The organism is Chitinophaga rupis, from assembly GCF_900109685.1.
Classification (GTDB): Bacteria; Bacteroidota; Bacteroidia; order Chitinophagales; family Chitinophagaceae; genus Chitinophaga; species Chitinophaga rupis.
Genome location: NZ_FOBB01000004.1, coordinates 561,817 through 677,159 on the forward strand (window position 1 = coordinate 561,817; position 115,343 = coordinate 677,159).

The 115,343-nt window shown below is 48.3% G+C and carries 77 protein-coding genes and 2 tRNA genes (2 of these 79 only partly in view); 25 read left to right on the forward strand and 54 right to left on the reverse strand.

Annotated elements, in window-relative coordinates:
* From BMZ54_RS19070 to BMZ54_RS19080, 3 genes are all read right to left on the reverse strand, one after another.
* On the reverse strand, positions 1–787 hold the beginning of the coding sequence (locus tag BMZ54_RS19070) for a SusC/RagA family TonB-linked outer membrane protein (protein WP_089915484.1). The gene continues 2,879 nt to the left of window position 1, outside the view; only the first 787 of its 3,666 coding nucleotides appear in the window; it begins with the start codon at positions 785–787; its stop codon lies beyond the left edge, outside the window.
* Positions 788–1,295: 508 nt separating this feature from the next.
* Positions 1,296–2,315: a FecR family protein gene (locus BMZ54_RS19075; protein WP_143081069.1), complete on the reverse strand. Its 1,020-nt coding sequence runs from the start codon at positions 2,313–2,315 to the stop codon at positions 1,296–1,298.
* A 118-nt stretch (positions 2,316–2,433) separates the two neighbouring features.
* Positions 2,434–3,024, reverse strand: coding sequence for an RNA polymerase sigma factor (locus tag BMZ54_RS19080; RefSeq protein ID WP_089915491.1), 591 nt, complete (start codon positions 3,022–3,024; stop codon positions 2,434–2,436).
* A gap of 281 nt (positions 3,025–3,305) precedes the next feature.
* Here BMZ54_RS19080 and BMZ54_RS19085 point away from each other — a divergent pair, with 281 nt between their 5' ends.
* Entirely contained in the window at positions 3,306–5,750 is a 2,445-nt protein-coding gene (locus tag BMZ54_RS19085) for a carboxylesterase family protein (RefSeq protein WP_089915494.1), read from the forward strand.
* A gap of 212 nt (positions 5,751–5,962) precedes the next feature.
* Here BMZ54_RS19085 and BMZ54_RS19090 read toward each other — a convergent pair whose 3' ends face one another.
* The 5 genes from BMZ54_RS19090 to BMZ54_RS19110 all read right to left on the reverse strand — a co-directional run bounded on the left by BMZ54_RS19090 (position 5,963) and on the right by BMZ54_RS19110 (position 9,098).
* Positions 5,963–6,637 (reverse strand): immunoglobulin domain-containing protein, encoded by a 675-nt coding sequence (locus tag BMZ54_RS19090; RefSeq protein ID WP_089915497.1) that lies wholly within the window; start codon positions 6,635–6,637, stop codon positions 5,963–5,965.
* A gap of 285 nt (positions 6,638–6,922) precedes the next feature.
* On the reverse strand, positions 6,923–7,315 hold the full coding sequence (locus BMZ54_RS19095; RefSeq protein WP_089915500.1) for a hypothetical protein: 393 nt from the start codon (positions 7,313–7,315) through the stop codon (positions 6,923–6,925).
* 468 nt (positions 7,316–7,783) lie between these two features.
* Positions 7,784–8,059 carry a DUF5952 family protein gene (locus BMZ54_RS19100; RefSeq protein ID WP_089915503.1) on the reverse strand — a complete coding sequence of 92 codons (276 nt, stop codon included), beginning with the start codon at positions 8,057–8,059 and terminating at the stop codon, positions 7,784–7,786.
* Between the two features lie 193 nt (positions 8,060–8,252).
* On the reverse strand, positions 8,253–8,627 hold the full coding sequence (locus BMZ54_RS19105; RefSeq protein ID WP_089915506.1) for a hypothetical protein: 375 nt from the start codon (positions 8,625–8,627) through the stop codon (positions 8,253–8,255).
* A 120-nt stretch (positions 8,628–8,747) separates the two neighbouring features.
* Positions 8,748–9,098 (reverse strand): hypothetical protein, encoded by a 351-nt coding sequence (locus BMZ54_RS19110; protein WP_089915509.1) that lies wholly within the window; start codon positions 9,096–9,098, stop codon positions 8,748–8,750.
* A gap of 221 nt (positions 9,099–9,319) precedes the next feature.
* On the opposite strand from BMZ54_RS19110, the gene BMZ54_RS19115 reads away from it, so the two are divergent.
* A complete protein-coding gene (locus BMZ54_RS19115) occupies positions 9,320–9,901 on the forward strand; it encodes an eCIS core domain-containing protein (RefSeq protein WP_202909292.1) in 582 nt (193 codons plus the stop codon).
* A 384-nt stretch (positions 9,902–10,285) separates the two neighbouring features.
* Here BMZ54_RS19115 and BMZ54_RS19120 read toward each other — a convergent pair whose 3' ends face one another.
* From BMZ54_RS19120 to BMZ54_RS19130, 3 genes are read right to left on the reverse strand one after another with little or no spacing between them, the layout of a single operon-like run.
* Complete coding sequence (locus BMZ54_RS19120) at positions 10,286–10,606, reverse strand: hypothetical protein (protein ID WP_089915511.1); 321 nt, start codon at positions 10,604–10,606, stop codon at positions 10,286–10,288.
* 27 nt (positions 10,607–10,633) lie between these two features.
* The gene (locus BMZ54_RS19125) at positions 10,634–11,047 is read right to left on the reverse strand and encodes a hypothetical protein (RefSeq protein WP_089915514.1); all 414 of its coding nucleotides are present in this window, start codon (positions 11,045–11,047) and stop codon (positions 10,634–10,636) included.
* Positions 11,048–11,061: 14 nt separating this feature from the next.
* Positions 11,062–11,430: a hypothetical protein gene (locus BMZ54_RS19130; protein WP_143081070.1), complete on the reverse strand. Its 369-nt coding sequence runs from the start codon at positions 11,428–11,430 to the stop codon at positions 11,062–11,064.
* A gap of 270 nt (positions 11,431–11,700) precedes the next feature.
* On the opposite strand from BMZ54_RS19130, the gene BMZ54_RS19135 reads away from it, so the two are divergent.
* The 4 genes from BMZ54_RS19135 (at position 11,701) to BMZ54_RS19150 (ending at position 16,819) form a co-directional block, all read left to right on the forward strand.
* Positions 11,701–12,738 carry a serine hydrolase domain-containing protein gene (locus BMZ54_RS19135; protein ID WP_089915520.1) on the forward strand — a complete coding sequence of 346 codons (1,038 nt, stop codon included), beginning with the start codon at positions 11,701–11,703 and terminating at the stop codon, positions 12,736–12,738.
* Positions 12,739–12,859: 121 nt separating this feature from the next.
* Positions 12,860–13,225 (forward strand): BlaI/MecI/CopY family transcriptional regulator, encoded by a 366-nt coding sequence (locus tag BMZ54_RS19140; protein ID WP_089915523.1) that lies wholly within the window; start codon positions 12,860–12,862, stop codon positions 13,223–13,225.
* Position 13,226: 1 nt separating this feature from the next.
* Positions 13,227–14,318 (forward strand): M56 family metallopeptidase, encoded by a 1,092-nt coding sequence (locus BMZ54_RS19145; RefSeq protein ID WP_089915525.1) that lies wholly within the window; start codon positions 13,227–13,229, stop codon positions 14,316–14,318.
* A gap of 29 nt (positions 14,319–14,347) precedes the next feature.
* On the forward strand, positions 14,348–16,819 hold the full coding sequence (locus BMZ54_RS19150) for an ABC transporter permease (protein WP_089915528.1): 2,472 nt from the start codon (positions 14,348–14,350) through the stop codon (positions 16,817–16,819).
* Between the two features lie 149 nt (positions 16,820–16,968).
* Here the strand turns inward: BMZ54_RS19150 and BMZ54_RS19155 are convergent, their stop codons facing one another.
* Genes BMZ54_RS19155 through BMZ54_RS19170 form a run of 4 tightly spaced genes read right to left on the reverse strand, consistent with a single transcriptional unit; the run spans position 16,969 to position 21,010 of the window.
* Complete coding sequence (locus BMZ54_RS19155; protein ID WP_089915531.1) at positions 16,969–17,928, reverse strand: SRPBCC family protein; 960 nt, start codon at positions 17,926–17,928, stop codon at positions 16,969–16,971.
* Positions 17,929–17,964: 36 nt separating this feature from the next.
* Positions 17,965–18,693, reverse strand: a complete 729-nt coding sequence (locus BMZ54_RS19160) for a hypothetical protein (protein ID WP_089915534.1) — start codon at positions 18,691–18,693, stop codon at positions 17,965–17,967.
* Positions 18,693–20,051 carry an SMI1/KNR4 family protein gene (locus tag BMZ54_RS19165; RefSeq protein ID WP_089915537.1) on the reverse strand — a complete coding sequence of 453 codons (1,359 nt, stop codon included), beginning with the start codon at positions 20,049–20,051 and terminating at the stop codon, positions 18,693–18,695. Before BMZ54_RS19165 ends, BMZ54_RS19160 begins: the two co-directional genes overlap by 1 nt.
* Positions 20,052–20,089: 38 nt before the next feature.
* Complete coding sequence (locus BMZ54_RS19170; RefSeq protein ID WP_089915542.1) at positions 20,090–21,010, reverse strand: AraC family transcriptional regulator; 921 nt, start codon at positions 21,008–21,010, stop codon at positions 20,090–20,092.
* Positions 21,011–21,103: 93 nt separating this feature from the next.
* Here BMZ54_RS19170 and BMZ54_RS19175 point away from each other — a divergent pair, with 93 nt between their 5' ends.
* Entirely contained in the window at positions 21,104–21,838 is a 735-nt protein-coding gene (locus tag BMZ54_RS19175) for an SDR family NAD(P)-dependent oxidoreductase (RefSeq protein ID WP_089915545.1), read from the forward strand.
* 22 nt (positions 21,839–21,860) lie between these two features.
* Here the strand turns inward: BMZ54_RS19175 and BMZ54_RS19180 are convergent, their stop codons facing one another.
* The 15 genes from BMZ54_RS19180 to BMZ54_RS19245 all read right to left on the reverse strand — a co-directional run bounded on the left by BMZ54_RS19180 (position 21,861) and on the right by BMZ54_RS19245 (position 42,014).
* A complete protein-coding gene (locus tag BMZ54_RS19180; RefSeq protein ID WP_089915548.1) occupies positions 21,861–23,213 on the reverse strand; it encodes an ATP-binding protein in 1,353 nt (450 codons plus the stop codon).
* The gene (locus tag BMZ54_RS19185; protein WP_089915551.1) at positions 23,198–27,043 is read right to left on the reverse strand and encodes a contractile injection system tape measure protein; all 3,846 of its coding nucleotides are present in this window, start codon (positions 27,041–27,043) and stop codon (positions 23,198–23,200) included. Before BMZ54_RS19185 ends, BMZ54_RS19180 begins: the two co-directional genes overlap by 16 nt.
* Entirely contained in the window at positions 27,040–29,685 is a 2,646-nt protein-coding gene (locus BMZ54_RS19190; protein ID WP_089915554.1) for a hypothetical protein, read from the reverse strand. The genes BMZ54_RS19185 and BMZ54_RS19190 overlap by 4 nt, the downstream gene beginning before the upstream one ends.
* Before the next feature lie 33 nt (positions 29,686–29,718).
* Complete coding sequence (locus tag BMZ54_RS19195; RefSeq protein ID WP_089915557.1) at positions 29,719–30,504, reverse strand: hypothetical protein; 786 nt, start codon at positions 30,502–30,504, stop codon at positions 29,719–29,721.
* 12 nt (positions 30,505–30,516) lie between these two features.
* Positions 30,517–34,347: a hypothetical protein gene (locus BMZ54_RS19200; protein ID WP_089915560.1), complete on the reverse strand. Its 3,831-nt coding sequence runs from the start codon at positions 34,345–34,347 to the stop codon at positions 30,517–30,519.
* Positions 34,344–34,766: a GPW/gp25 family protein gene (locus tag BMZ54_RS19205; protein WP_089915563.1), complete on the reverse strand. Its 423-nt coding sequence runs from the start codon at positions 34,764–34,766 to the stop codon at positions 34,344–34,346. Before BMZ54_RS19205 ends, BMZ54_RS19200 begins: the two co-directional genes overlap by 4 nt.
* A 2-nt stretch (positions 34,767–34,768) precedes the next feature.
* Entirely contained in the window at positions 34,769–35,071 is a 303-nt protein-coding gene (locus BMZ54_RS19210) for a PAAR domain-containing protein (RefSeq protein ID WP_089915566.1), read from the reverse strand.
* A gap of 162 nt (positions 35,072–35,233) precedes the next feature.
* On the reverse strand, positions 35,234–37,048 hold the full coding sequence (gene vgrG / locus BMZ54_RS19215; RefSeq protein WP_089915569.1) for a type VI secretion system tip protein VgrG: 1,815 nt from the start codon (positions 37,046–37,048) through the stop codon (positions 35,234–35,236).
* 5 nt (positions 37,049–37,053) lie between these two features.
* Complete coding sequence (locus tag BMZ54_RS19220) at positions 37,054–37,746, reverse strand: CIS tube protein (protein ID WP_089915572.1); 693 nt, start codon at positions 37,744–37,746, stop codon at positions 37,054–37,056.
* Between the two features lie 12 nt (positions 37,747–37,758).
* Entirely contained in the window at positions 37,759–37,929 is a 171-nt protein-coding gene (locus BMZ54_RS32965; RefSeq protein ID WP_156093020.1) for a DUF5908 family protein, read from the reverse strand.
* 3 nt (positions 37,930–37,932) lie between these two features.
* Positions 37,933–38,421 carry a phage tail protein gene (locus tag BMZ54_RS19225; protein WP_089915575.1) on the reverse strand — a complete coding sequence of 163 codons (489 nt, stop codon included), beginning with the start codon at positions 38,419–38,421 and terminating at the stop codon, positions 37,933–37,935.
* A 17-nt stretch (positions 38,422–38,438) separates the two neighbouring features.
* Positions 38,439–38,927 (reverse strand): phage tail protein, encoded by a 489-nt coding sequence (locus tag BMZ54_RS19230; protein ID WP_089915578.1) that lies wholly within the window; start codon positions 38,925–38,927, stop codon positions 38,439–38,441.
* 140 nt (positions 38,928–39,067) lie between these two features.
* Positions 39,068–40,570 (reverse strand): phage tail sheath family protein, encoded by a 1,503-nt coding sequence (locus tag BMZ54_RS19235; protein WP_089915581.1) that lies wholly within the window; start codon positions 40,568–40,570, stop codon positions 39,068–39,070.
* Between the two features lie 18 nt (positions 40,571–40,588).
* On the reverse strand, positions 40,589–41,413 hold the full coding sequence (locus tag BMZ54_RS19240) for a hypothetical protein (RefSeq protein ID WP_089915583.1): 825 nt from the start codon (positions 41,411–41,413) through the stop codon (positions 40,589–40,591).
* Positions 41,414–41,441: 28 nt separating this feature from the next.
* The gene (locus BMZ54_RS19245; RefSeq protein ID WP_089915586.1) at positions 41,442–42,014 is read right to left on the reverse strand and encodes a Pvc16 family protein; all 573 of its coding nucleotides are present in this window, start codon (positions 42,012–42,014) and stop codon (positions 41,442–41,444) included.
* Positions 42,015–42,299: 285 nt separating this feature from the next.
* On the opposite strand from BMZ54_RS19245, the gene BMZ54_RS19250 reads away from it, so the two are divergent.
* Positions 42,300–44,273 (forward strand): glycosyl hydrolase family 18 protein, encoded by a 1,974-nt coding sequence (locus BMZ54_RS19250; RefSeq protein WP_162277607.1) that lies wholly within the window; start codon positions 42,300–42,302, stop codon positions 44,271–44,273.
* Here BMZ54_RS19250 and BMZ54_RS19255 read toward each other — a convergent pair.
* Positions 44,270–45,148, reverse strand: coding sequence for a carbohydrate kinase family protein (locus BMZ54_RS19255; RefSeq protein WP_202909293.1), 879 nt, complete (start codon positions 45,146–45,148; stop codon positions 44,270–44,272). The genes BMZ54_RS19250 and BMZ54_RS19255 overlap by 4 nt on opposite strands.
* Positions 45,149–45,245: 97 nt before the next feature.
* Here BMZ54_RS19255 and BMZ54_RS19260 point away from each other — a divergent pair, with 97 nt between their 5' ends.
* On the forward strand, positions 45,246–45,629 hold the full coding sequence (locus tag BMZ54_RS19260; RefSeq protein WP_238386622.1) for a nuclear transport factor 2 family protein: 384 nt from the start codon (positions 45,246–45,248) through the stop codon (positions 45,627–45,629).
* Positions 45,630–45,656: 27 nt separating this feature from the next.
* On the opposite strand, the gene BMZ54_RS19265 is transcribed toward BMZ54_RS19260, so the two are convergent.
* The 6 genes from BMZ54_RS19265 to BMZ54_RS19295 form a co-directional block, all read right to left on the reverse strand.
* Positions 45,657–47,042 carry an MFS transporter gene (locus BMZ54_RS19265; RefSeq protein ID WP_202909294.1) on the reverse strand — a complete coding sequence of 462 codons (1,386 nt, stop codon included), beginning with the start codon at positions 47,040–47,042 and terminating at the stop codon, positions 45,657–45,659.
* On the reverse strand, positions 47,039–49,366 hold the full coding sequence (locus BMZ54_RS19270) for a glycoside hydrolase family 65 protein (protein WP_089915597.1): 2,328 nt from the start codon (positions 49,364–49,366) through the stop codon (positions 47,039–47,041). Before BMZ54_RS19270 ends, BMZ54_RS19265 begins: the two co-directional genes overlap by 4 nt.
* A 100-nt stretch (positions 49,367–49,466) precedes the next feature.
* On the reverse strand, positions 49,467–50,108 hold the full coding sequence (pgmB, locus tag BMZ54_RS19275) for a beta-phosphoglucomutase (protein ID WP_089915600.1): 642 nt from the start codon (positions 50,106–50,108) through the stop codon (positions 49,467–49,469).
* Positions 50,109–50,314: 206 nt separating this feature from the next.
* Positions 50,315–52,162 carry a glycoside hydrolase family 13 protein gene (locus BMZ54_RS19285; protein WP_089915606.1) on the reverse strand — a complete coding sequence of 616 codons (1,848 nt, stop codon included), beginning with the start codon at positions 52,160–52,162 and terminating at the stop codon, positions 50,315–50,317.
* A gap of 159 nt (positions 52,163–52,321) precedes the next feature.
* On the reverse strand, positions 52,322–53,923 hold the full coding sequence (locus tag BMZ54_RS19290; protein ID WP_089915609.1) for a RagB/SusD family nutrient uptake outer membrane protein: 1,602 nt from the start codon (positions 53,921–53,923) through the stop codon (positions 52,322–52,324).
* A 19-nt stretch (positions 53,924–53,942) separates the two neighbouring features.
* Complete coding sequence (locus tag BMZ54_RS19295; RefSeq protein ID WP_238386623.1) at positions 53,943–56,888, reverse strand: SusC/RagA family TonB-linked outer membrane protein; 2,946 nt, start codon at positions 56,886–56,888, stop codon at positions 53,943–53,945.
* A 410-nt stretch (positions 56,889–57,298) separates the two neighbouring features.
* Between BMZ54_RS19295 and BMZ54_RS19300 the strand changes: the two genes are divergently transcribed.
* Together BMZ54_RS19300 and BMZ54_RS19305 are read left to right on the forward strand one after the other, a co-directional pair.
* On the forward strand, positions 57,299–57,895 hold the full coding sequence (locus tag BMZ54_RS19300) for a hypothetical protein (RefSeq protein WP_202909295.1): 597 nt from the start codon (positions 57,299–57,301) through the stop codon (positions 57,893–57,895).
* A gap of 36 nt (positions 57,896–57,931) precedes the next feature.
* The gene (locus tag BMZ54_RS19305) at positions 57,932–58,348 is read left to right on the forward strand and encodes a bacterial transcriptional activator domain-containing protein (protein WP_143081071.1); all 417 of its coding nucleotides are present in this window, start codon (positions 57,932–57,934) and stop codon (positions 58,346–58,348) included.
* Positions 58,349–58,415: 67 nt separating this feature from the next.
* Here BMZ54_RS19305 and BMZ54_RS19310 read toward each other — a convergent pair whose 3' ends face one another.
* Positions 58,416–59,420: a LacI family DNA-binding transcriptional regulator gene (locus BMZ54_RS19310; RefSeq protein ID WP_089915618.1), complete on the reverse strand. Its 1,005-nt coding sequence runs from the start codon at positions 59,418–59,420 to the stop codon at positions 58,416–58,418.
* 353 nt (positions 59,421–59,773) lie between these two features.
* Between BMZ54_RS19310 and BMZ54_RS19315 the strand changes: the two genes are divergently transcribed.
* A complete protein-coding gene (locus BMZ54_RS19315) occupies positions 59,774–60,616 on the forward strand; it encodes an EamA family transporter (protein WP_202909296.1) in 843 nt (280 codons plus the stop codon).
* Positions 60,617–60,672: 56 nt separating this feature from the next.
* Here BMZ54_RS19315 and BMZ54_RS19320 read toward each other — a convergent pair whose 3' ends face one another.
* Complete coding sequence (locus tag BMZ54_RS19320; RefSeq protein WP_089915621.1) at positions 60,673–63,126, reverse strand: M1 family metallopeptidase; 2,454 nt, start codon at positions 63,124–63,126, stop codon at positions 60,673–60,675.
* Between the two features lie 113 nt (positions 63,127–63,239).
* Between BMZ54_RS19320 and BMZ54_RS19325 the strand changes: the two genes are divergently transcribed.
* The gene (locus BMZ54_RS19325) at positions 63,240–64,049 is read left to right on the forward strand and encodes a helix-turn-helix domain-containing protein (RefSeq protein WP_089915623.1); all 810 of its coding nucleotides are present in this window, start codon (positions 63,240–63,242) and stop codon (positions 64,047–64,049) included.
* A 43-nt stretch (positions 64,050–64,092) separates the two neighbouring features.
* Here BMZ54_RS19325 and uxaC read toward each other — a convergent pair whose 3' ends face one another.
* From uxaC to BMZ54_RS19345, 4 genes are all read right to left on the reverse strand, one after another.
* On the reverse strand, positions 64,093–65,523 hold the full coding sequence (gene uxaC / locus BMZ54_RS19330; RefSeq protein WP_089915626.1) for a glucuronate isomerase: 1,431 nt from the start codon (positions 65,521–65,523) through the stop codon (positions 64,093–64,095).
* 11 nt (positions 65,524–65,534) lie between these two features.
* Positions 65,535–67,067, reverse strand: a complete 1,533-nt coding sequence (locus BMZ54_RS19335) for a tagaturonate reductase (RefSeq protein WP_238386624.1) — start codon at positions 67,065–67,067, stop codon at positions 65,535–65,537.
* Positions 67,068–67,172: 105 nt separating this feature from the next.
* Positions 67,173–69,065, reverse strand: a complete 1,893-nt coding sequence (locus BMZ54_RS19340; RefSeq protein WP_089915632.1) for a glycoside hydrolase family 88 protein — start codon at positions 69,063–69,065, stop codon at positions 67,173–67,175.
* A 12-nt stretch (positions 69,066–69,077) separates the two neighbouring features.
* Positions 69,078–71,414, reverse strand: coding sequence for a glycosyl hydrolase family 28 protein (locus BMZ54_RS19345; protein ID WP_089915634.1), 2,337 nt, complete (start codon positions 71,412–71,414; stop codon positions 69,078–69,080).
* A gap of 450 nt (positions 71,415–71,864) precedes the next feature.
* On the opposite strand from BMZ54_RS19345, the gene BMZ54_RS19350 reads away from it, so the two are divergent.
* On the forward strand, positions 71,865–72,878 hold the full coding sequence (locus BMZ54_RS19350; protein WP_089915637.1) for a LacI family DNA-binding transcriptional regulator: 1,014 nt from the start codon (positions 71,865–71,867) through the stop codon (positions 72,876–72,878).
* Between the two features lie 262 nt (positions 72,879–73,140).
* On the opposite strand, the gene BMZ54_RS19355 is transcribed toward BMZ54_RS19350, so the two are convergent.
* A complete protein-coding gene (locus BMZ54_RS19355; RefSeq protein ID WP_089915640.1) occupies positions 73,141–75,351 on the reverse strand; it encodes a hypothetical protein in 2,211 nt (736 codons plus the stop codon).
* A gap of 27 nt (positions 75,352–75,378) precedes the next feature.
* The gene (locus tag BMZ54_RS19360; protein WP_089915643.1) at positions 75,379–77,853 is read right to left on the reverse strand and encodes a glycoside hydrolase family 95 protein; all 2,475 of its coding nucleotides are present in this window, start codon (positions 77,851–77,853) and stop codon (positions 75,379–75,381) included.
* A gap of 298 nt (positions 77,854–78,151) precedes the next feature.
* Here BMZ54_RS19360 and BMZ54_RS19365 point away from each other — a divergent pair, with 298 nt between their 5' ends.
* The 5 genes from BMZ54_RS19365 to BMZ54_RS19385 all read left to right on the forward strand — a co-directional run bounded on the left by BMZ54_RS19365 (position 78,152) and on the right by BMZ54_RS19385 (position 91,285).
* Positions 78,152–82,294, forward strand: coding sequence for a hybrid sensor histidine kinase/response regulator transcription factor (locus BMZ54_RS19365; RefSeq protein ID WP_202909298.1), 4,143 nt, complete (start codon positions 78,152–78,154; stop codon positions 82,292–82,294).
* 458 nt (positions 82,295–82,752) lie between these two features.
* On the forward strand, positions 82,753–85,605 hold the full coding sequence (locus BMZ54_RS19370; protein ID WP_089915646.1) for a TIM-barrel domain-containing protein: 2,853 nt from the start codon (positions 82,753–82,755) through the stop codon (positions 85,603–85,605).
* 189 nt (positions 85,606–85,794) lie between these two features.
* Positions 85,795–88,908, forward strand: a complete 3,114-nt coding sequence (locus tag BMZ54_RS19375; protein ID WP_162277608.1) for a SusC/RagA family TonB-linked outer membrane protein — start codon at positions 85,795–85,797, stop codon at positions 88,906–88,908.
* Between the two features lie 26 nt (positions 88,909–88,934).
* Positions 88,935–90,494 carry a RagB/SusD family nutrient uptake outer membrane protein gene (locus BMZ54_RS19380; RefSeq protein WP_089915653.1) on the forward strand — a complete coding sequence of 520 codons (1,560 nt, stop codon included), beginning with the start codon at positions 88,935–88,937 and terminating at the stop codon, positions 90,492–90,494.
* A 23-nt stretch (positions 90,495–90,517) separates the two neighbouring features.
* On the forward strand, positions 90,518–91,285 hold the full coding sequence (locus BMZ54_RS19385; protein ID WP_143081072.1) for a hypothetical protein: 768 nt from the start codon (positions 90,518–90,520) through the stop codon (positions 91,283–91,285).
* A gap of 159 nt (positions 91,286–91,444) precedes the next feature.
* On the opposite strand, the gene BMZ54_RS19390 is transcribed toward BMZ54_RS19385, so the two are convergent.
* The 6 genes from BMZ54_RS19390 to BMZ54_RS19415 form a co-directional block, all read right to left on the reverse strand.
* On the reverse strand, positions 91,445–93,823 hold the full coding sequence (locus BMZ54_RS19390) for an ABC transporter permease (protein WP_089915659.1): 2,379 nt from the start codon (positions 93,821–93,823) through the stop codon (positions 91,445–91,447).
* Positions 93,824–93,941: 118 nt separating this feature from the next.
* Positions 93,942–96,698, reverse strand: coding sequence for a glycosyl hydrolase (locus tag BMZ54_RS19395; protein WP_089915662.1), 2,757 nt, complete (start codon positions 96,696–96,698; stop codon positions 93,942–93,944).
* 153 nt (positions 96,699–96,851) lie between these two features.
* Positions 96,852–97,919, reverse strand: coding sequence for a glycoside hydrolase family protein (locus BMZ54_RS19400; protein ID WP_089915665.1), 1,068 nt, complete (start codon positions 97,917–97,919; stop codon positions 96,852–96,854).
* A gap of 214 nt (positions 97,920–98,133) precedes the next feature.
* Complete coding sequence (locus tag BMZ54_RS19405; protein WP_162277609.1) at positions 98,134–99,621, reverse strand: RagB/SusD family nutrient uptake outer membrane protein; 1,488 nt, start codon at positions 99,619–99,621, stop codon at positions 98,134–98,136.
* 4 nt (positions 99,622–99,625) lie between these two features.
* The gene (locus BMZ54_RS19410; RefSeq protein WP_089915672.1) at positions 99,626–102,772 is read right to left on the reverse strand and encodes a SusC/RagA family TonB-linked outer membrane protein; all 3,147 of its coding nucleotides are present in this window, start codon (positions 102,770–102,772) and stop codon (positions 99,626–99,628) included.
* 252 nt (positions 102,773–103,024) lie between these two features.
* The gene (locus BMZ54_RS19415) at positions 103,025–105,430 is read right to left on the reverse strand and encodes a glycoside hydrolase family 31 protein (RefSeq protein ID WP_089915677.1); all 2,406 of its coding nucleotides are present in this window, start codon (positions 105,428–105,430) and stop codon (positions 103,025–103,027) included.
* A gap of 246 nt (positions 105,431–105,676) precedes the next feature.
* On the opposite strand from BMZ54_RS19415, the gene BMZ54_RS19420 reads away from it, so the two are divergent.
* Entirely contained in the window at positions 105,677–109,978 is a 4,302-nt protein-coding gene (locus BMZ54_RS19420) for a hybrid sensor histidine kinase/response regulator (protein ID WP_089915680.1), read from the forward strand.
* Positions 109,979–110,032: 54 nt separating this feature from the next.
* Here BMZ54_RS19420 and BMZ54_RS19425 read toward each other — a convergent pair.
* The 3 genes from BMZ54_RS19425 to BMZ54_RS19435 form a co-directional block, all read right to left on the reverse strand.
* Positions 110,033–110,105, reverse strand: a tRNA-Gly gene (locus tag BMZ54_RS19425).
* Positions 110,106–110,201: 96 nt separating this feature from the next.
* Positions 110,202–110,402: a hypothetical protein gene (locus BMZ54_RS19430; RefSeq protein WP_089915683.1), complete on the reverse strand. Its 201-nt coding sequence runs from the start codon at positions 110,400–110,402 to the stop codon at positions 110,202–110,204.
* Positions 110,403–110,672: 270 nt separating this feature from the next.
* A complete protein-coding gene (locus BMZ54_RS19435) occupies positions 110,673–111,725 on the reverse strand; it encodes a glycosyltransferase family 2 protein (RefSeq protein WP_089915686.1) in 1,053 nt (350 codons plus the stop codon).
* Positions 111,726–111,959: 234 nt separating this feature from the next.
* Between BMZ54_RS19435 and BMZ54_RS19440 the strand changes: the two genes are divergently transcribed.
* From BMZ54_RS19440 to BMZ54_RS19460, 5 genes are all read left to right on the forward strand, one after another.
* A complete protein-coding gene (locus BMZ54_RS19440) occupies positions 111,960–113,105 on the forward strand; it encodes a sensor histidine kinase (protein ID WP_089915689.1) in 1,146 nt (381 codons plus the stop codon).
* A 139-nt stretch (positions 113,106–113,244) separates the two neighbouring features.
* Positions 113,245–113,328 (forward strand) — tRNA-Leu (locus tag BMZ54_RS19445).
* Positions 113,329–113,708: 380 nt separating this feature from the next.
* Positions 113,709–114,365, forward strand: a complete 657-nt coding sequence (gene cas6, locus BMZ54_RS19450; protein ID WP_089915692.1) for a CRISPR-associated endoribonuclease Cas6 — start codon at positions 113,709–113,711, stop codon at positions 114,363–114,365.
* Between the two features lie 7 nt (positions 114,366–114,372).
* On the forward strand, positions 114,373–114,945 hold the full coding sequence (locus BMZ54_RS19455; RefSeq protein WP_089915695.1) for a hypothetical protein: 573 nt from the start codon (positions 114,373–114,375) through the stop codon (positions 114,943–114,945).
* Positions 114,945–115,343 carry the beginning of a CRISPR-associated helicase/endonuclease Cas3 gene (locus BMZ54_RS19460; RefSeq protein ID WP_089915698.1) on the forward strand. 1,737 nt of this gene lie beyond the right edge of the window, so 399 of the gene's 2,136 nt are visible here — the first part of the coding sequence; it begins with the start codon at positions 114,945–114,947; its stop codon lies off the right edge, out of view. The genes BMZ54_RS19455 and BMZ54_RS19460 overlap by 1 nt, the downstream gene beginning before the upstream one ends.

Genomic DNA, 115,343 nt, shown 5'->3' on the forward strand with positions numbered 1-115,343 from the left:
CAACGCGGCCTTCCAGCATACGGCTTACATCCACCATCCCGTCCATCTTGGCATCTTCCATTTTCAGGCGGGTGGCGGCGCCGGAGAATTTGTTCTTATCTATATTCTGAAAGCCGGTTACCACTACTTCATTTAAGCGTGTAGGCTTTTCCGTTAATTGTATGGCCAGTGTTCCGCCTTTGTAGGTGGCCAGATTAAGTTCCTCCAGCTTATAGCCGGTGCCGCTGAACACCAGGATGGCATCGCTGCTGATGCGTTTAAATTCAAACTCACCTTTTTCATTGGTCATGGTACCGCGGGAGGTACCTTTTACCCCGATGGAAATACCTACCAGCGGCTCTTTCTTTTCAGAGGTTACCACGCCTTTTACATCAATGGTTTGTTTCTGCTGCGGGGTGGTAATGGCCCTGATGGATAAGGTTCCTTCGGGGCGTATTGCTTTCCGGTCGCTTTTACGGATAACGACGCGGTCATATACTACGGAGTAAGAAAGTGCGTACGGCGTAAGCAGCTTATCCAGCAATGTACCTACTTTTTCATCGTGTGCGTGCAGGTTTACGCGGTTGGCTTCCAGCGCTTCGGTATTCACATATACAAAGGATATGGAGGCCAGGTCTGCAATCCTTTCCAATGCATCTTTCAGCACTACATCTTTTAATTCGATCGTGATCTTTTTGTCGAGCGCATTTTGCGCGCTCTTTACGCCTGCTGCGGGGCTTTTCATCACGCCCAGCAGGAGCAGGAGTACCAGTGATAATTTTAAGTAGAGCGTCTTTTTAATGCGCATGTTTCACTTTATTGTATATTAGTATTGAGTACAGCTGGCAGGGCATACCTTCTCCATTAGCGTTCCGTTGGTTGTTCAGAACACTTGTACCGTTAAGGAAATAGGATCTCCGTCCCGGACTTCTGAAAGTCCAGGCAATAGTTTAACGGCTGTAAAACAGCGTAACGTTTTTACGGATTATTAACCTTGTAAAAAATAAGTTGGACTAACCGGGTTGCGGTTGTCGTAACAGCTCCATCATTTGATTAGTTTTTTTGGTTGACTCTAATTCTCTGTATTACTTCTATTATGCCACTATGGCTGGTTACCGGGCAAAGAAAGCCCATTCCGGTTCGTTCAGGAACCAGACAACAATAGATTCTCTGCAAAACAGGGTTCTTCTGTTTGGATTAACCTTGTCTTTTAATGGTTACCCCGGGTCTGACAATAGGGAACTCTTCATACTGGCGATTAGTTTGGTTTTCAATTCAACTAGGTTTCTTCTACTGTGTTATTTGCTGTAACTTTCTTATAAACAGCTGCCACCGGTTATTGTGTAGCTGTTGACACTACTGTCCTTACGTATGTTCGCATTTAAAGAGATCGCAATCAAGGTAAGCGCTTTATCTATATCATCGGTTGTACTAAAATCTCCGTTAAATACACAATGACGGATCTTTTCGTGGGTAATGATGGTGGTATTATAATACCGTTCCAGGTCACTGACCACTTTATCCAGCGTTACGCCTTTATACATGAACTTACCGGAGCGTTTTTGCGCATAAAAGCGGGCATCGTCTTCAGCATCCAGCATTTGCAGCTGGTCGGTTGCTTTGCTGTATACTGCACTTTTGTTGGCGGTAATGATCATTGCCTGATCCCTCCCTGCGGTTTGGCCTTTTGCCTGTACCTGTACGCGTCCGCTTACTACTACTACCCTTGCGGCACCGGCATCCCTGGCTTCTATATTAAAAGTGGTGGCCAGCACCGTAGTATTTATGAGAGAGGAATGAATAACAAAGGGTTGTTTATCATTATGCGCTACCTCAAAATACGCTTCTCCTTTTAAGCTTACCTCCCGCGTATCTTCACTAAAGCTTTCCGGATATTCCAGTGTGGAACCGGGTTCCAGCGATACCAGCGATCCATCCGGCAGCTTTATTGTTTTACGTTCCTGATTTGTTGCTACCACCTGTGGTTTAACAGACTGGCGGGTAAGGGTATAAAAACCAATACCTGCTACTAGCAAAATGGCTGCTGCCGCTGCTGCCCATCGTGTATAGATCCTGGCCGTATTCCTTTTTGGTTGTGAAAGGTGTGGCGCGGGTATATCCATATCCCGGTGAATGCGCTCTAAAAGATCTTCTGCAACTTTCCTGTCGAGTGTATGTTTTACAGTCTCCAGGTCAGTATTGAATTCTTCTGCGGCTAATGCTTCAAGCTCTGAAAGATCGTTCTCATCCAAATACTGCAGCATCCATTCTTTCTCAGCAATCGTCCATTCCTCTGTATGTAATAAATGCCTGAGATATTCCTTCCTATTGTGCACGCTGTCGGTTGTTTAATTTAAATACAATGAAGTGTAAAAAAAGGGTGGGTGTTCCTTCCAAAAATTTCATATATTATTTAGAATAATACGAAACAGGGTGTTCCTGATGTGCAGACCTTCACCAGTCGCGGTTCAGGAAGAGAAGGAATAACAGCACATACCTGTGTTCTGCGTTCTTCTGGATGTAGTCGTTGAGTTTAACCATGGCTGCGGATAGGTGTTCTTTGACGGTGTTACGGGAAATATTAAGCTCATTGGCTACCTCCTCATAGGTTTTACCTTCCAGCTTACAAAGGGTTACAATACGGCGGCGCTGGGGCGATAGTTCTGCAATGGCCTGCTCCAGTAAATGGTATTGCACTTCCTGCAGGGCTTTACGGTCTGTTCCGGATTCTTCGCCCGGAGCAAGGGCCAGGAGCTTCTGGTGAAAGGTTTGTTCACGCAGCTTCTTGCGGCTGTAATTCACAGACAGATTAAAACTGATCACAAACAACCAGCCTGCTACTGACTGCGATGCCCTGATCTCTTGTCTTTTTTCCCACAGCTTTATAAAAACCTCTTGTAAAATGTCTTCTGCAACTACTGTCTCTTTCACGAGCTTCAGAATGTTGCGATAAACTACTTCGTGATACTTCCAGTACAGGGTATCAAACGCGGCTACTTCATTTTCGTGTAACCGTTCTACTAATACTGCATCTAATGTGTTCATGTCGGCATTTGGTTGTAAAAGCAGTCCCGCTTCCCCCAAAGCATTGTTCCCTCTTTTTACATCATAAAATAGTGACAATTCTGATCACTTTATAACAAAAACTTAAATTAAAATATTTGCAAATGTGCTTTGCGTTGATAAGTATGTCCTTCCAATTCCGGGATAACACTAAAGTTGGGTGCGGGACGGCAGTGCGTTCAACCCTGGAAATGACCGTTTTCCCCAATTATTGTTAAATAAACGGCCTATTGCCTATTTTGAACGGATAAACCGTTGAATTTATGATAAGAAGGACCCTATTACTATGGATTTTTTTCCTGGTATGTACTTTATCGTATGCCCAGGACCGTTACACTTTTACCAGGGGGCTGATCAGCGGCCCCAGTCATCAATACGGGCGGCAGGCGCTGTTCACCGACCAGCTGGCCTACCTGTTATACACCGGGCAGCTCAGCACACCGGCAGCCGGTGGCAGCGTACCTGGTTTGGATAACACGCCGGGCAGCTGGCAACCTATTGAGGCCGACAGCGCTGGTATGTTCAAAGGCCGCCTTATTAATAACGGATACCTCTACCTTACATATAATGCGCCTGCGGCACAAACAGCCGTGCTGAATATTTCCGGGCACCAGATGGTGTATGTGAACGGGGAACCGCATGCCGGCGATATTTACCGCTATGGCTGGATGTATACGCCCGTGCAGCTGAAGAAAGGGCTGAACGAATTTTATGTGCGCACGGCCCGCAGCTTTGGGCGGCAAGGCATACAGGCGCAGCTGCTATTCCCGGTTAAACCGGTGTACCTGAGCACCGCCGACTCCACCCTGCCGTTTATAGTAAGCGGTAAAGCCAATACGGAGCTATGGGGCGCAGTAGTGGTTATTAACACCAGCAAACAAGCCCTGAAAGGATTACAAATAACTTCCGGCATCCAGGGTAAAGAAGTGGTAACTACCCTGCCGGACATTGCGCCCATGACCACTCGCAAAGTAGGCTTTAAAATGGATGCCAGCCAGCTGCAGCAGAAAGGCACCGCCTCCTGCGCACTGACACTAACGGGTAGCAATAAACGAAATATAGATCAGCAGAACATCACCCTGCAGGTAGTGAACCCCGGCGACCATTATACCAGCACCTTTGTGAGCCAGATAGACGGCAGCGTACAATACTACAGCGTATCGCCGCAGGAAGGCAGCACCGGCAGCGCCCCTGCCCTGTTCCTTTCCGTGCATGGTGCGGAAGTACAGTCCATAAACCAGGCCCGCGCTTACAAGCAAAAAGACTGGGGTGTGCTGGTAGCGCCTACCAACCGCCGCCCGCGCGGCTTTAACTGGGAAGACTGGGGCCGGCTGGATGCGCTGGAAGTGCTGGATATTGCGAAGCAAACCTTCTCCCCTGACCCGGCTAAAATATACCTTACCGGCCACTCTATGGGCGGGCATGGCAGCTGGTACCTGGGCGCAACCTATCCCGGCAAATGGGCGGCCGTGGCGCCTTGTTCGGGTTACCCAACCTTAACAGGTTACGGATCTGCCGACGGGCTGATACCCGACTCCCCGAAAAACAATACGGAAAAGATCTTGCTGCGGGCCAGCAACCCCAGTAATGTGCTAAAGCTGGCAAACAATTACAAAGCGGCCGGTGTGTATATATTACATGGTGACAGCGATAAAGTAGTTTCTGTTGAATATGCACGGCAGATGAAACGTGTGCTGTCCGGTTTTCATGCTGACTTCAGCTATTATGAGTACCCGGGCGGCGAGCACTGGTACGGCGATAAGTGCGTGGACTGGCCGCCGCTGTTCCAGTTCCTGCAATGGCACACCATTTTGCCTGACAGCAGCTGGCAGCATATTGATTTCACTACGGCCAACCCGGCCATATCCTCCGGCATGCGCTGGGCGCATATTTTGCAGCAACAGCATTCGCTGGAATACAGCCGTATACAGCTGCACCGCAGTGAAGACCACCGCAGCATAACCGGTACTACTGATAACGTAGCTACGTTAGCGTTAGACCTGAAAGATATGCCTGCGGGTACTATTACGATCACGCTGGATGGCACTCCGCTAACGATCACGAAATCAGACACCGTAATTTATTTACATAAACAGGCACAATGGGCGGTAGGCGTGTTGCCTGCTGCTACGGAAAAAGGCCCGCAACGAAATGGCACCCTGAAAGAAGCCTTTAATCACCACATGGTATTTGTGTACGGCACCAGCGGCAATGCTGCAGAAAATGAGTGGGCGTATAATAAAGCCCGCTATGATGCAGAAACCTGGTACTATCGCGGCAACGGCGCCGTGGACCTGGTGGCTGATAAAGATTTTAAGGCTGCGGCCTACCCTGACCAGGGCATTGTTCTATACGGCCATGCAGGCAGTAATAAAGCATGGAACGCTTTACTGAAAAACTGCCCTATCCAAGTGAACCGTGGGCAGCTGCAGGTGGGAAGCCAACAGTACACCGGCGACGCGCTGGCGGCCTATTTTGTATGGCCGCGGGAGGATAGTAAAACCGCCAGTATTGCCGTGATCAGCGGCACAGGCATAACAGGGCTGCATGCCGCGGAAGCAAACCAGTATTTTGCGGGCGGCAGCGGGTTCCCGGATTATATGATCTTTAACGCAGAGCTGATGAAAGGCGGGATTGAAGCGATTAAGACGGCGGGGTTTTATGATAATGAGTGGCGGATAAAAGAAGAGGAGCAGGTTAGGAATTAATAATTAACGATTAATAATTAATATACTTTCTGCGATATTAAATTGTGCTTTTGGGTACATTGAATTATAATTCTGCTCCCGGACAATGCTTGCTTAGTACGGCAGCCTGCATGGGTAAATAAGTAGTTGTTCCATAACTGCATTCTTAAATATACAAGGGTTCATCTTCTGTGCACAGAGGATGAACCCTTGATCTTTATTATAGCAATTACTTATTGATACAACCTTAGCTTCCCGATCAGCGTTTTGCCTTCCGGTGTGGTTACATTCACAATGTACACCCCATCTGTATACCGGCCGGATAAACGGAAACGTTCGCCTTTCAGCACTTCCCGCTGCATTTCTTTGCCCTGGCTGTTTTGTACGGTGAGCAGGCTGCCATCCCAGTTCTCCCTGCCTTGCAATAACAGCTCGCCGGTTTCTGTGTTGGCGGTTAATTGCAGCTTTACGGCTTTGGCGGGTACATCTACATAACCCACATCATCACCAATGGCCTGGCGGCGCTGGCAGTTGCTAACGGTAACAGTAATGGCATCGCGGCCCCGTTCTTCCGTATACAGCTCTGAAGCGGCATAATACACGGTGGTTTCTGTAGGATTCACCTTAAAGGTGCTGCCGGTGTGTAATAACCTGCCTCCTTTAGGAGCATCGTACCACAGTGTTTCGGGAAAAACATGGCCAGAGGTGGCCATCAGCACGGCGTTGTCGCCCGCGCAGATGCTGAATTGCTCATAAGGGATCTGCAGGTTCAGCTCATTGGTCCAATTGGCATGCGTTAGAACGCGGTGGTTGTTGGTACCCTGGGCATTGGCAAGGCAGGGGCTGGTGAGGGCCAGCAGCAACGCGGATATTAAACGCACAGCGCTGCGATTAAATGAATTTTCCATGATATTAAATAATTTAAACGGGGCTGCTAAAAGGATGCTTTTGTATCAGACAGAGCGAATAGACTAATAACGTTTCAATTGTTTTGGCATTTCATATTCTGTGGAATGGTTAAATCTTACAATGTGCATCTTTTTAACGGTCGCAATAAAAGTGTAGCTAATTTAAGAAGATTTATAACACCAACCACCTACATAAACGGGTAGGTTTATAAAAAAGAGGTTACAAAACGAAACGGCCGTATCATATCTGATACAGCCGCTATATTTTTAATTAAACCGGTAAAATTATGGTTGTGATTCTACCAGCACAATCTTTACGGTGACAGCCGGAGGCGGGGTACCGGCGGTACCGCTTACGGCCTGTGATTCGATGGTAAGGCTGCCGACGGTATGCGTATAAGAATAGCTATAACCGGCATATACCTCAGGAATAGCTTCAAAAGTACCGCCATCGCCGGATACGGATACCACTATTCCAAACTCCTGGTTCACCCGGTCTGTTATTTCGGGCATGCTAATGGTTACCCCATAACTTTTTCCATCGTTAAGCAGCTTCCAATCACTAGCAGCGATATCGGTTTGAATGGTTTGGTTGGGGGTAACATACTCGTACTTCTTGGTACAGCCAGTGATCCATACGCTCATCACTAACAGTGGCAAAAATAGCAATGCTTTCATACTGTGAATTTTAGTTATACAGGAAGATTCTAGTATGTTATAACAAAGACAATGCCGATTCTTGGTGTTTGCTGGATTAGTGTTCCTTCTTCGGACTGTACCCAGGCTAAGACAATGCCGATTCTCGGTTTGCTGTTGTAGAGGACTTCTTCTTGCAGGTCCAGCTCCGGACTGTACCCAGGCTAAGGCAATGCCGATTCTTATGGTGCCCGTTGTTTTAGAGGACTTCTTCTTGCAGGTCCAACTCCGGACTGTACCCGCCTGTACGTGCATACATGATGCGTTGAAGGGCGTATCAGCACAGGAGTGCTATGGAACGGTATCAAGCGCATGACGCCGGGAAAGGTCCGTCGCTTGGACCTGCTGCGAAGGTAAGTTGCACGGGTATGCAACATATCTATACAGGCGGACAGGCAATAGCCGGATAGGCGAATGGGCTGGCGCCAGTCAATGGTATGGGTGCAGGATTCAATCCATTGCAAAGGCGGCATGGTCAATGACCTCTTTGATGCCTTCAGTGTCGTCTACCTCTTCAGCGCTGCAAATGAATACGGGCATGCCGGTATCCAGGTCAATGACTTTTTTGAGCTGAACTACGATGGGCTTGAAGTGCTGGCTGGCTATAAACATGTATTTGTCTGTAACCCTGGGTAGTGCATTTACGATGGTTTTGAGAGTGCGGGCTACCAGGATGCCGGTTTCATTCAGCAATTCACAATTAATGGTAATAGTATACCTGTTCATAGGTGGCTGGTTTTTCAGGTGAAACGGTTAGTGTACGTTTAACAATAATGGTCTTTTGTTCCTGATTATTCTGTTAGCTAAAACTAACAAAAAAAGGAGGACATTACTATTCCTCAAAATAGTATTATCGTTAATTCTTTCCAGCCGTATCCCTTTCCAGTAGCTGCTATTAGCAGGCATACCCCTATTTTCCCTATGACGGATGCGCCGGCAGCGTGGTTACCAATTGTTTACGTTTCCTGCTTTGGGAGCGGGTACTATGCGATTGTGTAAAAGGCTGCGGGGCAGCCGGGGAGATTGCCAACACCTTTTGCGGCTGTTTTTCCGGGAGGAGCACCCCTATCACCCCTGATTGCATGCAGGAAAGGTCTGCGGAAGTGTACACCTGGCCGTTACCGCCTTCATTTAAGTAACGTATCTGCAGCACCATGATGGTGGTAGCGTTCTTTTTATGCGCCAGCTCCAGCACCGGTAACACGCCTTCCTGCAACGGCGTGCAAGCCACAGCTACAGCGGTTTTATGGCAAATACCTGCTTCAAGGTCCACTGATAATGCTGCTACCTGCACCTGTATATGTGTGGCAAAACGGGGATGTTTGAGCAGCTCATTCCATTTGTTGGGCAGTGAAACGTGTACACGGGCTGCAGACGGGCGGGTAATATTTGCCTGGAAAGGCAGGCTGGCCTTTTAATTAAAACGGAAGCCCGTAAGCGTTTGCTGCAACGCAGCAGGTGCAAGGGTGCGCTGCCCGCGCGGGTGTACAGCATCTTTTAACAGGGCGCTGTACAATGTTTTATTAAGACGGTTCACCAGCGTACCGTCATGCGGCAAAGGCCATAAGCCGTTCATTGCATGGCGGATCAGCTTAGCGGCCTTACTGGCTTTGCCAAATTCGCCTGCACTTTGCCGGCTGGCCGCACTCTGGCTGTCGGGCCGGTAATTGGGCATACTGCGGCAGCAGGTCTTATTGCCCCTGCGGTAGAAGATCAATCCTCCCACCCTGCCTTCCATGTGAATAGCGCCTGTTACTATAGCCATCGTAGTATTTTCCCTAATAACAGGCGGGTAACACTAAAGGTTCACACGGGTTGAAATAAAGTAAATGGTGGACATAAGGTGGACTTGATGCGGGCATCATGTGGAGAAGATGTTGGCTATAGCAGGCTTTCTAACCCTATTTTTAAACCTGTTAGCTATAAATATCGCATACCGGATATTTTTGCTACATTTATACTATTACCGGTAAACCCTCTATAACTATGTTCACATATTCCTCCTCAGATCAATCCTATTCCAGCTCCCGTTCGGCTGCTGACGAGCAAACAGCTGTACCTTCTACTGGTGCACCCTTACAAAGAAATGCGGCTAATATGGACGAATTAGTACAGGGCAAATTTCCAGCCCAGCTGCAGCCGGAAGAGGAAGAGAAAAAATTACCGATGCAAGGCAAATTCGTTTTACAAAGAGCTCCTTTGCCGGAAGAGGAAAAACCCGTGCAGGGAAAATTCACCACACAGCTGCAAGCCAATAATACCGGTATGCCCGACAGCCTGAAATCCGGTGTGGAAAACCTTTCCGGTATGGATATGTCTGATGTAAAGGTACATTATAACTCCAGCAAACCAGCCCAGCTAAGCGCGCTGGCCTATGCACAGGGCAATGATATTCACGTAGGCCCGGGCCAGGAAAAACATTTACCGCATGAGGCGTGGCATGTGGTGCAGCAACGGCAGGGACGTGTGCAGCCTACCATGCAAATGAAAGAAAGTGTGCCCGTGAATGATGACCCGGGATTAGAGCATGAAGCGGATGTGATGGGCGCAAAAGCGGTGAATGGGTAGGGATAATTTTTCTACATTCCCGAAGTTAAATATTAGCCGAATACCTGCATGTGTATGTTCAATATTCAGGTCTATTGTCCAATGCTTATAGTTAGGGTCTAGTGAATTATTAAAGTCAGCTACACATGCTGATAATAAGCTGTCAATATTTCTTAGATCTTCCTGTGTAAGCGTCACCCGTTTGTATGTAGCGCTATCAAAAGGGTAATTGTATTCCGGATTAAATGGGATGATTGTTGTGGTTGTGGTATCGTAATGCAGGGCATTTGCGCCTTTTCCCTTGTTTAAATGGTTACTGCATAAAAGAAAGCGCTTGCTGAATAAAAGGCAATTATAAGAATGGAGATGTGAAAGCGTATTGGCATTTAAAAATTATCAGTTTAATTAAGTCCATAAGTATTGCCTTACTTTGATCAGGCGTATTAACATTCCGTTGTCAAACTCATATTGGTTGTCTGTCCAGATAGGGTCAATTTCTCTGTTAATCTCCTTTTGTGATCTGTATTTCCACCAATTATACAGCTCTTCGATCTCTGTTTTTGCATTCATATGTTCGCTGTCATATGTCCAGTCGCGGCTTTCAAACAGGTTTTCTTTTTCCACACAATCCGTTAAAAGCTGAAAGCAGGCGTGCAGCATTAACAGGTCTTTATCTAACCAATCACTGGTAATGGTGCTGATATGCAGCGTATGAGGATCTTTCATATTCTTTTAAAATTCGAGCGGCTACTTTTATGTAAACGGCAACAGATCAGGTTCTAAAAACTCCTGCTTTGCCTGCGGAGAATTGTAAATATCCACCTTATAGTGAAAAGCCAGCAGCTCTTTGAAGTTGTATTTCAACCTTGGGAACCTGGTGATAAAATCAGGGAAATTATTAACCGGTTCTTTATCTATAAAGTGTTTTACGGCTTTGATAGCTGCTATGGTCAGGGTTTTGTTGTATTTATCCCGTGCGCCAACCGAATCTACAAAGGCCACTAACTGACTGCAGATATTCTGTATGGCCTGCTCAACACCATATTTCTTCACGTGGATCCAGGCAAGCCGGATGTGGGCTTCGTGAGTAAACATACCGGGGGATAATTTGCAGGCTGCAAATTGTGCTTCAAAAGTGGTATCGTCTAAGAGGAAGTGCTGTTCCATATGGTTTAAGATGTTTATTCAAAGGTTACTTTCCCTTTACCATCAATGTTTGTTCTTTTGTCAAAGACAAAGTCAATATATTTTGCTTCTCCTTTTTCGCCCTTTACCGCTTGTCTTACCCGGCCATATTCCTGTCCGTCCTGGTTAAATACTTTTACAGTAATGTTTTTATCAATGGTTTTATCAAAGATCAAATAGGCGGTTAATATATTGTCAACTGTACTATCTGAACTATTAATAATAATCTTTCCTGAACTTAAACCGCTATTCTTAAGCTCCTGGGAAATTATTACTTCGTTCTTAAATGTTTTCTCAACTCCCTTTGCAACTCCGTCGGCAAATTCAGCGCCGGTTTTGGCAACGATCTCTCCGGTTTTATTCACGGTATTTTTGGCCTTCTGTTTTGCCCAGTTACAGGAAATAAAAAATATTGCGGTCAGTAAAATAAGCGTGTATCTCATAATAGTATGGGAAATAAATTGGTATACAACGGTTTAGGCATTAGGAAATGCGGTACTCATTTAGTCGAAAATAATATAAAATTTCCAGAGTGAAAGACTGAATAATTTGCATTATTAAGTTAATTAATTATTATTACCTATCTCTTAGCGACAGGCCCTGGCCTGGACGGTTTCACATAAAAAAACTATAAAATGAGAAGATTTTACTTTCTTCTTTTATTATTAGGACCAGCGATCTCTCCGGCGGTTGGTCAGTCCGTTGTTAATTTGCCTAACGACACGGTATTAACGGCTCTCATGCAAAAGTATAAAGTGCTGGCTTTAGGTATTGGTATTATCGAAAACGATGAACTAAAAAATGCAAAGGTCCTGGGTGAATTGAAATCAGGTGTACCGGCTCCAATCAATACTATCTTCCAGGTTGCATCGCTTACCAAGCCTATTGTAGAGATGACCACACTGCGATTAGTAAGCAAAGGTCTTTGGCTGCTTGATGAACCCCTATCTAACTATTGGATTGATCCTGATGTGAAGAACGATCCAAGAAATAAGCTCTTAACCACCCGTCATGTACTTTCACATCAAACCGGTTTTGTTAATTGGCGCTGGCTTCATTCAACCGGCAAGCTTACCTTCGATTTTGAGCCGGGTACTAAAACCAAATATTCCGGTGAAGGTTTGGAATATCTTAAACATGCCCTGGAGGTTAAATTCAACATGCCGCTTGCTGCGATCGTAGACAAATATCTTTTCAAGCCGGATGGTATGAAAGACACTCATTTCTTTTGGGATGGCAGCGTAACAGCGGACAGATATGCGATACCCCATAACAAAGCAATTGAACCATATGAAATCAGAAAAAACACAGAAACCAGCGCAGCGGATCTGTTAATGACCACCGTCAGTGACTATACGACATTTGGTGTAAACGTTTTAAAGAAAAAAGGGTTAAGCGATAAGGTCTGGCAGGACATGATATACATTCAATCAAAAGATCCGGATGCGAAATTCGGATTGGGCTGGGAAGTGTTTAATCATCTGAAAGGGAACGAATTTGCACTGGTACATGGCGGTAGCGATCCTGGCGTAAGAACAATCATTATCCTTTTACCGGAATCTAAAAGAGGCCTGGTGATCTTCACCAATAGCGATAATGGCATGCCTCTTATTAAGGATATTATAAGAGCAGCGCTGGACATTGGAGAAGAATTACTCGAAAGGGCGAAATAAAATCGCCCATCCTTTACCCCTGCCTTCTACAAGCCTTCATAGCCCTTTCCAGATATTTTTAAAAAATATTTTGCAGAACTATAAATATAGTTTTACATTTGAACTATAAATATAGTTTTTAATGAAAACACTCACCAAAGCTGAAGAACAGGTGATGAAAGTGTTATGGAAGCTTGGCAGCGGCCTGTTAATGGAAATAGTGGATGGCATGCCCAAACCCCAGCCTCATAAAAACACGGTGGCCACCATTTTAAAAACCCTGGTTGACAAAGGCTTTGTAGATATTGAAAACCTTGGCCGCATACACCGTTACCACCCGTCGGTATCAAAAGAGGAATATTCAAAAGACACGCTTACCAGCGTGGCCAAGGGGTATTTTGAAGGCTCTTTCAGCAACATTATTTCTTTTTTGGTGGATGAAGACAAGCTAAGCGTAAAGGAACTAGAGCTTTTGCTGAAACAATTAAAACAAAACAAAAAGCAATAGTATGGATGCTATAACCGCCTATGTGGCAAAAAGCATATTGGCCAGCGGCCTGCTGTTTGGGTATTATTGTCTTGCGCTACGCAATAAAAAATTCAACGTTTACAATAGGTTTTACCTGTTGGCATCTATAGTGCTAAGCCTTGTTTTGCCGCTGCTTAAGTTTACATGGCTTGCGGTACAAGCCACACCAAATACCGCGGCAGGGCAGGTATTTATTTTAATCGGCGCACCAAACAAAGCTCAGGTTCCTGTGCATTTTTCGCCGGTTTGGCTTGCCTATGCCGCCGCTTCAATTATAAGCTTGGCGCTTTGCATTATACTGACATTGGAAATTGCCTGGATATACCGCATGAAAAAAAAGCATGGCGGTATTAGAGTACAGGGCGTAAACCTTATTGAAGTAACCGTAAAGCAGGCGCCGTTTTCGTTTTTGAATAACTTGTTCTGGAAAAAGGGCATATCGCTGCAACAGCCTGAAGGCGAAAAAATATTCAGACATGAGCTTGCCCATATACAGCAGCGCCACACGTATGATAAACTGTTTGCCCAGGCCGTTACCTGCATTTTTTGGATGAACCCATTTTACTGGCTTATACAAAAAGAGCTGGGTATGATACACGAGTTTATTGCCGATGCAGCCAGTATTGAAGATGGCGATGTGGATGCTTTCGCCAGGATGCTGCTGCAATCGCACAACGGAGGGCGCTACCTAAGCCCTGAACATCAATTTTTCCATTCACCTATAAAGAGACGGTTAATCATGCTTACTACATCAGCAAAAACGTCCTACTCCTACGCAAGAAGGGTATTGGCCTTGCCGGTTGCTGCTATTATAGCTGTGCTATTTTCAGTAATTGTTGGTAATGCACAAACGGTTGACCCAAAGCTGCAGCCCCTCGGTTCCATAAAGCCTGACAACGCTAAAATTGAAAGAAACCCTGCAGATTCAACGATCACTATATCCGTGCCGTACAAAGACAAAAGCGGCAAGCTGAAAAAGCGCATATTTAAAATGAAGTATATGCCGGGCGCGCACGACGAAGGAGAAATGCGTATTATGAGCGACAGCCTTGTTCAAAAAAGCAGTACCTGACGGCAACCATGATGTCATAATGACTTCTTATGCTTAAAAATTATTGGATCGTGGCCTGGCGTAGCCTCGTCCGCAATAAGATCTATAGCCTCGTCAATGTGCTGGGCTTAGCGTTAGGTATTTGTGCCTGTTTGGCCATTTATCTGATCACCCGGTACGAATTCAGTTTTGATAACTTTCATCCGGACCGTGACCGCATCTTTTGTGTGGACGCCGTGTTATATGGCGGCCATTGGAATTGCGTTCCCGGCCCTATGCCAGCGGCCATGCGCCGGGAAATGACCGGCTTTCAGACCGTTGCTGCCTTTCAGACCTACGAGGCCAGCGTGACGATACCAGGCGGCCCCAACGAACAACCGAAGAACTTCAACTACGCTGGCAGCATCGCTATCGCGGAGCCAGCATACTTTGAGATCTTTCACTACCGGTGGTTAAGCGGAAATGCCGCTACTTCCCTGTCCATGCCCTACTCCGCGGTGCTTACCGCTAAAAAGGCCAGACAGTATTTCGGAGATCTCAGCCCGGACAGGATCATCGGCCGGACCATCCGTTACCAGGATTCGCTGATCGTCACTATAACAGGTATCGTTGCCGATTGGACAGGCAACAGTGATTTTAATTTTAGCCAGTGGATCTCTTATGCAACGATCCCCGCCAGTTTTCTGAAGAATAAGATAACGCTGGACAGCTGGGACAAATTAGATCGCTCCAGCCACGTTGTGATCAAACTGGCAAAGAACGTAAAGCCTTCACAGATCGACGCGCAATTTACCGCCTTTGCCAAACGGTACTTCGGCCCGAAACCGGTGTTCGCCGGCCGTTTGCAACCGCTGCGGGGCAGTCATTTTCACCAGGAATATGGCGGTATAGGCAGAAAGGCCAGTTTGCCAGTCTTGTACACGCTCATGGCTGTGGCAGGCTTTATCCTTATTCTTGCCATTGTTAATTTTGTCAATTTGTCGACCGCGCAATCTATGCAAAGAGCGAGAGAGATCGGCGTCCGGAAGGCGCTGGGCGGCGGCAGATCAGGCATCGCTGTGCAATTTTTTACCGAAACCCTGTTGTTGACGATAGCTGCAGTGGTTCTTGCGGCACTAATGGTAAAGCCTGTCTTCAGCGTGTTTGGCGATTTGATACCAGGGGAAGTTCATTTCCCATTGACGGGCGCCACGCTTTTGTTCCTGTTGCTGGTGATTGCAGTGACCACCCTCCTTGCGGGATTTTATCCCGCGAAGGTGCTGGGCAACTATCAGCCCACGGTAACCCTGAAAGGGATCACCGCGGCGCCAGGTGTTGGAAATGCCACGCTCCGCAGAGGGCTTATCGTCTTTCAATTTACCATATCACTGTTGTTTATTATAGCGTCAGTTGTCATTGGTTCGCAGCTGCGATATGTGCTGCATGCTAACCTGGGTTTCAAGACGGATGCGATCATCACGCTTGGCGGCCCGCGTGACAATACCCTGGTTAGCTCATCTTTTGGGCCGGATAAGAATAAAGGCGGGCAACGGTCTCCTGAAGATATAGGCAAGACCGTTATACTGATGGATAAGATCCGGCAGCTGGCTGGCGTGGAGCAGGTGATCAGAGAGGCGAAGCCACCGATGGACCAGATGCATTCGGGATTCGGCGGTGGCGGACTAAAAGGCAGCGATGAGAAGCCGATAGACATATCCCTTCATTATGGCGACGCAGATTACATTCCTTTTTATGGGATGAAGCTGATCGCGGGACGAAATATGCTGCCGGGCGATAACAGCAGGGAACTGCTGATCAGCAAGACTTGTGCCCATGCACTGGGTTTTGCCGATGTGGGCAAGGCCATTGGCCAGGAAGTGGTTATTGGCCCCGGTGACGCCTATCCCGTAGCAGGAGTGGTAGACGATTTTTATGAGCGCTCTTTTCACCAGGCCACCTGGCCAATCATCATCGCACACGATCCCAGGAGAGAGACCACCATTGCGGTCAAAATCGCTGCGAAGCGCATGGCCGCCGGTGAGCTGCAAACCCTCATTGGCAATATAGAGGAGAACTGGAAGGCCATCTTCCCCGGAAAGCCGTTTGGCTATTCTTTCCTGGACGAGAGCATCGCCAATATGTATGCGGATGATCTCCGGACCGAACGGTTGACCAATGTGGCGATGGGGATCACCGTTTTTATCTCTTGCTTAGGCCTGCTTGGCCTGGCTATTTTTTCTACAGAAAAAAGGGGCAGAGAGATCGGCATCCGAAAGGTATTAGGGGCCACTGTGCCGGGTATCATGGCGATGCTTTGTAAGGAAATCGTTCTGCTGATCGTTCTTGCATTATTAGTTGCCAGTCCACTGGCCTGGTACCTCATGCATGACTGGCTACAGGGCTTTGCATACCGGACAACGCTTAGCGGCTGGATGTTTGTTACAGCAGGAGCGGCGGCCATCGGAATTGCATTGCTTACGGTGGGTTTTCTGGCGATGAGGGCAGCAATGGCTAACCCGGTCAAATCGTTGCGTACCGAATGACTTCAACCTTGATATACTAGATGCGCTCAATTTGCCTTTTCACCTGTCTAAGAGGTCATGACCGGTTTAGTCTTTAAGAGATCAAGGTGTCTTTTTAAGTTATGTCTTTGATCGATAAGATAGATCTTCATAGTGTATAGTGTTCTTTTCTACGCATTCTCCGATTTCTTCTTTATATGCACCAATACCCTGTCATGTATTTTATGAACAATGTAGTTACTCCAAAGCCGCCAATAAAAAGCAGGGCGGATGTTGTGATAATACCAGGTTGTTCCTTCCAGGAGGGTGTTGCCATTTGCCAGCTTTGTCAGTTTAAACTGGCCCTGTTTGGAAACAAAATAGTCATGCAAATGAGGAGCATCAATATCCCAAAAACTCAGCTCTTTCATTGGCGCCGGCTGTACCACTACGTCAAACCTTAAAAGCCGCGGCTGATCCCAAACTGTTATTGGTTCTACAAAACTACCTGTTGTGAAATTGCAGTGCCTGACCGCACCAACTCCTGTTCCTTCAATCTTTGCGTTTATTGGATAAGCAATTCCTGCTTTAAAAATAAATTCTGAAGGCTTGTCCAACTCCGGAAATTCAATTACGTCCTTCCATACTGTCTGTGGATCTGCGTTGATTTCAATAGTGGTAACAACCGATATTAATTCCTGTTCATTGTCCTTTTCCGTAAACGACATTGCGGGAATACTGACCATCAGGAGGAATAACGCTGAGGGAGCATTGCCCGGCATTTTGCTGATAATTGCATAGCCAATTAATGTTCCGGCCCAGGTCAATAGCAATACAAATGGCGCTGCCATCATAATACAAATAATCCCTTCAATTGCAAAGATCAGCAGCCCTATCATAAAGATACCCAACGTTAAAAGGCCGGTTTGCCAGGCTTCCCGCTTAGTGATCTCCTTTTTAATACCGTATAAAATCACGGGGCTTGCACCAATAAAAAGCGGCGTTAGCACAAATAAGGCAATTCCATATTGGCCGATACCATGAATGCCCCAAAGTGTCAAAAGGCCCGCAATAATAACAGTAGCAACAACAGCGGTCCATTTGCGCTTATTATCGTCTGCGGGTAATATTTTCTCAAGTTGTTTTCTCATTTCATAGATATAGATAATTGTTCCGGGAGCTATTCATCAATCCGTTTCCGACGCTATTATTCCCACATACCAGTTCTTTACGGGGTTATAAACTGTCCAGAAATAATTCCCCCACCATTCTTTTCCAGGTTCAAATATTATGGAACAATCGGTGTCCCAGGTATATATGGTCAGCCGTTCCAGGTCGCTGAAAAAGAAATCCATAAAGTCTAAAAGGTACTCTCCTCTTTTCTTTATTTCCTTTCCCAGATGCACATTGTAGGGCGGTTCCATAAAAGTATGTACAAACCCTCCTGTATTTTGTGGATAAAGCGCCTGGAATTCTTCGGCGATCTTATTGATGTCTACTTTATTTGCGGGTATCTCTTCCTGGTCATGGTAAAAATATGCGTTCAGCGTTTCGTTACCCAATTGGCCCCTGATAAAGGGTTTCTTGTTGGCCAGGTCAAAATGAAAGCCCAGAAAACTTCTTACATCTATTTTTTTCCCGCTTGGATCCAGCTTGGTAAAGTCGGTTTGTGCTGTCGCAGCATTTGATCTCTGGTTAGGGGGCAAGACCTTGTTAATATGAAGATTGCACTCGTAATTTTCCTTCTCCAATGTTTGCCTGGCTGTAATCAGGTGTGCAGTATATTCATCCGGCATTTCCCCCAGATAATTTTCGGAGATTTCGAACACGGACATTCTTACCGCTCCTCCTTTTGTATCGTAGTGTGTTAGTCTGTCCGTTATTTCCTGGTCTTTTATTGCTTTGATATTTACCATTATACTATTGTTCTTAAAACCGTTACGTTGGTTAACCCGTACTCCGCCAGGCGATAATTTAGATTCGATAAAATATAATTCTGCTCTACCGGGAATTTCTCAGCAAGCTGTTTATAGTATGGCAACAGGCGCTTATCCTTTACGCCTGAAAGGGCCTGCAGGGCGGAATGGATCACATGGTTTGAAGGATCTTGCAGGCCTTTAATAAAAGCGGCTATAAAGTCCTTCCGGTTGTTGAGCTTACCCAATGTATAGAATGCCGTTACCCTTATATTTTCATCCTTTTTTTCCGTGAAGGGGATAATCAGCGGCCCAAAATTGCTTTGGATTTCCGTGAGCAGGTATGTACAAAACCGGAATGTTTCACCATCATCGATCCTGCTGATGTTTGCCTCTATAACCGGCGCCCATTCCTTGCTCTTATCTTTTGCGTACCAATAAACAAACTGGAACACTGATAACAGATCAGTTTTAACTAATTCAATTAAATAAGGTTTTGCCTTTTCGTAATCGAATTTACACAGGATCTGAAGCAATTGAGCGTTGATCCCGGGCGTATGTTGAAAGACCTGCTGCTCTATATTTTGAACAATTTCTTTTTGGAGTGTATACTTATTCAAAAGCCCGTTTAAACAGTCTGCTTTTTGTTCCTCATCTTTTGCTGACAGAAATAGTTTTAACAGCTGATCATCTGAACCGCCCATTGAATAACCAAACCATCTGGGTCCTTCCTGCATCAGCTGGCCGGAGATCACTTCATCCAGCCACCGCTCATACCAGTCTAAAAAATTGCTTTCATAGGTAAACTTTGGCTTTTGAAAGTCTGTATCTAAATTCACCACCCTTCCCTTGTACGGCCCATTGAGGATTATACCGTGCAGATAACTACAACCCTGTGAGCCGATTGGGAGGATACCGCCGAGGATCCTGCCCTTTTCATTTTCATAATCTTCATCGGAAAGGTTGTCGTCATCGTTTATTTTCTGTGTTAAAGCTGCCCAATAATCATCCGGCATTTTTGGATAAATAACACAATCGTTCTTAAGATGTTTTTCTACAGTATCGTAGATCAATTCATCCACATTCCCGCCAAGCGGATAAATGCCATAAAACGGGCCTGCTGCGGAATTGGCGTGTGCATTACCGCCATTTCCAATCTGCAATAAGAAAGCCTTGTAACATTCAGGGAGTTCTATGGCGTATTGCTGTTCAAATTGGGTTACTTCTTCTGCGGTTGCGGGTTTGTTTAATGTGTACTTGTGGCTTTCTGCGCCAAATACTTTTAGCCGCCTGTCTGCTTTTTTTGCAGCAGGCAATTTCTGTTTTATTCTTTGTACCTGTTCGTTATAATCTGTCATAAAAGTTCTTTGATCAAAGGCCTGCTGGTAGTATCAATTCAAGCGGTATCCTCAAGGCCAATTCTTCTATACATTGCCGGCGTTTTGCCGGTCCTGGCTTTGAAAACCCGGGTGAATGCGGCTTCAGACTGGTAGCCTACTTTAAATGCCACATCACTGACGTTAATCTTTTCAGCTATCAACAGCTCCTTAGCTCTGTTAATACGCCAATTGGTCAGATAAGACAATGGTGTTTCGCCAACAAGGCTTTTAAACCTGCCCGCAAACACCGACCTGGACATGGCAACACTTTTAGCTAAAGATTGTAATGTCCAATCCTGTGCCGGGTCATTATGCATAATGCTGAGTGCCTTGCTGATCTGGCTATCATTCAACGCAGCTAAAAAGCCCGTTTCAGGAACAGACTGTTCGATATAGGTTCTGATGACACTCACAAAAAGCATTTCCGCAAGACTTTTGAGCATCATCCGGCTACCAGGTTTTTCATGATCGCGTTCTGTATGAATAACATATCCTGTATGCTGAAGAAACTGATGGTGGAGCGTTCCATATCCCCTGATATGGATTATTGGTGGCAGATCTTTTAGGAACGGATGCGTTCCTTCTTCGTTATAGCTAAAATGGCCTGCGGCCAGTATTGTTTCCGGTTCCGGCCCACTAAAAAAGGGAGTGCCTGCCGTTTGCGATTTCACATATTCATTGATAGTAACCCGGCGGCTGGCAGCACTATCTGCAATCCAGTGGGAATCACCATGCGGAATATATACTATGTCCCCTTCGCCCATTGTAACGGGTTGATCATTATATAAACTAACTATACAGCTGCCTTTAATCAACCGGTAGAACCGGGCCTCTCCCGTTTGTGCAACATCAAGTCCCCAGGGGCCTTTCAGCATGCTGGTGCTGCATACAATAGCTTCTAACCTGGTCACCTTTAGTATTGAACTCAATACATCCATAACAAACAAATACGATTGAGCAAATATACGATACTTCCTGCTACCTGTAGTACGAACAGAAGCGGGTAGCTTTGCCTTATTAAATTAAATCGTATGCAAAAGTTAAAAGGTAAAGTAGCCGTTATCACCGGCGCCACTTCGGGAATGGGACTGGCTACAGCGCAATTATTTGTTGAAGAAGGCGCCTATGTATTTATTACCGGCCGCAAACAAGCGCAACTGGACGAGGCGGTGAGATCAATTGGAAAAAATGTAACCGGCGTATTATGTGATTCGGGCAGCCTGTCAGACCTGGATCGTTTATTTGAAACTGTAAAAACGGAAAAGGGGCATATTGACGTGTTGTTTGCCAGCGCGGGAGCTGTAGACGGAGCACCCATCGGACACATCACAGAAGCACATTTTGATATGCAGTTCAATGTAAATGCAAAAGGTACATTGTTTACGGTGCAAAAGGCATTGCCGTTATTAAACGATCATGGCGCTATTATCATGACCGGAACGGTTGTAGCACTGAAAGGAGGCAGCTATCTCAGCGTGTACAGCGCCAGTAAGGCAGCGCTGGATGCCTTTGCAAAAAGCTGGAGCACAGAACTTAGCGCCAGAGGTATCCGTGTTAATGTAATTCATCCCGGGCCGATAGACACGGCTTTATTTGCCTTATTGCCCGAAGACAAAAAAACTTCCTATATCAACCAGGTAGCTTTAGGCCGGTTGGGACAATCCAGGGAAATTGCCACCACTGCGCTTTTCCTGGCTTCGGAAGATTCCAGCTATATTACCGGTATATCCATACCTGTTGACGGGGGAAGTAAAGCTATAGAGTAGGCTATTCTTTCAACAACTTATCCTACACCGTTTTACCCTCCTTCCCAAACTCCTTACGAATACCATTCACTACATCCTTATGCAGTATGGTAGTGCTGTTGCGCTTCAACGCCATCAGGCAGCTGTAACGGCTTACGTTAATGATAGCGCCACCGGCCAGCTCGTGCTTTCTGGCAATTTCTTCCAGGTTGAGCTTTTCTTCCAGCTGCACGTTGGATGGGAATGCCTGCTGCCATAAACGGAAACGCTGTTCAGGACCGGGCATAGAGAAGTAGATCATGGATTGAAAACGGCGGCCAAAAGCGTCGTCAATATTGGCTTTGAGGTTGGTGGCCAGCACAATCATGCCGGGAAAATCTTCTATGCGCTGTAACAGGTAAGCTACTTCCTGGTTGGCATAACGGTCGTTGGAAGAGGATGTTTGCGTACGCTTGCCGAACAATGCATCTGCTTCATCAAAGAACAGGATCCAGTTCTGGTTGGCGGCACGGTCAAATACCTGGGCCAGGTTCTTTTCGGTTTCGCCAATGAACTTGGATACGATCATGGACAGGTCTATGCGGTACACATCCATGCTAAAGGTTTTACCCAGCAGGCAGGCGGTCATGGATTTACCGGTGCCCGGCGGGCCGTAGAACAGGCTGCGGTAGCCGGGCTTTATTTTACGGCTCATGCCCCAGTCGTTCATGAGGGTATTGCCGTGCTCTATCCAGGCGCGGATCTCCTCTACTTCTTCCATAGTATGATCTTCCAGCACCAGATCGCTCCATTCAAGGCTGGTCTCAATTCGTTTAGCCGGGAAGTTTATACTGTAATCCGGTTTATGGGCGGTGCCTAATGTAAAGTAGCTGAGGTATTCCGGGTACAGGCTAAGGGTGCCGCTGAGCAAAGGTTCTTCTGCATTGGAGGGCACCAGCTTTAAGATGGAATGTTTGGCAAAAAAATGGTCGGGGCCAAACAGCTCTATCAGGCGGAAGCGTTGTTCCAGGCTGCTGGCGGCGGCAAGAAAAGCGGCTGTTTCGCCGGTGGGTAAAAAACCACCGTGGTGCTGTCCTTTAATGCCGCCAAACTCTGTAAAGCCACGGTCGTAGGTAGCATTTTTGGTAAAGAACACATCCAGCAGCTGCGGGCATATATGCGGTATAAGCGCCAGCAGCAGTACCAGGCGTTCTGTTGCATTCATATTGTAATGCTGCACAATCTGCGCATATACGGCGCCGTTACCTTTTAGCTGCGGTGGCGGCAGCTGGTCAGGCAAAGTGGTGCTGCCATCTTCTGCAAAATATTTCTTCATGCGCAGGTCCACCACCTGCTGAAACCAGGCCATTTCCTGGTGCAGGACCGCTGCATTCTCATGGATCATGTGTACACCCATTCTGTATATAATACTTTTTCCATCCAGGGGGTTTTGATGGTTCCAATACCCCAGGGAAGCGTTTGCATAATTACGTCGTATCCACGTTGCTCTACCCGCAGGAACCAGGCTTCTTCTGTTTCCCGGAGCGCACCTTCACGCTGCAGGAAAGATCCCTGGAAACCTTCCACGGAAGAATTTTTCATTTTCTCCCATTGCTGGATCACCGCCTTCAGCATCTGTACCGACAGCTCTTTTTCTTCTACGGTGAGCGTGATCTCCAAGGGTACCGGCGCTGCCAGCGGAAAGTTACACAATACCTTGTTTAACGCCAATGCATGTTCCGGGTGCTCCTCCAACCCATCTACCGTGAATTGCAAAAAGTGAATGGCGCGGTGTTGCATTTCCTCACTGATAAACTGTCCTTTTTCCAGCCAGCCTAAACGCTGAAAAGCAAATGATAAAAAGGGATGCAGCAATACCAGGCCGGCATTGCCAACATAAATAGTTTCCATTTCCGGTGGTTTAACCTGTTCCAATTCACGTTTATTAAATGGCTGTTCCGGTGGTTGTTTGCTGATGGCAGCCGGCTTTTGCGTGGTTTGCAGCAACTGCCGGTCTTTTTCGTATAGCTGCTGCCGTACCTGCTCCATATGCGCATGAGTGTGCACATACTGTGCGGCCTGCTGCTGCAGGGCGGGCAATATGTTACGCAGGTGCACATATGCGGTGATATTGATGGCGCCTTTACTTACGGCTAGTCTTCCGATAAAGCTTTCCGCTGCAGATATACCGGAGCCGGTAATAAAGTGCAGGAAACGCTGCGCATAATCCGCGGCATGGTGCACCGTAAAATGGCCGGCCAGCAGCTGCATATGGAACTGGCGGAACAGCAGGCGGATCTTTTCCCGCTCCTGGCTATCGGTGATAATAATATCAAACAGCTGCTGCAGCTCCTTTAAAGCAGCATGGGGCGGATGCCCCCAGCCAATATGAATGTCCTGCATCATTTCCAGGAAAGTGTCATCGTCCAGCTGTTGGGCGGCCTGCTCTATTAATACAGGATGCTGAAATATTTTCCGGTAAAAGGATAAACGCTCCTGCCGGAGCTGGTTCCTGTAAAATTGTACAGCCTCACGGAAACCGCCGATGGGTTTATGGATGGTTTGCTTTAACAGCAACAGGCTATCCTGCACGGCATAAATTTCCAGGTTTTCGCGTACCTGGGATTCGTATATGCCTGCGGGTGGGGTGAACAGGTGGTAAATGGTTACGCGGGCAGCCGGCTGTACGCCTGCTGCATTTAAAAGCTGTGTGAGTAATGCAGGCTTTTCACGGTATAATAAAATGACGGCCTGTTTCAGCAGCTCATTGCTAATGGCATTGCTGATAGTTCCTAAATAACCGGGTAACTTTTGATGCTCCAAAAAATGGCTTAACAGCTCAATGGCCTGCTGCAGCCAGTGCTGCTGTTCTGTGGCGCTGCTAATAGTATCGTACTGCCGGAAACGGTGCAACAGGCGGGATACGGCGGCCGGCATGCTAACACGTGGTAAAGCCTCTGTAGTGGCAATACGCGGCTCCGGCAGCTCCTGCCACAATCCATCCTGTATAACCATGGTGCCGGCGGCAGGCGGCGTAATAGCCTGCTGTAACCAGCCGGCTAACAGCTCACGTACAGGCGTAGGCGTGGCGCCCATTGCCTGCCATAGCAGGAACAGCTGGTTGAGTGTTACGGGCGATGGCGTAATAACATTTGCTGCTGCGGAGAGCCGTTCCCGGTAGTTGGCGTATAACCACTCCAGCATTTTACTTACCAGCTCCAGTGTTAGCTGCTGGTTAAATGTGCCTGCCGTAAGGGGCAGCTGGCCGCTGGCCAGGAAATGCTGCCACCATTCCAGCACCAGCCGGGCAGTTTGCTCCTTTGCAGCCGTGGTAGCGGGTACAATGCCCTTGCGGATATTATCCAGTAAAAGATGATGAACCGGCGTGTTGCCGGCAGGATGGTAAACCGCTGCCCAGGCGGTTTGCTGATCATTTATTAATTGCTGTAAATGACCGGCCAGCACAGCGTTCGCAGGCGCTGCATTTTTCATTAACAGCAGCAAGCTGCCGGGTAACAGGCCGGTAGCCGCAGCCCATGACTGTATAGCGGCTGTTATGAATGCGGATAATTCCAATTGCGTGTAAGCAGTAACGGCCCATGTTTGCCAGATGCTTTTCAAGAGCTGCAGCCGCAGGGATGGCAGGCCGGCAATGGCAGGTTGTATTTGCGCACTGATGGTTTGCAGCAAGGCGTATAAACTTTCATAGGCATCCAATACCGTGGCAGATAACTTTGCTGCCTGCATTAAGCGGAGTAATACTTCGGGTGTTGTTTCCTGTAAGCTGCGCTCAATTGCATAAGGGATGGTGCCTGCATATTTAAATACGGCAATGGCCTGCGGCATGGATTGCTCCATGAGCTGCTGCCAAAGGCTGTTAATGGAAAAATGCGCGTAAGTGCTGCCCCACCAGGGAATGCTGCCGTAAAGCAGGCGGTATAACAATACATCGCGGAGCTGCTGTTGTTCCGGTGGTATGGCATCAGGGGTATTGAACGGTGGCAAGCCATTGCTGCCATTAGCTGCTACCCGGATATGTGCTGCGAGCTGCTGCAGCATGGTTTGCTGTGCAGCGGCAGGTTGCTGCTGTGCGGTTGTTTGCACCAGCGCATCCCATCTTTTAAAGGCAGCTTCGCCTGATACTGTATTTAACATTTGCTGCAAAGACACACGGGCGTTTTTGGCTAAGGTTATCATTTGCTGCTGCAATATTTGCAGGGAAATGGCCGGCGCCCACCAAGGGAAAGATCCATAGAGTAAATAGTAGCGGAGCACCGCTACCTGCTCATCCGGTGTGGTGTTCTTGTTATCCGTGGCATTGGGGGGATAGCGCCCTGCTTTCAATTGCTCACCGGCATATTCCTGGTAAAGCGTTCTTATAAAACCGCCTACGCTGGCTTCTGCCATGTCCTGCTTATAAAGTAACAGGGCGTTATAGAACAGCTGTAACAAATGCTCATACGCTACATTAAAGTGCTGCGCCATTTGCCCCAGGTGGCTGCGTACAAACTGTTTGCGGTTAAAATAAGCGCTGGTTTCCGTGAACAGGTAATTCAGCACAAACCACCATACGGCCCTTTCCAGTGTTTTACTTTCTGTTTGCAGGATGGTTTGGCGTTGCTGCAGCTGCACAATTTCCCGGCTGTAGGAGAAGATAAAAACGGCTTCTGCCGGTTCCAGTACTGTAACTACCTGCTGAATGGCTGTTATGGGAAACTGGTAAGCAATACGCTGACGCACATACGCTGCCCTGGCAATATCGCGCAGCAAAGCTGCCAGGCGGTTAGGCTCCGTGCCTGCCAGGTGCATGATGGCCAGCTCCGGTTGTTTACGTTCTGCTGCAGTAGCCCACCAGGGCATGGCGCCGCTGAGCAGGTAATAACGCGCCAGCTCAAACAAACGGTCCGCGCCGGTTTTAAGCTGCACCTTGCCGGTAAGCGTGTACTGCTCACCGGAAATACCGTAACGCAGAATATCTGCCAGCGCCTTTTCCAGGGCCGACATTATTTTAGCGGGCAGCTCTGTTTCTACATCTTTGTATAAAATAAAGCCCAGATCTAATTCAAGGGTATCCAGCACGGCTACCATTTGTTCCGGTACGATCCTTTGCAGCAGCATATCCATATCGCCGCTGATCCGCTGCCGGAACAGGTGGCTGATACGCTCCTGCAGCGCCAGGGATTGCGCCCTGTTGCTGCTTTGCACATCAAAGGTGTACTGTCGGATAATATGGTGCGCCTCACTCATAGATCAAAATAATGTTCTGCTGCCAGGATCTTAATCAATTCACTGGTATCCTGCTGCAAGTCTTTTTTCTGGCGCAGAAGATCCAGCCAGTTGAAGTACTCCTTTTCAAAGCTGCGCATAGCGCCAATGCCTAACCACTTAAACTGGATCACAAACTGCACGGGGGTATGTTCCCGGAACAGCTCTTCTGCAAAAGCCCTGAACTCCGGCAGCTGGAAGCGGGCAGGCCAGGCGGGAAATACCACGGTAAGGCCAAAACGATAAAAATCTTCCCGCAACATCCGGCCGTTACCCTGCTTTACGTAAAACTCAAAATAGGCATGCTGCGCTGCAGCTTCTTCCTGCAGCGCAGCTACAGCTTCCTCCCTTTCGTCAAAGGTGTACCAGTAAGGATGCTCTTTCAGTATATTTCCGTCACGGTCGTACATGCGGTAACCAAAATTGCGTTCATAGTTCCAGGGTTTCATCAGCAGGTGCTCTACCAGGTAAAACCCTTCGGATTGCTCGCTGATGCTGCGCAGGTGTTTGATCATATCCTGCAGGGCATGCGTGGCATGCGCGCGGGTGCCGGCCCTTATTACCACCCGCCATACTTCATGCCGGCGGTGGCGGTATACTACCAGGTATTCCCGGCGCTCTTCATCATATACAATGCGGTAGTTCTCTGTGCTTAAGCCATGCTTCAGGAAAGAAACGGGCTGGTTGCCGTAATCATACCTGTTTTCCGGCGGCGTGTCCGGCAGGTCCTGCAACGTTACCTTAATCACCTCATCGCGCACTGTGTATTCTTTGGTGAGCCACAGATGCATGTGATCCGGCCGTGTATGCACCTCTACTTTTAAATGTTCTGCATCAAATACTTCACTGAGGCGTTTACGTTTACCGCCGGGTATATATAATAAGTGACGCAGCCAGTTCTCATAGCCCGACCATTCGCCGGGTGTAAAAAGATCTGTGGTATAATCGAATGAATGCAGGCGGTTGGCGGTTAGCTTTACTACATTACGGAGGATGTCTGCTTTCCATTCCAGCTCCCGGCTTATGCGGGGCTCATTGGCTGCATCCCCGTATACATGTTCATACACCGTTACGGGGTATTTCATGAGCGACAGGTTAAAGCGGGCCAGCAAATGATCCAGCACCCGGGTCTTGCGTTCCTGGTAAGTTTTGCTGGTTTCCTGCTCCTGCTGCAATGCTTTCATATATCCGTTGCCGATATCTTCCTTAAACTCATCCCATTCCTGCGCCGGCTGTTTTCCTGTAAAGGCAGACAGCAGCTGGCGCACATGTGGCACGTTATATAAAGGCTGTGCTGCGTAAGTGTAGGGTGTAGCATGGTCTGTTAACGGTGAAAAGAAATTACCCATGCTGCCCAGCTGGGCCAGGTAATTGGCCAGCAGCTGCTCAAAGAATAACAGGTATGCTTTCAGCTGTTTGGCCTGCGCCTTACGCCGTTCTGTGGCCTGCTTATCCAGCCCCTCCTCCCCAATGCCGTAAATGTAGGGGAAATGATGCTGCAGGGAATAATACCAGCTGAGGTCGCGGTAAGCCGCTTTTAAGGGTGTATGTACATCTCCTGTTTTCTGGCCCACGAACTTACGGCGGGCAATGATCTTCATTTTCTGGTAGGTATTCCAGAAAGCCACTTCTTTTAAACGGTATTCATATTTATCGCTGAATATTTTAATGTCGTTCTTATCACCGGCTATCTGTAACATCGGGTAGCTGCCGGGTTTCAGGGTTAAGGGGCGGGCGGAGTAATTACCATCGTCGCCGGCAATGGAGAGGGTTTTTACCTTAATAACTCCGGCTACCTCTGATACCGCCTTTACTAACACTGCCGGATCTACGATGCTGGAACGGGGCCGCAGATCGCTTTCTACAATGAAGCCTTTTTTCAACAGCGGACCGCAGTAAATTTCCTCTATGCTATAGCCTTTATCCAGCAGCTCTGCTTCTGTAAAAAAGCGGATGGGCGGATGCAGCGCAAATTCAAATGCATTACACATATGGGCCATCAGCTCCTGGGGATCATAACGGCTATCGACCATGATCTCGGCCTTCAATGATATTTCCTGCGGCTGCAGTACTACGAATGCTTCCACATCTTCCCCAATGTTCCGGTAGGCCATCATACAGCGCTCTACTGCTACTACCACTGGTTTCAGCATATCCGGGTCACCGGCTGCAGCTGTTACCAGCTCATCCTGGATCTGCAAATACAGGCGGTAGGTGCCTTTGGTAGTGCCACAGGGCTGCAGGGAGGGTATGGGCTCAATCCAAACGTTCTCTATTTCATCTACTTCATCCAGGATCAGCTTACGGTAATCATTGACCGTTACCGGCGCTGAGCTGAGGATAGCGGCTTTTGCAAAAAAGGTATGCAGCAGCGGATCAATGTTACCGTTCTTATCGGCCAGTATTTCATCAATAGGAAAATCCGTGCGGTAGGCCAGGTCGGTAATGGCATAACAGAGCTGTTCCAGGATGGTAACGCCGGGATCGTGCAGATTGTAATCTGTCCAGGTATTACCGGACAAAGCCTGCACATGTGCAATGGCTTCGCGGCGCAGCTGCTCATAGTCAAATGCGGCGTCACGGGCCTTATCGCGGTTTATTACTACAGAAGGTGTATCTGCCATGGAACGATGATTTGAAGGATGGTTTGCTGCCTGTTAGTAATAGTATTCGTTTGGCATAAAAACATCATCTGCCCAAAGGCGGGTAATGCGGTAATAAATTTCTACTCCCGGGCCGTAATTGCTGTTGGTACGCAGCTGCAGGGCATAGTTATGCGTACGGCCTTTCCAGCGCAGCTTGATCTTATTCCAGCAAAAGCCGTAATAGGCGCATTCCTGGCGGATCTTATTGCGGTTCCCGCCAAAGGTGCTGAGCGCATAGGCATGCATCATTGCATGGCGGCCTGCATGTTTTAAACCGGTGCGCGCTACTATTTCAAAGGCCTGGCAGTTATCCAGCTCCTGTAAAATGGGGTACCATTTCCCATCTGCCGGGATCTTGCCTACCTTGTAAGTGCCTACCCGGCCTTCCATGCCGGCAAAACCGTTGATATCTACTTTAAAGTTAGGATCACATTTTTTGCCCAGGCCCAGCTTTCCATCCATATGAAAGAAAAAGGCTTTTTCATCCTGCTCCTTTTGTCCGCTTTCTCCAGGATTTGGCTGCAGGCGCAGGCTGGGATATTCCTGCTCATCTTTTTCCATCATGAAAAAAGGTTCCAGGTCGTCTGTGGCGCGGTAAAAAGAGACCAGCCTTTTAGAGCCACCCAGGGTGGATATGAGCAATCCATTTTCTTCATCCTTGGAAAAGCCATCTTCCTGTTTATTGATCGTGGAATCGATCAAATAGCCGAAGTGATTTTCTGTAGGCATTCTCCCGTTCCTGAAATATTGTTTGAGCTCTTCGCGCCCATACATTTTTTTATTTTGTTTAGTGTCCATAATGAACCGGATTTATTTGGGTTGAATACTAATTGTGAGCATTTCTTCATCAAAAGGCGCGCTGCCATGCTGCGGCGGTGGACCAGCATCTGCCTCCTTACCTACCAGCAGCTCATTGCTTACCAGCAATCCGTCGATACCCAGGGCCTGCGGATCTTCATACAAAGACGCTTCCAGCACTGTGATCAAATGCTCATCAGAAGGAATGAGCACCCCTTCCGGTACGGAGGCGCGGATAAAGGGTACCTCTTCCAAAGCGGTATCTGTAATGCGGCCTATTACCTGCCCATTGCGCGGGTTCTTTTCATAATAAAAGTGCACCAGTGAAAAGCCGGTAACATAATTCACGTAAGGCAGGCGGTTAATGAAGTTCAGCATTTCCGAACGGTATAACACGGTGCCTATCTTAAAATCATTAACGGTATTAAACAGCCATGGGCAAAGGTATTGTTTGATATCTTCCTGCAGCTTTTGCAGGTACAGGTTATCGTTGTAGTTATTATCCGTGGGTGTGAACCGGATCTTACATACTACTTTTATGCGTTCATACACCGGGTTCCTGATCTCTGCCTTTACAAAAGGCGACATCTTTTTTTGCACAAAGGCCTGTATGCGGTACAGCGTGGCCAGGTCTACCTTTGGTTCCAGGGTGTTGAACTGCCCGCTGCTGTTCCTGGGTGGGGCTGGAACCACTATAATGCTTACATCCGGCTGCTCCGGCATATGCTTCATACGGTTTGCATCAATGGGCAAACATTTTACGATCAGCAGCTCCGGAAATTCCTGCAGCAGGATCTGTGCAACATCAAAACTCAGCACCGGCCTTTGCTTATGCCGCAGGCGCTCGCTTACGCGGGTATAATACTGCATTTCCGTTTCCTTTTGCCGGCCGCCAAAAGATGGAAATGGCTGCCATACCTGCTGGATGGTTTTTATATCTGTTTGAAATTTTTTGATGGAGAAAGGATCAATGGACAATGTTTCATTCAGGCTTTGGCCATCGCCTTCCAGCTGCCTTTCCGCTACTACGGCGTTGGGAAAAATGCCTATTACCCTGGGATTGGCGCCGGTAACCTGGCTTGCGGAGATCCTGATCCAGAAAAGTTCCGGGGGCAGCATGGTACTGCCGTTGCTGATGTTATCAGGTACACGTATCTTAATGATGCCGCTTTTCAGCAGGTTGTTCGTATCATCCGACAACAACTGCGTTCTTTCAAAAGGCAGCCAGCGGTTATTGTTTAAGTGGCTCCATTTTAAGGGGGTGATGCCAACGGCGGTATCACTGTAATGTTTTTCTTCCAGCTGGAAAAGCAAAGACAGCTCTTCATTGGGATACAGGCGGTTGAAACCTATGAACAGGTTGCCCATATCTTCTGCTACCGGTACCAGCGCAAAAGTAGTATTATTGGGTACGGGATAGGTTTTGCGGTAACCGTAGGGCAGCACCTGGTATACTTCCAGCCCATCGCCCTGCTGATCTGTTTGTACAGATTTGAGGGCTTCCATATGTTCCAGCGTATAATTAATGGAAATGGATTTAACAATAGGCAGGTAAGGCAGGTTAGGGACCGGTATTTTCTTTTTCGGGAGAAGACTTTTTTGCGCATTGCTCATGATCACTTCCGGGAAGATCTGTGAGAACAGGCGATGGCCAAAGGCTTCAGACGGTGACAAGAGCTCCAGCCGGATAGCGCCTTCCTTGTATAACGAAATATCCGGCTGCCATTCTTCCGCCAGCAACATATCATTGGGAAATGACAGCCTGGTGAAATCCACATTCTGCAGCACTGTATTTTCTGATAAATAAATTTTCCCTTCCCGGTCGCGGGTGGTTTGAAACAGGTTCAGGTTTTGCTGGTTTTGCCGTTCCGGAAAATACAGTCCGTTACTTAAGCTGCTGATGCCTATTTTAAATGCCTCGTTCTGCATGCCCGCGTCATAGCCGAGATAATAGGCATCAAAGCCGGTCTCGTGCCGGGGCAGGTTCAGCCACTCCAGGTTAATAGTAAAGTTGCGTGTAAAGCGGTTAAAGATGTTACTGTTACGAATATCCAGGAAAGAGCCTACATAAGGCTGCGGCCCAAACAATAGAAAGGAGCTGTCTGCGCTTACCGGCCCTATGTTATTCTGCATTTTAAAATATCTATGGCCGGTTACATTCACTTTTACGCATACACGTTCCAGCAGCATTGGCCGCAGGTAGCTGTAAGCATGGTGAAAGCTGGTATTGTTCAGCAACACTTTTAAGAAGGGCCGCTTTGAGCTTAGCCCGCCTCCATGTGCTTTTTCATCATATACGCCCCAGGGTTTGTCAGTAGGGTCCAGTGCAAAGAAAATTTCCAGGCTGTTATCCGTAAGCTCCGTTATGCTGCTTTTTACACTAAAACGCGGAATGGGCTCCCATGCATCGGGCGCCGTGTAATACAGCAGGAAGGCGCCGGCCAGCAGCTGCGTGAGCACTACGGATTCACTGCGGTTGGATACTTTGGCAAAGTTCTGCACATAGGCTACAAACCCGCTGAAAGTGTCCGGCTCAAAATAGAGCTTTACATGCACCTGCCGGTAGCCATCTTTCAGGTACATTACCGGCGAGCCAATGATAAAACCAACATTGGTATCTTCCATGGTACGGCGTGAGTCTGAAACATCATGCTGGTCCTCTCCCAGCAGCAGCCAGGGTTTAATGACCGTACCTTCTTTCTGATAATCTGCCGCGGGCGTTATTGGATGCACGGCCAGGTAGGGCTGCGCTTCGCGGATATCGCGCAGCTGCAGCGTGGGCGCGGCTATCTGCACATAATCACTTACATACAGGCTATACAGGCCCATGATCTTTATGTTATGCACCTTTACCGCATCCTGCAAAACGTAGGGCAGCGGCTCTTTACGTACATTGGTGGCTGCCAGCAGCACCTGCCCTTTTTCTATAGTGAAGTTATGGGCTACCGGCACCGGCTCTACGAAAATATGTACCCGGTCGGGTACGGCGGGTAATGACCGGATGCCCAGCACCTGCCGGTAATAAAAATCAAGATGCCGTTTGGGGAGCTTATTGATCTGCTCCTGCAGGTGTTTATAGAGCTCTATAAACGCCAGCAGCAGGCCCATATGCGGGGTATGCTGCATCTCTGCCAGCTGATTCCTTAAATAATAACCGGCGGAGCTGGATACCTGGTAAAATTTGGTACGCAGGTTATCATACAATGTATTCAGGGAATAAAATCCTTCAAACACTTCTGTGCCTTCACCGGGGTTATTGAATGCGCGGCTGTAAAGGCGGCGCAGGGTATGCGTCATTTCCAGGGGGCGTACGCGGTGCTCATGTAAGGCTACCTGCCGGGGAAATAAGCTGATCACCTGGTATTCAAAACGGTGCAGGCGGGTCATGTCATCTTCCAGGATATCCATTACCTGCTCTATGTAATGCCAGACAGCGTATGTTTTATCGGCCTGCCGCAATTTCTGCAGCACATCCATGAGCACAATGCCAATGTCGTACAGTAACAGGAACAGGGCTTGTGTATGATCGAACAGCTCATCATCATTCTCCGCATTGTTCAGGTTTTCGCGGATGCGCAGGAACGAGGCTTCATAGTGTGTAAAGTCAAGCGCGCTGGCGGTGATGAGCATCACCAGCAGGTCGGCATGAAAAAATTCTTCCCAGGTGCCTTCTACCTGGTTGTGAAAATTGTAGTAGTTAAACTGGGTGGCAATGTGTGTGAGCAGCTGCAGCAGCTCATGCGACGACCTGTCATCCACTTTCACATAGTCCGGTACCAGGGCCTCCAACTGCCTTTCCAACTGACTGATACCGTCCTGTATATGTTCAAAAAAGTTGCTCATCCGTCGCTAATGTTGGTACCTTCCAGGTAGTAGAAGGGATATACCATATTATGTCTTGTGTTAGTGGCTATAATGCTGTAGGTGATCTGCATGAACAGTGCGCCCATATCCTGGCTTCTGTCTGCCACCACGGCATCTATGAACTTAATGCGCGGTTCATATTTTAACAGGGCGTGGTAAATAATATGATTCAGCTCACTGATCATGCGGGAATCGGCTATTTCAAACACCAGCCTTTTTATATCGCATCCAAAGTCCGGCTGCATCAGGCGCTCGCCGGGTATGGTGCTGAGTATGATGCGGATGCTTTCTTCAATATCCATTACATCCGACACCATTTGCACACTGGCATCCAGCTTATCGAAGGAGGGTGGAAAGCTCCAGCCGGTGCCTAAAAAAGATTGTATTTCCTTTGCCATCTTTATCCTCCTATTAATACGGTGGGAAAACCGGTTACAATTACACCGCCATGCGCTGTCAGATCACCCATGCGGGCGGCGGGACGGCCGCCGATGAGCACTGTTGCGGAGCCCTTGACAATGCTATCCGGCGGGCCTACGCAGGTAAGCATATCGCCCAGGGCAGCTGCGGGCAGCATGCCTATGAGCACATTGGGCATGCCCGGCCCTATAACGGGACCGCCTACATGCGGAATGGGCGGCAGGCCCGGTGTTACCATCGGGCAGGTGTGCATATCGGTGAGGCGAGCGGCAGGTTGGCCCATGAGAATTACGAATTATTTAATTACGAATTACGAATTGTGTTCTTCAATTATGTTGTATTACAGTCTAATTATGAATTTTCAATTATGAATTATGATTACAAATGCGAATTACAAGCGTATGTGAAGTACTTAATTCGTAATTCGTAATTAAATAATTCGCAATTAATTTATCATCACTGTTGCGCCCAGCACCGTTACCACGCCGCCGGATGTGAGCTGCGCAGTGCTGGTACCGGTGGCAGCAAAGGCTGTGGTGGCGGTATTGGCGATGTTCATACCACTTACGGCTACGTTGGCCGGTGTAGTAACATTTACCCCGCCGGTGCCATTCAGCGTAATAGTGCCGGTGGCCTGCAGGGTCATATTTGCTACGCTGGTGATCTCTATTCCGGAAGCAGATGTTTTAATAGTGTTCTGGTTCATATCCGTGATCTGTATGCCCATGGCAGTATCGCTCATGGTAATGGTGTTACCGCCGGGTGTGGCAATGGTGATCACTTTATTCATATCATCAAACGTTACCTTTAACTGGCTTTTGGTATAGATGGCCTTTGTATAGTTGTTATTGTCTGCAGGCACTACGGGCGGCACTTTGCCTTTGCTGTACAAACTGCCTAAGATGATGGGATAGCGCGGATCGTTCTCCACAAAACCTACTACCACCTCATCTCCTATTTCCGGAAAAAAAATATCGCCTGCATTGGAGGTGGCATATAAATTTCCCAGCCGCGCCCAGGTACCGGTTTGCCCGGTAGCGGTGGATGCCAGCTTTACCTGCACCCGGTACTCAGCGCCGGGATCCATGGAAATGCTCATCACCTCTCCCAGCTGTAAGCCCTGCATAGCAGGCAGCTGGCCGTTTGCGGGGAAATAGGTAAAGTTGTTCTTTTCATAGATGGGCGTACTATCCAGCCCGAACTTCACATGGGTTTCCCATTCCCCGTCCTTCATTTCATGCGTAACAGCGGTTACATAGGCAGTACCGTCAAAGCGGGTGCCTACGCCCGATAGTTCTATGAGCGTATTGGGTAATACGGTGGCATTTCCCATAAAGGATACTTTGCCGCGGACGGCCTGTAAACGCAGGCGCAGCAAGGCGCTGTCAGCCCAGGTTTTCAGCTCGGCCTGTGTTAAAGGAGTATTGGCTACCAGCTGCAAAGGCGTTTCCTGCAACAGGCTGCCCATGGCTTTGGGCGCGGGATTACCCTGCTCATTCAAGGTGGGCTCTGTGGCGCTGGATTCCAGTAGGGCGAGTGTTTGCGGATCCCAGGCAGATGCGGACAATGATGCGGGCTGCTTTTCTGCATTCAGCTCTGCATGAAAGCTGTTGATGGATTCTCCAAAGGCCACCATCAACACTGCGGAACCGGATACCTGCGGCGGACCTACTATTATCTGATCATCTTTCAGGGATACCAGGTAACCATTGAACTCTGCACGGGCCAGTAAAAAATCCCAGTCTGTTGCAAACTTCTGAAACATCAGCTCATTTACATCTGTAGTGGCGGTAACAGTAGCAGAAAGGCCGCTGTTGCCGACCAGGGTAGACATAATTGCGCTGTCTGTCTGGTTCGCGAACACGGCATCTTTTTTATTGATGGTCATTTTCACTGCGCTGTGCTTACAGGTAACGGTGAGTGAGAACGTGCCGCTTTCATTGGCCTGTATGGATTGCTTTACGATGATGCCGGTAAAGATCTGCGTACCTGCTACCAGCCCGTAACCGGCGGTGATAACCAGCGTAGCGCCGGGAACAAAATAAGCGCTGTCGCTGGCGGGGAAATCACCGGCCACACCGGATTGGGTTTCTGAAGTTGTACCATCCAGGATCACAACTTCAGCGTAAGAGATCCTGTTGATCTCATGATGTACCCGCACGGATAGGATCGGATACAGGTCCTGTATGTCTTTACCATTAGCGGTAACGGTTACACGTAAGGTAGGGTCCTGTACGTTTGTGGGACTCGTGGCTGCCATTCAGTTTATTTCTTTAATGGAGGGAAGTACAACTCATCGCCGGGTTTAATAGCGTGTATGCTGTTTAAACCGTTCACCCGCGCTACTTCCATGTAGTGAAAAGCTTCTCCGTAAATGCGGTAGGTCATTAAAGGCAGCGTATCACCTGCTTTAACGGTACGCATATGGGTAAGATCCGGGGAGCTTCTGCGGGCCTGCTGCGTTTTTGTTGAAAGCGGTATAGATTCCGACAGCTTGAGCTTAACCAGCGCCCGCAGGGCAGCGCCTCCGGGAGTGAATAGGGTATACTTCACCGTTATATTCTTACATACGCCGGTGAATACCTGTTCTCCCCAGGTGATGCGCAGGTAGTTGGGGCGGTGTACATCGCCCTGGTAATCGTACACGATATCCATCATCTGCTGAACATAGTTATCTACGGAAGAAACGCCCGCGGGCAGCGGCACTACCCCGGTACCATCTGCCAGCAGCTCCAGGTCAAAATCGCCTGATGACATGCGGGTAAATATTTCCGTGGGTGCAGAAGCGCCTAAGGTCTTTGCCTGCTCATACGCAATATTATAGCTCAGCGTATAGGTTTCCGGGTTAATGACGGCGCTGATGGAGCCTACCAGCCCCGAAGTGGCGGTAGGCTCCGAATAGCCCTGTATTAATAATTTAACAAGTGTTCCTGCTGTGGGTGTTCCGGGATCCGGCATTTGCTCCTATGTTTACCTTACTGATAAATTGTCCATGTTGCTGATCAGCTTATCCATACACTCCCGCACGATCTTTTCTTTCAGCACCTGCAGCTCCCTGCTGCCGATGCTGTTGCTAACCGCTTTGGGTGCGTGTTCTTCAATGGTTACTTTGATGATCAACTCGCGTATTTCGAGTGGCATGGCTTATTTTGTTTGCTGAAAATAATCGAAGGCCAGCTCCAGTGTTTCTACCACTATGCTATTATCCTGCGCTTTGAAATCAGAGACCTTTAACGCTACCGGGTAAGCATTGGAAAAGCTCCAGGTGGACAGGATGCTACCATCTCCACTCAGGAGGTTCAATGTTACGGTGGCAGGTGTAAAGCTGAACTGCGTAAGACTGGTCTGCACCCACCTGGTGAGCTCAGAGCCTATGAGCATACCGCGTTTCAGCACCAGGTTCTCATATTTGGGAGGAACGGGCAACCGGCGTGAAAACCGGTTCTCCCCTCCCTCCTTTACTTCCATTGGCGACATTTTCACGGAAAGGCCGCTCACTTCCTGGAAGCTGCCTTCATTGGCGCCGGTAAATCCTTCTACCACTACACTGAAATAAAAACTCCAGGGCGGATAGTAAGGAAGCGACGCTGATGAAGCGCCTCCAGACGGAGGCGATGGTGAAGGATCAGGCATCTGCTATGTTTTTATGATCAGGTGATGGCCGGTAAGATGAGCATTAAGCCTTCATGCGCCACTTCCATGGTTTCAATGGCGGCCTCGTTGGCATCGGATTTCATATCGGTTACCTGCATCTTCACCGGGAAGGCATTGAGCAAAGACCAGCTCATGGCTATCTGGCCGGTTTCATCCAACAGGCTGATGGTAACACTTGCACGTGGGATGGTATTCATTTTTATACCGCCATCTTTACCTACATACTTAGTCCACAAAGTAGAATCGTTCTGGAACGTACCTTTTTTGAAGGTGATGTTATTAAACTTCTGAATACCCGGCATTTTCACGGTGGAAAAGGTTTTACTGCTACCACCGCGATATTCGATCACCTGTGTCTCGGAGGAGAGGCCGCTTACTTCCTGGAAAATAATTTCATCTTTATCCCACATTACCTTGAAGGAAAATTTCACTAATGGCCATATGTTGGCCGACTGGGTAGAACCGTCTGTTTTTAAATCTGCCATAACGATGAGTTTAATAACGAGTTATTCAATTGGGATGAAGCAGAAAGCTGAAAGCAGAAAGCAAAAAGCTTTAATGCAGCGTAGAGGGCTTTATCCTTTGTGCTTTATGCTTTATGCTTTATGCTTTGCGCTTTTAGCTCTTAGCTTTGTTGCATTTGCTGCTGGAATGTGATGACGATAAATTCCGCAGGGCGTGATAAGGCTACTTTAACGGTCACCAGCATAACGCCGTCGAGGATGTCCTGCGGAGTCATGGTGGCGCCTAAACCTACCTGCACGTCAAATGCCTGTCCTGGCGCTGCACCGGCCAGCGCCCCCTGTTTCCAGAGGTTTTCCAGGAAGTTGCTGATCATGGTTTTGAGCGAGATCCAGGTGGCTGCATCATTGGGTTCAAATACATAGGTACGGGTAGCCAGCTTAACGGATTGCTCAATCATGATCAGCGTGCGGCGTACGTTAATGTAACGCCAGTCCAGGCTGTTACCGTCCAGTGTTCTGGCGCCCCATACCAGTGTACCTACACCGGGGAAAGGACGGATCACATTGATGGATTTACCGGCAATAATATCTACGTTCAGGCTTTGCTGCTCTTCGTTAGAGATATTTACAGAAGGGGCATTCACCAGGCTTACAGATACATTGGCCGGCGCTTTCCATACGCCGCGGCTGCTGTCTACCGTGGTGTAAATGCCTGCCATAGCGCCGCTGGGCGGCAGCTCGTTCAGCGTATTGCGGATCTCTTCCAGTATATGCACATACGTTGGGCTGGCTGCTTTCAGGGACTGGTGGTAATTCTTTTTCGTACTGCTGTCAGGGTTAGCGCTTTCCTTAAACTTCTTTATGATAATGGTGGCAGCAGGTTCCGGCAATAAAGCTTCCAGGTCTACAGACGCATCCAGATTCTCAAAGCTCAGCTCATCCGGCTGTACCACACCGGTTTTCAGCCAGGGATAATAGGCGGCGCCATAGTTCAGGAAGTTGATGCCTATCTTTTCACGGAAGGCAGTAACAATGGTATCAGTCGTATCTGCAGGTAATTGTTTTACCAGGTCAAAAATGCCAAAACGGCTTTGCATACCGGCACAATGATTCAGCACCTGTGTATAAACGGAGGTATAACAATCTTCGCCCAATGCAATAGCATCCGGCATTACTACCAGGGTTGGCTCCGGTTCTTTTTCCAGAAGGGAGAACACGTTGGGTTTTGAATCTGAGCCAATAAAGTCATCGGCGCTGATATCAAATCCATCGGGCTTATCTTCATAAGTGCCTACTGATAGAATATAACAAATGCTGCCTCCATTGGCGTAAAACAGGCGGATGCTGCTATACAGGTAAGCAGTGTTCTTGTCATTGATCTTTACGATGGAAGCTTTGCCGTTGATGCGGAAAGTTTCCTGTTTCACCTTTGGATCAGGCTCTGCCAGTGTGAACTTAGGTTTAAAGCTGCTGCCGAAGTTTTCCAGGAATTCTGCGAAGGAAGTGATCCTGGTGGGCTTGTGGACCAGTGATTTCCCGTTCCGTTCGGCCTTTTGCGTGTACCCGATAAACACGGGTACGGCGGTTGCCACGGCAGTGATGGAACTGGGAAATGCATTCTTTTCCTCAATGTAAACCCCAGGGGTCATGAGTGTTGAAGCCATTTGTGTGGTTTTTTGAGATTAGTATAAAAATATTTCTGCGTATTCAAACCCGCTTTCATAAAAGGCAGCGGCCGCATTGGAGATCCGGCCCATTTCCGGCGCCGGCAATGCGGATATGATCACTTTATATTTATCATCGCCGGCAGTGGAATAATCTACCAGCTGAAAAACGGTATTGTTTGCATTCCCTAACGGTACAGGAACCTGGGATATAAATACGGGTACTTCGCCCTTGTCCGGCAAAGTAACCAATTGTGGCACACCGAAGTAGCCGTTCCCGTTAGTACTGATCACGGCAGGGCGGGAAAGCGCCTGCAATCCTTCGCTCATTAAAAAATAGCACCAACGGCTGGCCCTGGCAGAAAAGCGGATCTGATAAGATGACTGCAGCTTTTCATCTATCTGCAACGCTATTCTTCCAAAAGGCTTTGTAAAAAACTGTTCCTGCAAGGTACTTACCGCCCGCAGGTCCTGTGTGCTTACATAGCCGGCCCGGTGTAGCACACCTTCGGCAGACTGCGCATCATTACTGAAAAAGAAAACCGTGCTGGTAATATCCGGCACATTCACCTGGGTATAGTTATAGAACAGGTGATCTGTAAGGAACAGATTAAATTCCAACGTGAAATTTTCTTTCAGCACAACATCCCTGCTACGCTGGTTCCCCGCCTGCTGCGCACCATACAGCAACATAAAACCATCCCGCAGTGGTTTGAATAACAAACCATGCCGGAGCAGGTATTGTGCTGCGGATGCGGTTGCACGCGTGATGATCCCATCGTAACCGGGGCCTGTGAAAAAAGTATGACGGTAAAATACAGCGGTTAATATTTCATATTTCACCTGTATTTGTTTCCGGGCTTGAGTTTGGTCATGCAGGTCCTACGCGTCCTTCTGTACCGGTAACGGAAGGCCTGTATTCTTTTATAATAGAATCATCAAAGGATAACATACGGATCTTGTACACTACAGAAGGCATATACTTAGCTCCCAGTGTGGTCCATATATTGTTCAGCTTATCTGCCCCGGGACTTTCCATCTCAAAGATCAGCTTTCCGATGCGGGGATCCATTGAGGGAGTATTGGCCCGGGTAAAAACATTCTTAGATTGAAAGTAAGCGACTACAAAGGATAGAAACCTGAGAGCTTCATGGTAATTGGCACTGCTGAAATAGGCGGAAAACAACACATATAAATTGATATTCACAGCGGGGGCTGTGTTCGGGATAGTTACGCCCGGAACGGCTCCGGCGCTGCTTTTACCAACAGTGTCTTTCTCTACATTCAACAATGTGACAACAATCTTATTCTCTCCTTGTATTGCAATAGAACCATCCTGGTTCACAATACCGGATAAGATCACTTTTTCTTCGTTTGTTTGTAGCTTTCTTTTAAAGTTGTTATTAATTTCTTCTGTAATGCAGATCAAGGTCTCATAGATCATTCATTTAATTTTCTGTCTAAAATGACAGCTAGGTAAGGTGGATTGTTAAGTTAAAGTTGTAATTTGGTTAAGTTGAGTTGTTAGGGCTGCAGTCCTATTAAATAATTATTCCACACACAAGATAGTTGCTAAAAATTTAAATAAAAATTTTTCTTTAAAATTTTATTCTCGTATTTTTTATATACACTCAGCCCTATGTGCTCCCTCAGAAAATTAACCGGTTCCCTGTTTGTATTTATTATACTTAATATATGCGCTCCTTATGCCTATGGTCAAAAACTTCAGATGCCCGATAAGGTTAGTAAGCCTGAAATGCCCAAGGACACTGCTGTTAAGGCTAAACTGATCAAGAAGATACTGAACGCATTTAAATTCACAAAGAATGCAAGAGCGCGCGAACAGGAACGTGTGATCAGCATCATTAACCAGATACTGGCGGATTCGCTGGTAGTGACTGCACATGATATACAGCTGCTGAATGAGCAGCTCTCCAAAACAGAGAACCAGCATTTTGATTCCCTGGTAGTGCTTATAGGCACCATGGGAAGCTGTTGCCGCGTACCGCCTCCGCCTAAAGACACGGTGCCTGTAAAAAAAGATACGGCAGCTGCATCACCAGAGAATGACCTTAACTCACTTGTAAATAAAATGCTGCCCATCCTGCAACAGAAAACAGACCTGGCCGATGCAGAGAAAGTCAAACAGGAGCAGTTAAAAACCATCCGCGCTATTTACGGACGTCCGGGTGATAAAATAGATACACTGCACCTGAACGACAGCACCGGCATACGCTATACCCTTAACCTTACTCAAAAGGTGAACGTGATGGGCATTCATCCCTACTGGATGGAGGATAAATACCTGAACTATAATTTCAGCGCGCTTACTACCTTCAGCTTTTTAGGATATACGGTGGATGGTATCACAGGAAGATTAAAAGCCAGCTTTAACACAGACAGCCTGAAAGCCATGGAGGCCGCCAGCGCAGCGGGCTGCAGCATTCAGCTGATCATATCTGACAAAAGCGCCTCCAACACTTCAGCCCTGTTACAGCATGAAGATGTGCAGCTGATATTTGCTGATACACTGGCCGGCTTATTAGAACAAAAACATGCCCGGGGGGTAACCATTTATTTTCAGCAGGTAAATAAAAAACAACGGCAGGCTTTTACTGATTTTATACAGCTGCTGTATAGCCATCTGCATAGCTTTAATGCCGGGTATACCGTGAACGTGGTGGTACCCGCTTTTGATAAAGAGCTGGCGTATGACCTGCAGGCCCTGAATGCTTCCGTTACTTTTTTCCTGATAGATCTTACCCGTGCCAGTGGTAATATCGCCGGCGCACTGGCGCCGCTGAAAGGCAGCCCTGCACAAGCTATTGACGCTTCGGTTTCCCGCTACCTGCAGCGCGATATTCCGCCGGCCAAGTTTGTGCTGCTGTTACCTTATTATGGTGCAGTATGGAAGAAAGGCGCAAACGGTAAACCGGATGGCTTTAGTAATTACATCAGCTATCATGATATTAAAAAGCGATACCCCTCAGATACTATTGCTATGTATGATGAGATTTCGGAATCTGCTTTTATTGAAGAAAAAAATGATGTTGGTGATGTGACCTCAGAAATATGGTTTGATGATGCCAGCACCCTGGGACCTAAATATGATTATGTATTAAATAATAACCTGGGTGGTGTAGCGCTGTGGACACTGGGTGCAGACGACGGCTACGCAGACCTGTGGGATGAGCTGAGCGCAAAATTTGTAGTGCCGGACACCGTGTTCCTGGATACCATAAGGCTTACCCCTCCCCTACCCGTACACCTTACCTTCTGGCAAAAAATAAAACGTGAGCTGAATGCTTACCGCCGTATGTTCCGCGACCCCTGCAGCGTAAAAACAACCGACTATGTGGGCGAAACCTATTTTATGTATGCTGCCATCTTACTTTTTGGACTGGTGGTAACGCTTACTGTTTTTTACATTGGCGGCATACGTGATAATGGTGACGGATGGGAACTGAAAAAGAAAGTGCTTATATTATTAATAGTGCTGGTGAACCTGTTTATTATTGCTGCAGCTATGGCCATCTTCCTCAGTAAAAAATTGCCCTGGCTGGGTATCAGCGATAATCCTGCGCAATGCCACAGCGTGCCGCTGAATACTTTACTGATCATCCTGGCCATTGGTTTTGCAGTGGGCATTGTAGCTACCCGTTTTCTGCTGCTGCCCTTACTGCAAAGAGATGAAGTGCCTTAAGCTTCCATCAGGGCGGCTATTTCCCCCAGGTTGTATGGCGGGCAACCGCCGGAGCGGGATGCCACCAATGCGCCAGTAGCATTGGCAATGGTTAAACATTCCTCCGGTGTGCGGCCTTTGATCAAACTACTGAGAAAGCCTGCCAGGAATGCATCTCCGCTGCCAATGGTATCTGCTACTTTTACACGAAAGCCGGGATGCGTGTAAAAACGATCATTCATATACAGCAACGCACCACTGGCGCCCATGGTAACAACGATGGTGTGTATATTAAACTCGCGGGCAATAATGCGTACTTGTTCCTCAGCTGTGGAGAAAGCGCCATACCAGCTGCTGATGAGCTGCAATTCTGAGGCGTTTAATTTTAAAATATCACACTGTTTCAACAGGTCTTTAATTTGTTCCGGGCTATAGTGCGGAGGGCGCAGGTTAATATCCAGCACCTTCTTTATTTTCCAGTTCAATAGTTTTTGTAAGGTGTTACGGGATACCTCATTGCGCGCAGCCAAACTGCCAAACACCAGGTATTGCGCCTGCTGCAGCAAAACGCCCAATGCGGGCTGCCATTCAATAAAATCCCAGGCTACAGGAAACAGGATGTTATACTGTACATCATGCTCTCCAATGGGCTGCGCCAGCACTTTGCCAGTGGGCTGCAGCGCATCCTGCTGCACGTAATCTGTTGTAATACCGTTGTCTTTTAGCAGTGTGAGCAGCCGTTCACCATAACTATCTTTTCCCACTTTCGAGATCACTGCTACCTGCTGTCCCTGTTTTTGCAGGTGGTAGGCCGCATTCATAGGCGCCCCACCGGGTAATTCCTTCTGTGGCAACACATCCCACAGCATTTCGCCAAAACATATAATATTATACATAAGTATGAAGTTATTAAAAAGTGTACATGATAACTACACCATACTTTAAATATATGGCCGTAATTTTGTGTTATTATAACTATAAAAACCACTTACCATGACAACAGCAACTTCCACCATGACCACGAGGGCCATCGCCGCCCGCCTGGCAGAGCTTTGCAGGAAAGGTGATTTTGAAACTGCACAAAAGGAATTGTTTGCAAAGGATGCCGTAAGCATTGAACCATATGCTACGGATGATTTTGAAAAGGAAACAAAGGGATTGGACAAGATAATAGAGAAAGGAGAAAAATTTCAGTCGATGGTTGAAGCCATGCACGGCGGTGTTGATATCAGCGACCCCGTTTTTGCAGAGAACAGTTTTGCTTTATCCATGACCATGGACATTACTATGAAACAAAAGGGACGCATGAAAATGTCTGAGCTTTGTGTGTACGAGGTAAAGGACGGAAAAATTATATCAGAACAATTCTTTATGTAGTAACGCAGGATTCACCCCGCATTCATATCACAGCGCCCGTGCAGCATCTGTACGGGTGCTTTTTATTTTCAGCAGGGAGCGCTCTCCATCCTTTACAGATAATACCGCTATTGCCCCGCACAACATACACACCCCTGCCATGGTGAGCGCATAAATGGCCTGGCCAGCGAAAATATATTTCACAATTAAACCACCTAATAAACCATTTACAATTTGTGGAAAGGTGATGAAGAAATTAAAGATGCCCATGTACACACCCATTTTTTGTACCGGCAACACGCTGGACAGCATGGCATAGGGCATGGAGAGGATGCTGCCCCAGGCCAGCCCGATGCCGATCATAGGGCAGATGAGCCAACCCGGCGTGTGAATAAAATAGATCCATATGAGGCTGATACCGCCCAATGCCAGGGATAAGGCATGCGTGGTTTTGCGGCTGGTTAAGCGTACCAGCGTGGGTAAACATAACGCATATACGGCGGAGACACCGTTGTAAATACCGAACAGGAAAGATACCTGGTTACCTGCATCTGCAAACTTCACGGAAGATGTGTCGCCGGGTAATACCTGGTACACATGCTGCGCAATAGCCGGCGTAGTGAACACCCACATAGAGAACAGCGCAAACCATGAAAAGAACTGCACAAGCCCAAGCTGCCGCATGGCCAGGGGCATGTTCGCAAAATCTTTGAGGATAACGGTAAGGCCTTTGGCGGTATTGCGCTCCGGCTCTTCCGGGTTAAAACGCGCATGCTCTTCCGGTGAATATTCGCGGGTAGTGAAGATGGTCCATAAAATAGCGCCGGCCAGTACTGCTGCACCTATATAAAAAGAGTAGCGCACATTATCCGGTACTGCACCCGGAGCGGCGGTTTTAGCAATGTGCCCGTATTCCGCCAGCAGGTAGGGCAGCCAGGAGCCTGCCACTGCGCCTATGCCTATTAAAAATGTTTGTACGGAAAAACCGGTACTGCGTTGTGCATCCGGCAGGTTATCGGCCACCAGCGCACGGAAAGGTTCCATGGCTACGTTAATAGATGCATCCATGATCATGAGCATACCGGCGCCTATTAAGATGGGCGGCAGCAAGGCGGTAATAACACCGGCATTGGGTAATAATATCAATGCTAATGCGGCGGCCAGCGCGCCAAACAGGAAGTAGGGCTTGCGGCGTCCCAGGCGGTTCCAGGTACGGTCGCTGAAATGACCGATGATGGGTTGCACGATCATGCCGGTAAGCGGTGCTGCCAGCCAGAATAACGACAAATGCTCCACATCTGCCCCAAAGGTTTGCAGGATACGGGAGGCATTGCCATTTTGCAGGGCAAAACCGAATTGTATGCCTAAAAAACCTACGCTCATGTTCCATATTTGCGGTAAACGAAGCGCAGGCTTTGGTGATGCTTTACTCATGAGGAGAGGTGTTGATAATTCGCAATTGTAATTGAATCCTGTGGTTTTACAATGTACGCAGTATCGTGAATGTACACGCTTATTTCCTTATCTGACTGATTGAAAATATTTACGCCATGCTTATCTACCTGCACTTTTAAGAGGGTGCCCCGGAAACGGATCTTAAAGGCAAAGGACTGCCATTTAGCCGGCAGGAATGGTGCCAGATGCAGGTGACCGTTGCGTACGCGCATACCGGCAAAACCTTCCACCACGCTCATCCAGGTGCCGGCCATGGAAGTGATGTGCAGGCCGTCTTCCGTATCATTATTATAATCATCCAGGTCAAGGCGGGAAGTGCGCAGATAAAACTCGTAGGCGCGCTGCTCATCGCCCAGCTTTGCTGCAATAATAGCATGCACGCAGGGTGAGAGCGAGCTTTCATGCACCGTGCGCGGCTCATAAAAGTCGAAGTTGCGGCGTATGGTATCTTCATCAAAACGCTCTTCCAGGAAATATAATCCCTGCAGCACATCCGCCTGTTTAATAAAACAGGAACGCAAAATGCGGTCCCAGCTCCAATGCTGGTTCAGCGGGCGCTGTGCGGGGTCCAGGTCTCTGGCCAAGATCTGCTCTTTATCCAGGTAACCATCCTGCTGCAGGAAAATACCCAGCGTTTCATCTGCCGGGTAATACAGGTTCTGAATGATGTGCTGCCACTGGGCTGTTTCTTCCTTTGCGCGGAATTTTGTAGCTGCAATAACGGCGGCAAGCTTTTCCGGCCACTGCCGCTGCACTGTATGCAGCGCATCCAGCGTATATTCCAGGCACCAGCCGGCCATGGTGCTGGTATACCAGTTATTGTTCACGTTGTTCTCATATTCATTGGGACCTGTTACGCCCAGCATTACATACTGGTTGCGGGCGCTGCTCCAGTTCACCCGCTGCGCCCAGAAGCGGGCGATAGCGATCAAGACTTCCAGGCCATAGTCTGCCAGGTATGTTGTATCGCCGGTGTAGCGGGTATAATTATAAATGGCAAATGCCACCGCGGCATTGCGGTGAATTTCTTCAAATGTAATTTCCCATTCATTATGACACTCCTCCCCGTTCATGGTTACCATGGGATACAATGCAGCGCCGTTGGTGAAACCCAGCTTGGCGGCATTCTCTATTGCTTTGGGTAAGTGATTGTAACGATACAGCAACAGGTTGCGCGCTACCTGCGGATCGGCCGTGGCCAGGTAAAAAGGAATGCAGTAGGCTTCCGTATCCCAATAAGATGCACCGCCGTATTTTTCACCGGTAAATCCTTTGGGGCCAATGTTCAGGCGCGCATCTTCACCGGTGTAAGTTTGATTGAGCTGGAAAATATTGAAGCGGATCCCCTGTTGCGCGGCAGCATCGCCGGTGATGATAATATCACTCTCCTGCCATTTGGCTGCCCATGCTGCGGCCTGCTCTTCCAGCATGCGGTCGAAACCCTTGGCGTAGATCTGCGCTATCAGCTGTTTGCAGGCGCCTGTAAGATCTTCCCGTGCATGATTTTCAGAAGAAAGATTAGTGGCATATTTATAAATGGTGATCTCCTGGTTGGCACTCACGGACACCACTACACGGCCGGCTACATATTTCTCTGCTTCTACCGGGAGAGCCGGAGATGCTACTTCTACTCCTTCCCTGCAAATTTTGAATTGCATGCCGGTGCATACATCAAAACCTGTTTTCTTAGTGCGCAGGGTCAGGAAAGAGCCCTGGCTGGTAGCTTCACGGCTTACCTCTTCCCAGAATTTTTCATCGTAGTTAGCATCCTGGTTCTTTACATCACCGTCTATAAAAGGCGTGATGGTAAGCTGGCCCTCAAAGTTCAGCGGGGTAATGCGGTAACGGATGGCACCTGCTTCATCATCTACAATGCTGCAGAAACGTTGTGCGTGCACGCGTATCTGTTTGCCGCTGTTAAGCGTGGCTGTAAAGGAACGTTCCAGGTAACCGGCCTTCATATTCAGCACCCGCCGGAAATTGCTTACCGTGCAGGTGTGCAGGTCCAGCACCTCATCATTTATACGTATATCTATACCGATCCAGTTGGCGGCATTCAGCACTTTGGCAAAATATTCGGGATAACCGTTCTTCCACCATCCCACACGGGTTTTATCGGGGTAATACACGCCGGCTACATAGTTGCCAGGCAGTGTTTCGCCGGAGTAGGCCTCTTCAAAATTAGCGCGCTGGCCCATACGGCCATTGCCAATACTGAAAAGGCTTTCAGATATTTTATTGCGATGGGGATCAAATCCTTCTTCGATGATATTCCATTCATCTGTTTTGATATAGTTCTTCATGTCCGTTTTATTAGGAGCAGAAAGCAAAAAGCAGAAAGCAAAAAGCCTATTGTGTTTTGCTGCATTCCAGCTTTATGCTTTATCCTTTATGCTTTAAGCTTTATGCTTTAAGCTTTTCAATACTCATATGATCTAACCCGGGGATCACTTCGTCTGCGTCTTGCAGTGTGATGGGATCCCCTATGCCAATGGCTTTCATGCCGGCGGCTTTGGCGGCTGCTATGCCGGCAATGGCATCCTCAAATACCACGCAATGTGCGGGTGTTATATTTAATAGTCTGGCGCATTGGAGAAATACTTCGGGATCAGGTTTGGATGCGGTAACGGTATTGCCATCCACGATTGCATCAAACAAGTGCAATAGACCAGTTCTTTCCAGGATGAGGCCTGCGTTTTTACTGGCAGAACCTAATCCCGTTCTTAAACCGGCAGCCCGTGCCTGCTGCAGGAATGTTTCTACGCCGGGTAATATGTCCTGCGGCGTCATGCCGTTGATCATAGCTACATACCAATCGTTCTTGCGGGTGGCCAGCTCCTGCTGTTCCAGCGGCGTTTTATCTACCCCGCCCCATTCCAGGATCAGCTGCAGGGAACGCATGCGGCTAATGCCTTTCAGCTTTTCGTTCTGCTCTTCGGTAAAATCAAATTCCAGCTCCCGGGCCAGTTTCTTCCAGGCTTTATAGTGATACACCGCTGTATCTACTATTACCCCATCGAGATCAAAAATACATGCTTGGATCATATGAAAGCTGAAGGCAGAAAGCTGAACGCTGGGGCATAAAGCTGAAAGCGCAAAGCATAAAGCTGCCTGTGTTTTGTTGTTAATGTTTTATTGTTAACGTGCAATGTTGAAAGCAGAACGCTGAATACCAAACGCCAAACGCGCTGTATTTTCATTTCCCTTGTGCTGTTGCTGCTGCGCTCAGCATTTGGCATTCAGCGTTCTGATTATTTTAATTCCAGCACCAGCGTGGTATTCGCGGGGATGCTGATAGTATCTGTTATGGATTGTTCTTTACCGGTGATAATGTCCTGGGCTTTGCTAAACCCATTGATCCGTTCTGTAAATCTTGTAGTGGCCAGGCTTTGGGGAGTGTCATTTCCGTTCAGGATCACCATCACGGTTTTGGCATCGTTGTAACGAAAATACACATATATCCCGTTTTCCGGTACATATTGCATCAGCTTACCGGTTTGCAGCACTTCGTGCTGCTTGCGGCAATTAGCCAGCTTACGCAGGTAATCAAACACTTCGTTCTCTGCAGCAGTGCGGCCGGCAGCGGTGAACTTGTTCACGGTATCACCTGCCCATCCGCCCTTAAAATCTTCCCGAACCAGGCCATCGGGATTACAGAAATTCTTCATTAATATTTCTGCGCCGTAATAAAGCTGCGGAATACCACGGGTGGTAAGCATGCAGGCCAGCGCCATCTTATACTTAGGAATGTTTTCGTTAGTAACGGAAAAGAAACGGCTCAGGTCATGATTATCCAGGAAGATCACATTACGGGTAGCGTCCTGGTATACGAAATCATTGGACAGCATATTATACAAGCCGGTAACGCCGTCCTGCGCTTTGGTTTTGCCATTCACCAGGTCTGAAACAGCCCAGAGGAACTGGAAGTCCGTTACACCCTGTAATTCCGTATCAAAGCCATGGTTAAGGGTATTGCCCTGTGTAAACACGGCCTGGTTAGGTACGCCATGCACAAAGGTTTCGCCAAAGAAAGTGAGCTGAGGGTATTCCTTTTTCATGGCCTCCGCCCACTCTTTCATATACCCGGCATCGTTATAACCGTAGGTATCCAGGCGGAAACCATCCACACCGGCATATTCTATCCACCAGATATGGCTTTGTGTAAAATAATTACGCACATAAGGGTTGGCCTGGTTCATGTCCGGCATGTGAAGGTCGAACCAGCCATCGGTCATGAGCTTTTTATCAGCCTGTGCTGCGTAGGGGTCAAAGATGGGCTGCTCTTTGAAATTAGAGCGGGTAAATTCCGGCCATTGATGCACCCAGTCTTTGGAAGGCAGGTCCAGCATGGTCCAGTGGCGGCTGCCAATGTGGTTATGCACCAGGTCCTGGATCATTTTCATGCCGCGCTTGTGCAGCTCGTCTGTTAGTTTTTTATACAGCTCGTTGTTACCATAGCGGCGGTCAATGCGGTAATTTTCCGTAGCGGCATAACCGTGATAGGATGCGGAAGGCTGGTCGTTCTCCAGCACAGGATTCAGCCACAAGGTGGTAATGCCCAGGTCCTGCAGATAATCCAGGTGATCAATAATGCCCTGCAGATCGCCACCGTGCCGGTAATACATAGAGTCCCGGTTGAGGGTGGTTTGCTGCATGCTTTTTACAATGTCGTTGCTTTTATCGCCATTGGCAAAACGGTCCGGCATTATAAGATATACCAGGTCCTTATTGGTTATGCCCTGCGCTTTTGTCGCGTGGTTACGGGCTTTCAGCTCATAGCTATAGCTGATCTCCCTTGCGCCGGGTTTGGTAAACCGGAGCTTAAAGGTACCGGGTTTAGCGGCGGCAGTAATATCCAGGTCTACAAACAGGTAATTTGGATTTTCTACCTTATGCACTTGCTTTAAGGTCACGCCCGGGTATTCCAGCTGCACATTGCGTTCCGCTATCTTATTCCCATGTACAATTAACTGCAGAAAGGGTTGCTGCATCCCTGCCCACCAGAATGCGGGCTCGATGCGCTCCAGCGGCGGCAACTGAGCATTTGAGGAAGTAGTAACGCTTAGAAATAGTACGACTATGAGAAATAGTTGCTTCATGTAAAACTCCGTTCTTTAATTACGAATTAATCAATTACGAATTAGAATGCAGCGGATGAGTGAATTTATTGTATTTCTGTAACCTTCAATTATAATAGAACAATCCACCCTCACGCAGTACACAATTCGTAATTCGTAATTGAATAATTCGTAATTGAATTAGTATCCTGTGTTTTGTTGCAAATTCGGATTCGCAGTTCTGTCGGCAGCGGGGATGGGATACAGCGTGCGGTAATCATCCACCGCCTTGCCTTCCTTCACATTACCTTTCCAGGGCCACAGGTAGCTGCTGCCGGTAAATTTACCAAAGCGGATCAGGTCTGTTCTGCGCTGCCCTTCCCAGAACAGCTCACGGCCTCTTTCTCCAAGAATAAAATCCTGCGTAAGCTGCGGCTGCGTAATATTACCACTGGTATTTCCGTATGCGCGTGTGCGCAGGTTGTTCACATATTGCAGGGCCGTTGCAGCACTGCCGCCGGTACCGCCGCGCACTACTGCTTCTGCATACATCAGGTACACATCTGCCAGGCGGAACATCGGATAATCTGTATCCGGAAAATCGCCTGTCTGGTCAGAGCCGTGTACACCTGTGCTGCTTACGTTGCGGTACTTGCCAATAGCATAACCATCGGTAAATGTAAAGATGTCGTTGATCTCCAGGTTTTGCCCGCTGGTGTAGAACATGGCGCGTTTATCCGTGTTGCCGGAAGGATCGGCAAACTGCCCTACAAAAGCTTTGGTGGTGCGCAAACCGGCCCATCCGCCGTTAATGCCAAAACTGGCTGCAGGCATGCTGCCTCCTACTGCTGCATGCACCAGAAAGGTCATGCCGCCATAGGTTTTGGTGCGGATGCCATCAAATGTGATGGGGAAAATGATCTCGGGAGAGGTGTTGTTATCTGTCAGGAACAGCTTACGGTATTCATCTGACAGCGCATATCCTGCACCTATCACTTTAGTGCAATAAGCAATGGTTTCCGTGTATTTCGGTTGTTTAATGTATACTTCTGCATTCAGGTACAGCTTTGCCAGCAGGGTCCAGGCAGCAGCTTTATCTGCGCGGCCATACTCATTCTGGCGGGCATCTACCAGGTCGGCATCAATAGCTTTCAGCTCTGCTTCTATGTAATTGAACAGGTCTGCGCGGTTGATCTGTTTGGGAAAAAAGGATGCGCTCACTTCATCTGTTTCTGTAGAAAAAGGCACGTTACCAAACAGGTCCAGTGCATGCCAGTAAGCCAGGGCTCTTAAGAAACGGGCTTCTGCACGGAAGTGTTTTGCTTCTTCCAGATCTGCGCCGCTGATGCTGTGGCTACTCAGCTTATCGTCCGTTGTTTCGCGGATGAACTCATTACACACGGCTATTTCGTAGAAGATACGGTCGTACGTAGCTTTCACAAATTCATTGCCGGTGGTCCAGGTCATTTTGTGATAGTCCGGCAAAGTACCGTCGTTCCAGGATATTACTGCTTCATCTGTAGACAGCTCCTGTGCGGACCAGTACTGGCGGATGTAGTTGGAAAAACCTTCATCGATACCGGTAAGGTCCGGCTTACCTGCAGGCCCTTGCTGGCCGCTGATAGCATAACCTGCATACAGCTTGGCCAGGATGGATTTGTAATTCTTAAAATCGTTATATACGCTGGCTGATGTTTGGTCATAGAACGGTACACGGTCCAGGTCTTTGGTGCAGGAGCTGGCCAGTAAGGTCATACTCACACAGCCGGCCACTACCCATTTATTGATATATTGCTTTATCATTTTTTCCGGTTTTGGTCAATTAAAAATCAAGATTCACACCCAGGGAATACACGCGGGGACGGGGATAGAACTTGTTGTCTATGCCTTCGCCTACATTTGTGGTGCCCACTTTATCGTTCCCTAATTCAGGATCCAGGCCGCTGTAACCGGTGATCACGAACAGGTTTTGTACGGTGGCGGATACACGCAGATTCACCTTATCCCTTAACAGGTGTTTGAAGTTATAGCCCAGGCTCAGGTTATCCATGCGCAGGAAAGAAGCATTCTCTACGTAATAATCAGAGAAATACTGGTTCACTGCAAAACCGGTTTCATTTATGCTGGTGGACATATTAGCCAGGTAGTTCTGGTAAGAGAAGTTGCGGTAAGCGCCGTTGTTGGAGCTGGCATTGTTATATACATAGTTGCCAATGCTGCCGCGTAAAGAGAATCCCAGGTTCCAGCTCTTATAACCGAACTGTGAGTTGAACCCTAACAGGAATTTAGGATTGGGTGATTTATAACGGTAACGGTCATCCGGCGTTATCTGCCCGTCTTTATTCAGGTCTTCATACTGCCCTTCTACCGGTTTACCATCTTTATACACTTGTTTGTACACATAGTAAGAGAAGGGTGCGTAACCTACGGAGTGGATCTCAACCGTGTTACCGGTACCGCCGGAAATAGTGCCTATGGGTATGCCCTGCGCCTTGGGATCCTGCACCTTGGTAAGGTTGGTGATCTTTATGGTATTGTAGGTGAAGTTAAAACCTGCATCCCAGCTAAAGTCTTTGGTGCTGATGGGCGTAGCGTTGAGGGTGAACTCAATACCTTTTGTTTCAATGTTACCTACGTTGGTAAGCAGCTGGTTGGTAAGGTTAGAGCCGGCTGCTACCGGTATTACGCTCAGCAGGTCTTTTGTTTTCTTCACGTAATAATCCACGCTGCCGGAAATGCGGTTATTCAGGAAACCGAAGTCCAGGCCGGCGTTATAAGTTTTTGTTTCTTCCCATTTGATGTTGGCGTCATAACCTTCCGGGCGCAGGGTAAGGTAATAGCTGTTACCAAACTGGTACTGCGCGGTAGGATCGCTGAGCGTGTAACGGGGCAGGTAAGGGTAATCGGTTAAGAGCCCGCCGAAATCCTGCTGACCGGTAACACCGTAGCCTACACGCAGTTTCAGGTCAGAAATGGTTTTGGAATTTTTCAGGAAGGCTTCCTGGTTAATACGCCAGGCCAGTGCTGCTGAAGGGAAAGTGCCCCAGTGCTGCCGGAAACGGGATGATCCGTCGCGGCGTACGGTAACTGTTAACAGGTAGCGGTCCAGCAGAGTATAATTCAATCTTCCAAAAAATGATACTAAGGTGTTCTGTGTTTTAAACGGTATGCCGGCAGCGCTGATGGTATCGCCTTTTGCGTTCAGATCAGGGTAAGTTGGTTCTGTACGGATGAAATCCTGGTAAGAGTAACCGCCTGTTACATCAATACGGCTGCTGATACCCTTCAGGTCCTTTGCATAGTTCAGGTAAAAATCCAGCAGCTTGTTGTTGCGCGTTTGTGAATAAGATTTATCAGTACCTCCGCGGTTAAATACGTTGCCTGCATAAGCCGGTATCAGGGTACGGCCTTCTGTTTTAGATACGTCGTAACCCAGGTTCAGGTTAGCTCTTAATTCCGGCAGGAAGTGAAATTTATAATCGAATGCGATATTACCCAGGCTTCTCTTCACTTCGCCTTTATCATTCTTCAGCTCCAGCATGCTCAAAGGGTTGCGGGTAGCCAGCGTGTTAGGCGCGGTGTTATTGGTGGTAGGATCCAGCCATTCAAAATAGTTACCAAATGCATTGGTAGTGTGAATGGGTTGAGTGGGATCAAAAGCCACGGCAGCATTAATGGCTTCCTGGTCTGCAAAACGGCTCTTGGTGATAGCGCCTCTTACATTCAGGTCTATTTTCAAATGATCATCCAGCAGGTGCGGGCTTAAGCTGATGCTGGCAGACTGGCGGCGCATGCTGGAGGTTTTGAGAATCCCATCCTGGTTTGTAAAACCTACTGATACGCGGTAGGGCAGCGACTTAACAGCACCGCTAAGATTCAGGTTATTATCCGTACTAAAAGCAGTGCGGTAAATAGCATCCTGCCAGTTAGTATTGGCGGTGCCCAGCAATGCTTTCTGCGCAGCGGTGCCATGCTCGTTCACTACCTGGCGGAACTGGTCTGCGGATAGTACCGGTACAATACCTTCTTTCTGCGACAGGGAGTTGATAGTGCTGAAGTTCACACGCAGCTGATCCCCTACTTTTCCTTTTTTGGTGGTGATGATGATCACACCATTGGAAGCGCGGGAACCGTAGATAGCTGTTGCAGAAGCATCTTTCAGGATGTTGAAGCTTTCAATATCATTGGGGTTAATGAAGCTTAATGGGTTGGAGGTACCTTTTACTTCGGCGTTATCCAACGGCACTCCATCTACCACTATCAGCGGATCGTTGCTGGCATTCAGGGAAGAACCGCCACGGATGCGGATCTTACTGCCGGCTCCCGGTGCACCGCCGTTGGAAGAGATCTGCACACCTGCTACCCTGCCGGTGATCAGCTGTTCCGGTGTGGTAACAGTGCCTTTATTAAAATCTTTGGAGCTGATGGCGGTGATAGATCCGGTAAGGTCACTTTTCTTTTGTGTACCGTAACCTACTACCACTACTTCATTCAGGCCGCGGGTATCTGCGCTGAGCTGGAAATCCTGCTGCAGCGCGCCGTTAATGGTGAAAGGCCGCTCTATGGGCTGATAGCCGATCATTCTTATTACCACAATAACATTGCCGCTGTTAACCGGCAATTTGAAACTGCCATCCGGGCCAGCGATGGTATTCTGATTGGTTCCCTTAATGAACACGGTGGCCCCGGGTAGCGGCTGACCTGTTTCGTCGGTCACCTTACCGCTGATATTACCTGTTTGTGCATAGGTGATAAGGGAACACGCCATAAAGCACAACAGTAACAGATACTTGAGAAGGCGTAGTTTTTGCATCCTGTGAAATTTTTGTTCAGTTTTAGTTAAGCTCGGGAACGATACCGGGAACGTTCCCGAAACGTGGCAAAAAAATATTACATAACGATGCCGCTAAAGTAAATGAATTTCCGGAACTGCAAAAAAAATTTTAACAAAGTGTTAAACCGGGTGAGGGGAAATATGCTGAAATGCTTTATGGATAAGGAGTAGCGGGGATGGATCGCAAGCTACGCGGCGACAGAATGCAATGGATTGCGGAGTTCTGGAGGGTGATCCGGGCGGGCGGTGGCGGGGAAAAATTTAAGGAGAAGGGAGGTGATGACGGGTGAATTACCAGCCGGTTGTTGTGATGAAAATTAAAGGGAAAAGGAAAACGGCGACGGGTGATTTTTCCGGACGGCTGCAGGAATAAAAATTTCAGGGAAGAGACCCTTACCGCATATTTATTTTTATCCCTTATTTTGGCATGCAAACTCCAAACCATCTTTTTTGCAATGATTAAAGAAACAAAAACAGAGTTATTTGCGGACTACTTTCAGTTTTATATCCAGGATGAAAATGCAGACGGTGATCTTTCTGATTCCTGGACACAGGAAGCAGTTGACAGACTATTAGCTTTGGCGCCGGGTACCATCGGCGTGGGAACAGTCAGGAATATGCACGTTCCGGTTACTGTTAAAATATTTGATAGCGAACCGGAAATGATAGCTGATAACGAGCATATCGCACAGATAAATGAGTGCAGCCTGGAGACGGATACCGGCAGACTGGTGCTGGCAGGGTGCACCGATTATTTTCCTGACGCTCTAAGAATAGAGGTTACACCCGGAACCCACCGGGCCCGCATTTACTATGGCAACCTTGATAAAATAAGTGAAGATGGACTTGACGGCGAAGATTTTTATGAAATTCATCTGTGGAGGACGAACAAAAATGAAGCCCTATTGATAGTCAAAGACAGGAATAGAGCGACCCCTTAACGGCCCACCTGGCACGTCCCTTGGTATACATTGTACATGGCTGTAAGAAAAAGAACATCCAATCACCTGTTATTGGTGGAAGCCAAAGATGCAGAATCTCAGGGCGATAGCGCCAGGGCCATTACATTATATCAACAGGCAGTAGCGAACGATCCGCTGGAGGAACAGGCCTGGCAGCGTTTAATGATATTACATCGAAAACAAAAGGATTACCCAGGCGAGCTGAAGGTTATTAATCTTGCTTTAAAAACATATGAAACGCACGCCCGGGAGGCACAACGGCAATGGCTGCAACAACACAAAAAGGGAGCTTCGTTGTTTAAGTCCCTTGCAAAAAGCCTGGGATTAATGAACAGTAAGGGTGAAATGCTGAATGATAATTCTGTAATCAAAAAATGGACCCGGCGCAAAGAGATGGTAACGGCACGTTTGAAAAAACGGCCAAAGAAGTAGAAGGATATTGTTCATACCATTAGCGATGATGCAGGAAACAACGATCCGTAACTAAAACCGCTCCGCCTCAGGAGCTGGTTGACTTCCGCGGAATGATCTTAGACTTCAGCACTACATGATCATGCACCGGCGCACCACTTTCCAATGATTTGAACAGCAGCTGCGCAGCATGTACACCTAGGTCCCGCGCGGGTTGCGTGATGGTAGTGAGCGAAGGACTTAACAGCGGTGCAATTTCCAGGCTGGAAAAACTGATGATCTTTACTTTTTTAGGAATGTTGATATTCAGATCCTGGCAAACGTAATAACTTACAATAGCCAGGCGCTCTACTGCCGCAAACACCCCATCCGGCTTTATGGTGGTTAAAACTTTGGAAATGATGTTGTAGCTTTTCTTATGATCGTTGCTGCAATCTATTACCAGGTCTTTGTTAAAGGGAATGCCTTCTGCAGCCAGCGCATCCACATACCCCTGCATACGCACGTTACCGATGGACAGGCTTTTGTTGATCACCAGGAAAACGATCTTCTTACAACCCGCTGCTACCAGGTGCCTGGTGGCATTAAAGCTGCTTTCATAGTCGTTAGTAGTTACCTTGGCCACGTCAATATCATCATACACCCGGTCAAAAAATACCAGGGGCATATGCCTCTTTTTCAGCTGTTTCAGGTAATTGTGATCTTTGGCTTCACCGGATGCCGACATAATAATGCCATCTACCCTGCCATTGGAGAGATCATTGATAATGGAAACTTCCAGCTGGTATTCATCATCCGTAACGTAGATCAGCGAATGGTAGCCCTTTTCCCTGGCCACCCGTTCAATCCCTTTGATGGCCTGTGAAAAGAAATCGTTGGCCAGCTCCGGTACAATGATGGCAATGGTATTACTTTTTTTCTCCCGCAGGTTGCTGGCATAGAGGTTTGGCTGGTAGTTCAGCTCCCGGGCGCGGGCCAGGATGCGCTCTTTTGTTTGCGCATTGATATCGCTGTTGCCCCGGAAGGCTCTTGACACGGTTGATGTGGACAATTTCAGGTCCTTTGCCAGCTCTTTAATATCAACTTTATCCATCGGCGCGAAATTACAATATATTTGAACGATAAAATTTAGCTAATAAATTGCGTATTTTTATGCAGATTAATTTTTAGCCATGACTTTGCCCGGAATATTTCACCTTACCGCTGCCCGCCTGAGCGCCATTGGCAGCTTTTCTACCCCTCCCCCGCCGCCTTATACCAGGGCAGGCAAATAAGTACAGGATCCCTGTTACTTTCTGTTTATAGCCGGCAGCTAATGCCGGTGCTGTGATCCCCTGCCCTCTCCTTTTCTATTTCCCGGTTTATTTACCGCGCTTTACCAAAGCTGTGAAAGGCTTTGTGGCAGTGCATTACAATGTTTTTTATTCAATGCTTAAATATATTATCATGGTTTTTGCCGGGGCCTGCTGCTTCGGCATCCTCTCTACTTTTGTAAAAGTTGCCTACCAGGAAGGTTATGCCACCGGCGATATTTCCGGCTCCCAGGCCTGTTTGGGCATGTGCGTGTTGTGGTTATTATATATACTAACCCGTAAGCGGGAAGGGGCCCCGGGACCGGTATGGCCGGTGCTGCTGGCCGGCACCAGCATTGGGTTATGCACGCATTTATATTACCTGTCTGTCAAATGGATCCCCGCTTCTGTGGCTATTATTTTCCTGATGCAGTTTACCTGGATCAGCATGCTGCTGGAATGGGCCTTTTTCCGGAAACGGCCTACAACGCTGCAGCTGGCGGCTATGCTGCTGATCATGGCTGGTACGGTAATGGCCAGCGGGGTAGCTGATGCCCGGGGAACATTGCCCATAAAAGGCATCCTGTTAGCTATGGCTTCCGCGGCTGTTTACGGTATTTATGTAGTGGCCAGCGGGCGGGTAGGCAATACTTTACCTGCATTAAAAAAGAGTGCGCTGATGATGACAGGATCCACCATCATCATTTTTATAATTGCCAGACCTCATTTTTTATTTGACGGGCAATTATCAATGGGCTTAGCCAAATGGGCCCTGTTCCTGGCTTTCTTCGGAACCATTATTCCGCCATTGCTGTTTGCTGCCGGGATTCCGAAAACAGGTGTAGTGCTGGGCGCTATACTCATGACAGCAGAGCTGCCGGTGGCGGTGGTTACGGCGCACCTGGTGTTAAAGGAAAATATGTCGCTGCTGCAATGGGCAGGCGTGAGTGTGATGTTGTTTGCGATGGTAATGGGGCAGAAACGAAGTAAGGAGTAGGATTATGAAAAGGTAATGCAGCTGCTATTAGCTGCATTACCTTTTACATTTATCATTTACGGCGTGGTCATTTCCTGAATAGCGGCGCTTACCATACTGGCCTGGGCATCTAAATGCGCGGCGGTTTTCCGGTCCTTTATAGATTGCAGGACGGGTACAAAGCGGCCCTGCAAATGGTAGGGTTTATAATCACGCACATATTTCAGCGCTTTTTGAAAGTTGTCATTGAACGTAACATTATCGCTGGTTTGTTCCAGCAGCTTCAGATAACCTACTACCACGCGGGACTTCATATTGGTGAACATACTGTCGAGCGTGCGGCTAAAGAAATCCAGCTTCGTGGTATCGCCGGACATTACGTATACCGCAGCCAGCGCCCAGCTTAAATAATCCTTACTGTCTTTTTCCAGCATGGCGGCATAGTGTTTTGCTTCCGGCATATTCACGGCTGCCATGGCGCTTAACGCAGCGGCCTGTACGCCATAGGAACGGCTGTTTATTTTTTCCCGGAACAGGGGCATGTATGTAGTGTCTTTCAACCGGCCAATGGCCTTGATGGCAGCAGCCTGCACCAGGGTAAAACTGTCTGTCCTGGCCAAGTTCAGTAATACCGGCAGCGCAGCAGCCTTCAATTCCGGCTGCTGCATGTTCAGCGAATCCATGGCCGTGATGCGCAGGCGGAAGAATTTATCTTTACAGGCGGCTACTAATACTTTACGGGCATCAGCATCCTGCTGTGCGGCAGCTGCTTTTTGAATGGCTTCCAGGCGATCCATATACAGAGGGGCATGAAAATACTGGTAAGCATATTCCTGCAAGGACTTATGATCTGTTTTTACCGCGATCAATACTTTATCTGCATCTACATTCACCAGCTCCGGGCGGGAGGGCAAAGCAAAGCGGAAGGTATCCGCTTTTTGCTTCATCCATACTTCGTGGCGTTCTTTTTTCCCGTTAGTATATATATCAATGGCGAAAGGAAGAGTAAATGTTTTACCGGCCTGTGTTTGCTGCACGTACACGGTTTGTATTCCCGTAGCTGCGTTCCAGTTATACTGAACATCGAGGTAAGGATGCCCGCTGCCATAGTACCATTGGTTAAAGAACCAGTTAAGATCGCGGCCGCTGGCTTCTTCCAGGGCTAAACGCAGCTGCTGCGCTTCTCCTGTTTTAAATGCATTCTGCGTAAGGTACAGGTGCAGGCCTTTGTAAAACACCTCCTTACCCAGACAGTTACGCAGCATGTGCAGAATGCGGCCGCCTTTCTGGTAAGTAACGCGGTCGATCACATCTTCCTGCGTATCGTAATAAAAACGCACCAGGTTCTTTTGTTCATCTGCCAGGCCACCATCCATGTATATTTTCAACGCATTGTTGTTCGTATAGTCGCCGGCATCGGGACCGTATTTGTATTCCTGCCACAGGGTTTCGCTGTAGTTGGCAAACGATTCATTCACAGTAAGGTTGCTCCAGCTTTCCGTGGTTACATAATCGCCAAACCACTGGTGAAACAGCTCATGTACAATGTTGCCATCCCAAACGCGGTCATCGGTCAGCTGCCGGTCGTTCTGGTAAGTGAAATCGCCATGTACGGTGGCAGTAGTATTTTCCATGGCGCCGCTTACAAAATCCCGTACAATGATCTGTGCATATTTATTCCAGGGATAGTCTACACCCAGGGTATTGGAGATAAAGGTCATCATCTCCGGGGTGTTGGCAAACAGCTTTTTTGCATAAGGCGCCTGCGCCGGCTCCACATAATAGCTTACTTCCCTATTCTTCCATTTGTCTTTGTAAATGTAGTACATACCGGTGGCCATCATTACCAGGTAAGGCGCATGCGGCAGCTCCATTTTCCAGGTATCTGTGCGGGTGCCATCGCCATTGGAATGTTGTGCCGCTAAACGGCCGTTGGAAAGAGTGGTATAAGCGGCAGGCACCGTCATGCGGATCTCTGTGGTCATCTTCTGATTTGGCTTATCAATGGTGGGAAACCAGGCGGAGGATGCTTCGGTTTCGCCCTGGGTCCAGATCTGTACCGGCTTTCCGGGAATAGTACTATCCGGGTTCGTGAAATATAAACCGCGGGCGCTGGTAATGGCGCTGCTGCCTTGCGATTTAACCAATGCCGGCTGCGCGGTATAAGCAATATAGATGGTATACTTTTCGCCGGGGCGGTAAGTTTTATCCAGCTTTATCTGCAATTGGGCGCTATCGTACCTATATTTTAACGGTTGCTTTTTACCGGCTTTCATTAAGGCCAGCTCGTGGATGAGCATACTCTTTGCATCCAGCGTAAGCGAATCCACTGCATAGGCATATGGCTGCAATATGATCCAGGCCTTGCCATGCAGCAGCTCTTTGCGATTGTCAAAACTCACTTCCAGCTCAGTATGCACCAGGCTGTTGACCTTCGGGGCTGTTTCCCGGTAAACACCCGGCTGCTGCGCTTTAGCAGGCAACATGATAAGAAGAAAAAGAACTATTATTAAAAAAAATTGCTTGTTCATCCGTTGGCTTTTAATATGCCACAAAGCTAGGATGGCGCATTGGCACGGGATAGTACGTTATTGCGGTTTTGTTACTATCTTGCTATTGGTACCTTTATTCATTAAATACATTTATGAGCCGCAGTATCTTACACCAGGGGGATTATTATGGCAACATTCAGAAGAAAGTGCAAACCAAAGGGGTGATCCTTACTTTAAGCAACTACCCCATTCACACTACGTTGCCCGATCATTTTCATGAGAACAGCTATCTCTGTTATGTGCAGCATGGCAGCTACCAGGAACAATCTGTGTCCGGTAAGCTGATCTGCGAGCAGGAAGATATTGTTTTTCACCCTGCGGGTATTGCACACAGCAACGCATTCCCGGCAGCTGCAGCCAGCTGCTTTAATATAGAAATAGATGCGGGCTGGCTCAGTAAATTTGAAGCAGGACCTTTCACCCTGACTAAAATTGCCCGCTTAAAAAGTACGGCGTTGAAACTATTGATCCATAAAATGCAGGCGGAGTTCCAGCAATACCATGCCTGGTCTAACCTGATGATAGAAGGCCTTACACTGGAATGCATGGCCCTGTTCCTGCGGGAAAAAGCATTACATAACGATGTGCCCAACTGGTTGCGCATGGTAAAAGAAATACTGCATGAACAGCAGGAACCGGTAGCGCTGGCTGAATTATCAGCCATTACGCAAATGAGTCCCTTTCATATTGTTCGGGCGTTTAAGAAAGCATATGGCGTAAGTATCGGTGAATATGTAAACCAGCTAAAGACAGACCGCGCCTGTACGTTATTGCGGCATACGCAGCAGAACCTGGCGCAGATTGCCGTGGAGTGTAACTTCGCGGATCAAAGCCATTTCGGGCGGATCTTCAAAAAAATTACCGGCCTTACACCGCTGCAATACAGGAAAGCAACCGCGTAGGCCGGCGTGTAAAAGGGAAGTTTAAAACAATGTGAAAGGTGCGTTATGAAATGGCCACCTGCTGCTCCAGGAACTGCCAGTTGAAATATTGTTGTGCATTAAAATAGCAGATGTCCTGCACCACCTTACCTACCCAGGGTAGATCATTGGGCAGCTCTCCGCTTTCAATTTCCTGGCCAAACAGCTCACATACTATACGCCGGAAATATTCATGGCGGGGATAAGACAAAAAGCTACGCGAATCTGTGAGCATTCCCACAAAACGGCTTAGCAAACCCATATTGGATAAGGCATTCAGCTGTTTGATCATACCATCTTTCTGATCCAGGAACCACCAGGCAGAACCAAATTGCACCTTACCTGCAACGGAACCATCATTGAAATTACCGATCATAGTGGCCAGCAGCTCATTGTCAGAAGGGTTCAGATTATACAGGATGGTTTTGGCCAGCTTGTCCTGACCGTCCAAACGATCCAGGAATTTGGCAAGAGCACGTGCCTGCGAAAAATCACCGATGGAATCCCAGCCGGTATCGGGCCCCAGCTGGCGCAGCATACGGGAATTGTTATTACGTAAAGCGCCCAGGTGGTATTGCTGCACCCAGCCTTTTTCCCAGTCCCACTCTGCCAGCTCCAGCAACAATGCGGATTTGAACTTGCGGTTCTCTTCCCGTGACAATGCGGCGCCACCTCTTATTTTTTGGAAGATGGCTGCTATTTCTGTATCAGTAAAATCATCTGCATAAATTTCTTCAATACCATGGTCTGATACGGAGCAGCCATTAGCGGCAAAGAAATCGTGCCGGTTACGCAGCGCATCCAGCAGGTCCTGGTAGCTGTTGATAGTAACATCCGAAGCTTTTCCCAGCTTTTCCAGGTATTGGTTATATTTTACGGGATCATCCACATTCATAGATGCATCCGGCCGGAATGCAGGCAGGATGGGGATCTCGAAGCCTTCTTTTTTCAGCTGCTGATGGTATTCCAGCGTATCTACCGGGTCGTCTGTAGTACATACCAGCGCTACTTTCATTTTGCGCAGCAGGTTGCGCACGGAGAAATCAGGGCTCTGCAGCTTTTCCGTACACTCGCCGTAGATCCTGGCAGCGGAAGATGGATTGAGGACCTCGTTCACATCAAAGTAACGTTGCAGCTCCAGGTGTGTCCAGTGGTAAAGCGGGTTGCGTAAGGTATAGGGTACGGTGGCGGCCCATTGCTCAAACTTTTCCCAATCCGGCTTATTACCCGTGCAGTAACTTTCATGCACGCCGTTGGTACGCATGGCCCTCCACTTATAGTGATCGCCGTATAGCCAGGCTTGTGTTAAATTCTCAAACTGCATATCCGCTGCTATTTGTGCGGGCGGCAGGTGGCAGTGGTAATCGATCACCGGCATTTCTTTTGCATACTCATGGTATAAACGCTGAGCAGTGGCACTGTTTAATAGGAAATGCTCATCCAGGAACTTTTTCATACTTTATTAATTTATACACTCATCTTAACATGATTAACTTTTTTCAGCAGGCTGCCGGCGCCTTCCTGTAACAGGGCGGAGAGCATGTTGGTAACTGCGGTGGCAAAACCTTTCAGCTCCGTAAGATCCGTACCCCACAGCGCGGTATTGCTTAATACAGTTCTTACCAGCACCGCAGGTTCCAGGCGTTTCCACTGGGCATGATACCAGCCTGCATGATCGTCTGTTATTGTATATACCTGGCCGTTTGCAGTGCCTTTGTAATCCCCTTCTGCCGTTTGCTCACTGCGCATGAACAGCAGGTAAGCAGCAAAGCCTAATGCCATCAGCTGCGGCGCTTCCTGCGTGCGGCTGTAATGGCGCAGCAATACGGGCACATTACGCATCTTCATTTTGGAGGTGTACTGCATGGTGATGCTGATCCACTGATGCGCGAGGTGCGGGTTACGGAAGCGGTCCAGCACACTATGTGCAAATTGCGTGGCCGCAGCAGCAGTGATATAAATATCGGTGATAGCGGGTACCATTTCCTGTAACATGAGCGAGGCAATGGCAGCTTCCATATCCGCATCTTCCATGGCCTGGCGTACAGTAGTAAAACCAGCCAGCACTGCCAACCCGCAGCTAAAAGTATGGGTACCGTTCAGGAGGCGCAGCTTCAGCTCCCGGAATATATTAATATCCGGCGCCAGTACAACACCGCTATCTGCTTCACTGAAGCTTAAACGTTGCTTTACTATTTCGCTGCCGGTTTCAATAGCCCATAAGCGGTAAACTTCCGACATGATCATGAGGTCATCTTTATAACCCAGCTTCTGCTGCATGGCTTCCTGCTCTTTTCCAGGTAATGCGCCAGGCACAATACGGTCTACCAGCGAGCTGCAGAAATAATTTGACTGCGCTACCCAGCTGATAAAGGCTTCCGGCAAACTATTACGGGTGGCCAGCTCCAGCACTATGTCCTTTAATTTTTTACCATTGTCTACGATCAGCTCCGTGGGAATAATGACCATCCCTTTATCTGCTGCACCATTAAAATGCTGGTAACGATGGTACAGGAAGGCCAATAATTTACCCGGGAAAGAGGCTGGTGGCGCGGCATGCACATTATCATCGGTGAGGGTGATGCCTACTTCTGTGGTATTGGATATGATGACCTGCATATCCGGGTTTTCCGCGCATTGCAGGATGGCCGGCCATTCTGCGGCAGCGCTTAATACACGGCTGATGGATGCGTTCAGGATATTTTCTTCTACCTGCTGCCCCTGCTCAATACCACGCACACAAAGCGTGTACAGGCCATCCTGCTCTGCAAAAGCATCGGTAGTACCCTTGCCGGTGGATTTTACGATCACCACCCGGCCGTTGAATATGCCGGCTTTATTAGCTTTGTCTATAAAATAATCCGGCAGGCCGCGTAACAGCACACCGGTACCAAACTGTAATACCTTTTCGGGTAGCTGTAAATGGGAGGCTTCCGGCAGCTGTAAAGCTGTATTGCTTTTTAGTGCTGATAATTGTTCTTTAGACAACTGTTTCATCATGACAAATTTTTAAAGTCGATGGTCCATGGTCCATAGTCCATGGCCTTCTCCAGTATTACCTATTTTGCGTTATAAGCTATGGTCCATGGACTATGGACCATGGACTTATTTCGCCTGTTTAATCAACCAGTTCACCAGGTCTGTAGCGGCCTGGTAATTTTCGTATTCCGGCGGCAGCTTTCTGCCATCCAGGTACTCATTGTAAAACCAGGGATCGCCTACGGCGAATACGGCGCCCTTACCCACCTTTGCCACTGACATCAGCACATGGTCCCCATCTTTATATACAGCCGTAGCAGGTGATTTCAGCGTCATGCTGCTCAGCTCTTTGATATATACTTTTTTGGTGTGCGCAAAAATGGGATGCCCGGCAGGGATCTGTAATGCGCCCTGCTCAAACTGCCGTCCCTGCACATGGTTACGGCTGTCCTCATTAAAATGAATACCAAAACGTTCTGTTAACAGGTTGATATGCTGCAGTTCTGCATTGGCAGAATCATTTTCCATGATCACCAGCACACCGCCTGCTTTTACCCAGTTGTACAGCTGCTCCGCATCCTGCGCCGTCATGTAATTAGGCTTTGCGGTTTCCTTTTGTGTATCCGGATCCACTATGACATAAATGTTGCTGTGCTGCAGGTTGGCGGTCGTAGGCGCTACAGATAAGGTATCCAGTGCTACGCCATAACGGTTAAATACATGGCCAAACAGGGAATAACCGTTGTTATCCTTTTCGTTCCATACGTAGTGCCAGCGCTGCATTTGACCGGCAGCATCCTTACGCCATTCGTTATTAAAGTACTGATCTAAAGTAACCCTAAGCCCTTTACCGGTGTTTAATGCGGGCAGCATTTCCATTTCATTGGCAGCCATAATATAAGCGCCTGCACCTTTGGGGTCATTGGTCACTACCTTTTCGCTGAGGTAATAGGCATAGCTGCCATCGCGGTAGGGATTCCCGCCCAGGCCCGCTACGCTGCACACGCCTTCCAGGTTTACGCCGCCTGCTTCTGCCGGCTTAACGAACTGTTTCTGGATACCGGCAAAACCTTTTTGTGCTACTGCACGATAGGTAAGCGGTAGATATCCTTTTCTTACTCCTTTCTCCAATGCATATACGAACATGCAGGAGCCGGAGGCTTCCAGGTAATTACCTTTTTCCTTTGCCTTATCCATTACCTGGTACCAGCAGCCGGAAACAGGGTCCTGGTATTTCTTTACTGCAGCGGCATAGCGGTTCAGGATGGCAATAAGCGTATCCCTGCCTTTATGATCTGCAGGGAAATGGTCCAGCACATCTACCAGGGCCATACCATACCAGCCCATGGCCCGGTCCCAGAAGTTGGGCGAGCGGCCGGTAGTCTTATCGGCCCATTGCTGTTGCCGGGATTCATCCCAACCGTGGTACAGCAGGCCGGTACGATCATCGCGGGAATGTTTTTCCATCAGCACAAACTGGCGGGTAATATCATTGAAGGCAGTATCCTCATGAAAGAGGGCTGCATATTCTGCATAAAAAGGTTCACCCATATACAGGCCGTCCAGCCACATCTGGTAAGGGTAACGCTGTTTGTGCCAGAAACCGCCGTCGTTAGTGCGGGGCTGGGTGCGCAGCTGCTCCCGCAGATGGTCTGCTGCTTTTTTATACTTCTCATGACCGGTAACCCTGTACAGCAAAAGTAACAATGTGCCGTTCTTTACATTATCTATGTTATAGTCCTGCGCTTTATAGGTACGTATGTTGCCCTGATCATCTATATAATGATCCATGCTTTGCTGCACATAGCTGAAGTACCTGGCATCGCCGGTATTTTGCCAAAGGCCGGCAATACCTTCCAGCACTACCCCGTGGTCGTAGGTCCAATTGGGGGGGCTGGATGCGGAATCTTTCCATTTACGCATCATGGTAGTGGCCATAGCTGCGGACTGCGCGTGAGCAACGGCGGCGCTGAGGGCCAGGGCCAGTATGGTAATGAATAATGCGTTTGTTTTCTGCATGATCCTGTTTGCTTACTTTACCTGTAGTGCCTTGTTAGTGGCGCCTGCAGTGAATTGTGTACCTTCTTTTGATTTACGTATATCGGTGCCAGTTACCAGTATGTTGCTGCACTTTTCGCCCTGCAGGGTCATAAACCGGTTAGCCTGGTCGTACCTGATGTTATTGAACGTAAGATCCTGGCTGCTGCGTACTGTGATCAGCGCGCCGGTATCTTTGATGAGCAGGTGCACATCAGACAGGTGTATATTTTTTGCTTCCATGCATTCGATCCCCTTCTTTGCGCTGATGGTCATATGATCCATGAAAATACCGGAGATAGGCATTTCCGGTAAACCACGTATGAATACTGCTTTGGCGGCATTGTTACATACAATATTGCTGATATGAAAATCCCGGAACTGTGGCGTGGCTTCTGTTACAGGAAACACCTCTACTTTGGGCGCTTCCCTTTTTTCGCCGGATAAGGGCACCGGGTCTACAGCTGCGTAGTACATATCAAACAAAATAGCTTCGCCGGGAATATCTTTCATCTTTATATCTGAGATGTAAATTTTTTCTACTACACCGCCGCGGCCACGGGTGGTTTTAAAGCGCAGGCCAATATCCGTACCCATAAAAGTACAGTTGGATACAAACAGGTTACGCGCTCCGCCTGACATTTCGCTGCCTATTACAAATCCGCCGTGGGCGTGGTATACTGTGCAATTATCTACAATGGTGTTTTCTGTTGGCTTGCCTCTTTTACGGCCCTGCTCATCACGCCCGGATTTAATGCAGATGCCATCATCCCCCACATCAAAAGTGCAGCCGGTGATACGTGCATAATTGCAGGATTCCAGGTCTACCCCATCGCCATTCTGCGCGTACCAGGGATTTTTTGCATATACATTCCGTAACGTAATGTTCTCACATAACAGGGGATGCAGGCACCAGGCCGGCGAGTTCTGGAAGGTAACGCCTTCCAGCAGCACATTCTTACAGCTGCTGATGCTGATAAGGTTAGGCCGCAGAAAATCCTTTACATCTTCATAATCGCTGATCTTTTTACCGGGCATGATAACGCCTACCAGCTTCATTTTGGAAGCATTGTAATAGTTTCGGGAAGGGTACCAGCCGCTGCTGTCCTTACCTTCACCGATCATACCGCCGGAAGCTACTAACTTCTTCCACTGTGTTTCCGTGAGCTTATCTTTTTTCACGGCGCGCCAGGCATCGCCGGCGCCATCAATAATGCCACTACCGGTAATGGCTATATTTTCCAGGTCAACCCCCGATACCGGCGCCTGGCAGCGTACGGCGCGTAATCCCTCATAGGTGGTTTCCACAAGGGGGTATTGATCGTGACTGGCTGAGAACTGTAATACCGCGCCGGCTGCCAGATGCAGGTTCACATTGCTTTTGAGTACAATAGGGCCGGTGAGCCACATACCTTCCGGTATCAGCACTACTCCGCCGCCTTTACTGCTGCAGGTTGCTATCGTAGTATTAATGATCTGTGTGTTGAGTGTAATACCGTCTGCCTTTGCGCCTGCATCTGCAATGTTAAGCGTATCACGGCGGAAGTGCGGTTCGTAGATCTCCGGCAGGTCAAAACGGTACTTGCCTTCAAAGGGTGTTTTGGCCAGGTATTGGGCCAGCGGTAAATGTTTTTCGGAGATCTCTTTTGCTACCAGGCTTGCAATGCAAGTGGCGCCATAGGTATTGAAATGCGTATTGTCTTCCACTCCCTGAGGCAGCGTGTTATAATGGCCTGCCGGTGTGGTCTTGAACATTTTTACTGAACCTTCGGGCCCCAGCTTTACCAGCAGCGCTTCGCTGCTTTTATGCAGATCTATCAAAGGAACCTTATTAGCGGCGGCTACTTCCCTTACTACGCCGGGATAGTCGCCATGCTGATCTACAAACTTCCCATTCTCATCAAACTTACGGCGCATTACCGGTGTAAGCAGAATGGGATTAGCGCCTTTAGCGCGGGCCTCCTGCACAAAGCGCAGCAGGTTCTCTTTGTAGGTAGTATGCGGAGCTGCATAACGGGTGCTGTCTGAGATCTTCTGATCATTATGGCCAAACTGGATCATGACATAATCGCCGGGCCTTAGCTGCGCCAGCACACTATCCCAGCGATGCTCATTAATAAAACTTTTGGTGCTGCGGCCATTCACGGCATAGTTCTTTATCTCCACCCCTTTTTCAAAGAACAGCGGAAACAGCTGCCCCCAGCCTCTTTCAGGGTTATCTATCAAAGGCTTATCGGCCATGGTGGAATCTCCTATCATGAATACACGAGGCGTTTGTGCGCTTTGCAGCCATCCGAATAACGACAACAGTAAGGTGATATATAATTTCATTAACTCAATTGCTTTAGGCAAAATCAGCGGTGCTAAATACTTCCGGGATGCCCTCTACTTTAAGGCGCCCGCGTGGGTGATTATCAGCAGTCGGTTTGCGGTGATTTATTCATAACGTTAGTAAGCATGTGCATGGAAAATACCGGACAGCGGTGCGTATAATGTAGATATGCAAAGTTAACACTGTGGCTAACATGCGGCCGGTATCCGATTTAACAATTGTACAGCTATATTCAGTAATACAAAAGCATTTAGGATGATTTTTTTACGCAAACGTTGCCGGGAACGATGCAGGGGGCGTTAAGCTGAAAGGGGAAAGCAGAAAGCATAAAGCTGCTTATGTTTTGAATATGTGCTGCCGTAACAAATGCTAAATAATTAATATTCATAATACACGCTAATTATTCACTATTAAAACCTGTTAAAAAACCTTATTTTTACTGATCCGTTATGAAATTTGCAGCAGCCACTATAAAGGATATTGCCAAAGCTTTGGGTCTGTCTACCTCCACGGTTTCCCGTGCCTTGCGTGACAGCCACGAGATCAGTACAGAAACCAAACAGCTGGTGCTGGAATATGCCACCCGTATCAACTACCATCCCAATCCCATAGCCCTGAGCCTGAAAGAGAAAAGGAGCCGCTCCATCGGGGTGATCGTGGCGGAGATTGCCAACAGCTTTTTTTCGCAGGCTATTAACGGGATTGAATCTGTAGCGAATGATAAGGGATATAATGTGATCATCTCCCAAAGCCATGAATCATACGACAAGGAGGTAATGACCCTTCAGTACCTGTCATCCCGCTCTATTGACGGTCTGCTGATCTCTGTATCTACCGCCACCAAAGACCTGCAGCACCTGAAAGCCCTGCATGAGCGGGGATTTCCTATTGTATTCTTTGACCGTATTGTGGAAGATATTAATACGCATAAGGTAATGGTGGATAATTTCCGCGGCGCCTATGATGCTACCATGCACCTGATAAAACAGGGGTATAACAATATTGCCACCATCACCAATTCAGAAAACCTTTCCATTACCCGCGAAAGAGTGGCCGGATATGTGGAAGCGCTGGCGCAAAAGCATATAAAGCCGCGTAAACAGCTGATCAAATATTGCTTTCATGGCGGCATGATGCTGTCTGAAGTAGAGGAAGCCATTACACAGCTTCTGAAGGTGCGCCCCCGGCCCGATGCTATTTTTACCGGTTCTGATAAACTAACTACCGGCACCATGCGTGTGCTGAAAAGAAAAGGGATCCGCATTCCCGAAGATATAGCCGTAGTAGGCTTTTCCAACTCTGATCTTATAGAGCTCTTAGATCCGCCTCTGACCGTTGTACGGCAGCCTGCCTTTGAAATGGGACAGGTAGCTACTGAGCTGCTGTTGCAGCTTATAGAAAGCAAACGGCCGGTGAAAGATTTTGAGAGAAGGATATTGGCTACAAGCTTGATTGTTAGCTGAAAGCGCAAAGCAGAAAGCATAAAGCACAAAGCACAAAGCCGAAAGGATAAAGCATAAAGCTCCTTATGTTTTGTTGACAATGTTTTGCTAAGGGCTTGGCTTTTAACAACTTTACAACTATTGGCCTGGCTTACTGCATTACGTTATACTTCCGGCTTTTTGCTTTCTGCTTTATCCTTTCAGTTTTTACAGCTACTGGCCTGGCTTACTGCATTACGTTATACTTCCAGCTTTTTGCTTTTTGCTTTCCGCTTTCTGCTCCCTAAGGCATTTTTGCTAATCCCTCCCACTTCACCTTCCACTTACCATTTTTAGGAAATCCCGGTGCATCCGGGCCGGTGTAACCATCCCAGCCGGCGCACATCATGGCAATGGCGGAGAGTAAAGCACCGTTACCGGGCAGGTATATACGTAAATTATCGCGCTGGTAATTATGGCCGTTAGGCAGGAAAGTGTTTTTGGTTACCTGCTTCAACAGTATATCCACGGCGGCTTCCGGCTGCCCCAGGCGGGTGGCTGTCATGGCTACAAGGGGATAATCCCATCCCCAGGTATCTTCCCAGCTCCAGGAATCCCATATTTTTTTGAAGGTGCGTAACATCATGGTGGAATCTACCAGCGTATCAGGCGGTACAAAACCATCCATACCCAATACTGCCGGATGATCGGTCATATAACGGGGATTGGTATACGAATCCGGCGCGCTGGCGGCTGCCAGGTACAAACCATCTTTACTGGGAAAAGGCGGCAGCTTTGCAATGATGGAATCCCATTCCGGCTGAGGCTCCATATTCAGCCGCTTGCGCCATTGCTGCGCCGTACGTAAAGCCCAGCGCCAGTAAGCCAGCTCAAAGGATGGGTTGGTGGTGGTAACAGGATCAAAACGTTCCTGCGCAGGGATCAGGCCCGGCCCTAATACGTATTCATGCTTAATTGTATCATACCAGGGATAAGATGCCATAAAATCTGCAGTGGCAAATACCAGGTCTTTATATTGTTGCAGTGTAGCATTATCGGGATGATCGCGGTAGCACAATTCAGCCATATAAATAAAATGCGGCTGCTGCCAGATGAGGAAAGGCCCTACAGGAGAAGGGCTTTCATTGCCGGAAGGATCGGTCATCTTAGGCCAGCGTACTCCTTTAAAACCTTGTTTGACAGCGGTTTCGCGGGCTTTATCCTTAATAGTGCCATACCACGACAAACTTTTTTCCAGCAGGGCCGGCCGGTTCCATAAAGCAAAATGTGCAGCATGCCACCAATGCATTTCCAGGTGAAATTTTCCGAACCAGCTGTTATAGGTAAGGCCTGTTTCCTGCGGTGGCGTATTACCGGCGCATTGTATGCGGGTAAGATATTGTGAAAGTACAATACGCCGCTCCAGCTCTGCTGCCCGGGGATCTGTGCTGCCGGAAAGATCTACCGCACCGCCGGTTTCCCAGAACTGTTGCCAGTCGTCACGGCTGTCGCCCCAGATCTGCTGATGTGCTAAGGTGCTGATGCGCTGATCCGCCGGTGTGAAAGTATTGTTGAAAGGACCGCTCTGGCCTTGCACTTTAGGCGCGGGCGCTGCGGCGGGTGTAAAGTGGCAGCTGAAGGCCAGCATCTCCTCCTCTCCTAAAGGATTCAGCAAATAATCATGCGGCGCTTTTTTCTGCAAAGCCTCATCTCCGTTCCACTGTAATACTACGTTGTAATAAGTTTGATCCAGCTCGCGCTCAAACAGCACCTGCCGGTCATTAAGGTACCGTGAAGTGGTTTTGTGCCTGTCAGGCTGCTGAAAATCGGGCCTGCCTTCCCAGTCACCGGTAGGGTAAGGAAAACGTATATGCACGCTTAACCGGTGTTGCGCTACCAGCGGGGATTCCACGTTAGCGGCTACCATATCCAGCTGCGGGTGGCAAACCGTGTGTACCTTAACGGGCACGCCTTCCACTTCAAAATAGCTGTGGATCTCCCCTTCCCATAAGTCCAGCTCCTGGCGTATGTTCTTAATGTCTTCTATTTGTGCGGGCATCCCATTTTTTTTCAGGATAGTTAGCCCTACCACGCCCAGCTGCAGGCGGTGAGGGTTAGCCCGTAAAAAGTCAGAGGCATCTTTTTGGCGGCCGGCTTTATCATGCGCATACAGGTAAGGCACCTGCCGGTTGTTCACTTTATAGTTCTTCCACACTTCACTGCGCTGATAGCGGTATGTATTGGGAAAGCTGTGCCAGCCCCATTCTGATTCGGTACCCAGCGGAACGCCGCCCCGCTCAAAATATTCAGGGAAAGTTTGCAGACCGGTGGGGTCTACGGTAAAAGCAAATTCACCATTGCCCACAGAAAGGGACGACAGTGAATCAAAACGCTGTACGCTTACATTGTGCCGTGTTACCAGCGCATGCCGGTCTATTTTACCCGTGCTTTGCTGTGCAGCAGCTATATGAACGAATAAGCCGGCATAGATGAGTACAAGGAATATGGTTTTCATAATGTTGTCTGAACCCAGTTTAGATCACTATTCTGCTATTAACGTATATACGTTACCTGCAGTAGTATTAAACGTGTACAGGTAACCGGTACCATCCCCTTTCAATGCGCTGAGGGCCAGATTATTGCTGCCTTTCAGGGGCTGCAGTACCCGCAGGCGGCAGGGACCACCATTTTTTGCAAGTATAGTAGCTTTTTTTAATTTTCCATCGGCCCATTGCATATCAATAACAAAACCGCCACGGGCCACCAGCCCTTTTACCTCTCCGCTGGCCCAGGCATCCGGAATGGCAGGCAGCAGCTGTATGGCATTCAGCTGGCTTTGCAGCAGCATTTCGGTGATACCGGAAGTGCCGCCAAAGTTACCATCTATCTGAAACGGCGGGTGCGCGCAAAATAAATTTGAATAGGTGCCACCTGCGTTATGATAGTCGGTAGCGTCGTTACTGCTTATTTTCAGCAGCTCGCGTAAGAGCTTATAGGCATGGTTGCCATCCAGCAAACGCGCCCATACATTGATTTTCCAGGCTTTGCTCCAACCGGTGCCGCCATCGCCACGGATAGCCAGCGTACGTTTGCAGGCTTCTGCAAATGCGGGTGTGGTAAGCGGGGAAATTTCCCTACCGGGGAATAAGCCAAACAGGTGTGAGATGTGCCGGTGCTCCGGATCCTCATCTTCCCAATCCTTATACCACTCCTGCAGGTTGCCTTTTTTGCCTATCTGCAATGGCAGCAGCTTGCTTTTCTTTTGCAGCAAAGTATCGCGGAAAGCCATGTCCGTTTGCAGGATGGAATCCGCGTCCACCAGGTTGCTGAACAGGTCGCGGATAATAGACATATCCATAGTGGTTGCTATAGAAACGGAGCTTTTTACACCGGTTTCTGTAATGAACTTGTTTTCCGGTGAAGTGGCAGGCGCTGTTACCAGGTGGCCTTTGCCATCGCTCACCAGCCAGTCCAGGCTGAACTGCGCGGCTGCTTTCATGATGGGGTAAGCAGTATCGCGCAGGAACTTTTTATCACCGGTAAAACGGTAATGCTCCCAAAGGTGCTGGCACAGCCAGTTTCCGCCCATAGGCCAGTTAGCCCACTGCGGATCGCCTTTACCGAGATTGCCTACAGGATTGGAAAGCGCCCATATGTCGGTATTATGATTAGCGGCCCAGCCACGGGTATTGTAAAAATGTTTGGCGGTATAACGCCCGGTGCTGGCCACATTCTGGATAAGCGTTAACAGGGAGCGGTGCATTTCCGGCAGGTTCACGGCTTCCGCAGCCCAGTAGTTCATTTGTGTATTGATGTTAATGGTGTAGTTAGAGCTCCAGGGTGCACGCAGCTCTTTATTCCAGATACCCTGCAGGTTGGCAGGCACGCCATTTAAACGGGAGCTGGAAATTAACAGGTAACGGCCAAACTGGAAGTACAGGGCCTCCAGCTCAGCATCCTGCGCACCGGTAGCATAACGGCGTAAACGCTCGTCTGTAGGCAGTTTTGTGCGGTCTTCGCCTGGCGATGGCGGCAGGATAAAGCTTACGCGGTTAAAGTAATAATGAAAATCATCCACATGGCGCCTGCGCAGCTCATCAAAGGGAAGCTGTGCAGCAGCCTGTAAATAAGCGGTGGCCAGCTTGTGCTCATCTTTGCCTTCGTTGTCCGGGCACTTATCAAAACCATTAAAGCTGGTAGCGGCGGAAACCAGGATCACGGCCTGTGTAGCATTACTGATAGTAATACCGCCGGTATCGGCCTTTATGCTGCCGTCTGAACTGCTGGCGCGGAGCTTCAGCTCAAAACGCATGCCCTTACAGCCTTTGGTATCTTCGTAAATAATAGGCTCCTTGTTGTAGTTCACATAACTGGGATCGACCTGTGCTGGCGCTTTTCCTTTCAGCGTTATTTCCTGCTGCCCGCTTACCAGCTGCTGATGCCGTAGCTGGCTGCCGGCACTGATCTTACAGTTCAGCTGCTGCTTTTTATTTGCTGTTAGCCTGATCACAATAACCTGGTCTTTTCCGGAAGCAAAGATCTCTCTCGTATAACCTATACCGTTACTGGTAAAGGTGGTTCCTGCAATAGCATCCGCCACATTCAGATCGCGGGAATAAGCTGCAGGCGTGCCGGGCAGCTGCTGTTTAATATGAATATCGCCCAAAGGCAGGTACGACTGGCTATACAGGCCCTGCATTTCTTTGAGCTCTTCGGAAGCGGCAGCATAATCGCCCTTAAAAAGTTTGGCACGTATGGAGGGTAAATGTTTATACGCATCAGGGTTAACCTGGTTATTTACCGGTCCGCCGGACCAAAGGGTGGCTTCATTTAACTGGATCAGCTCATCGCCTGCCCCTCCGAATATCATGGCGCCCAGGCGGCCGTTGCCCACTGGTAAAGCTTCCGTCCACTCCTTTGCGGGCTGCTGATACCATAGCTTTAATGTGTTTCCTTTTTGTTGTGCCGTAGCAATGCCTGTCAATAACAGCAGGGCCGGTAATAGTTTCAGTTGCATCAGTTTACATAAGTTGGAGCATACAAAATACAACTTCGTTTGCATTCTATTTTCACAAAAACTGATGGAAAATTAAACTAATCCAATGGCAACCGGATCCATTCCAAACCCGCTACCGTCAGGGTTCCGTCCAAATGCAATCGTTTGCGTAAAAATACCGGCCAATGTTTGAACAAGGGGTTACTTTTACTCTATAATATTATGGACCTGAGTACCATAACGTGGAATTTAGCACAAAGGTCGAATTCTTTCGACCTTTTTAATTTAATTTTAGGGCAGTACAAGAAACGGAGCCACTATGGCATCTGCCCACTTCATGAGAAGATACGCTGTTATATTTTTCCTGTTATTACTACTACCGGTACTGCGCGTTTTTCCACAAACACCGCCTTACCAGTTTTCCCATATTGATATTGACCAGGGGCTTTCCAACAACCAGGTGAACTGCATATTCAAAGACAGTAAAGGGTTTATGTGGTTTGGCACCATATCGGGCCTGAACCGTTATGATGGTTATACCTTCCGCATCTTTAAGCATGATGTACGCGATTCAACTTCCCTGCCGGATAATTTTATAGAACGTATCACTGAAGCGCCCGGCGGGCTGCTATGGATCTATGCGCGCGACAGGCAGCACGCATACGACCCTGCCCGGGATGCTTTCCTTTCCGCACAACCGGTATTGCAGCAAATGGGCATACCCGGCGCAGCGGTAAATGATATTATACGCGATGCACAGGGCGGGTACTGGTTCATTCATCCCACCAACGGCCTGTATTATGCTGCAGCAGGTAAAACACCCGCTTTACGTATACAACATACAAAGGACAGCAGCACTATTTACGACAACAGCCTGGCAGCGGTTACCTTAACCGCAGATAATAATTTATGGCTGCTGCACAGCAATGGCATGCTTGAAAAAATGGACAGGCACAGCAAACGTATCACCTACCGTAATGATCTTTTATTCCGACAGAGCAAAGGCGTGCCACAACCTTATTCCCTGCTGGCCGACCGGGAAGACGACCTGTGGATCTACATCAGCAGCGATGCGCAGGGCATCTGGTACTTTAACCATGCTACACAGGCTTTTTCACACTACGATCAGAACAGCCAGCCCATACGGCTGAACAATAATATTGTACGCGGCGTGGTACAGGATAACCAAGGCCGCATATGGATAGGTACCGATCACGGCGGCGTGAATATTATTGACAAACAACGGCAAAGCATACACTATGAAGTGAACCAGCCGGAAAACCCCAAAAGCCTTTCGCAGAACAGTATTACCACGCTGTATAAAGACAATACCGGCATTATATGGGTAGGCACTTATAAAAAAGGCATCAGCTATTACCATGAGGATATTGTAAAATTCCCCCTGTACCAGCACCAGCCTTTTAATGCGCAAAGCCTGCCGTATGACGATGTGAACCGCTTTGTGGAAGATGCAGCCGGCAACCTCTGGATAGGTACCAACGGCGGTGGGCTCATCTACTTCAACCGTAACACTAATACCTACACGCAGTACCGGCATGATGCGCGCAATCCTGGCAGCATAAGCAGCGATGTGGTGGTAAGCCTGTGGATAGATCAGCAGCAGCAGCTATGGGTAGGCACTTACTTTGGTGGGCTGGACCGCTTTGCCGGCGGACAGTTTGTGCATTATAAAAATGATCCGGCCAACCCGGCATCCCTGAGTAATAACAGTGTATGGGAAATATTTGAAGATAGCCGGCATCAGCTATGGGTAGGCACTTTAGGCGCAGGCCTGAACCTGTTTGACCCCGCCACACAAAAGTTTCACCCTTACCGTAAGGGGCAGCCCAACTCCATTCACTCCAATTATATTGCCGCCCTGCTGGAAGATAAACAAGGCAACCTGTGGATAGGTACAGATAACGGGGTAGAGATCCGGGATGCACAAACCGGGCGTTTTACAACCTATAACAAAAACCTGAGCAACAACAACGTTATTTGTTTATTTGAAGACAGCCGCGGCTGGATCTGGATAGGCACCCGGGAAGGACTGAACCTGTACGATCCGCAGCTAAAACAATCCCGCATTTTCCGCAGGGAAGATGGATTGCCGGATAATTCGGTGCTGAATATACTGGAAGATAATGATCACAACCTTTGGATGAGCACTCCCAACGGGCTCTCTAACCTCACTATCACGGACGGCAAGTTCCGCTTTTTAAATTATGATGCGGCAGATGGGCTGCAGGGCAAGGAGTTCAATGAAAATGCAGCATTGAAAACGCGGCGCGGTGAGCTGCTGTTTGGCGGTGGTAACGGGTTTAATCTGTTTTACCCGCATACCATTACACGAAATAAAAATGTGCCCCCCCTGGTGTTAACAGACTTCCAGGTATTTAATAAAAGCATGAATGCCGGTGAAAAAATAAACGGCCGTGTGCTGCTGCCGCAGGATATTTCCGCTACCCGGCAAATTACGCTGAAGTATAAGGAGAACGTTTTCTCCATTGGGTTTGCAGCGCTCAGCTATTTTCACCCGGAGAAAAGCCGGTATGCCTATAAGCTGGAAGGTTTTAATGAAGGATGGCTTACCACTAATGGCGATCAGCGCAAAGCCACCTACACCAACCTGGACCCGGGCGATTATGTTTTTCGCGTAAAAGCCTCTAATAATGATGGGGTGTGGACACGCCAGCCACTGGAGCTGCACATTAAAATATTACCCCCCTTCTGGAAAACACCGCTGGCCTTTTTATTATATGGCGTGCTGATATTAGGCGCGCTGTTACTGGCGCGGCGGCTGATGCTGGAAAGGGAACGCTTACGGTTCCGTATAGAACAGGAAAGGCAGCAGGCGCACCGCATGCACGAGCTGGATGCGCTGAAGATCCGTTTTTTCACCAATGTATCCCACGAGTTCAGAACCCCCTTAAGCCTGATCATTACCCCGCTGGAAAAGATCATTAAAGGCACAAAGGAAGAAGGCACTAAAGGGCAGCTGGAGCTGATACAACGCAATGCCCGCCGCCTGCTAAACCTGGTGAACCAGCTGCTGGACTTCCGTAAAATGGAGGTGCAGGAAATAAAGCTGCATACTACCGAAGGCGATATAGTGGCATTTATCCGCGAGCTGACCGCCTCCTTCTCCGATCTTTCTGAAAAGAAACAGGTGAAGCTGGATTTCCGCAGCCAGGTGAATACCCTGGTAATGGCTTACGATGCGGATAAGATAGAAAAGATCATCTTTAACCTGCTGAGCAACGCTTTTAAATTTACGCCGGAGCTGGGCAGCGTAGCAGTAGAGCTGCAACTGGCCGAAGACGGCAGGATCCTCATCATCCAGGTAAAAGATACCGGCATTGGTATGCCGCCGGAACAGCAGGAACGCATTTTCGAAAGATTTTTCCAGCATGAGGGGCAAGGCTCCCTGCTGAACCAAGGCAGCGGTATTGGATTAAGCATAACCAGGGAATTTGTAAAGCTGCATGGCGGCACTATTACGGTAGACAGCGCGCCTGAAATGGGCAGCTGTTTTACCATTCAGCTACCGGTAAAAACCAATGCCGCCCAACCTGCACCCGTTACAAACGGCAACGGGGACGCGGTTCCCTCCCCTGCTCCTGTTCCTCCCCTAACGCCCATACCCGTACGCTCCGGCAAAAAGCCGCTGGTATTATTAGTAGAGGATAATGAAGATTTCCGTTTTTACCTGAAAGATAACCTGGGACTGCATTACCAGGTAATAACCGCGGAGAACGGGCAAAGCGGCTGGCAAATTTTGCAGCAAACCCTGCCCGACCTGGTGGTGAGCGATGTGAGCATGCCGGTAATGGATGGGCTGGAACTATGCCGCCGCATCCGGGGTAACCAGCACACCGCGCATCTACCTGTAATACTGTTAACGGCCCGCACTACCGAAGCCGACCAGCTGGAAGCGCTGGAAAAGGGCGCCACGGATTTTATTACCAAACCATTCAGCTTTGAAGTGCTGCTGTCGCGCATCCGGAACCTGATTACCCAGCAGGCCACCCTGAAAAAATCGTTCCGGGAGAAAATAGAAGCAAACCCCAGCACCATCGCCATCTCATCTGCCGACGAACAATTTATACAACAGGCCTTACAGATAGTGGAGAAACATTTACCGGACCCGGACTTTTCCGTGGAGGACCTGAGCCGTGCCCTGTACATGAGCCGCGTATCCGTTTACAAAAAGATCTTATCCCTTACCGGCAAAACGCCTATTGAGTTCATCCGATCCATACGGCTTAAACGTGCAGCACAGCTGCTGGAAAAAAGCCAGCTGACCGTGGCAGAGGTAGCGTATGAAGTAGGGTTCAATAATCCCAAATACTTTTCCCGGTATTTTAAAACGGAGTACAATGTATTACCCTCTGCCTACGGAAGGCAGCGGACGCCGGAAAGTGATACAACAAATGATGATGCAACAAATGATACCCCATAAATAACCAAAACAGGCACCTGCCCCCGGCAGGTTATTGATAGTTTTGTGCATTGATGATCTTATATATGCCTGAGAGAGACTACCATCACCGCCGCAAGTTGTACCTGACCGTAGAGATCTTGTTGTATGCCCTCATTACCACCGGGCTGGTGGCAATGATGCTATTGTTATGATTATCAATAAAGTTCTGCAAAAGAATACCTGTCAGATTAACATTTTATACACTTCCCGCTATCATTTGCATACCCTGGGGGGTATGGTTTGTTAACATAATCACCCCCAATCGAAAACATTCGCATCCCCAGCGAGTGACGGAGTACAGCTAGTTTTGGAATTACGAATTATTTAATTACGAATTACGAATTGGGCACTGCGCATTTTTACGTACCATAAGTAATTTCTGAAGTACATCATTCGTAATTCGTAATTAAATAATTCGTAATTAAACTTCTCCACGTATGATTAGAAGAACACTTGTCCCGTTTGTGTTATGCACGTTATGGTTTCAATGCTGTTTGGCCGGAAATGTAGAAAGGCTCAAAGACGGTTTATTAATTCACTTACAGCAACCTGCCAGGAACGGCGCACGCCAGGTGCAGCTGCAGGTAGTTTCTGACAAGATCATTCACGTATCTGCCGGCCCGGGTGAGGCCATTTCCACCTCTCCCAGCCTGATGGCGCTGGTTACCGGTTCTCCTTCCGTTAAATGGGATTCTGAAGAAAAAGAGGGTATCGTAACCCTGAAAACCAGCGCACTCACCGCCACGGTTTCGCTGCAAACGGGTGAGGTAAGTTTCCGGGACGCCAACGGGCAAATCATTTTGCAGGAAACAGCTGCCGGTGGTAAAACATTTACACCTGTGAATATTGATGGGAAAACGCTGTATCGCATTCAGCAGGTATTTGAATCCCCTGCAGATGAAGCATTCTACGGACTGGGCCAACACCAGACCGGTTTAATGAATTATAAGAACCAGGATGTAGACCTGACGCAGTATAATTCCATTGCCGCCGTGCCCTTCCTGCTATCCAGCCGCCACTATGGCATTTTATGGGATAATTATTCTATTACCCGTTTTGGCGATGACCGTCCCTATGCGCAGCTGGGTGAATTTACCCTATACAATAAAGATCATAAGGCCGGCGGTTTAACCGCGACCTATGCCCCCCGCCGCAAACCGGATAGCGTGTACCTGCGCCGGGATGAAAACAAGATCGATTACACTTTTTTGCCGGACCTCCATAATATACCCGCAGCATTTCCCATGGATAAGGGAATGGTTACGTGGGAAGGTTTTATATCACCTGCTGAAAATGGGCTGCACAAATTTTTCATGACCGCCTCCGGTTATATTAAGGTGTGGGTAGATGGCGCTTTGGTGCTGGATAAATGGCGTGAAGGCTGGAACCCCGGCCCCACGGTATTTCAGCACACCTTACATAAAGGACAGCAGCATGCGCTGAAAGTGCAGTGGATCCCCGAATCGTCACAGGCCTTTGTATCGCTGAAATGGCTAAGCCCTACACCAGCTGCTTTACAAAACAAGTGGGTGCTGACCTCTGAAGCAGGTGAAAAGCTGGATTACTATTTCGTTTACGGAAGCAGTGCGGATGAAGTGATCAGTGGTTACCGGACCATTACCGGCCGCGCAACCCTGCTGCCACGCTGGGCAATGGGCTTCTGGCAAAGCCGGGAGCGTTACAAAACGCAGGCGGAAATAGAGCAAACCGTGAGTGAGTTCCGTAAAAGAAAGATCCCGCTGGATAACATTGTGCTGGACTGGTCATACTGGAAACAGGATGCCTGGGGCAGCCAGGAGTTTGATGCAGCGCGCTTCCCCGACCCAGCAGGCATGATCAACCGCCTGCACAATCAATACCATACCCATTTCATGATCTCTGTATGGCCCAAGTTCTACGAGGGCATCAGCAACTATAAAAGCTTTGATGAAAAGGGATGGCTGTACAAACAGAATATTAAAGACCGGCAGCGCGACTGGATAGGCAAAGGGTATGTATCCACTTTTTACGATGCCTATAATGCAGATGCCCGTAAGCTGTTCTGGAGCCTGATCAATAAAAACCTGTTTAGCAAAGGGGTAGATGCCTGGTGGCTGGATGCTACGGAGCCGGATGTATTATCCAATGCTTCTATCACACACCGCAAGGCATTGATGAACCCTACTGCTTTAGGCCCTGCAGACCAATATTTCAACGGGTATGCACTGGCGAATGCAGGCGGCATTTACGAAGGCCAGCGGAAAACCAAACCGGATCAGCGCGTATTTATCCTTACCCGCTCTGCCTATGCCGGTATACAACGTTATGCCGCAGCCACCTGGAGCGGCGACATTGCTGCCAGGTTCGATGAGCTGGCCAGGCAGATACCCGCCGGTATTAATTTTTCCCTTTCCGGTTTGCCTTACTGGACTACAGATATAGGCGGCTTTTATGTAGAGGATAAATATGACAGTCCTGCACCTAAAGGAGCTGCCCTGCAGGAGTGGCGTGAGCTGAACACCCGCTGGTTCCAGTATGGCGCTTTTTGCCCGCTGTTCCGCAGCCATGGCCAGTTCCCCTACCGGGAAATGTTTAACATAGCGCCGGACAACAGCCCGGAATACCAATCCATGCTGTATTACGACCAGCTGCGTTACCGGTTGATGCCTTACATATATTCACTGGCAGGCGCTACTTACCATCATGACTATACGATTATGCGCGGACTGGTGATGGATTTTGGCGCAGATACCGCCGTACAGAATATTAAAGACCAGTTTATGTTTGGGCCTTCCCTGCTGGTAAACCCGGTATACACCTACCAGGCGCGCGACCGCCGTTTGTACCTGCCTGCCAATACCGGCTGGTATGACCTGTACACCGGTAAGTACACGGCCGGCGGCGCTTATATTACTGCCAATGCGCCAGTGAACCGTATGCCGCTGTATGTAAAAGCAGGCAGCATACTGCCCTTTGGCCCTGCTTTGCAATATACCGGCGAACGCCCGGCAGATACCATTACATTATATGTATACACAGGAAAAGATGCGCAGTTTGATCTTTATGAAGATGAAGGCCTGAACTATAACTATGAGCAGGGACAGTTCAGCAACATACCGCTTAGCTATAATGAAGCAACGCAAAAGCTTACCATTGGCAAACGGGAAGGCAGCTTCCCAGGAATGCTGCAGCAAAGAACTTTCCGCGTGATAAAGGTAAGCCCTGAAAAGGCTGCAGCGCTTGATTTCAACCAGACTACCAGAGACGTAGTAGTATATAACGGTCAGGAACAAACGGTGCTGCTGCAATAGCAGCGGCGCCGTTATTTTACTCGTAAACTAAAACCACGAAAAATGAAAACACATTACCTGCCTACCTGTGCCACCTGATGAGGGGACATTATAACAATATCAATCAGCTTGAACCATCCAATAAGTTTCACCATGCGATCTGATAAAATGAGATCCAGGGTGGCCTTTAAAAATTCAAAAGCGTTTCACATGAAAAATGCGTACAAAACATGCTCTACCCGCGGGCTTTACAGCCTCCTGCTCCTGGTCCTGGTACTGGCCGGGCACAGTGCTGCCGCCCAGGTGAACAAACACCCGCTGTCCGGGAAAATAACGGCAGCAAAGGATAACAGCCCGTTGCCCGGCGCCAGCGTAGTTGTAAAAGGTACTACAACAGGTACCATTACCAGCGCCACCGGCGACTTCACCCTGCAGGTAAGCGATGCCGATTCACTGGAAGTTTCACTAATAGGCTTTAACAGACAAACCATAGCGGTAAAAGGCCGTACCAGCATTACCATTGCCCTGGAAGACGGCACTACCGGCCTGGATGAAATAGTAGTGGTAGGTTACGGAACAGAAAAGAAAAGACTTAACACCGGCGCTATTGGCCGTGTGAACGGGGCTGCGCTGGAGGAAACCCATACCCTGCGGGTAGACCAGGCATTACAGGGCCAGACTCCCGGTATACAGGTAACCTCCAATTCCGCGCAACCCGGCGAACCCATGAAAGTTCGTATACGCGGTACCGGTACTATAGGTAATTCCGACCCGCTATACATTGTAGATGGTATGCCTGTTTCAGATATCAGCTACCTGAACTCCGGCGACGTAGCCTCTATGGATGTGCTGAAAGACGCTGCATCTGCCGCCATTTACGGCGCCAGGGCTGCAAACGGTGTAGTGATCGTTACTACTAAAAAAGGCCGCAAAGGCAACATGCAGGTATCATATGATGGTTTTTATGGCCAGCAGAACCCGGCCCGTAAATTACCGCTGCTGGATGCGCATGAATATGGCATTATTATGAATGAAGCAGCCATTAATTCCAACCGCGCTCCTTACTTCTCCGTAGAACAGATTAACCAGCTGGGCAAAGGCACCGACTGGCAGGAAGCAATATTCAACAAACACGCACCTACGCAAAGCCATACAATAAATTTATCCGGTGGTTCTGAAAGATCAGTGTATTCCTCTTCATTATCCTACATGAAGCAGGAGGGCACCATTGGTTTTAAGGGACAGTCGCAGTATGAACGCCTGGCTTTCCGCTTAAGCTCTGAACATTACATGTATAAGGATGTGGTGAAGTTTGGCGAGAACTTTACCTATACCCTTTCCAATAAAAAAGGTGTGGGCGTAGGTAACATTTATAATAACACCGTTCGCCCTATTGTGAATGTAAGCCCGCTGTTCCCGGTGTATGATTCTACCGGTAATTATGCCAAATCCAATTTTAATGCGGATGAAGCCAACCCGGTAGCCATCATGGATTACCAGAACCAGAACAGAAGCAAAACCGATCGGGTAGTAGGTAACGCTTACCTGGAAATAATGCCCATTAAGGGTTTGAAGCTGCGCAGCGATTTTGGCCTGGACCTGAGCTACCTGAATGAGAACCGTTTTACCCCGGTATATAACCTGGCTACCAATATAGTGAACCTGCACTCCCGCGCTTACCAGGGCATTACCCAAACCCGCACCTGGAACTGGGATAACACCATTTCTTACCAGCGCGATTTTGGTAAACACAGCGCTACGGTGCTGGTAGGTACCACCGCCAATGAAACCAATGTGTTTTTTGTAAATGGTTATAAGGAAGATGTGACCATTGCAGACCTGGATCACAGCATTATCAACAACGGCACGAATGAAGACACCAAGCAGATCTATGGCAGCCGTAGTGAAGATGCGCTGCTCTCTTACTTTGGGCGTATCAACTATAACTACGACGAAAAATATCTGTTCACGGCTATCTTCCGCAGGGATGGTTCTACCCGCTTTGGCGCTAACAACCGATTTGGCACCTTCCCCGCTTTCTCTGCCGGATGGGTGGCCAGCAATGAAGAATTTATGAAAACCAACTGGCTTGACTTTTTGAAGGTTCGCGCCAGCTGGGGCCGTAACGGTAACCTGCCAGCAGTATATGCCTATGACAATATTGCTACTACCAGCTACCTGTATATGGCCACCATTAGTTCTGCCAACCAGGATTATTACTTTGGCAACGGTGAAGTGAAATTCACAGGCTCCTCTCCGGACCGCGTACCCAACCCGGATCTGAAATGGGAAACTTCCGAACAGCTGGATCTCGGTTTTGATGCCCAGCTGTTAAAAGACTTCAACGTAAGCTTTGACTGGTACCGTAAAACTACCCGCGACTGGATCATTACCGTGCCGGTGCCTGCCCTTGCGGGGACCAAGCCCCCCACCGTAAATGGCGGCAGCGTAAAGAACCAGGGGGTGGAAATAGCGCTGGGTTACACTCACCGGTTCGGAGAGCTTTCCTTTGGTATTAACGGCAACGTAACACTGAATAAGAATGATGTAATAGATATTCCCAATGCGGAAAAAGTGATCGTAGGTGATGCCAATGTACCCTTTGTAGGCATTGATGAAATATTCCGCACGCAACAGGGCCACCCGGTAGGCTATTTCTACGGTTTAAGAACAGATGGTATTTTCCAGAACGAAGCTGAAGTACAAAGCTATACCGGTAAGAACGGCCTGATACAACCCAACGCCAAACCAGGCGATGTACGTTTTAAAGATCTGAACGGGGATGGTGTGATCGACAGCCGCGACAAAACAGAGATTGGCAATCCCAACCCAGACGTGACATACGGCATTAACCTGAACCTGGGCTATAAAGGTTTTGATCTCTCCGTATTCCTGTATGGTGTTTCCGGTAACCAGGTGTTTAATGGTGTCCGCGATTACGCTGCCCCTTTAAGCAACTACACTACAGAAATACTGGGCCGCTGGCATGGGGAAGGTACTTCTAACCACTTACCGCGTATGACCATGGGAGATGATGCCAACCAGAACTGGACACGTTCCTCTGACCTGTTTGTGAAAGACGCCTCTTTCCTGCGGGTAAGAAGCATTAACCTGGGATACGATTTCAAAAAGGGATTGTTTCCCCGTTTGCCCTTGCAACAGTTACGGTTATACGTATCCGGCAGCAACCTGTTCACCTTTACCAAATATAAGGGCATGGACCCGGAAGTTGGCTATGGGCCTTATCCCTGGGCATCCGGTATAGATGTGGGCACTTACCCGCAGCCTAAAACAGTAATTGTGGGCGTAAACGCACGGTTCTGATCTGTAAACCAAGAAAACTCATTAGGATGAAAAAGATCTTTGTAGCAGCTATTATACTTACCACCGCAATCTCCTGCAGTAAGAGTTTCCTGGAAAGGGAACCCATAGACCGGAAGGTGGAAGAAACATTTTATAAAACACCACAGGATGCCCTGGAAGCCCTGGTAGCCGCCTATGACGAGCTGCAGTACGGCGATTATGACAACATACAGCTGGTAACTGAAATTGCCAGCGATGATTGTTTTGGCGGCGGAGGTGAATCGGATATTCCATGGAAAAGGTGGGACCGTTTTGAAAACGATAACAATACTAACCTGAATAACTGGACCAAGTATTACACCGGTATTTACCGCGCCAACATAGTATTGAGCAAAATGGATGGTGTGAACTGGGGCAGCGATACTACGCTTAAAACCCGTTACCTGGCGGAAGCGCACTTCCTGCGCGCTTACTATTATTTTGACCTGGTGCGCATGTTCGGGAATGTGCCGCTGGTAACCACTCCTCTCTCACCCGGGCAGTATAATGTGCCGCAGGCCACCCCGGAAGCAGTGTACCAGCTGATTGCCAGCGACCTGAAATTTGCAGCTGCCAACCTGCCTGCCATCGCCTACTCCGGCATTCCGGCAGCAGAATACGGCCGCGTTACCAAATGGGCGGCAGAAGCGCTGCTGGGCCGTGTGTTCCTGTACTATACCGGTTATTACGGACAAAATGATATAGCCGGTACCGTTACCAAACAGGAAGCGCGTACTTATATAGATGACGTAGTGAATGCCAGCGGTTATACGCTGATAGATTCTTTCCCCCGCCTGTGGCAGTCGGCCCTTTCCCGTTTTGCCGGTGAGGATAATGCAGAAACAGTATTTGCCATTAAGTTCACCTACAAAGGCCTGGGCGACTGGAATAAACATGATGGTAACCGTATGCAGGTAATGATAGGTTTCCGGAATGATGCAGTGCCGCCTTATTATAAAGGCTGGGGCGCAGGACCAGTGAACCCCAAGCTATGGGAAGCCTATGAAACGGGCGATACACGCCGTGCCGCCTCCATTATTTCCGTAGAAGCAGAGGGGCTGAGCTACCCGGCCATTTACCCACAGAAAACAGGTTTTATGTGGAAGAAATACATGCCCATGATGGCCTTAAAAGCAGAAGATTATAACGGCGATTTCCAGATAGATAACTTCTACGATTATGTAGCCATCCGTTTTGCAGATGTGCTGCTGATGGGCGCAGAGCTGAACCTGGATGGTGACCTGGGCAAGGCGCAGCAATATTATAACCGTGTGCGCGACCGCGCTTTCCTGGACCAGAACCATCGCAGAACCTTAACGCCCGGCGCTGCCGGCAAAAAGCTGATCATGGATGAACGCCGTTTTGAGCTGGCGCTGGAAGGCCAACGCTACTGGGACCTGCTTCGCCAGGGAGTACCCGTTGCCAAACAGGCTATTGACAATAGCAGCAGCGATGCACAGTTTAACGTAAGCTTCCGCCCGGAAACAAAAGGACTTTTCCAGATACCGCAGCAGGAGCTGAACCTTTCCAGCGGCAGCCTGAAACAGAACGCAGGATGGAATCAATAATGATCAACCAAAACAAACAGTATATGCAAAAACATATTCATCATATTATCACTTACTGCCTGCTGCTTTGCACGCTGGCAGCCTGCGATCCGCGGGAAGACCGGGATATGCTGCCCGCGCCTTTGCAAAGCAAGGACCTGCAATTTTCAGTAACCCAGCAACAGGGGCATGATAACATAGTGTACCTGGAAAATAAAACACAGGGCATTATTCCCTTCTGGAATTATGGCACCGGCATATCCAACAAAGCAAAGGATACCATTAACATACCTTTTGCCGGTACGTATTATATTAAGTTCGTGGCTTATAGCGGTGGCGGCCCGGTAGAAGATTCTGCCAAGATAACGGTAACAGAGAACGATCCCAATTATTTCAGCAGCCCGATGTGGAACCTGCTGACCAACGGTGAAGCAGGTAAAACCTGGGTATGGGCCATGGACACACCGGGCGGTGCGCCTTACGGAAATGGCTCCGGTGGCGCTACTGCGCCGGAATGGTGGAAACCCACACCGGCAGATGTTATTTCCTGGGGTGTAGATAAAGATGAAATGACCTTTGACCTGAAAGGTGCTGCCAACTATACCAAGGTAACACCCAAAGGCACAGAGAAAAGTTTATTTGTGCTGGACACGCTGAATAAAACCCTCAAGATCCTGGGTTCTGATATCAGCTACGGGGCCAAGATCACGTATGTGGTGGTAACGCTGAATGCCAATGAGCTAACGCTGGCGCAGCAGGGCGATGGATGGCGCAACATCTGGATGTTCAAACGCAAAGGATTTAAATATTAAAGAAGCTAGTGCACTAGGTTTTAGTTTAAATAATGAATAATGCTATACCGGGGTTATCCAGCCCTGGTGACATTTAACACGTTACGAACAGATAGGACATCAAAGGCCCCGACGGAACAACATACATTCCGTCGGGGCCTTTGATATTTGATGCTACTATTATTCGGTCTTTAAACTTTTTATAGGATTAGACAGCGCTGCTTTAATACTTTGATAGCTTACGGTTAACAATGTAATGATGATAGCGCCGCTGCCGGTTAACGCAAAGATCCACCAGGACATATTGGTGCGGTAGGTATAGTGCTGCAGCCAGTTATGCATAAAGAAGTAAGCCGCAGGCGTGGCAATGCACAGCGCAATGATCACCAGCATCACAAAATCTTTTGACAGCAGGCTCCATAAATTAAATACCGTAGCGCCCAGCAGCCTGCGGATACCTATTTCCTTCACACGCTGCTCTGCCATGAAAGAGGCCATTCCAAACAATCCCAGGGCAGATATGAAAAGCGCCAGCACCGTAAAGAATACAGACAGCTTGCCGATACGTTTTTCATATGTAAACTTGGAAGCATAATCTTCATCCACGAACTGGTAGCTGAACGGCTCTGCCGGGGAATACTTTGCGCACACGGCTTGCAGCCTGCCCAGCGCAGTTGCAAGGCTTAATTTCGGATTAAGCCGGATATTCAGAATGCCACCGTCATCATTTCCCTTAATATGAAAAACACTTTGTTTTACAGGTTCATAAGGGTTTTCCATTACTACATCATTTACTACACCCAAAATAGTAAAGGACCTGCCTCCCCACTTTATAACCTCACCAACCGGGTTTTTAAGCCCCATGTATTTAACAGCGGTTTCATTTAATATCAATCCAAAGGTGTCTGCAGCAAAGCTGGCAGAAAAATCCCGTCCTGCTTTTAATTGCCAGCCTACGGTTTTACCGTATTCAGTAGTTACGCCAATGGTATTAAAAGTTGCTTTCTCATTGGGGTCTTTTCCCTGCCAATCAAAGGAATTATCATAATGATCGTTTTCAGTAATAGGTGTATTGGATTCGGCCATTTCTGTGATAACACCGGATGCAAGCAGCTCATTACGCATAGCGGCAAAACTATTGTGATAATTCGCTGTGCGCATAATGATGGTGATCAACCCTTCCCGGCTATAACCGATAGGGCGGTTCTGTATATACTGCACCTGACGGAAAACAACTATAGTAGCGATCATTAAAACAATAGAAACCGTAAACTGCAGCACTACCAGTGTTTTGCGGGGCACAGCAGCAAAAGGACCGGCCCTGAAAGTTCCCTTTAATACTTTTACCGGTTTAAAGGCAGACAGGTAAAAAGCCGGGTAGCTGCCTGCAAGCAGCCCTGTAATAATAGTAAAGCCTATACAGGCAGCCCAGAAATAAGGATTTGCCCAGGCAATGGATATTTGTTTTCCAGCCACCAGGTTAAAGAACGGCAGCAGCGATATTAGTAACAGTAATGCACACACGAATGATAGAAACGACGCCAGCAATGATTCCAGGAAGAACTGGTTTATTAACTGGCTACGCTGGGAGCCAACTGCTTTACGGATCCCTACTTCTTTTGCACGTTTTTCACTCCGCGCAGTGCTCAGGTTCATAAAGTTGATACAGGCCAGCAGTAATACAAATATGCCGATGATACCGAATAGCCATACATATTGTATAGCTCCGCCTGTATTTACACCATTTTTAAAATCGGCATACAAATGCCATTTACTCATGGGCTGCAAAAAGAGCTCACTGTTTACTTTGGCTTCCTCCTTACTTAGCCGGGCCTGCTTAACGCTTTTAATTTTTGCAGATACTTTATCTATATCTGCCTTATCAGCCAGCTGTACAAAGATCTGGAAAGAGTTGTTGTTCCAGTTATCCTCATTGCCCTGTGTCCAGCTGGTAAGGTCAAAGAATGGCGCAATAAATTTCACCTCTTTGAAACTACTGTTAAGCGGCAGGTCTTCGTACACACCGGTAACCGTTTCAACAAGATCTTCATTTATCTTTACTATTTTCCCTATAGGATCAGCATCACCAAAAAGCGATTTTGCCAGGGATTGGGAAAGCAGGATGGTAGAATGTTCTTTAAGGGCCGACCTGGTGCCTTTCAGCATATTGAGCGTAAGCAGGTCCGGCGCTCCCTGTTGCATAAAGTTACCCTGCAAGCCCACCCGTTTATCGCCCGCGCTAACAAGTGAGTTCATGCTCCAGGAAGAAAGCACCACCTGTTTAAAATCACTGCCATAGGTTGTTCTAAGCTCATTGCCCAGGGGGATGGGAACACCTACACCGGTATTTACCCTCCCATTGAAGGTTTCATGCTGCATTACATGTGCAATGCGGTCGTAATGCTGATGATACTTATCAAAAGACAATTCATCCCAAATCCATAACCCGATTAATATTGCCACGGCCATGCCTGCAGACAGCCCAATAATATTAATGACCGAAAACACCTTGTTCTTCACAAGGTTGCGGAAAGCGGCTTTGAAATAGCTTTTAAACATAGGGAGTGATATTAGTTGTTACAAAAGCGGTAAGCTTTCGTTCCAAGTAATATACCAGTGTAATGTTTAGTTACAAGCTAAACATTTAGATATTTATTTATATTAAATATGTCCGTTTTTAATACAGTGGCTGTCCGGTATTAAGTGGGCTATTTTTTTTTAAGGGCACCAGTCTTACCGGCCCTAATAACCCGGAAGGCGCCGGCGCCCAGTTAGCAGCGGAAAAAGGCTGGTAAAATACATTCACAAAATTGATCTCATAAAAAATGCGCCACTCCTTCCCTTTCCTATCGTAATCGGCTATACGGTTTGCTGGCAGGTTGATCACTTCCACTTCCAGCACATTTTTTCCCGGCTGAAGGTATTTGCCAATACGTGTGCTGAAAGGCAGCGCCCATAAGGTATCCAGCGGCCGGCCATTAACTGTTATGTGCGCGCTTTCCCGCACATCGCCCAGCTCCAGCAGCCAGTCATCTGCAATAACTGTGGGTTTATCAAAGCTAATGCGATAGCGCGCTGCACCTGCATAGGTTTTGGCAGCGCTATCCGGCAGCTGCGTCCAGGAGTATAAGCTATCCAATGTAAAGGTTTTGGCAATAGCGGGCGTAGTATCCGTAAAGGCCAGCTCCCATTTACCCGCAAGCGGCTGCGCTTTACCCGCCGGCTGCCAGTAAGCCCATGCAGGCCCCTGTAAAGGATGCGCAGCATTGGATGTTTTCAGGATCAGTGATTCACCGGCCTTTAGCTGCACATGTACTGCCGCCTTACCTTGCTGCTGGCGAAGCTGTGCAAGCCCGCTGTTGCCGGTGTATGCATCAAACCAGGCCGCGGAAGCAGCGGCTGTGCCTAATGTTACCCAGCCATCAAAATCACCGGCCTGCTGGTTGGCTATCATGTAATAATGACCACTGGCATGCCTGCGGCGGGTGAACCGTAAGCCGCTATCCACCATGGTTTCCCGGGTTGCGGGCAGCTGTTTTTCCAGGGCTGCGGTAGTAGTGACCTTATTGTTCAATGACTGCTTTAATTGGGTGAATGCCTGCCTGCCCTCTTTCAAATGCGCCAGTCCGGGTACATCTTTAGGTAAATGATCCAGGAATATTATAACGGCGCCGGCTTTTGCCAGCTTGCTTAATTGCTGCAAAGTAGCCAGCGGCATATATTCACAGGCCGGTACAACAATGGTGCGGTAATGGTTACCGGTGGTTTGTATCTGGCCATTGGCTACTTTAGTTTGCTGCAGCTGCCGGTCAGAGATAAAATCTACGTTATAACCCTTATCTACCAACGTAGTGGCCACATCATAGAACGGGAAAGGCTTCATCCATTCCGAAGTTTTACCGATCACAAACTGGTAGTAACGGTCGCTCATAGGCGACTGCCATACATCATACACGGGCCAGTACAACAGGATATCATTGTCCGCTTCTCCATCCTGTAAAAAAGATTGCGTGCGGGTAATATAACCTGTGAACGCCGGCATATACCGCCAGAAGGTGTTATAGGGCGAAAACTCCACCGATGCATAGAACAGCCATCCCGGCCAGGGTGCGCCTTTGGGAGAATAAGGCGTACCATGAAATAACACATGGTTTATACCGGACAGCAACAGGTTATCCAGCTCCGGCCGGCATTGCGATAAGGGTGTTTTGAAATGTTCCGTTAGCCAGGTAAAGGTCTCTGCAGATACATATTTTTTACCCGTTACATGCGCTGCCGAAGCGGCAAACCGCAGCATCAGCGGGTTGGATTCTGTATGCCGGATCTCGTTGGTATCAATATGCAGACCCGGTATATTGAAATGGGTAGTGCCGAATGATTCGCACTCCGGTACATCCACAGCAGCATACAGGTCCAGCAGGTTGGCGGGCGAGCCATGCGCCTGGTTGCGTGTAGTGCTGCCCATTTTATGCGCCCAGCTTACCCAGTTATGCGTAAAATTTTCCAGCAGCATATCAGACATGGTTACACGATAATCGTTCACCACCCGGCGTACCGTATCCGGATCGCCATGCCCCAGGAAAGCCGGCAAATAGTCTTCCAGCCGGTATCCCCTGCGCTGTGCAAACTCCTGCAACAGGTCGGCCGACCAGTCGGCCCCAAACACTTCATAAGAGTCATTGAAAAAGGTATGTGGTACGGGCGCTTTTGTTTTTTCAAATGCCCTGCTAAAACCCTGCAGGTATTCCGTTACCACTCTTTTTGAAAAGTGGTCCATTACCCAGCCTTCCCCACCCGGTGAGGCACGTTTTACCTTTTGGCCGGTTTTACCATTGAACAGCGCTATCAGCTGCCAGCTGCCGGCAGGTGCGGTCCATTGTAAAATACCGGCGGCGTTAACCTTTGCAGTCAGGTTCAGTCGCTGCCCCTGCGCGCCATAGGCCATGAGCGCCTGCAATGGCGCAGGTGGTTGCTTTTCCTTTATAGCTGCTTTTATAGGCTCTTTTAAGGATTGCCCTGCCTGCAGGGTATATTCTTTAAAATATACTTTACCGGCTGCATCTTCCAGCGGAATACCAGGGCCGCCGAAGGGCCAGCCGGTGCCGGTGTTCATATCTACGGTCATGCCTAAACGGCTGCTTTCATGAATGGTGTAACCCAGCATTTGCATCCAGTGAGGTGATAAAAAATCGATGAACTTATTTTCAAATCCCCTGGTGCCGTAAATAGGCGTGATCTCAACCCCGCCAATGCCCGCCTGCTGCATAGCCTGTAAGCTATAGGCCAGGCCGGGTGTATCCACCGCATTTCCCAGCCACCACCAGCGCGTCCAGGGACGGGTTTCTTTTTGAATAGGTGGCCATTGCAATCCCTGGCCCATCACCAGGTAACAACAACTTAGCAAACAGGCGGTTAATAATCCGGTCTTTTTCATTCGTTCATATTTATCTCGTAGTTCTTTGTCTTTTAATTTATCTCGATGGACCTCCTTCGTCGGTCTGTCTTTTCAAAAGTCGAATGGAACCTCGCATGAATGTTCCCTGTGTATGGTAAAATTTCTCATGCCTGGTTTCATAACGTATCCGAGTTATTTTATCTTAAAAATAAAGGCAGAAGCGGTCATGTATTGCCCGCCCTGCGCAGCGGTGAACAGGTAGGCAGGTTTACCTTTATGCATTAACAGCTGCGGTCTTTCAAACCGGCCATAACGTTTCAGGTGCGGGGCCGGCGGTGGTTCCTGTATGTAGTGGGCTGCATCGTAATAAGCAATGGATGGCGTAGTCCAATGCAGCCCGTCCTTTGCTTCCATATACAAGCCTACCTTTTGACTATATACACCCATATCCCGCGCCAGCATTTTAAAACGGTCCTGCTCATACCACACAAAAGCATCTTCCAGCTGTTTGTTATCCCCTAATTTAGAAAAATCTATCACCGGGTTTTGCGCATATTTATGAAAAGGGCCTTCCGGCTTGCTCGCAATCGCTAGTCCATACTTGCGGTTGCCACGGATGGCAGCGCCTGCATCCCGCTCATAATCGGCCGTATTCCATGATTTGTAGTATAACCAGTAATCCCCATTGGGATGATGCACCAGCGAGGGATTAGTGGTGCAATGATCATCCCAGGCGCCGGTAGCGCCCGGTTCCAGGATAGGCGTTTCACTACGCTGCCAGGGACCTTCCAGGCTGTCTGCAACGGCAAGGCCTATACGTTTGGTATTGGTTTTACCATTGGAGTTACCCATATAATACAAATGATAGCGGTTGCCAAGCTTTCGTATATGCGGATTATGGCAGGTAGTAGCATCCCAAAAGCCGGGACGTGGGGACAGTACTGTATCCACATACTCAAACTTTCCCTCGGGATGGTCCGCTACTGCATGCGCAATTTCGGAACTATTGATCCAGCCGCCCATCCCTTTTGCTGCCGGCCAGCGGGAAAAGAATACATGGATCTTTCCATCCGGCCCTTCAATGGGGCTGTTACACCATACATACCAGTCCTTCATCTCCAGCGCACGACCTACGGGCTGCAGATGTTTGCTGAATTCAGACACAGGCGCAGGAGCACCATTTGCATGGTAGTGCGCCAGGAGCCTTGCAGATATAAATGAACTACCAAGGGTGGAGAGGAAGGTTCTTCGTGTAAACATTATTTTCACAATTTTAAATTACGAATTGTCAATTACGAATTACGATCCGCCGAAGCGGAACATAAATGCCATTGAAAAGACATTACGAATATGCATAATTAAAATGCAGCGGTTTAATGAGGCGATTGTTATTGATGATCATGCTTTCCAATGAAGTTTATGAGCTCCCGCACCACTCAATTCGTAATTCGTAACTGACTAATTCGTAATTAACTCAATATCCTGCGTTCTGATCATACAAGCCTGGTTTGATATTGATCTCCGTTTGCGGTACGGGATATAAGATAAACTCATTTTTCATGGGCTTCATTACTTTCTTTTCATCTTCCTTCGCCATCCAGGCATTCATTACAGTTACTGCCTTGCCGGTACGTACCAGGTCGTGCCAGCGCAGGCCTTCAGCGGCAAACTCACGGCGGCGCTCTTCCAGCAGGGTATCTGCATTTACACCGGTAATGGCCGCCAGCCCTGCACGGGTGCGTACCTGGTTTACAATATCATCCACGGCTGTCTGGCTGCCGCCGGTATGCAATAAGGTTTCTGCATACATCAGCAGCACATCGGTATAGCGCAGCACCGGCTGGTTAATGCCCCAGTCGCGCAGATCAACGCCATAACGTTTAGGATCCAGGAACTTTTTGAAATAGTTCTGGTTTACAAAGTTGCCATTCTCATCTGTAAAGCCCTGTATCACGTTAAAGGTTAAACGCACATCACCGGCCGGGTAGCTGCTAATGAGATCATTGGACACATACTTAAAATCATTGCCACTGGCTACCGGGATCTTGTTTGCGCGCATATAGCTGCCAGGCAGCATTTCCGCAGGTATTACCGTACCGGTGCCGGTACCGCCGCTTTTAAATTGCACCTCGAACACAGATTCCGAATTGTTCTCATTATCGTAGCTGAAGATCTGCGCATAGTTATTAATGAAAACATACTTACCGCTGTTGATGATCTCTAACAGCAGGTCGCGTGCTTTGGCATATTCATTGGAATTTAACACCGGGCCTTTATCCAGCAGCACCGGGCCGGAGCGGGTTAAATACACCCGTGCTAAAATACCTTTAGCTGCATACAGGGTAGCCCGGCCTTTACTGGCGCCGCTATAAGAAGCAGGCAGCAATTGCGCTGCACTTTCCAGGTCAGCAATGATCAGGTCATAAATTTCCTGTACGCTTGCACGGTTAATACTTTGTGCGGCCGTAACGTTAACCAGGTGCTCTATTTTAGGCACGCCGCCAAAGAAACGTACCAGGTCAAAGTACATGAGCGCGCGTATGAACTTTGCTTCGCCGGTGAACTGGTTGCGAACCGTTTCATCCGGCACCTTATCTGCACTGATATTATCCAGCACGGAATTGCAGCGCATAATGGTATTATAACAATCGCTCCATGCGCTGGACATGAGTGCATTGGAAGAATTAACGGTAAAATTATTCACCGGGTTCCAGTCGTAGGTACCTCCTTCTCCCGGCACGTACATATTATCTGACCGTATTTCCGACAAAAAAAGATGACGGGTAGGATAAGTGGACAGCCCGTTATAAGCCGCATTCACAGCCTGCTCAAAGTCCTGCTGATTGCGGTAAAAGTTCACCACGCTGGGATCGGAAATGGGTTTTACATCCAGCTTACCGGTACAGCTGCCTAAGAGGAATGCCACGGTAACAACACCTAATATTTTAAGTAACTGTTGCATAGGATCAGAATGAAATGTTAAGACCAAGAATGTAAGATTTTGCCAAGGGAAATGCGCCATAATCATCCCCCGAATCATTGATAGCTTCCGGGTTAAAGCCGCCATTGTAATGATCCTTACCCCACACATTTTCTGCCGACATATAAATGCGGCCGCCATTTACACCGGGAATATGTTTCAGCAAACGCGATAAATTATATCCCAGCGTAACGGTGCGCAAACGGAAATAGCTGGCATTGTATAACCAGCGGGAATCCTTCAGGCGCCCGTACTTGATAGGATTGGCCTTGGGTACAATGCCATTGCCAGGATCTGCTTCGGAACGCCAGCGATCCCGCCAGATACCCAGTGAATTATCTGAAATACCGCTGCCCTGCCGGTCAATAGCGCGGCCAAACGTAGAATAGATCTTATTGCCCCACTGCCCCTGGAACAGGAAGCTGAGATCAAACCCTTTGTAATTGAAATTATTGGTGATGCCCCAAACATAAGTAGGGTCAGGTTGTCCCAGGATCACCGCATCTTTTACATCAATCACTTTATCGTTGTTAGCATCAAGATATTTGGGATCACCAGCTTCCTCACCAGGTATAATGGTGCTGGATGCCGCTTCTGCAGCTGTTTTCAGGATACCAATATTTTCCAGTACATAAAAAGCCCCAATGGGCTGGCCTACGGTAGTAATGTGATGGCCCATGTTATCGAAATTGCCGAAGATGATAGGCGTGTTGTTAGGCCCCAGCTGCAGCACTTTATTGGTGTTATGGCTCAGGTTCAGGTTAGTGGTCCATTCAAATGCGCCGGTAAAGTTGCGGGTGGAGAGCTCCAGCTCCCAGCCTTTATTGCGTACTTTACCAATGTTGGTAATAGCAGTGCTGAAACCCGTAACGGCTGCCACCGGTATGCTTAACAACAGATCTGTATTCAGCTTGCGGTAATAATCAAATGAAAGGAAGATGCGGTTATCAAACAAGCCCAGGTCCAGCCCGGCATCTATGGTTTCTGATTTTTCCCAGCCCAGGTCAGGATTGGGAATGTTAGTAGCGGTTTGTCCTTTCACCAATGCACCTTCGCCAGTACCTAATACATAATTGGAAAAACCCAGCAAGCCTATCTGGCTAAAATCGCCAATGTTATTATTTCCGGAAAGGCCCCAGCTGCCGCGTAATTTCAGCTCACTTACGGCGCCAATGCTTTTCATAAAAGGTTCTTCCAGCACCCGCCAGCCTGCAGATACAGCAGGGAAAACGCCCCATTTGGTATTAGCGCCAAAACGGGAAGAACCATCGCGGCGGATAGAGGCAGAAAGCAGGTATTTATCGCGGAAACCATACTGTACCCTGCCAAAGTAAGAGATGAGCACATTCTTTGTTTCGCGTGTATACGTGTCTGATAGTGTTAAGGTAGTAGCGCCATTGAGGGTATAAATATCATCGGTGCTGTAGTTGGAACCGCCGATGCGCGCTTCTTCAAAATTAGTCTGGTTAAAGGAATAACCGGCTACCGCTGCTATATCATGACTGCCAAAGGTTTTATTATACGATAGTGTGTTTTCATTTACCAGCGTGGTTTTCCGGAAAGTGCGGGAGGAGCCGGTACCCGGGTTCCCGTTCCTGATTATGCTGGGTGAAAATGCTTTACGGCGGTAATCTGCATTATCTATGTTCAGCGTGGATTTGAACACTAATCCATCAAACAATTTATAATCGCCATAAATACTGCCTAAGGTACGCAGGGTGCGCTCTTCTCCCATCTGCTCCCGTAACACTGCCACAGGGCTTACGGTGGAGCTGGCCCACGCATACCGCGCATTGGGCACCACGCCGGTTTCCAGGCCCACGCTGTCTTCTACAATAGGCGTAGCGCTTACGGCTTTATGTAATTGCGCATCCTTACCTTCTGCACCGGGATCCGTAACTACGCCATAAGAAGGCGCCAGATTGAGGCCCAGGTTAATACGGTCATTTACCTTCAGGTTCACATTAGAGCGGAAAGAATATCTTTTATAACCAGTATAGATCACAATACCATCCTGGTTCAGGTAATCGCCGGAAATGCGGTAAGTAACCTTATCTGTACCGCCGGAAGCAGACAGCTGGTAGCTATGCACCAGGCCTTTTTGAAACAGCTCATCCTGCCAGTCAACATACCGCAAACCCGGGTGGCCCGGCTGGTACCAGCGTGCATCATAGATCTTGGAGAAATCAAAACCACCCAGCTTTTGCCTGCGCACGGCAGGATCATCTGTGGCAAGGCGGCCCAGCGCAGGATTTACATAGTTATAATCAATGATCTCACGGGCACGGTCAATCCATTCTTCGGCAGATAGCATGTCCAGCTTTTTCAGGGTTTGCTGCCAGCCCACGTAGGTATTGAACTCCATGCGGTTCCTGCCTGCCTTGCCGGATTTAGTGGTGATGATCACTACGCCGTTGGCTGCACGTGAACCGTAAATAGCCGCTGCAGAAGCATCCTTTAACACCTGCACGGAAGCAATATCATTAGGATTGATATTATCCAGCGCAGAACCCTGCGAAAAACCGCCGCTGGCACTGGCGCTTGCTACTTCCAGCGGAAAACCATCTATCACATACAAAGGCTCTGTACCTGCATTAATGGAGCCGGTGCCTCTTACCTTTATCTGGAAACCCTTACCGGGTGCGCCGCTGATCTGTTTTACCTGTACGCCTGCCATTTGCCCTACCAGCGCCTGGTCAACACGGGCAATGGGCCGCTCATCCAGGTGCTGCGCATTCAGCGTAGCAATAGCGCCGGTTACATTGGCTTTCTTTTGTGTGCCATAACCAACTACCAACACTTCATTCAGCCCCTGGTTACTCTTTAGCAGGTTCACTGTAATATTGCGTTTGTCCGATACCGTTACCTCCTTCGTTTCGTAACCCACATAAGTGAATACCAGCACAGCGCCTGCGTTTGCAGCAAAGGCAAAATGGCCGGTCGCATCTGTGGAAATCCCTTTGTTGCTGCCTTTGATACGCACGTTCACCCCAGGCAGCTGGGTATGATCCTGCTCATCCAGTACCTGCCCGCTGATGCGGCTATCTTTTTGAAAAGCATAGGTGAATGACTGCGGCAGTAAGAGCAAACTGCATAACAGCCACCTTAAATAATGAGATGTAACATTTTTCATGTTGCGGAATTTTTCATGTTTTAGTTAACGGTTAAGCCAACGGCCCCCCCTTTCATAACAGGAGATAATAGAACAGTACACAAACAATGATGAATACGAGTATTAATAACTTCTCCAGTATTTGCAGCCTTGCAATACGTTTCATTTCTTTTTGGCGGTTATTATTGAGTGGCTCCATGTTCAATAACTCATTCACCTAAATTAGCCACCAGTAGACCTCCCCGCCATGGAGTATTGTACAATTGCCTGTGATTATTGGTAGTTTCCCTGTATGGTGATGCGGTTTTCAGTTCCGGCCGGCACATCGCGTATATACAGCACCTTAGCTGCAGCATCATACTGCCACTTAGCGGCACTTACAGCTTGCGGTTTTTCAGCCAGGTGGACTTTCAGCTCAAAGGTTTTCAGCGGGCTGTGATAAGGGCCTGTTGCCGGCTGTATGGTAATGACAATATTGTCTTTTGAAGTTTGGCTGTGAATGCTGGTAATGGCAAACTGCCCCTGCTGATATAACAGGCTTTTACCATCATCTGTATACAAACGGCAGCTGGCGCTGTCGCCGGGGTATATGTCCAGCGTTAGGGTATCAATGATCCTTTCCCCTACATATTGCAGCGGCGCCTGGGTGGGAATAATGCTGCCTGCTTTAATGAACAGCGGTATTTGATCCAGCGGTGTAAGCACGTTCAGGTATTGCTTGCCGGGATAGATCTTACCGGTCCAGTAGTCTATCCAGCGGCCTTGTGGCAGATACACCGTGCGGGTAGCAGCGCCTTTTTGCGTAACCGGGCATACCATTAAGCTGCTGCCCAGCAGGTACTGGTCTGTAATGTTGTACACATTCACATCATCCTGGTAATCCAGCACCAGCGCACGCATGAGCGGCATGCCGGTAGTGTACATTTCATATGCATGGTTATATAAGTAAGGTAACAGCTGGTAACGCAGGCAGGCATATTGCTTAAAAATAGCCTGTGCTTCCTTACCATAGTTCCAGGGCTCTTTGTACCCGGGATGATCCATACCAAATACCATAGCTACAGGACTTAACATCCCGAACTGGCACCAGCGGATGTACAGCTCCGGATCGGCCGGGTGCTCAAAACCGCCCATACAATGGGACCAGTAACCTACGCCGGATAACCCGATGTTAAGGCCTGCTTTTATAACCGGCTCAAAGTACTGCCACTCACTGGGCCAGTCGCCGGCAAAAATGAAAGGATAACGCTGTATACCCGCATACCCTTCGCGTGTATGGTTCATACCACGCAAATGGTTATACGCCGCAAAATTTTCATAGGCCCCTTTAGCGTATGCAATGGGAAAAACATTGTGCAGCGCACGGGCTTTCTCATCGGTAGGACCGGTTTTATTACTCTCATTAGCCAGGTGCCCAAAGGCGCTGCCTTCATCTGTTTTAAAGAATTTTGCACCAATGCGGGCCACTTTCATGGCCGCATTTTGCCACCACCAGCTTACGGCCGTGCTGTCAAAAAAGTTCACGAACTCGCCGGGCTGGCCGTTTTCAGGGTAGGTATAACCCAGGGCAGCAGCACTATCCAGCAGGTGATTGTGCAAGCCGTTATCCAACCGGGGGCGGATGTGCAGCCCCACCATGTTATAGTGCAGCGCATACAGGCTGTCCATCATAGCACGCGGGTTGTGGAAGGTTTCCCGCCACTCAAAACTGGTGGCGCCTTTGCCGCCATTTTTGCCAAAGAGGCGCCAGGTGGAGTCCAGGAACAAAAGATCTACCGGTATGCCCAGCTCCCGGAAACGGCGGGCCAGCGCCAGCACATAAGCAGCGGAGGTAAGCTGCTCATGGCCCCAGGTGCCGCCACTGTAGGTACCCACATGCAGGCCCATGGCAAACAGCGGCATCAGGGGCGAGCGGCCGGTGAGCGCGGTGTATTGCTCCAGGATACCGGCAAAGCGGGGACCATAAATAAAATAGTAATCCAGCTCCCCTTTACCCTGCGAAGCAAAGGAGTATTGGTCCGGGCGGGTGCTGCCCATATCCCACTCCGTAGCAGCAGAAGTATGCAGGAAAATGCCATAGCCCCGGGTGCTCATAAAAAAGGGAATGGGGCTGTAATTGGCGGCCAGCACATTGTAAGCGCCGGTAATATGCGGCATGCCGGCGCCACGGCCCACATTCAGCTGCAGCTTTTTGCCGCGCCGGTCCAGGAAATCCATACGCTCCCCGAAACCAAAGAAGTGCTCATCCGGCTGCAATGTTTTGCGGCAAAGGGTTGTATCGCCGGAAAGCGCAGCGCCGTCAGCGGGTTCTTCCGACAGTAATTTTCCATCGGCAGTATATACATTAATGTTAAACGGTTTTTTGTTCACCACTATCTGCAGGGCAGCGGTCCTGAATTGGAAAGCCTCCCCTGTTTCCGTTGCCTGCACCGGCAGCTCAGCCCATTGGTATTGTACCACCATCCAGGGCTCATCTGGTGCAAAAGTGCCGCTGCGGCTCATTCTCACCCGGAACATAGCAGCTGTACAAAATTCCAGCTGCACCCGGGCCTGGGTAGTGGTGAAATAGAAAATGTTGCCTTTCCTGGAAAAATCCTGCTGGTAGCTGCCCACCTGCGCCTGTGCAGCAAATGAGCCGATACAGAAAGCCGTGCAAAGGGTGATAATGGTCCTGAACATATTTCCGTGTAATTGTAAGTGAAGGAATGCCTGCCTGTAAAGTTGCCTGTAAAAAGGAGGCTGCGACATGGAAAAATTGACTTTATACTGTAAAAATGTACCGGCAACAGGCCCAGTAGGAAAGCATAGGATGGATCTTACCATTAAAAATGCCAAATTCAGTATGCTGGATCTTCAGACCTGGAATAGTGCAGATGGGTTGAAAAACCGGGATCCGGGACTTTATAAATTCCGTTAAATATCGTTATGCAATTCCTGAAATGCGTTCTAACCATTTGCAGCAGCTTGTTATTTACTCAAACCCTTACCGCTGCGCTAACTATCCGCCCCACTGCCAAAACCGGGTTAAGTAATAATGTATGCCTGGAACAGCTGACCACCCACGACGGTCTTTCCCAGAACACGGTACGCTGCCTGATGCAGGACAAAAAAGGGTTTATCTGGATTGGCACCCTTAATGGCCTGAACCGTTATGACGGCAAAAAATTTATTGTGTACCGGCCTGAGTACGGCAACCCGCATTCTATCAGCGACACGCGGATCCGCGAGCTGCATGAGGACCAGCATGGATTTATCTGGGTAAAAACATTTGAAGGGCGTTTTCATTGTTTTGATCCGACCCGGGAAGATTTTATTGAATTTACCAATGACAATAAAGCGCCTGCGTACGACCAGTATTTTGCAGCTGCCAATGGCGACATCTGGCTATATGGGCATAGCACCGGTTGCCTGCGTATTCAGTATAAGCAGGGCAGGTTTGTAACACAACAGTATAATACCCCCACCGTAAATTTTATTTTTGAAGATGCAAACCATTATTTATGGGTAGGTACCAGCAAACGTTTGCATACATTAAATGCGGCAGGGAAAATGCTGACCGTATTTCAACAATCCCCCCCGGAAGCTGATTTTCTGCAAACCATACCCGGAAAAGACCAGTTATATTTTATTACGCGTAACAATGGCGTATTTACCTACCATTTACGGCGCCGCACTTTTAGCGCATTGCGCATGGATCAGTCCTTATCCCTTACCAGCGGAGCTTTGCTAAACCATCAACAGCTGCTGTTAGGCACTTCCCGGTCCGGCGCATTTATATTACAGCTCAGTACCGGACACGTAACACCCGCCAGCACCCTGTTCGGGGAAACCATCCCCGGGCATGTAGACCTGGTGAAAAGCCCGCAACAAGCCATCTGGATCAACAACCACTCCGGCGCCGTATGGTATTATGATACCCTGCAGCGGCGGAGCAGGCGTTTTAACCTGATAGCACCGCAGGTGATAGCGCGTGTAGATGACGACCGCTTTACCATTCACACAGATAATAAAGACAATACCTGGATCACTACTTATGGAGGCGGCCTGTATTGTTATAACCGCCGTACAGACTCGCTGCAGCATTTTGATTACAATGCCGGCAATGCCTGCGGGTTAAGCTCCAATTACGTGTTAAGCGTGCTGGCCGACCGCTCCGGGCTGGTATGGGTAGGCACCGAACATACGGGGTTGAATAAGCTGATGCCGCAGTCATTTACCGTATCGCACTTTTATCCCGACCCGAGCACGCCCAAACATTACAGCGCCAATATTGTAAAAACGCTGTTTGAAGACAGCCGCGGTAATATATGGGTAAGCACCAAGAACGGATCGCTGAACCTGTATAACAGCCGGCTGCAGCAGATCCGCACCCTGAACCACTTGTTTCCCCGGCAAACGCCCAATGTATATTGCATACAGGAAGATGCGCGCGGTTACATATGGTTAGGCACTAAAGGACAGGGGTTATACATTACCCATCTGGACTCCCTGCAACGACCGGCACGGCATTTTACCTTACCGGAGCCGGCAGGCGGGGGCAATCAAAATAACCTGGTGTACACCCTTTTGCAGGACCGGCAGCAACGTATGTGGATAGGCACGTTTGGCGCGGGTTTTAACCTGGCAGCGTACAAAGGCGGTGACCAGATCACCTTTACCAATTTCCTGGGTGCCCATGAAACGCTGAAGGATATACGCTGTTTACTGCAGGACCGCGCCGGACAAATATGGGCCGGCACCAATAACGGGCTGGTAGTATTTAACCCGGCAAAACCCAACGACTTTAAGGTATACCAATCGGACCAGAACAACCCGAACGGCCTTACCAGCAATGTGATCAAAACCCTGTGTGAAGATCACCGCGGGCGTTTATGGGTAGGCACTTACGGCGGCGGGCTTTGCCGTTTTATACCGGGTACGGGTGCACGTAATGCTTATTTTGAAACCTATACCACGCAGCAGGGTTTGTCTAATGATATTGTAAACGGGCTGCTGGAAGACGATCAGGGCGACCTATGGGTAAGCACTGAAAATGGCCTGACCCGTTTTAACCCGGACAAAAATACTTTTGAGGTTTTCTATTTTTCCAACAGCACGCTGGGCAACCTGTTTGCAGAAGCCTCCTGTTGCAAGCGCCGCAACGGGCAGCAGCTATGGGGCAGCATGGATGGCTTTTACAGCTGCCTGCCTGCACGCATGAAAACAGACAGCCTGGATGCGCCGGTGGTGCTTACCGGGTTTAGTATTGCAGGCACTACACAAAAACAGGCCAATACCCTTCCTGCTGAAATAAAGCTGGAACCTAACCAAAGAGTGTTCAGCCTTGAATTTGCCGCACTGGCATTCCGCAATCCGCAGAAAAATAAATACACTTATATACTGGAGAACTATGAAGAAGAATGGAACACACCTACCAGCTATAACATTGCCACTTACCGCAACCTGCCGCCGGGAGAATATATTTTCCGCGTAAAAGGCACTAACAATGATGGCAGCTGGAGCCGGCAGGAAGCCAGCATACGCATTACCGTGCTGCCGCCCTTCTGGCGCTCAAACCCGGCATTCCTGTTATATGCGGCAGTTATTGCGGGGCTGTTCTTCGGCATCCGTATTGTGCGGCAGCGTATTAACCGCCTGCAGCATGCTGTGGCACTGGAAAAGGAGCTAACGGAATATAAGCTGAACTTTTTCACCAACATCTCCCATGAGTTCCGTACACCGCTTTCCCTGATTGTAAGCGCCATGGAAAACCTGCTGCCCGGCAAGCAAAGCGCCTGGCAAACCGGTAAACACCTGCACATTATGCAAAAGAATGTGCATCGCTTAATGCGGCTGATAGACCAGCTGCTGGACTTCCGCAAGATCCAGCACCAGCGTATGAAGCTGCAATTACAGGAGCTGCCTGTTATTAACCTGTTACAGGAGCTCTGCGATAGCTTTAATGACCTGGCGGAACAAAAACAGATTCACCTGCAATTCCATAGCAACGTGCCCGAATACACGATGTGGGTAGATGATAACAAGCTGGATAAAATGCTGTACAACCTTTTATCCAACGCGCATAAATTTACGCCTGCAGGAGGCAGTATTGCCGTGAATGTAATCGTGGACGAAAGCGCGGGCACTCTGCAGGTGCAGGTATCCGATTCCGGTATTTCCATTCCGGAAAGCAGGCGGGAACAGATTTTCCAGCGGTTCACCCAGCTTAACTTCTCTCCTACGGGAACGGGCATAGGATTATCCCTTACCAAAGAATTAGTGGAGCTGCACAAGGGGCATATTGATTTCCATAATAACCCGTATACCGGTGTAACGTTTACGATTACGCTGCCTCTTTCCAAAACGGCATACACACCGGAGGACCTGGCAGCACCGGATTCGGAGGGTAATCATCCTCATAACCCCTCTTCACTCATTGATTATATACAGGATGCAACGGGCATGGAGCTGCCGGAACCTACCTCCCGTTATAAGATCCTCGTGATAGAAGATAACCCGGACATTTGCGATTACCTCTCTTCCCAATTAAGCCAGTACTTTCATGTATATACGGCCAACAATGGGCGGGAAGGTTTGGCGCTGGCCATAGACACCGCGCCGGACCTTGTAGTGTGCGATGTAATGCTGCCGGAAATGAATGGTTTTGAAATTACCCGCCGCATACGCAATGAGTTCCAGACCTGCCATATACCGGTAGTGCTGCTAACGGCCCTTAGCTCCGGCGAACATCAGCTGCAGGGCGTGGATGCAGGTGCGGATGCCTATATAGCAAAACCCTTCAGCACCCGTTTTCTGCTCACCAACATCATCCGTATTATTGAGCAGCGGGAAAAGATCCGTAAACGTTTCTCCAATGATCCCGGCTTTTTTGAAGTAAACATTGCTGAACACGAGGCCGACAAAAAATTTCTGGACCGCCTGCACTTTATAATTACCCGCAACCTGGATAACCCCCAGTTTTCAGTAGACGAATTTGCTGCTGCCGTGAAGCTGGGGCGCACGCTGTTCTACAAAAAAGTAAAGGGGCTTACAGGTTACTCCCCCAATGAATACATAAGGCTGGTACGGTTAAAACAGGCGGCGGAACTGTTGAATACAGGAGATTACACGGTATCGGAAGTAACGTATAAGGTGGGGATGAATGACCCGTTCTATTTCAGTAAATGTTTTAAAGCGCAGTTCGGTATTCCACCGTCGGCTTATCTGAAGAAGGTAAAAGCGGGATGAGCATAAAACAAAAAGACCTGACAAGTTTTGCAACCTGTCAGGTCTTTACCTGAGAGCGGAAGACCGGGCTCGAACCGGCCACCCCGACCTTGGCAAGGTCGTGCTCTACCAAATGAGCTACTTCCGCATTATTAAAAGAACTTCAGCTATTTGCAAGCTTTTTATACCTGCTTATTTTTGAAATTGGGATTGCAAAAATAAGGAAGTATTTGAAATAACCAAATTATTTATACTTAGGATTGTACAGTGTGCTTTCCGGAACAGCCACTTCTGGTTTACCCGGGTAACGGTGTTGATACAGCTTGTAGCAGCCGCCTAATACAAAAGCCAGCATGCAAAATATTGTTACATAAAAAAGGAAACGGGAAGAGCTAACCCAGTTCTGGGAAAAATCATTCTTATTTTCTACTGTATTCTGTTCCATGATTTATTCTTTTCGCGGTGCAAACTTACATTATGTCAAATAATAATCAAAGTAATATTTGAAAAAAACTGGGTGAAAGCTTAATGCTTAACGCTGAACGCTTAATGCCATTGTGTTATGCTTTAGGTGCTCAGTGTTAAGCGTTAAGGCCACGGGAAGCGTTTAGCTTTTAGCCCTTGGCTTTTAGCTTTTGGCCTTTAGCGCTTAGCTTTTAGCGTTCGGCATTCCATGATGTCCAGTAAGCAGTTATGATATGAGGGGTGTTCGGCGTTAAGCGTTCGGCATTCGGCGTTCCTTCTCATGCTCCAGCTTGGAAAATTCTTTACGGCCCAGGAAATAATAACGCCAGATCATAATACCATGGAATACGCCCTGCATATCCAGCAGCTTTTTCCAGGGCAGATGGTCCTGCTTGAGGTCATATTTACGGCGCCATTTATGATAATCCTTATAGGCGCGGATAATGGCCGTCATATCTTTCGGTTTGCCGGCCACCAGGCTTTTTACGGCTGCCAGCACATCCAGGAAGAACCTTTGTGACAGCACGATCCAGCGATCGAACGGATGCAGGTTCTTCCACAACATCATCAGGTTATTACGAAAGTTGAGGTACAGCTTGCGTGGGTTCCCCTGGGGCAGGCTGCCCCCGCCTACATGGTATACCACCGAATCCGGACAGTAGCTGATGCGGTAGCCGGCACGCTGCAGCCGCCAGCAGAGGTCTACCTCCTCCATATGGGCAAAGAAATCGGCATCAAAGCCCTTTACTTCATGAAAACACTTTGAGCGGATGAACAGTGCTGCGCCGGTGGCCCAGAACACGTCCTGTACATCATCATACTGGCCCTCGTCTTTTTCCGTGGTGTAAAGGATACGGCCGCGGCAAAAGGTGTAGCCCAGAATATCCATCCAGCCACCGGCAGCGCCGGCATACTCAAACTCATCCTGCTGGTAATAAGCACGCAGCTTGGGCTGGCAGGCCGCTATTTGCGGATCTTGCTGCATGAGGGCTACCACGGGCTCTATCCAGCCGGGAGATACCTCCACATCCTGGTTCAGGAGCACATAGATATCAGCCTGCACATGCTGTAAAGCCTCGTTATAACCACCGGCAAAACCATTGTTGAATGGGTTCCGGATGATCTTTACCTGCGGAAAATGGGTTTGGGTAAAGGCAACGCTATCGTCTGTAGAGGCGTTGTCGGCCAGGTACAATTCCAGGTTGCCGTAAGTGGACTGGCACACCGAAGGCAGGAATTTTTCCAAAAACCCCCTCCCGTTCCAGTTAAGAATGACTACGGCTACTGATGGCAATACGGACAACAGCTCTTTCGTTTACGCGTGATGAATATTTTGCGTTGCAAATATAACAGAAAAGTTGAGAGGGCATAGTCCATGGTCGATAGTCCATGGTCCATGGCCTGGTGCGTGGGGTAGGTTGTTCGTGGAGGTGCAGCTGCCCCACCGGCTCTATCCTGTACCACTCTGAAATGCGCTAAAGGCTATGGACCATCGACCATGGACCATGGACTAAAAGATTTATTAACTTACGCCCAAATGTTTAAACAGTATATAGGCTGGAAGTTTGTATTGGTTTCCATGGCGGTGGTGATCATTGTAGCCACCATCTGGTTTGTGAGCAGCTTATCCCAACGGATACAGGAAGAAGAGACCAAAAAAGTAGCTACCTGGGTAGAAGCTAACCGGGAGCTGTTACAGGCGCCGGCAGACGCCAACCTGAACCTGGCCGTGGAAATAGTAACCACCAATACCACCATTCCCCTTATATTAACCAACGAAACCGGCGATATCATTGACAGCCGCAACCTGGATACGGTAAAAGGCCGCAATCCCCGCTACCTGCAGGACGAGCTGGCCGTTTTCAAGAAAAAACATCCGCCCTTTATCATGGAGGTGGATGCCAAACAAAAGATCTACAATTACATTTATTATGGGGACTCCCTGATCCTGAAGCAGGTACGGTATTACCCCTACATACAGCTGCTGGTGGTAACGCTGTTCATTGGCGTGGTGCTATTTGCCTTATCCACTACCAACCGCGCTACCCAGAACCTGGTATGGGTGGGCCTTGCCAAGGAAACAGCCCATCAGCTGGGCACCCCCTTATCTTCTATGGAAGCCTGGCTGGAAATACTGAAAGAGAACGAAGCCAACGCCAGCATGGTTACGGAGCTGGGTAAAGATGTGGACCGCCTGAAGCTGATCACTGACCGTTTTTCCAAGATCGGCAGTGTGCCCAAGCTGGAAGAAAAGAACGTGGTGGCGCAAATAGAACACATGACAGCGTATATCCGCAAACGGGCCCCCCAGAAAGTGCAGTTTACCGTACATGCCAAAGATACGGACATGCCCGCCATGATATCCCCTCCCCTGTTTGACTGGGTAGTGGAAAACCTGCTAAAAAATGCGCTGGATGCCATGGAAGGCAAAGGCGCTATCGATATTTATATTGATAATCACCCCACTGACATTACCATTGACATCACAGATACCGGCAAGGGCATTCCCAAACCCTATTATGAAAAAGTGTTCAAACCAGGCTTCAGCACCAAAAAGCGGGGCTGGGGACTGGGGCTGTCACTGGCCAAACGTATTATTGAAGAATACCATAAGGGGCGGCTGTTTGTAAAGGCATCGGAACTAGGTAAGGGTACTACATTCAGGATTATTTTGCGAAAGTAGGGGGATTAACCGAATGCATAAAGCGCTGCATTAAGATAACTATATAAAGGTCATAGCCAGATTGAACCTTAGTTGACAGGGGCCGATAATAAATTTGTACATTCTCAAAAACGGATTATTTTTGCAGCCACTTCAATCTGCGGAGGTGGCGAAATTGGTAGACGCGCTACTTTGAGGTGGTAGTGCCTGAAAGGGCTTGGGAGTTCGAATCTCCTCTTCCGCACGAACGATAAAACCCGCCATGTGGTGGGTTTTATCGTTAAAAAATGTAAGCAAGCGGACCCAATGCAGAACCGCACTATAGCCGTTCTGCTCGCATTATTCTCAGGCTACATTATCCTGGATTCCAAATCACGAAAGATTACATCCAAATCAAAGAATATACCCCAGAATATCCTATTCAAGCCAATCATTAATATAATACTTAATAATATTATCATTTAACATGAAAGATTAGCCTTTCAGATAATAACCTTCTCAGAATGAAACTTGTCCGGTCTTCTTTTGCTAAACAAATCCAAAACAACCTATAAAGCGTATGTAAACCGGGAAGATTCCCTTTTTTAATAAGTATAATCCCACGTTTGACGAATAACGACACCTATGAGATTGCGTTTAAAGCTTTCCAGAAATAAACAATTGGTCCCCTTCAACTACCAACCTCAACTAGCAGGCACCATTCACAAATGGTTGGGACAAAATGAGTGGCATGGCTCCACTGCGCTCTATTCTTTCTCCTGGTTGCAACGAGGCGAGTCAACTGGCAAAGGATTGTCCTTTCCTTATGGTGCCTATTGGGAAATATCTGCTTTTGAAGCAATCTTCCTTAAAAGGCTCATTCAAGGAATTAGGCAAGACCCAAACCTGGCTTTTGGCTTAAGGGTTACGGATATTACAATCCAGGAAACCCCGGACTTTTCTAATAAAGAAACATTGTTTGTAACCAGCCCGGTACTGGTTAAAAGAACCGTGGAGGATAAGGACATTCATTATTCCCACAAGGACCCGGTATGTGAGGTTTTGCTTACAGAAACGCTGCAACGGAAGCTTCAAATAGCCGGTGTTACAGCAGAAGGAGTAAAAGTTAGTTTCTTAAGCGATTATTCTGCAGCACAAACAAAGATCATCTATTATAACAAAATCGGCAATAGAGTAAGTATTTGTCCTGTAGTGATAGAAGGTACTCCCGAACAAATAGCATTTGCCTGGGAAGTAGGAGTAGGTAATAGTACCGGGATTGGTTTTGGCGCACTTAAATGAGCATATTATGACTTACTATATCGCAAAATATTCCGGCCCTTTCGGCTTTATTAAACCCTGGACGGCTGTGCGGGACAGCAAGACATTCAGCCAGCAATTTTTGACAGCGTCAGCACTAGAAGGAATCGAAAAGAAGCTGTTTCCCGAAATGCTTTCTCAAAAAGGAATACAAAAAATAGCCCGCTATAAGCTTACTTATGCGGCTATCAGTATCCAGCAAGAGGTGACACAAACAAGGGGCTGGGAATATAAAAAGCAGCAGGGTTTAATGATACGCAACCGGTCTATTTTGGAAAGAGGTATAATGATCGACCCCGTATTGCTGCTCGCTTTCCATGAAAGCAAGGATGCGTATATAGCGGCCGATCAGCACATTTGCCTTTGCCGCAATGAGGATATCCTGTTCCCCGATCCAGAAGTTATTGCCTTGGAAGAAGGTGCATTTAGCGAACTGGATGGATTTGAACTACGATTCGGTGAAGCAGAAGGCGCCTTTCTCACCGGCTTTCACCGCTTCGACAATGTAGCTCCTATGTATGGTCAGCTTGAAGTAACCGGCAACCCTGTAAAGAACAGTTAATGACACCATTAGATCACCTATTGGCTAAAAGTGAACAGCATGGAAAAATATCCCTGGTACAACACCTCCATGATGTCGCAGCCATTGCAGTACAGGTAGCAAAAAGTATGGGATTAGATGAAAGGATTGCTTACAAAGGTGCCATCTTACATGATATTGGCAAAGCCAGCGCACAATTTCAAAAGACCTTGGCAAAAGGGTTTGTTCGCCCACCAAAATTTGTTTTCAGACACGAAATAGCTTCGCTCTTCTTCATCTCACTAATAGAAGAAAAAGATAGACCGGCTGTAATTGATATGGTAGTTGCACACCATAAATCGGTGTACAAAGATGCGAGTGAAATGGGGTTACTTGATCTGATTGATTCCATGGAAGATTGCTTTAAGCAGCATGCAATA

Bases quoted from the DNA above. Each gene is read 5' to 3' on its own strand.
- BMZ54_RS19080 (WP_089915491.1), bottom strand. From the start codon at position 3,024: ATGAACACATTAGATGCAGTATTAGTAGAACGGTTACACGAAAATGAA.
- BMZ54_RS19085 (WP_089915494.1), top strand. From the start codon at position 3,306: ATGATAAGAAGGACCCTATTACTATGGATTTTTTTCCTGGTATGTACT.
- BMZ54_RS19090 (WP_089915497.1), bottom strand. From the start codon at position 6,637: ATGGAAAATTCATTTAATCGCAGCGCTGTGCGTTTAATATCCGCGTTG.
- BMZ54_RS19095 (WP_089915500.1), bottom strand. From the start codon at position 7,315: ATGAAAGCATTGCTATTTTTGCCACTGTTAGTGATGAGCGTATGGATC.
- BMZ54_RS19100 (WP_089915503.1), bottom strand. From the start codon at position 8,059: ATGAACAGGTATACTATTACCATTAATTGTGAATTGCTGAATGAAACC.
- BMZ54_RS19110 (WP_089915509.1), bottom strand. From the start codon at position 9,098: ATGGCTATAGTAACAGGCGCTATTCACATGGAAGGCAGGGTGGGAGGA.
- BMZ54_RS19115 (WP_202909292.1), top strand. From the start codon at position 9,320: ATGTTCACATATTCCTCCTCAGATCAATCCTATTCCAGCTCCCGTTCG.
- BMZ54_RS19120 (WP_089915511.1), bottom strand. From the start codon at position 10,606: ATGAAAGATCCTCATACGCTGCATATCAGCACCATTACCAGTGATTGG.
- BMZ54_RS19125 (WP_089915514.1), bottom strand. From the start codon at position 11,047: ATGGAACAGCACTTCCTCTTAGACGATACCACTTTTGAAGCACAATTT.
- BMZ54_RS19135 (WP_089915520.1), top strand. From the start codon at position 11,701: ATGAGAAGATTTTACTTTCTTCTTTTATTATTAGGACCAGCGATCTCT.
- BMZ54_RS19140 (WP_089915523.1), top strand. From the start codon at position 12,860: ATGAAAACACTCACCAAAGCTGAAGAACAGGTGATGAAAGTGTTATGG.
- BMZ54_RS19145 (WP_089915525.1), top strand. From the start codon at position 13,227: ATGGATGCTATAACCGCCTATGTGGCAAAAAGCATATTGGCCAGCGGC.
- BMZ54_RS19150 (WP_089915528.1), top strand. From the start codon at position 14,348: ATGCTTAAAAATTATTGGATCGTGGCCTGGCGTAGCCTCGTCCGCAAT.
- BMZ54_RS19155 (WP_089915531.1), bottom strand. From the start codon at position 17,928: ATGAGAAAACAACTTGAGAAAATATTACCCGCAGACGATAATAAGCGC.
- BMZ54_RS19160 (WP_089915534.1), bottom strand. From the start codon at position 18,693: ATGGTAAATATCAAAGCAATAAAAGACCAGGAAATAACGGACAGACTA.
- BMZ54_RS19165 (WP_089915537.1), bottom strand. From the start codon at position 20,051: ATGACAGATTATAACGAACAGGTACAAAGAATAAAACAGAAATTGCCT.
- BMZ54_RS19170 (WP_089915542.1), bottom strand. From the start codon at position 21,010: ATGGATGTATTGAGTTCAATACTAAAGGTGACCAGGTTAGAAGCTATT.
- BMZ54_RS19175 (WP_089915545.1), top strand. From the start codon at position 21,104: ATGCAAAAGTTAAAAGGTAAAGTAGCCGTTATCACCGGCGCCACTTCG.
- BMZ54_RS19180 (WP_089915548.1), bottom strand. From the start codon at position 23,213: ATGGGTGTACACATGATCCATGAGAATGCAGCGGTCCTGCACCAGGAA.
- BMZ54_RS19185 (WP_089915551.1), bottom strand. From the start codon at position 27,043: ATGAGTGAGGCGCACCATATTATCCGACAGTACACCTTTGATGTGCAA.
- BMZ54_RS19190 (WP_089915554.1), bottom strand. From the start codon at position 29,685: ATGGCAGATACACCTTCTGTAGTAATAAACCGCGATAAGGCCCGTGAC.
- BMZ54_RS19195 (WP_089915557.1), bottom strand. From the start codon at position 30,504: ATGGACACTAAACAAAATAAAAAAATGTATGGGCGCGAAGAGCTCAAA.
- BMZ54_RS19200 (WP_089915560.1), bottom strand. From the start codon at position 34,347: ATGAGCAACTTTTTTGAACATATACAGGACGGTATCAGTCAGTTGGAA.
- BMZ54_RS19205 (WP_089915563.1), bottom strand. From the start codon at position 34,766: ATGGCAAAGGAAATACAATCTTTTTTAGGCACCGGCTGGAGCTTTCCA.
- BMZ54_RS19210 (WP_089915566.1), bottom strand. From the start codon at position 35,071: ATGGGCCAACCTGCCGCTCGCCTCACCGATATGCACACCTGCCCGATG.
- vgrG (WP_089915569.1), bottom strand. From the start codon at position 37,048: ATGGCAGCCACGAGTCCCACAAACGTACAGGACCCTACCTTACGTGTA.
- BMZ54_RS19220 (WP_089915572.1), bottom strand. From the start codon at position 37,746: ATGCCGGATCCCGGAACACCCACAGCAGGAACACTTGTTAAATTATTA.
- BMZ54_RS32965 (WP_156093020.1), bottom strand. From the start codon at position 37,929: ATGCCACTCGAAATACGCGAGTTGATCATCAAAGTAACCATTGAAGAA.
- BMZ54_RS19225 (WP_089915575.1), bottom strand. From the start codon at position 38,421: ATGCCTGATCCTTCACCATCGCCTCCGTCTGGAGGCGCTTCATCAGCG.
- BMZ54_RS19230 (WP_089915578.1), bottom strand. From the start codon at position 38,927: ATGGCAGATTTAAAAACAGACGGTTCTACCCAGTCGGCCAACATATGG.
- BMZ54_RS19235 (WP_089915581.1), bottom strand. From the start codon at position 40,570: ATGGCTTCAACACTCATGACCCCTGGGGTTTACATTGAGGAAAAGAAT.
- BMZ54_RS19245 (WP_089915586.1), bottom strand. From the start codon at position 42,014: ATGATCTATGAGACCTTGATCTGCATTACAGAAGAAATTAATAACAAC.
- BMZ54_RS19250 (WP_162277607.1), top strand. From the start codon at position 42,300: ATGCCCGATAAGGTTAGTAAGCCTGAAATGCCCAAGGACACTGCTGTT.
- BMZ54_RS19255 (WP_202909293.1), bottom strand. From the start codon at position 45,148: ATGTATAATATTATATGTTTTGGCGAAATGCTGTGGGATGTGTTGCCA.
- BMZ54_RS19260 (WP_238386622.1), top strand. From the start codon at position 45,246: ATGACAACAGCAACTTCCACCATGACCACGAGGGCCATCGCCGCCCGC.
- BMZ54_RS19265 (WP_202909294.1), bottom strand. From the start codon at position 47,042: ATGAGTAAAGCATCACCAAAGCCTGCGCTTCGTTTACCGCAAATATGG.
- BMZ54_RS19270 (WP_089915597.1), bottom strand. From the start codon at position 49,366: ATGAAGAACTATATCAAAACAGATGAATGGAATATCATCGAAGAAGGA.
- pgmB (WP_089915600.1), bottom strand. From the start codon at position 50,108: ATGATCCAAGCATGTATTTTTGATCTCGATGGGGTAATAGTAGATACA.
- BMZ54_RS19285 (WP_089915606.1), bottom strand. From the start codon at position 52,162: ATGAAGCAACTATTTCTCATAGTCGTACTATTTCTAAGCGTTACTACT.
- BMZ54_RS19290 (WP_089915609.1), bottom strand. From the start codon at position 53,923: ATGATAAAGCAATATATCAATAAATGGGTAGTGGCCGGCTGTGTGAGT.
- BMZ54_RS19295 (WP_238386623.1), bottom strand. From the start codon at position 56,888: ATGGCGTGTTCCCTTATCACCTATGCACAAACAGGTAATATCAGCGGT.
- BMZ54_RS19305 (WP_143081071.1), top strand. From the start codon at position 57,932: ATGGCTGTAAGAAAAAGAACATCCAATCACCTGTTATTGGTGGAAGCC.
- BMZ54_RS19310 (WP_089915618.1), bottom strand. From the start codon at position 59,420: ATGGATAAAGTTGATATTAAAGAGCTGGCAAAGGACCTGAAATTGTCC.
- BMZ54_RS19315 (WP_202909296.1), top strand. From the start codon at position 59,774: ATGGTTTTTGCCGGGGCCTGCTGCTTCGGCATCCTCTCTACTTTTGTA.
- BMZ54_RS19320 (WP_089915621.1), bottom strand. From the start codon at position 63,126: ATGAACAAGCAATTTTTTTTAATAATAGTTCTTTTTCTTCTTATCATG.
- BMZ54_RS19325 (WP_089915623.1), top strand. From the start codon at position 63,240: ATGAGCCGCAGTATCTTACACCAGGGGGATTATTATGGCAACATTCAG.
- uxaC (WP_089915626.1), bottom strand. From the start codon at position 65,523: ATGAAAAAGTTCCTGGATGAGCATTTCCTATTAAACAGTGCCACTGCT.
- BMZ54_RS19335 (WP_238386624.1), bottom strand. From the start codon at position 67,067: ATGATGAAACAGTTGTCTAAAGAACAATTATCAGCACTAAAAAGCAAT.
- BMZ54_RS19340 (WP_089915632.1), bottom strand. From the start codon at position 69,065: ATGCAGAAAACAAACGCATTATTCATTACCATACTGGCCCTGGCCCTC.
- BMZ54_RS19345 (WP_089915634.1), bottom strand. From the start codon at position 71,414: ATGAAATTATATATCACCTTACTGTTGTCGTTATTCGGATGGCTGCAA.
- BMZ54_RS19350 (WP_089915637.1), top strand. From the start codon at position 71,865: ATGAAATTTGCAGCAGCCACTATAAAGGATATTGCCAAAGCTTTGGGT.
- BMZ54_RS19355 (WP_089915640.1), bottom strand. From the start codon at position 75,351: ATGAAAACCATATTCCTTGTACTCATCTATGCCGGCTTATTCGTTCAT.
- BMZ54_RS19360 (WP_089915643.1), bottom strand. From the start codon at position 77,853: ATGCAACTGAAACTATTACCGGCCCTGCTGTTATTGACAGGCATTGCT.
- BMZ54_RS19365 (WP_202909298.1), top strand. From the start codon at position 78,152: ATGGCATCTGCCCACTTCATGAGAAGATACGCTGTTATATTTTTCCTG.
- BMZ54_RS19370 (WP_089915646.1), top strand. From the start codon at position 82,753: ATGATTAGAAGAACACTTGTCCCGTTTGTGTTATGCACGTTATGGTTT.
- BMZ54_RS19375 (WP_162277608.1), top strand. From the start codon at position 85,795: ATGAAAAATGCGTACAAAACATGCTCTACCCGCGGGCTTTACAGCCTC.
- BMZ54_RS19380 (WP_089915653.1), top strand. From the start codon at position 88,935: ATGAAAAAGATCTTTGTAGCAGCTATTATACTTACCACCGCAATCTCC.
- BMZ54_RS19385 (WP_143081072.1), top strand. From the start codon at position 90,518: ATGCAAAAACATATTCATCATATTATCACTTACTGCCTGCTGCTTTGC.
- BMZ54_RS19390 (WP_089915659.1), bottom strand. From the start codon at position 93,823: ATGTTTAAAAGCTATTTCAAAGCCGCTTTCCGCAACCTTGTGAAGAAC.
- BMZ54_RS19395 (WP_089915662.1), bottom strand. From the start codon at position 96,698: ATGAAAAAGACCGGATTATTAACCGCCTGTTTGCTAAGTTGTTGTTAC.
- BMZ54_RS19400 (WP_089915665.1), bottom strand. From the start codon at position 97,919: ATGTTTACACGAAGAACCTTCCTCTCCACCCTTGGTAGTTCATTTATA.
- BMZ54_RS19405 (WP_162277609.1), bottom strand. From the start codon at position 99,621: ATGCAACAGTTACTTAAAATATTAGGTGTTGTTACCGTGGCATTCCTC.
- BMZ54_RS19410 (WP_089915672.1), bottom strand. From the start codon at position 102,772: ATGAAAAATGTTACATCTCATTATTTAAGGTGGCTGTTATGCAGTTTG.
- BMZ54_RS19415 (WP_089915677.1), bottom strand. From the start codon at position 105,430: ATGTTCAGGACCATTATCACCCTTTGCACGGCTTTCTGTATCGGCTCA.
- BMZ54_RS19420 (WP_089915680.1), top strand. From the start codon at position 105,677: ATGCAATTCCTGAAATGCGTTCTAACCATTTGCAGCAGCTTGTTATTT.
- BMZ54_RS19430 (WP_089915683.1), bottom strand. From the start codon at position 110,402: ATGGAACAGAATACAGTAGAAAATAAGAATGATTTTTCCCAGAACTGG.
- BMZ54_RS19440 (WP_089915689.1), top strand. From the start codon at position 111,960: ATGTTTAAACAGTATATAGGCTGGAAGTTTGTATTGGTTTCCATGGCG.
- cas6 (WP_089915692.1), top strand. From the start codon at position 113,709: ATGAGATTGCGTTTAAAGCTTTCCAGAAATAAACAATTGGTCCCCTTC.
- BMZ54_RS19455 (WP_089915695.1), top strand. From the start codon at position 114,373: ATGACTTACTATATCGCAAAATATTCCGGCCCTTTCGGCTTTATTAAA.